The 115343-nt window shown below is 53.6% G+C and carries 98 protein-coding genes and 3 tRNA genes; 33 read left to right on the forward strand and 68 right to left on the reverse strand.

Annotated features, from left to right (window positions below; translation table 11 throughout):
* Together OUO13_RS18190 and OUO13_RS18195 are read left to right on the forward strand one after the other, a co-directional pair.
* On the forward strand, positions 1 to 158 hold a 158-nt coding region (locus tag OUO13_RS18190), incomplete at its 5' end, for a transposase (RefSeq protein WP_428982319.1).
* Between the two features lie 179 nt (positions 159 to 337).
* Positions 338 to 703: a hypothetical protein gene (locus OUO13_RS18195; RefSeq protein WP_283175332.1), complete on the forward strand. Its 366-nt coding sequence runs from the start codon at positions 338 to 340 to the stop codon at positions 701 to 703.
* Between the two features lie 258 nt (positions 704 to 961).
* Here OUO13_RS18195 and OUO13_RS18200 read toward each other — a convergent pair whose 3' ends face one another.
* Positions 962 to 1354 carry a carboxymuconolactone decarboxylase family protein gene (locus OUO13_RS18200; protein ID WP_283175333.1) on the reverse strand — a complete coding sequence of 131 codons (393 nt, stop codon included), beginning with the start codon at positions 1352 to 1354 and terminating at the stop codon, positions 962 to 964.
* A 199-nt stretch (positions 1355 to 1553) separates the two neighbouring features.
* Between OUO13_RS18200 and yihG the strand changes: the two genes are divergently transcribed.
* From yihG to OUO13_RS18220, 4 genes are all read left to right on the forward strand, one after another.
* A complete protein-coding gene (gene yihG / locus OUO13_RS18205; RefSeq protein ID WP_283175334.1) occupies positions 1554 to 2438 on the forward strand; it encodes a 1-acylglycerol-3-phosphate O-acyltransferase, YihG family in 885 nt (294 codons plus the stop codon).
* 54 nt (positions 2439 to 2492) lie between these two features.
* Positions 2493 to 3440, forward strand: a complete 948-nt coding sequence (cysK, locus tag OUO13_RS18210) for a cysteine synthase A (RefSeq protein ID WP_283175335.1) — start codon at positions 2493 to 2495, stop codon at positions 3438 to 3440.
* A gap of 85 nt (positions 3441 to 3525) precedes the next feature.
* Positions 3526 to 4773 (forward strand): murein transglycosylase A, encoded by a 1248-nt coding sequence (gene mltA, locus OUO13_RS18215; RefSeq protein ID WP_283175336.1) that lies wholly within the window; start codon positions 3526 to 3528, stop codon positions 4771 to 4773.
* Complete coding sequence (locus OUO13_RS18220; RefSeq protein WP_283175337.1) at positions 4761 to 5369, forward strand: alpha-ketoglutarate-dependent dioxygenase AlkB family protein; 609 nt, start codon at positions 4761 to 4763, stop codon at positions 5367 to 5369. Before mltA ends, OUO13_RS18220 begins: the two co-directional genes overlap by 13 nt.
* A gap of 504 nt (positions 5370 to 5873) precedes the next feature.
* Here the strand turns inward: OUO13_RS18220 and OUO13_RS18225 are convergent.
* The 6 genes from OUO13_RS18225 to OUO13_RS18250 form a co-directional block, all read right to left on the reverse strand.
* Positions 5874 to 7028: a hypothetical protein gene (locus OUO13_RS18225; RefSeq protein WP_283175338.1), complete on the reverse strand. Its 1155-nt coding sequence runs from the start codon at positions 7026 to 7028 to the stop codon at positions 5874 to 5876.
* A 46-nt stretch (positions 7029 to 7074) separates the two neighbouring features.
* Positions 7075 to 7941: a cation diffusion facilitator family transporter gene (locus tag OUO13_RS18230; RefSeq protein ID WP_283175339.1), complete on the reverse strand. Its 867-nt coding sequence runs from the start codon at positions 7939 to 7941 to the stop codon at positions 7075 to 7077.
* 117 nt (positions 7942 to 8058) lie between these two features.
* Complete coding sequence (locus OUO13_RS18235) at positions 8059 to 9339, reverse strand: sensor histidine kinase (protein WP_283175340.1); 1281 nt, start codon at positions 9337 to 9339, stop codon at positions 8059 to 8061.
* The gene (locus OUO13_RS18240) at positions 9336 to 10025 is read right to left on the reverse strand and encodes a response regulator transcription factor (protein WP_283175341.1); all 690 of its coding nucleotides are present in this window, start codon (positions 10023 to 10025) and stop codon (positions 9336 to 9338) included. The genes OUO13_RS18235 and OUO13_RS18240 overlap by 4 nt, the downstream gene beginning before the upstream one ends.
* A 109-nt stretch (positions 10026 to 10134) precedes the next feature.
* Entirely contained in the window at positions 10135 to 11250 is a 1116-nt protein-coding gene (locus OUO13_RS18245) for a DUF4377 domain-containing protein (RefSeq protein ID WP_283175342.1), read from the reverse strand.
* Positions 11247 to 12425 (reverse strand): 1-acyl-sn-glycerol-3-phosphate acyltransferase, encoded by a 1179-nt coding sequence (locus tag OUO13_RS18250; RefSeq protein ID WP_283175343.1) that lies wholly within the window; start codon positions 12423 to 12425, stop codon positions 11247 to 11249. The genes OUO13_RS18245 and OUO13_RS18250 overlap by 4 nt, the downstream gene beginning before the upstream one ends.
* Before the next feature lie 144 nt (positions 12426 to 12569).
* Between OUO13_RS18250 and OUO13_RS18255 the strand changes: the two genes are divergently transcribed.
* Entirely contained in the window at positions 12570 to 12968 is a 399-nt protein-coding gene (locus OUO13_RS18255) for a hypothetical protein (RefSeq protein ID WP_283175344.1), read from the forward strand.
* A 69-nt stretch (positions 12969 to 13037) separates the two neighbouring features.
* Here OUO13_RS18255 and OUO13_RS18260 read toward each other — a convergent pair whose 3' ends face one another.
* The gene (locus OUO13_RS18260; RefSeq protein WP_283175345.1) at positions 13038 to 15083 is read right to left on the reverse strand and encodes a response regulator; all 2046 of its coding nucleotides are present in this window, start codon (positions 15081 to 15083) and stop codon (positions 13038 to 13040) included.
* A 42-nt stretch (positions 15084 to 15125) separates the two neighbouring features.
* Positions 15126 to 15743 (reverse strand): helix-turn-helix domain-containing protein, encoded by a 618-nt coding sequence (locus OUO13_RS18265; RefSeq protein WP_283175346.1) that lies wholly within the window; start codon positions 15741 to 15743, stop codon positions 15126 to 15128.
* Positions 15744 to 15828: 85 nt separating this feature from the next.
* Here OUO13_RS18265 and OUO13_RS18270 point away from each other — a divergent pair, with 85 nt between their 5' ends.
* The 4 genes from OUO13_RS18270 to OUO13_RS18285 all read left to right on the forward strand — a co-directional run bounded on the left by OUO13_RS18270 (position 15829) and on the right by OUO13_RS18285 (position 22529).
* Positions 15829 to 17643: a response regulator gene (locus OUO13_RS18270; RefSeq protein ID WP_283175347.1), complete on the forward strand. Its 1815-nt coding sequence runs from the start codon at positions 15829 to 15831 to the stop codon at positions 17641 to 17643.
* Positions 17644 to 17768: 125 nt separating this feature from the next.
* Positions 17769 to 18026, forward strand: coding sequence for a hypothetical protein (locus tag OUO13_RS18275; RefSeq protein WP_283175348.1), 258 nt, complete (start codon positions 17769 to 17771; stop codon positions 18024 to 18026).
* A gap of 45 nt (positions 18027 to 18071) precedes the next feature.
* Positions 18072 to 20963 (forward strand): insulinase family protein, encoded by a 2892-nt coding sequence (locus OUO13_RS18280; RefSeq protein WP_283175349.1) that lies wholly within the window; start codon positions 18072 to 18074, stop codon positions 20961 to 20963.
* 90 nt (positions 20964 to 21053) lie between these two features.
* Complete coding sequence (locus OUO13_RS18285) at positions 21054 to 22529, forward strand: protein adenylyltransferase SelO (RefSeq protein ID WP_283175350.1); 1476 nt, start codon at positions 21054 to 21056, stop codon at positions 22527 to 22529.
* A gap of 148 nt (positions 22530 to 22677) precedes the next feature.
* Here the strand turns inward: OUO13_RS18285 and OUO13_RS18290 are convergent, their stop codons facing one another.
* From OUO13_RS18290 to OUO13_RS18325, 8 genes are all read right to left on the reverse strand, one after another.
* Complete coding sequence (locus OUO13_RS18290; RefSeq protein WP_283175351.1) at positions 22678 to 23772, reverse strand: porin; 1095 nt, start codon at positions 23770 to 23772, stop codon at positions 22678 to 22680.
* Between the two features lie 407 nt (positions 23773 to 24179).
* Positions 24180 to 25976, reverse strand: a complete 1797-nt coding sequence (locus OUO13_RS18295) for a TIGR03545 family protein (protein ID WP_283175352.1) — start codon at positions 25974 to 25976, stop codon at positions 24180 to 24182.
* Positions 25977 to 25981: 5 nt separating this feature from the next.
* Positions 25982 to 26488: a TIGR03546 family protein gene (locus OUO13_RS18300; protein WP_283175353.1), complete on the reverse strand. Its 507-nt coding sequence runs from the start codon at positions 26486 to 26488 to the stop codon at positions 25982 to 25984.
* A gap of 108 nt (positions 26489 to 26596) precedes the next feature.
* Positions 26597 to 29704, reverse strand: a complete 3108-nt coding sequence (locus tag OUO13_RS18305; protein ID WP_283175354.1) for an efflux RND transporter permease subunit — start codon at positions 29702 to 29704, stop codon at positions 26597 to 26599.
* 12 nt (positions 29705 to 29716) lie between these two features.
* Positions 29717 to 30865, reverse strand: a complete 1149-nt coding sequence (locus OUO13_RS18310) for an efflux RND transporter periplasmic adaptor subunit (RefSeq protein WP_283175355.1) — start codon at positions 30863 to 30865, stop codon at positions 29717 to 29719.
* A 445-nt stretch (positions 30866 to 31310) separates the two neighbouring features.
* Positions 31311 to 31793 carry a DUF4124 domain-containing protein gene (locus OUO13_RS18315; protein ID WP_283175356.1) on the reverse strand — a complete coding sequence of 161 codons (483 nt, stop codon included), beginning with the start codon at positions 31791 to 31793 and terminating at the stop codon, positions 31311 to 31313.
* Positions 31794 to 31822: 29 nt separating this feature from the next.
* Positions 31823 to 33532: a single-stranded-DNA-specific exonuclease RecJ gene (gene recJ, locus OUO13_RS18320; protein ID WP_283175357.1), complete on the reverse strand. Its 1710-nt coding sequence runs from the start codon at positions 33530 to 33532 to the stop codon at positions 31823 to 31825.
* Between the two features lie 50 nt (positions 33533 to 33582).
* Entirely contained in the window at positions 33583 to 34434 is an 852-nt protein-coding gene (locus OUO13_RS18325; protein WP_283175358.1) for a DNA ligase, read from the reverse strand.
* A 164-nt stretch (positions 34435 to 34598) separates the two neighbouring features.
* On the opposite strand from OUO13_RS18325, the gene OUO13_RS18330 reads away from it, so the two are divergent.
* Positions 34599 to 35000: a 2-amino-4-hydroxy-6-hydroxymethyldihydropteridine diphosphokinase gene (locus tag OUO13_RS18330; RefSeq protein WP_283175359.1), complete on the forward strand. Its 402-nt coding sequence runs from the start codon at positions 34599 to 34601 to the stop codon at positions 34998 to 35000.
* On the opposite strand, the gene OUO13_RS18335 is transcribed toward OUO13_RS18330, so the two are convergent.
* Both OUO13_RS18335 and OUO13_RS18340 read right to left on the reverse strand, forming a co-directional pair.
* Positions 34982 to 35698, reverse strand: coding sequence for an SDR family NAD(P)-dependent oxidoreductase (locus OUO13_RS18335; protein WP_283175360.1), 717 nt, complete (start codon positions 35696 to 35698; stop codon positions 34982 to 34984). The two genes, OUO13_RS18330 and OUO13_RS18335, sit on opposite strands and share 19 nt — an antisense overlap.
* 180 nt (positions 35699 to 35878) lie before the next feature.
* A tRNA-Met gene (locus tag OUO13_RS18340) sits at positions 35879 to 35955 on the reverse strand.
* 301 nt (positions 35956 to 36256) lie between these two features.
* On the opposite strand from OUO13_RS18340, the gene OUO13_RS18345 reads away from it, so the two are divergent.
* On the forward strand, positions 36257 to 41680 hold the full coding sequence (locus OUO13_RS18345; RefSeq protein ID WP_283175361.1) for a hypothetical protein: 5424 nt from the start codon (positions 36257 to 36259) through the stop codon (positions 41678 to 41680).
* Here the strand turns inward: OUO13_RS18345 and brxL are convergent.
* The 14 genes from brxL to OUO13_RS18415 all read right to left on the reverse strand — a co-directional run bounded on the left by brxL (position 41669) and on the right by OUO13_RS18415 (position 62767).
* Complete coding sequence (brxL, locus tag OUO13_RS18350) at positions 41669 to 43774, reverse strand: BREX system Lon protease-like protein BrxL (protein WP_283175362.1); 2106 nt, start codon at positions 43772 to 43774, stop codon at positions 41669 to 41671. The genes OUO13_RS18345 and brxL overlap by 12 nt on opposite strands.
* A gap of 129 nt (positions 43775 to 43903) precedes the next feature.
* The gene (gene pglZ / locus OUO13_RS18355; protein WP_283175363.1) at positions 43904 to 46414 is read right to left on the reverse strand and encodes a BREX-1 system phosphatase PglZ type A; all 2511 of its coding nucleotides are present in this window, start codon (positions 46412 to 46414) and stop codon (positions 43904 to 43906) included.
* Positions 46411 to 48294: a DUF262 domain-containing protein gene (locus OUO13_RS18360; protein WP_283175364.1), complete on the reverse strand. Its 1884-nt coding sequence runs from the start codon at positions 48292 to 48294 to the stop codon at positions 46411 to 46413. The genes pglZ and OUO13_RS18360 overlap by 4 nt, the downstream gene beginning before the upstream one ends.
* Positions 48295 to 48627: 333 nt before the next feature.
* Positions 48628 to 52173, reverse strand: a complete 3546-nt coding sequence (gene pglX / locus OUO13_RS18365) for a BREX-1 system adenine-specific DNA-methyltransferase PglX (RefSeq protein WP_283175365.1) — start codon at positions 52171 to 52173, stop codon at positions 48628 to 48630.
* Between the two features lie 8 nt (positions 52174 to 52181).
* Positions 52182 to 52679: a hypothetical protein gene (locus OUO13_RS18370; protein WP_283175366.1), complete on the reverse strand. Its 498-nt coding sequence runs from the start codon at positions 52677 to 52679 to the stop codon at positions 52182 to 52184.
* Positions 52679 to 53785, reverse strand: a complete 1107-nt coding sequence (locus OUO13_RS18375; RefSeq protein ID WP_283175367.1) for an AAA family ATPase — start codon at positions 53783 to 53785, stop codon at positions 52679 to 52681. The genes OUO13_RS18370 and OUO13_RS18375 overlap by 1 nt, the downstream gene beginning before the upstream one ends.
* Positions 53782 to 57393: a BREX system P-loop protein BrxC gene (brxC, locus tag OUO13_RS18380; RefSeq protein ID WP_283175368.1), complete on the reverse strand. Its 3612-nt coding sequence runs from the start codon at positions 57391 to 57393 to the stop codon at positions 53782 to 53784. The genes OUO13_RS18375 and brxC overlap by 4 nt, the downstream gene beginning before the upstream one ends.
* A 15-nt stretch (positions 57394 to 57408) precedes the next feature.
* On the reverse strand, positions 57409 to 58020 hold the full coding sequence (locus OUO13_RS18385) for a DUF1788 domain-containing protein (protein WP_283175369.1): 612 nt from the start codon (positions 58018 to 58020) through the stop codon (positions 57409 to 57411).
* A gap of 2 nt (positions 58021 to 58022) precedes the next feature.
* Complete coding sequence (locus tag OUO13_RS18390; RefSeq protein WP_283175370.1) at positions 58023 to 58628, reverse strand: DUF1819 family protein; 606 nt, start codon at positions 58626 to 58628, stop codon at positions 58023 to 58025.
* Between the two features lie 374 nt (positions 58629 to 59002).
* Positions 59003 to 59647 (reverse strand): helix-turn-helix domain-containing protein, encoded by a 645-nt coding sequence (locus tag OUO13_RS18395; protein ID WP_283175371.1) that lies wholly within the window; start codon positions 59645 to 59647, stop codon positions 59003 to 59005.
* A 68-nt stretch (positions 59648 to 59715) separates the two neighbouring features.
* Positions 59716 to 59847, reverse strand: coding sequence for an alpha-amylase (locus tag OUO13_RS18400; RefSeq protein WP_283175372.1), 132 nt, complete (start codon positions 59845 to 59847; stop codon positions 59716 to 59718).
* A 133-nt stretch (positions 59848 to 59980) separates the two neighbouring features.
* Positions 59981 to 60823: a hypothetical protein gene (locus tag OUO13_RS18405; protein ID WP_283175373.1), complete on the reverse strand. Its 843-nt coding sequence runs from the start codon at positions 60821 to 60823 to the stop codon at positions 59981 to 59983.
* A 506-nt stretch (positions 60824 to 61329) separates the two neighbouring features.
* Complete coding sequence (locus OUO13_RS18410) at positions 61330 to 62541, reverse strand: Arm DNA-binding domain-containing protein (protein ID WP_283175374.1); 1212 nt, start codon at positions 62539 to 62541, stop codon at positions 61330 to 61332.
* The gene (locus tag OUO13_RS18415) at positions 62534 to 62767 is read right to left on the reverse strand and encodes a hypothetical protein (protein ID WP_283175375.1); all 234 of its coding nucleotides are present in this window, start codon (positions 62765 to 62767) and stop codon (positions 62534 to 62536) included. The genes OUO13_RS18410 and OUO13_RS18415 overlap by 8 nt, the downstream gene beginning before the upstream one ends.
* 124 nt (positions 62768 to 62891) lie before the next feature.
* Here OUO13_RS18415 and OUO13_RS18420 point away from each other — a divergent pair, with 124 nt between their 5' ends.
* Entirely contained in the window at positions 62892 to 63113 is a 222-nt protein-coding gene (locus OUO13_RS18420; protein WP_283175376.1) for a helix-turn-helix domain-containing protein, read from the forward strand.
* A gap of 447 nt (positions 63114 to 63560) precedes the next feature.
* Here the strand turns inward: OUO13_RS18420 and OUO13_RS18425 are convergent.
* Together OUO13_RS18425 and OUO13_RS18430 are read right to left on the reverse strand one after the other, a co-directional pair.
* A tRNA-Met gene (locus OUO13_RS18425) sits at positions 63561 to 63637 on the reverse strand.
* Positions 63638 to 63713: 76 nt separating this feature from the next.
* Positions 63714 to 63790, reverse strand: a tRNA-Met gene (locus OUO13_RS18430).
* Between the two features lie 177 nt (positions 63791 to 63967).
* Between OUO13_RS18430 and OUO13_RS18435 the strand changes: the two genes are divergently transcribed.
* On the forward strand, positions 63968 to 65026 hold the full coding sequence (locus OUO13_RS18435) for an AraC family transcriptional regulator (protein WP_283175377.1): 1059 nt from the start codon (positions 63968 to 63970) through the stop codon (positions 65024 to 65026).
* Between the two features lie 89 nt (positions 65027 to 65115).
* Here the strand turns inward: OUO13_RS18435 and OUO13_RS18440 are convergent, their stop codons facing one another.
* The 6 genes from OUO13_RS18440 to OUO13_RS18465 all read right to left on the reverse strand — a co-directional run bounded on the left by OUO13_RS18440 (position 65116) and on the right by OUO13_RS18465 (position 70403).
* Entirely contained in the window at positions 65116 to 65571 is a 456-nt protein-coding gene (locus tag OUO13_RS18440) for a hypothetical protein (RefSeq protein WP_283175378.1), read from the reverse strand.
* Between the two features lie 96 nt (positions 65572 to 65667).
* Positions 65668 to 66216, reverse strand: coding sequence for a hypothetical protein (locus tag OUO13_RS18445; protein WP_283175379.1), 549 nt, complete (start codon positions 66214 to 66216; stop codon positions 65668 to 65670).
* A gap of 72 nt (positions 66217 to 66288) precedes the next feature.
* Complete coding sequence (locus tag OUO13_RS18450) at positions 66289 to 66963, reverse strand: class I SAM-dependent methyltransferase (protein WP_283175380.1); 675 nt, start codon at positions 66961 to 66963, stop codon at positions 66289 to 66291.
* Positions 66947 to 68041, reverse strand: coding sequence for a murein transglycosylase domain-containing protein (locus OUO13_RS18455; RefSeq protein ID WP_283175381.1), 1095 nt, complete (start codon positions 68039 to 68041; stop codon positions 66947 to 66949). Before OUO13_RS18455 ends, OUO13_RS18450 begins: the two co-directional genes overlap by 17 nt.
* A gap of 70 nt (positions 68042 to 68111) precedes the next feature.
* The gene (locus OUO13_RS18460) at positions 68112 to 69467 is read right to left on the reverse strand and encodes a DUF1329 domain-containing protein (RefSeq protein ID WP_283175382.1); all 1356 of its coding nucleotides are present in this window, start codon (positions 69465 to 69467) and stop codon (positions 68112 to 68114) included.
* A 132-nt stretch (positions 69468 to 69599) separates the two neighbouring features.
* Complete coding sequence (locus OUO13_RS18465; protein ID WP_283175383.1) at positions 69600 to 70403, reverse strand: TatD family hydrolase; 804 nt, start codon at positions 70401 to 70403, stop codon at positions 69600 to 69602.
* A 146-nt stretch (positions 70404 to 70549) separates the two neighbouring features.
* On the opposite strand from OUO13_RS18465, the gene OUO13_RS18470 reads away from it, so the two are divergent.
* Positions 70550 to 70927 carry a hypothetical protein gene (locus OUO13_RS18470; protein ID WP_283175384.1) on the forward strand — a complete coding sequence of 126 codons (378 nt, stop codon included), beginning with the start codon at positions 70550 to 70552 and terminating at the stop codon, positions 70925 to 70927.
* Here the strand turns inward: OUO13_RS18470 and OUO13_RS18475 are convergent.
* Positions 70909 to 71658 carry a ParA family protein gene (locus OUO13_RS18475; RefSeq protein ID WP_283175675.1) on the reverse strand — a complete coding sequence of 250 codons (750 nt, stop codon included), beginning with the start codon at positions 71656 to 71658 and terminating at the stop codon, positions 70909 to 70911. The genes OUO13_RS18470 and OUO13_RS18475 overlap by 19 nt on opposite strands.
* Positions 71659 to 71722: 64 nt before the next feature.
* Positions 71723 to 72355, reverse strand: a complete 633-nt coding sequence (gene msrA / locus OUO13_RS18480) for a peptide-methionine (S)-S-oxide reductase MsrA (protein WP_283175385.1) — start codon at positions 72353 to 72355, stop codon at positions 71723 to 71725.
* A gap of 45 nt (positions 72356 to 72400) precedes the next feature.
* Between msrA and OUO13_RS18485 the strand changes: the two genes are divergently transcribed.
* The 3 genes from OUO13_RS18485 (at position 72401) to OUO13_RS18495 (ending at position 75833) form a co-directional block, all read left to right on the forward strand.
* Positions 72401 to 73132, forward strand: coding sequence for an MBL fold metallo-hydrolase (locus OUO13_RS18485; protein ID WP_283175386.1), 732 nt, complete (start codon positions 72401 to 72403; stop codon positions 73130 to 73132).
* Entirely contained in the window at positions 73125 to 73829 is a 705-nt protein-coding gene (locus OUO13_RS18490; RefSeq protein WP_283175387.1) for a class I SAM-dependent methyltransferase, read from the forward strand. The genes OUO13_RS18485 and OUO13_RS18490 overlap by 8 nt, the downstream gene beginning before the upstream one ends.
* 69 nt (positions 73830 to 73898) lie before the next feature.
* Positions 73899 to 75833, forward strand: coding sequence for a VacB/RNase II family 3'-5' exoribonuclease (locus OUO13_RS18495; protein WP_283175388.1), 1935 nt, complete (start codon positions 73899 to 73901; stop codon positions 75831 to 75833).
* Between the two features lie 225 nt (positions 75834 to 76058).
* On the opposite strand, the gene OUO13_RS18500 is transcribed toward OUO13_RS18495, so the two are convergent.
* On the reverse strand, positions 76059 to 76514 hold the full coding sequence (locus OUO13_RS18500) for a hypothetical protein (RefSeq protein ID WP_283175389.1): 456 nt from the start codon (positions 76512 to 76514) through the stop codon (positions 76059 to 76061).
* A gap of 334 nt (positions 76515 to 76848) precedes the next feature.
* On the opposite strand from OUO13_RS18500, the gene OUO13_RS18505 reads away from it, so the two are divergent.
* From OUO13_RS18505 to OUO13_RS18525, 5 genes are all read left to right on the forward strand, one after another.
* The gene (locus tag OUO13_RS18505) at positions 76849 to 77088 is read left to right on the forward strand and encodes a FeoA family protein (protein WP_283175390.1); all 240 of its coding nucleotides are present in this window, start codon (positions 76849 to 76851) and stop codon (positions 77086 to 77088) included.
* On the forward strand, positions 77085 to 79379 hold the full coding sequence (gene feoB / locus OUO13_RS18510) for a Fe(2+) transporter permease subunit FeoB (protein ID WP_283175391.1): 2295 nt from the start codon (positions 77085 to 77087) through the stop codon (positions 79377 to 79379). Before OUO13_RS18505 ends, feoB begins: the two co-directional genes overlap by 4 nt.
* 98 nt (positions 79380 to 79477) lie before the next feature.
* Positions 79478 to 80440 (forward strand): bile acid:sodium symporter family protein, encoded by a 963-nt coding sequence (locus OUO13_RS18515; protein WP_283175392.1) that lies wholly within the window; start codon positions 79478 to 79480, stop codon positions 80438 to 80440.
* A gap of 285 nt (positions 80441 to 80725) precedes the next feature.
* Entirely contained in the window at positions 80726 to 80938 is a 213-nt protein-coding gene (locus OUO13_RS18520; RefSeq protein WP_283175393.1) for a cold-shock protein, read from the forward strand.
* A gap of 159 nt (positions 80939 to 81097) precedes the next feature.
* Positions 81098 to 81493 (forward strand): DUF1289 domain-containing protein, encoded by a 396-nt coding sequence (locus tag OUO13_RS18525; protein ID WP_283175394.1) that lies wholly within the window; start codon positions 81098 to 81100, stop codon positions 81491 to 81493.
* 7 nt (positions 81494 to 81500) lie between these two features.
* Here the strand turns inward: OUO13_RS18525 and OUO13_RS18530 are convergent, their stop codons facing one another.
* Both OUO13_RS18530 and OUO13_RS18535 read right to left on the reverse strand, forming a co-directional pair.
* Positions 81501 to 82301, reverse strand: coding sequence for a hydroxypyruvate isomerase family protein (locus OUO13_RS18530; protein ID WP_283175395.1), 801 nt, complete (start codon positions 82299 to 82301; stop codon positions 81501 to 81503).
* Between the two features lie 5 nt (positions 82302 to 82306).
* Complete coding sequence (locus OUO13_RS18535) at positions 82307 to 83179, reverse strand: NAD(P)-dependent oxidoreductase (protein ID WP_283175396.1); 873 nt, start codon at positions 83177 to 83179, stop codon at positions 82307 to 82309.
* 125 nt (positions 83180 to 83304) lie between these two features.
* Between OUO13_RS18535 and OUO13_RS18540 the strand changes: the two genes are divergently transcribed.
* Positions 83305 to 84132, forward strand: a complete 828-nt coding sequence (locus tag OUO13_RS18540; RefSeq protein ID WP_283175397.1) for an HDOD domain-containing protein — start codon at positions 83305 to 83307, stop codon at positions 84130 to 84132.
* Here OUO13_RS18540 and OUO13_RS18545 read toward each other — a convergent pair whose 3' ends face one another.
* The 9 genes from OUO13_RS18545 to OUO13_RS18585 all read right to left on the reverse strand — a co-directional run bounded on the left by OUO13_RS18545 (position 84133) and on the right by OUO13_RS18585 (position 92568).
* Positions 84133 to 85143: an alpha-L-glutamate ligase-like protein gene (locus OUO13_RS18545; RefSeq protein WP_428982363.1), complete on the reverse strand. Its 1011-nt coding sequence runs from the start codon at positions 85141 to 85143 to the stop codon at positions 84133 to 84135. It abuts the gene before it with no gap.
* Positions 85124 to 86650 carry an inactive transglutaminase family protein gene (locus tag OUO13_RS18550; RefSeq protein WP_283175398.1) on the reverse strand — a complete coding sequence of 509 codons (1527 nt, stop codon included), beginning with the start codon at positions 86648 to 86650 and terminating at the stop codon, positions 85124 to 85126. Before OUO13_RS18550 ends, OUO13_RS18545 begins: the two co-directional genes overlap by 20 nt.
* Entirely contained in the window at positions 86647 to 87339 is a 693-nt protein-coding gene (locus OUO13_RS18555) for an ATP-dependent zinc protease family protein (protein ID WP_283175399.1), read from the reverse strand. The genes OUO13_RS18550 and OUO13_RS18555 overlap by 4 nt, the downstream gene beginning before the upstream one ends.
* 253 nt (positions 87340 to 87592) lie before the next feature.
* Positions 87593 to 88060, reverse strand: coding sequence for a bacterioferritin (bfr, locus tag OUO13_RS18560; RefSeq protein ID WP_283175400.1), 468 nt, complete (start codon positions 88058 to 88060; stop codon positions 87593 to 87595).
* A 3-nt stretch (positions 88061 to 88063) separates the two neighbouring features.
* The gene (bfr, locus tag OUO13_RS18565) at positions 88064 to 88537 is read right to left on the reverse strand and encodes a bacterioferritin (RefSeq protein WP_283175401.1); all 474 of its coding nucleotides are present in this window, start codon (positions 88535 to 88537) and stop codon (positions 88064 to 88066) included.
* Positions 88538 to 88808: 271 nt separating this feature from the next.
* Positions 88809 to 89291 (reverse strand): DUF2947 family protein, encoded by a 483-nt coding sequence (locus OUO13_RS18570; protein WP_283175402.1) that lies wholly within the window; start codon positions 89289 to 89291, stop codon positions 88809 to 88811.
* Positions 89292 to 89446: 155 nt separating this feature from the next.
* The gene (gene thrC, locus OUO13_RS18575) at positions 89447 to 90856 is read right to left on the reverse strand and encodes a threonine synthase (protein ID WP_283175677.1); all 1410 of its coding nucleotides are present in this window, start codon (positions 90854 to 90856) and stop codon (positions 89447 to 89449) included.
* A gap of 130 nt (positions 90857 to 90986) precedes the next feature.
* On the reverse strand, positions 90987 to 91496 hold the full coding sequence (locus OUO13_RS18580) for a DUF3087 family protein (RefSeq protein ID WP_283175403.1): 510 nt from the start codon (positions 91494 to 91496) through the stop codon (positions 90987 to 90989).
* A gap of 70 nt (positions 91497 to 91566) precedes the next feature.
* Positions 91567 to 92568, reverse strand: coding sequence for a hypothetical protein (locus tag OUO13_RS18585; protein ID WP_283175404.1), 1002 nt, complete (start codon positions 92566 to 92568; stop codon positions 91567 to 91569).
* A 556-nt stretch (positions 92569 to 93124) separates the two neighbouring features.
* On the opposite strand from OUO13_RS18585, the gene OUO13_RS18590 reads away from it, so the two are divergent.
* Positions 93125 to 94963, forward strand: a complete 1839-nt coding sequence (locus tag OUO13_RS18590; protein ID WP_283175405.1) for a hypothetical protein — start codon at positions 93125 to 93127, stop codon at positions 94961 to 94963.
* Here the strand turns inward: OUO13_RS18590 and OUO13_RS18595 are convergent.
* Positions 94950 to 95651, reverse strand: a complete 702-nt coding sequence (locus tag OUO13_RS18595) for a hypothetical protein (RefSeq protein ID WP_283175406.1) — start codon at positions 95649 to 95651, stop codon at positions 94950 to 94952. The genes OUO13_RS18590 and OUO13_RS18595 overlap by 14 nt on opposite strands.
* Before the next feature lie 79 nt (positions 95652 to 95730).
* Here OUO13_RS18595 and OUO13_RS18600 point away from each other — a divergent pair, with 79 nt between their 5' ends.
* Positions 95731 to 97107, forward strand: a complete 1377-nt coding sequence (locus tag OUO13_RS18600) for a leucyl aminopeptidase family protein (RefSeq protein ID WP_283175407.1) — start codon at positions 95731 to 95733, stop codon at positions 97105 to 97107.
* Between the two features lie 30 nt (positions 97108 to 97137).
* On the opposite strand, the gene ispA is transcribed toward OUO13_RS18600, so the two are convergent.
* Positions 97138 to 98019, reverse strand: a complete 882-nt coding sequence (gene ispA / locus OUO13_RS18605) for a (2E,6E)-farnesyl diphosphate synthase (RefSeq protein ID WP_283175408.1) — start codon at positions 98017 to 98019, stop codon at positions 97138 to 97140.
* Positions 98016 to 98264 carry an exodeoxyribonuclease VII small subunit gene (locus OUO13_RS18610; RefSeq protein WP_283175409.1) on the reverse strand — a complete coding sequence of 83 codons (249 nt, stop codon included), beginning with the start codon at positions 98262 to 98264 and terminating at the stop codon, positions 98016 to 98018. The genes ispA and OUO13_RS18610 overlap by 4 nt, the downstream gene beginning before the upstream one ends.
* Before the next feature lie 138 nt (positions 98265 to 98402).
* Here OUO13_RS18610 and pomA point away from each other — a divergent pair, with 138 nt between their 5' ends.
* Genes pomA through OUO13_RS18630 form a run of 4 tightly spaced genes read left to right on the forward strand, consistent with a single transcriptional unit; the run spans position 98403 to position 101597 of the window.
* Positions 98403 to 99161, forward strand: a complete 759-nt coding sequence (pomA, locus tag OUO13_RS18615; RefSeq protein ID WP_283175678.1) for a flagellar motor protein PomA — start codon at positions 98403 to 98405, stop codon at positions 99159 to 99161.
* A 3-nt stretch (positions 99162 to 99164) separates the two neighbouring features.
* Entirely contained in the window at positions 99165 to 100196 is a 1032-nt protein-coding gene (locus tag OUO13_RS18620; protein ID WP_283175410.1) for a flagellar motor protein MotB, read from the forward strand.
* A gap of 39 nt (positions 100197 to 100235) precedes the next feature.
* Entirely contained in the window at positions 100236 to 100808 is a 573-nt protein-coding gene (locus OUO13_RS18625; protein ID WP_283175411.1) for a PilZ domain-containing protein, read from the forward strand.
* 60 nt (positions 100809 to 100868) lie between these two features.
* Positions 100869 to 101597 (forward strand): 16S rRNA (uracil(1498)-N(3))-methyltransferase, encoded by a 729-nt coding sequence (locus tag OUO13_RS18630; protein WP_283175412.1) that lies wholly within the window; start codon positions 100869 to 100871, stop codon positions 101595 to 101597.
* Between the two features lie 31 nt (positions 101598 to 101628).
* Here OUO13_RS18630 and OUO13_RS18635 read toward each other — a convergent pair whose 3' ends face one another.
* The 7 genes from OUO13_RS18635 to speB form a co-directional block, all read right to left on the reverse strand.
* Positions 101629 to 102345 carry a type 1 glutamine amidotransferase gene (locus OUO13_RS18635; RefSeq protein WP_283175413.1) on the reverse strand — a complete coding sequence of 239 codons (717 nt, stop codon included), beginning with the start codon at positions 102343 to 102345 and terminating at the stop codon, positions 101629 to 101631.
* Between the two features lie 194 nt (positions 102346 to 102539).
* Complete coding sequence (locus OUO13_RS18640) at positions 102540 to 103343, reverse strand: ABC transporter permease subunit (protein WP_283175414.1); 804 nt, start codon at positions 103341 to 103343, stop codon at positions 102540 to 102542.
* 3 nt (positions 103344 to 103346) lie between these two features.
* Positions 103347 to 104276, reverse strand: coding sequence for an ABC transporter permease subunit (locus OUO13_RS18645; RefSeq protein ID WP_283175415.1), 930 nt, complete (start codon positions 104274 to 104276; stop codon positions 103347 to 103349).
* An 11-nt stretch (positions 104277 to 104287) separates the two neighbouring features.
* Positions 104288 to 105433, reverse strand: a complete 1146-nt coding sequence (locus tag OUO13_RS18650; protein ID WP_283175416.1) for an ABC transporter ATP-binding protein — start codon at positions 105431 to 105433, stop codon at positions 104288 to 104290.
* Between the two features lie 150 nt (positions 105434 to 105583).
* Positions 105584 to 106675, reverse strand: a complete 1092-nt coding sequence (locus OUO13_RS18655) for a polyamine ABC transporter substrate-binding protein (protein WP_283175417.1) — start codon at positions 106673 to 106675, stop codon at positions 105584 to 105586.
* Between the two features lie 311 nt (positions 106676 to 106986).
* Positions 106987 to 108321, reverse strand: coding sequence for a glutamine synthetase family protein (locus OUO13_RS18660; RefSeq protein ID WP_283175418.1), 1335 nt, complete (start codon positions 108319 to 108321; stop codon positions 106987 to 106989).
* A 54-nt stretch (positions 108322 to 108375) separates the two neighbouring features.
* Positions 108376 to 109326 carry an agmatinase gene (gene speB, locus OUO13_RS18665; RefSeq protein WP_428982364.1) on the reverse strand — a complete coding sequence of 317 codons (951 nt, stop codon included), beginning with the start codon at positions 109324 to 109326 and terminating at the stop codon, positions 108376 to 108378.
* A gap of 270 nt (positions 109327 to 109596) precedes the next feature.
* Between speB and OUO13_RS18670 the strand changes: the two genes are divergently transcribed.
* A complete protein-coding gene (locus OUO13_RS18670; RefSeq protein WP_283175419.1) occupies positions 109597 to 110544 on the forward strand; it encodes a Tim44 domain-containing protein in 948 nt (315 codons plus the stop codon).
* A 30-nt stretch (positions 110545 to 110574) separates the two neighbouring features.
* Here the strand turns inward: OUO13_RS18670 and OUO13_RS18675 are convergent, their stop codons facing one another.
* Positions 110575 to 111639 carry a Gfo/Idh/MocA family protein gene (locus tag OUO13_RS18675; protein ID WP_283175420.1) on the reverse strand — a complete coding sequence of 355 codons (1065 nt, stop codon included), beginning with the start codon at positions 111637 to 111639 and terminating at the stop codon, positions 110575 to 110577.
* A 114-nt stretch (positions 111640 to 111753) separates the two neighbouring features.
* On the opposite strand from OUO13_RS18675, the gene OUO13_RS18680 reads away from it, so the two are divergent.
* On the forward strand, positions 111754 to 112668 hold the full coding sequence (locus tag OUO13_RS18680; RefSeq protein ID WP_283175421.1) for a LysR family transcriptional regulator: 915 nt from the start codon (positions 111754 to 111756) through the stop codon (positions 112666 to 112668).
* 18 nt (positions 112669 to 112686) lie between these two features.
* On the opposite strand, the gene OUO13_RS18685 is transcribed toward OUO13_RS18680, so the two are convergent.
* Together OUO13_RS18685 and oadA are read right to left on the reverse strand one after the other, a co-directional pair.
* On the reverse strand, positions 112687 to 113349 hold the full coding sequence (locus OUO13_RS18685; protein ID WP_283175422.1) for a carbonic anhydrase: 663 nt from the start codon (positions 113347 to 113349) through the stop codon (positions 112687 to 112689).
* Between the two features lie 147 nt (positions 113350 to 113496).
* Positions 113497 to 115287, reverse strand: a complete 1791-nt coding sequence (oadA, locus tag OUO13_RS18690) for a sodium-extruding oxaloacetate decarboxylase subunit alpha (protein WP_283175423.1) — start codon at positions 115285 to 115287, stop codon at positions 113497 to 113499.
* Positions 115288 to 115343: the final 56 nt, after the last annotated feature.

Consider the following 115343-nt stretch of genomic DNA (forward strand, 5'->3'; position numbering starts at 1 on the left):
GCCATCGGATGTCGACGGTGGAACCGGTGTTTGCCAACCTGGAACACAATAAAGGCTTGAAGCGGTTCGGTCTGCGGGGTAAAAAGAAGGTGCAAGCTCAATGGCAGTTATACGCCATGGTACACAATATTGAGAAACTGATACCTCAGATCAGGTGATTAAAGGAAATATCAGAAAATGGAGGTCAAATATGCAGTTGTATCGTGAATTATCCATTTTCGGTTGTTTCGGTTTTTTTGAGCGAAGCTATGGCAGCTGAGTTTCAATGGCTTTTTGATATGAAGAAAATATCCGCTCCGAAAATAGTTTTTCTACAGTCTCGTTANATGGTGAATCTATGAACCGAATATTGACATTAATTATAATCTTATTTTCCTGCTCAACATTTGCAGGCAGCCTTTATTCCTTTGACAAAAACACTGTTCTCTTAAATGCACTAGATCATATCTACTTAAGATATTCTGATTTGGCTAAGCTTGAACTAAAGCCTCAGTCAGTTCAGCCTTCACTGGATAAAGCGGGAAAGCTAGTGGTTACTGTAACGCTGTCTTATCCTGCGAATAATGAATTTGGTTTGTTGTATGTTTGCGCTAAAGTAAATGAAAACGGAAAATTGGTAAATATTCAGAGAGATGTAAGTGCGCGCAATGGACCGGCAAACTTTCTAATGCCAGAGACTCCTGGTTGTTGGGGCAAGCCATAACAAACGGCTGCACGCAGACGTCGATGGTGGTGATCAACTTCGAAGAACAGATCCAGCCAGGTACATTCGAATATGCTCTGCATCATTTGATCTCGGATCGGCTGGATTTAACCCCGTTCGACGATTTGTACTGCAACGATGGTAAGGCCGGTGGCCCACCCGCCGTTATGGATTCCGGGGCGAGCCCGGAATAACGGAGATGATTGGCATCTGACGTCATAGCCTGCGTGGCCCGGCCAGACGCCAGGCCACCAGCACCTAAACGCCCGCTTTCAGCCCGTTCATAAAATCCTCCACCTCCGCCGCGGCGCGAAACGCTTCCTGCGCCGCTGGCGCGCCAACGTACGGCAAACTGTGCACCAGCACCGCCCGGATCTCCTCCGGCGTACAACCGTTATTCAATGCACCACGAATATGGCCCTTGAGTTCATTCGGCGCCTTGAGAGCCACCAGCATGGCAATCGTCACCAGCGAGCGGGTATCACGCGGCAGATCATCACGTTGCCAGGTCGAGCCCCAGGCGTGTTCGTTAATCCATTCCTGCAGCGGTTCGGTAAGCGCGGTGCGGTTGTTCATGGCACGCTCGACAAATTCTGCGCCCATCACTTCGGTACGTACCTTGAGGCCGTTGGCCTTATCCTGTTCTGACATGCTGAGTCCTCCGTAAAAGTTTGAGAGTAAGTCAGTGATGGCTTGCCGTCACTGCTACTGCAGTCGCGTTTGTCCGCTGCAAGTCTCCACAACAGGGAGTGAATGGGGGTGACTTGTCATGATTGCTGCCTACAATGGGCGCGGCATCCGCTTGTGATGCCAACCGTCTGTTCCCATAACGATAATCGACAGAATTCCTATGCCTGCATTGTTTACCGGCGTGATTGCCAGCCTGTTGCTGGTTGCCAATACCCTGTTCTGGGCGCCACTGCTGCTGCTGTTTGCCCTCTGCAAACTGCTGATGCCGTCGGCGGCCCTGCGCAAACCTTTCAGCAAACTGGTGGATGGCTGCGCCAATGGCTGGATCAGCTGCAACTCCGGCTGGATGAAACTGACCCAGAAGATGGATTGGCAGATTCGCACTCCCGCCAACCTCAGCACTCAGCAGTGGTATTTTGTGGTCAGTAACCACCAGAGCTGGGTGGATATTCTGGTGCTGCAACATGTGCTGAACGGCCGCGTGCCGCTGCTGAAGTTTTTTCTGAAACAGGAGCTGATCTGGGTGCCAATCATGGGCATGGCCTGGTGGGCGCTGGATTTCCCGTTCATGAAACGCTACAGCAAGGCCTATCTCGACAAACATCCGGAGAAACGCGGTCAGGACCTCGAAACGACTCGCAAGTCCTGCGAGAAATTCCAGACCATCCCCACCAGCGTGATGAATTTTCTCGAAGGCACCCGTTTCACCCAAACCAAACACGACCAGCAGAAGTCGGCGTATCGGCACCTGCTGCAGCCCAAATCCGGCGGTATGGCGTTTGCGCTGAGTGTGATGGGCGGCCGTTTTAACAGCCTGCTGGATGTCACCATTCATTACCCCGACGGTATTCCGACCTTCTGGCAATTTCTGCAGGGGCAGATGCCACGCTGCCAGGTGGTTATTGATGAAAAAGTTATTCCGACGGAACTACTTGAGGGTGATTACCAGAATGATTCAGACTATCGCACCCGATTCCAGCTCTGGGTCCAGACCCTGTGGCAGGAAAAGGACGAGTTACTGGAATCACTGCGTACGGATGACTGAACCGCGCTGCGGATGGTCATCACGCCCCTGCCTGTGAATGGAGACAGCAAAAGCATGAAAGTATTTGAAGACGTCAGCCAGTCGATTGGCAACACTCCCCTGGTGCGTATCCGTACCCTGACCAATCACCCGGCCCTGTACGCCAAACTGGAAAGCCGCAACCCGGCCCAGTCGGTCAAGTGCCGCATCGGCGCCAACATGATCTGGCAAGCCGAAAAAGATGGTCTGCTGAAACCAGGCATGGAAATCGTTGAGCCAACCTCCGGTAACACCGGTATTGCGCTGGCGTTTGTGGGTGCAGCCCGCGGTTACAAGGTGACCCTGACCATGCCGGAAACCATGAGCATCGAACGCCGCAAGGTGATGATGGCTCTGGGTGCCAACCTGGTGCTGACCGAAGGCCCGAAAGGCATGAAAGGTGCTGTCGACAAGGCCGCCGAGCTGGTTGCTGAAAACCCTGAAACCCGCATCATGCTGCAACAGTTCAACAACCCGGCCAACCCGGCGATCCACGAACAGACCACCGGTCCGGAAATCTGGAACGACACCGATGGCAAGATCGACATCCTGGTAGCGGGTGTTGGTACTGGCGGTACCATTTCCGGTATTTCCCGTTTCATCAAGAAACACAAGGCCATTACTTCGGTAGCGGTAGAACCGTCAGCATCGCCTATCATTACCCAGAAGCGTGCCGGTGAAGACCTGACTCCAGGCCCTCACAAGATCCAGGGCATTGGTGCCAACTTTATTCCGGGCAACCTCGACCTTGATCTGATCGACCGCGTTGAGCAGGTCAGCAACGAAGAAGCGATGGCAACTGCCCACAAGCTGATGTCCCAGGAAGGTATCCTTGCCGGTATTTCCTGTGGTGCAGCCCTGACCGCCGCCCTGCGTCTGGCCGATGATCCGGCTAACCAGGACAAGGTGATTGTGGTGATTCTGCCGGACTCTGGTGAGCGTTATCTCACCTCCCCTCTGTTCGAAGGCTTCTTCGACAAGTAATCTGCCAGCCACAGACTGCCAGCGCCCTGCTGGCAGCCTGTTTGCATAATTTTTCAGCATCCCTGTTTTGCCTTCCGAGGCCACCATGATCCGCGTTCTGTCCATGTTCGCTGCCGCTCTGCTGATGTACGGCTGCTCGACCAATAGTCCCCAGACATCTGACGATGCCACCACCAGCATTGATCCGGTCACTCATCGCCCGGTTCGTAAGGCGGATTTGCCTCCGGAGATTTATCCACCCGCCCGCCAGGGTCCGGCTCAACCCGGTATTGGTGAAGCCCTGTGCTGGAGCCAGCTGCCAGGCTGGAAAGACGACCCGGTTGAAGAAGCCCTGCCGGCAATTCTGGCGCAATGCAAGCTGATGACCGGCAAAGACCCGGCCTGGGAAGAAGTCTGTGAAGAAGCGCCGTTTCAGGCCAAGGACAGCGCCCACGCGTTTATCCAGTCGCACTTTCTGCCCCACCGCATTTACAACCGTGACGGTGGTACCGACGGCCTGTTCACCGGTTATTACGAACCGATCCTGCATGGCAGCCTGACTCCGGACAGCCGTTACCGTTACCCGCTCTACAAGCGTCCAACCGATCTGGTTAATGCCACCACCGACCCGACTCTTGCCAACGTACAGGGCAAACGTGCCCGTGGCCGTCTGGTAAAAACCAGTAACGGCAAAAAGAAAATGGTGCCGTATTACTCCCGCGCCGAAATTGATGGCGCTGGCCGCCCGCTCAAGGGCAAGGAACTGGTGTGGGTGGACGACCCGGATGATGCCTTTTTCCTGCATGTGCAGGGCTCCGGCCGTGTGCAGTTAACCGACGGCAGCCTGATGGCGGTGGGTTACGCCGATCAGAACGGCCATCCATACAAGTCGATTGGCCGCTGGTTGGTCGATAACGGTTATATGACGCTGGAAGAAGTGTCGATGCAGAGTATTCGCCAGTGGTTGCAGGATAATCCCAAAGAAGCCCAGACCCTGCGTAACCGCAATCCGAGTTATGTATTTTTCTATCAGCGCGACAACGTCAACGAGGGCCCAAAAGGCTCGATGAATATTCCGCTGACACCGGTTCGCAGTGCCGCGGTTGACCGTACCCTGATTCCACTGGGCACTCCGCTGTGGATCGACACCGTTCTGCCCGGTGACAACCAGCCGTTCCAGCGTCTGCTGATGGCGCAGGATACTGGCGGTGCTATTAACGGTCCGGTGCGTGCCGACGTGTTCTGGGGACAGGGTGAACGCGCCGAAAAAATGGCGGGCGATATGAAACAGCCTGGCACCCTGTATGCGTTCCTGCCGCGCAAGGCCGACGAGAAAGAGTTGTGTCGGCGCTGATCCAGCTGCACGAGGGGGAAACCCTGCTGGCGGGTGATCTCGATTATTACCCGCAGGCAATCTCCCCCGCCCACGCCGATCCGCTGTTCCAACAACTACTGGCGGAACTGCCGTGGCATAGTGACCGTATTACGGTGTACGGCAAGGAACATACGATTCCACGCCTGCAGTGCTGGCTAGGAGATAACGGGCTGGCCTATACCTATTCCGGCAAACGACTGCAAACCCTGCCCTGGCATCCTCACCTGCTCAGCATGGCGCAGGAACTGCAAAACCTGCTGCAACGCCCCTTCAACTCAGTACTCTGCAACCGTTATCGCAATGGCAACGACGGCATGGGCTGGCACGCCGATGACGAACCGGAACTGGGGCCTGCGCCCTGTATTGTGTCGGTGAGTCTGGGAGCCGAGCGCGATTTTGCCTTGCGCCGCAAAGGCGAAACCCGGCAATGGGGCAAACTGCCATTGGCGCATGGCAGCCTGGTGGTGATGAACAGTGGAATGCAGTCACGCTGGCAACATGCCGTACCCAAACGCGCAGGCATCGCGGCCGAGCGTATCAATCTGACGTTCCGCTATCTGCAGCCGGGACATTGATCCCCGCCATAGATTTAATGCCAATCAGTTAGGGACTTATCAACACTGGACGGCATAGTGACCATCCCCCTGCTCGTATTTTTATGGCCGCAAGGATGTCGGACCCGGGATTACGTGTCCGATTCATTCCCTCGGTCATTTCCTGATCATCGATTGCTGAATTTGCCCAGCGCAGCTGGCTACACCATTGCCCATCTGGGCGAGCCGGGGTTCACCGCAACGGCCGACCCGGCCGGGGCATGGATGCCCCCGCCAGGCCAGTTGGCACAGGGATGTGCCATCTGGCCGGGGTCGAAAAGCCGTTGTCGGTGAAAACCGGAAGCACGAGCCCAGTCGGGCTAAGCAGGGGGAGGCCCGCCCGGCCGGGGGACAAGGTCCCCCATGAGGGCATACGGTAGAGCCAATTAACAGGCCGTGCAGGTCGTATTGCTATTCGATGCAAGAACGAAGGGTAAGAGATCAGCATTACACAGCAGACTCGCTTGGCGGAGCAGTCTTGCCGCTTCAGCGGCCGATCACCGCTTCCAGTCGCAACATCAGGGCGGGCACTGTCTTGTATTCATGGGCGGCTTCCCACACCAGCTCCGGTGCAATTTCCGCAAACACCCAGTTACTGTAAATCTGGCGACGATAACGCACGCTGGAACTGTAGCTGTTGAAGGTCAGATCCTGGCGGGTATCTCCTGAGGCACCACTGATAAAACCGATAGCCGCGCGGCTGCTGAGCTCGTGGTACAGCGCCGCGCTATAGTTCAGTTTGAAGTAGTCATCGTTAAGCTGGTAACCGGCCTTGGCATTCAGACGCAGCAGCTTGTGTTCGGCAATCGGGTGGTCAATCTGCACGGCGCTGTCTTCGCCCCAACCATCAGAGCTGTAGTAGAACAAGCGCTGGGTGGCACGGAAATCCCAACCCGGCAGGCTGAAATAACGACGGGCACGAAAGCGGCTGAACGGGTCTGGCGGAAACCCCCAGCGAATACCGGTATCAATATCGGTTTTCCACTGCTCACCTTCACGAATGATAAAACGCAGGGCGGCGGTGTAATTGTTGTTCTCGATACTTTCCAGCGGGTTGGATTCGCGGTTTTCTTCTTCTTCCGATTGCACCAGCAGGTTCAGACGTTCGTTGGTGTGAGGAAATACCAGTTTGACACTGAGGCCAAAGCGGTAATCGACCGGCTCTCCGATCTTGCGACGGGTGTACGACGACAACACCGCGCTACTGCCGCGCACGTCGTCTTCGAGAATGTCTTCGTTAAAAAACGTATCAACAAAAAAGCCGTCGAGCTGGCCCGACAGATGATCCAGATAACCAGCCATCGCATGGCGTGAACGTTCGATACGGGATTCTTCCGATTCGGACAGATCGGAGGATACTTCGTCCAGTTCCTGGTCCAGCTCAGCGCTGGTGTCTGTTGCACTGGTAGCAGGTACCGCGTCAGGAGCAACAACAGGAACCACAGCGTCGGGGCTGCTGGTATCTGAAAGCGATGTATCAGCGTCAGAATCCATGCTGGCAGCCGCTGAGTCACCAGCCACTGTATCGCCATCAGCGGTATCGGGCAGTATAGCCGTGGCAGACACGGCGGCACTATCAGCCACGGTTGGTACAGGAGCGGGTTCCTCTGCAGCCGCCACCATAGCCGGTATCAGCAGCATCCCGACTATCCCTGTAACCAGCCTGCATCCGTTACCCATGATCACCTCAGACCGGATCGTGATGAATCAGCACTTCCGCCTGCGGGAAGCGTTCCAGAAAGGCTTTTTCCACCTGCTGACCAATGGCGTGCGCCTGCCGCAACGGCAGATTGCCCTCCATCTCGATATCCACCTGAATAAACTGCATGGTACCGGCCTGACGGGTTTTAAGGCCGTGATACCCCTGCACACCCGGCACGGCCATCATGATCTGGCGTAATGCTTCTTCGTCCTCGTCGGACAACGACTGGTCCATCAGCACCGACAGCGCTGACGTCACAATTTCATATACGCTGTGCAGCAGCACAAAGGCAATCAGCAGGGCAACCACCGGGTCCATCCAGTAATAACCGGCCCAGGAAGCCGCCAGTGCCACCACCACCGCAATACTGGTCAGAATATCACCATAGTAGTGCGCGGAATCGGCACGAATCGCCAGCGAGCCGGTCTTGCGGTAGACATAACGCTGGTACATCACCAGACCCACGGTCATCAGGCCGGAAAACACCATCACACCGATGCTTTCTGCCAACGCCTGTACCGGCTGGGGATTCAGCAGACGGTCGGTAACGTGAATCAGCAGAGCCGCCGCAGAACCGAGAATAAACGCCGACTGAATCAGCGCCGCCAGACCTTCGGCCTTGCTGTGACCGAACGGGTGATCGTTATCCGCAGGCATCAGGGCATAACGTACGGCAAAGAAATTCACCACCGACGCGGCAATGTCCATCAGGGAATCCAGCAAGGACGACAACACACTGGTGGAGTCACTGACCAGCCAGGCCAGCATTTTGGCGATCAACAAGGTCACGGCCACAGCAATGGAAGCCATGGCAGCACGTTGAATCAGGACAGAATTGTCAGCAGTCGGCATAGACGCCTCATTCGGATGGTTTGAGGTGATTATGCCAGAGTCTGGCAATGGTGCTATCGAGCTGTATTGTCAGGGCGCAAGAGATGACACAGGCATCCGATCAAGCCGCAGCATCAATCAGCCAAGATTGACACTTGCCTCGTAGCCATCGGCACCGCCCTGGTTGCGATAGGCCCAGCCCAGACGCCGGGTCAGGCGTTCAGTCAGTTGCAGGCCCAGACCAAAACCGAGATCAGCATTGCTGTTTTCACCCGGTTGCTGCTGATTACGGTTAAAAATACGCACCGTGCTGCCCTGCTGTTCGATCAGCACCTCACCTTCCCAGGTATGCTGGAAGGCATTACGAATCAGGTTGCCCAGCACAATCCGCGCGGCACTTTCCGAAATCAGCAGGCGACATGGCGTGGTGTTGACCGTCAGCTGCACCTGTTTGTTGGCGAGCAGATAACGCATGTCTTCTACCAGTTGCTGGATCAGCAGCGCCAGATCCAGCTCATGGGCAGGTAATTCTTCCAGCTCGTCACGGCTCAGCCACAACAGGGTTTCGGTCAGGTAGGTCATGGTCTGACCGGCACGCTGCAATCGCGCCAGCGCCGCACTGCGTAGCTGGTCTGCCGCCGGGCCTTCACGTCCGGCCAGCTTGTTGAGCAGATCAACGTTGGAGCGCACCACACTGATCGGCGTGCGTAACTCGTGGCTGGTATGGCGCAGGAATGCCTGTTCGCGCTCCAGACTGTCGTGAACACTGGCCAGGCTGCTGCGAATGGTTTCCGCCAGTTGATCGAGATCGGGGTAGCCAAAATCCGGTGTTGGTTCGGCCAGCTGGGCCGGTTGCAGGTTACGGGTCCAGCCCACCAGCCGTGATAACGGTACTGAAAACCAGTAAAACAGCAGCAAACCCACACCCACCAGCAGCAGCAGACTGCCTGCCACCATGACGTAGAGATCACGGCGGCTGTCGTTCATCCGCGATTCCATCAACGTGTTACGTGGACTGCGTTGCAAGCGGCGCGACACCAGCCATTCACCATCGGCCACCGGATAACGCAGCAGGAAAAAAATCTCCGCCGGTGCATGACCCCAATGTGGCTGGTATTCCTTCATGAGTACACCCTGCTCAAGGGGTAATTCGCCAAAGGCTTCACGCACGTTTTGCGGCAGCTCGTCCCAGTGACGGGCAAAGTGGAAATCGCGGAACTCGGTGCTGCCACTGTTGCTTTGCGGGCTGGCCATAAATGCCGTCAGGGTCTGCTCCATATCGCGCAGCATCACCGAATCCATACCACGAATAAAATTGCGGGCACTGAACACCGAATAACCAATGGCCAGCGCGCTGCCCACCAGCAAAAACGCCAGCAGCATTATGGTGGTGAGACGTAAACGCGGGGCGCTGATCATGAGTTCTGACCGTCATCGGCCTGTTCGCGCAGGGCAAAACCGGTACCGGCAAGGGTATGCAACAGCGGCAGTTCACCGTCCTGATCGAGCTGTTTGCGCAGGTTGAACAAATGCACCTTGAGACTGTTGCTGTCGGGTTGTTCGTCGCCCCACACGGCCTGCATCAGTTGCTCACGACTGAGTGGCCGCGGAGATGCCCGTAACAGGCACTCAAGCAATTTCCAGGCGGTTGGGGATAATTTCAGAACCCGGCCATTACGCATGGTTTCATGGCTGGCGAGATTCATTTCGAGGTCGGCACAGCGCAGTTTCTGCACCTGGCCGCTGCGACGGCGCGACAACGCCATCACCCGCACCACCAGTTCTTCGAGATCAAAGGGTTTGACCAGATAGTCGTCGGTGCCAGCCTGAAAGCCATCGAGTTTGTCGGTGAGCTGATCACGAGCGGTGAGCATCAGTACCGGTACATCGTTGCCTTGCTGACGCAAGCGGGTACAGACACTGAGACCATCAAGACGCGGCAGATTAAGGTCGAGCAGCAAGACGTCGTAACGCTGCTGTTCCAGCAAGCTCAGCCCGGCAACGCCATTACTGGCGTGGTCGCAGTGGATATTCTCCAGCGCCAGGTAATCCACCACCGTGACCGCAAGGTCGATATCGTCTTCAACAAGCAGAACATTGAGCATGAGCGGGATTCCTGAACAACCGGGGCAGGTCTGTCGTGCTGCAGGTCAACACGACACCAGATTCATCGCAGTTTGCCTGCCAGCCGGTTAAGAGGCGGTTAACGGCAGATCAGATCCCCCAATTCACATCGTCCTCGTCATCCACACAACTGCGGAAACTGTCGATGTCATCACTGTGGCAAACCACGGTACGCACCACCACGTCACCATCGTAATAACCATAGATCAGCATCCATTGCTCATCGTCGATGTAACCGTTGATGCGGCTGCAGAGGTTGTAGCTGCTGCAATCGAGATCCGGCGCGCCGTCATAAAGAGTAATCAGGCCATTACTGCTGCTGTCCAGTTCGCTGCCGCGCACAATCATGTAGAACGGATAACTGCTGCCGGTACGATCGTCGGGGCTGCTGTCATCGGTGTCGAGCACTACAGCGGTGATATTGCCGCCGTTGGATACCGTTTTGGTAACGTCGATATCCGCCTGTTCGCCCCATACCGGCGTAAAGTCGGTGATACCGTCGGCCAGTTTCAGCAGCTCATAATCGTCGGAGCTGTTGACCTTGTAGAGCAGGCACATGTGGGCGTCGGCAAGGCCGCAGTCACTCTGGAACCAGGCCACCCGCCAGGAAGCGGAGCTTTCACCCGAACACACCGAGGCAAAGTCATCTTCGTCAGCCGAGCAGATAAAGGATTCCAGCGTCAGCACACCATCGGTGGCCGAGAATTCCAGCTCCAGCACCTGACCGTTGGTCACGGCGGTGGTGAGGTCGGAACAGCTGTCACCACAGGCAAAACTGATGTCACCACCCAGACTCCAGGTGCTGTCGTCCTCGGCATAGAGGATGCCGGTGTCGCTGTAGAGATTCATGGAAATAGAGCGTTCGGCGTCGGTGATCGACTCCTGGGTCACCACCTGGCTGAAGGTATAACCGGTCGGATCGCCGTCATCGTCGTGGCTGACCACTACTTCAACTTCGTAACGGTAACCCCACTGGTAGTCAGTGAAGCCGTCAAACGATACGTCTTCGTCCAGCAACTCCCAGCTGTCGCCGGTTTCTTCACGAACCCGGAAACAGAGGGTGTTGGCATCGTCATCACAGGGTTCCTTGTAGAAATCCACCAGCCGGGTTTCGGTGGTGTCTGACCAGCTGCGCCCCAGTTCAATACAGCCACTCAGCAGGCTGACAGACAGGAGCAACAGCAATCCTGTGATGCGGTATTTCATGATGAAGACGGTTCCTCAGCTTCGTGAATAATCGCCGCCGGCAGCTGGCGACGCAGAATCGGCATGGCATAACCACGCAGTACCTGTTCCTGGACGTCGCGTGCTTCGTGTTCGATACGGGCACGCAACTCCGCACGCACCAGCTCGTCAACCGGCTCAACAGGGACTTCGTGAAGGGTATTAAACTCTTTCTGCAGCATGTCGAGGGCGGCGTAATGCACTGGCAGCACCTCGGTCATTTGCAGAATCTGGCGATCAATCGCTGCCGCCATGTTTTCCGGTGAAGCCATTTCTTCCAGCGTCAGCGGTGTACCAAAATCAACGTGAATCGTGCCCTTGCGGCCCGTCACACCGGTCAGCAGGCTGCGGGTATCTTCACCTTCTTCCTTGCGGTAGCTGCCGTATTTACGACGGGCTACCAGCTCACGGCCTTTCATCAGATCACACGGGTCCCATTCGTACTGGATGGACACCGGCACCGGGCGCAAACGGCTCATGGATTCGGTAAAGGTTTCGTTACGCTCACGACCATGCAGGGTCAGCATTTTCAGCACCGCCGTATCGGTTTCGTCGATACCGTCTTTGGCGCGGCCTTCACGCTGGGCAATCCAGACCGATTCCGACTCATCCAGACTGTGGCGAATGTAGTTCGACAGCTGCTGCAGGGCAGCCAGTTTTTCGCGCTTGTTGCTGATGTTGCGTTTGACGATAAAACTCTTGTTCAGACGCATCAGGTCGGCCACATCCGGATGACCCAGCAGGTTGTCACCAATCGCAATACGACTGGTCGGCCAACCGGCCTGATGCAATGAGTAGTTGATCATGGTCGGATCCATGGCGATGTCGCGATGGTTGGAAATCCACAGATGACCCTGGCCTGGCTCCATACGCTCAAGGCCACGTACAATCACACGACCGGAGGTTTTATCGAGCAGCTTGCCAACCCAGCGTCCCAGCCATGACTGGAAACCCGCTACCGAGCGGACATCCGCCAGCTGCCGCTTCAGCATCCATTGGGCTAATGGCAACATAAGTTCGCGCAACCAGTGCGGCAGCATCGGCAGACGATACTTGAGCAAGGCGCGATGGAGGGTCATGGAGCCTGTGATTCGGTCAAGAACGGTGACAACTTCGTCATCCTGATAAGGGCGAATGTCGGAAAAAGGATCGTGCATGAGCATCCACTACGATTAAGGCATTAAAATGACGGCCGGGGATGATGCCCTAAGCAACGCCGACTGTTAAGGCACAAGATAGGCTGATATAAACATCGCCGTTGAAAAATTACGCTTGCAACCCCTGTTTGAGGTATTTGTACCATGATTGAAGAATGGCAACCCGCTCCGCAAAACCGTGATACCCAGCCTGATGTCGCCTTGCTGGTGCGCTTCGCGGCCGCTGCCGAGGCGTTTGCCAACACTGGCAACTGCGATATTGATGAGCAGGATCTCAACCGCGCAGCAGGCTGGCTGAAAATCAAGGAAGCGGAGTGGTATGACTCGCTGGTCGATCTGGATGAAGCCCAGTTATTTGATCTGGCGATATTTTTTACCGTGGCGGAACAGAAACTGTCGGGCTTCCAGAGTGGTGCCCGCAACCCGGCGATCTGGGCCTGTCGTCTGCTCAAGCAGATGGGCAAAACCCCGGCCAAGGAACGTATTCGTCATCTGAAAAGCCTGACGGACAACCGTTATATTCCGTGGGGCAAGGTTATCTGAGACCTGCCTGCTGGCACGTGCAGACGGTGTTTCACCACCGTCTGTGACTGCGCCGGAACAAACATCCGCTCAGCTGACCACCACCGACGCCGCCAGATACGGTGGCAATTCGCGCCGCAAGTCTTCGAGGCGTACCGGTTTCGACAGATAACCGTTCATACCCGCGTCTTCACAAGCCGCCTTGCGTTCCGCCATCACGTCGGCCGACAGCGCCACAATCGGCACCGACGCACCACCACAAGCCTGTTCTGCCTTCCGAATCTGGCGACAGGACTCCAGACCATCCATCACCGGCATATGGCAATCCATCAGGATCAGGTCAAAACGCTGCTGCAATGCCTTGTCGAGCGCTTCCTTGCCATTACCGGCGACTTCAACCTCGCAGCCCAAACGTACCAGCATCTGGCTGGCGACTTTCTGGTTGACGATATTGTCTTCAGCCAACAAAACCCGACGCCCCTTGAACGGACAACCGTCGTCATGAACGGCGGTCGGGGAAACCAGCTGCCGTGATACACGACTTAGCAGACGCACCGGCGGCAGCGGTTCTTCCAGCAGGTTCATCAACAATTCGGCCAGCTGGTCGTGGTTGATGGGCCATTCCCAACAGGCTCCGACCCCGGCTTGCAACAAACGCGAGGATTCGATCTGGATAAACTCCATCGAACTCATGGCAACCCGCACATTGCCACTGGCCAGCCACTTCAGGAATTCGGCATCTGCCGACTCAAAACACTTGAGGGAGATAATCACTACATCCGGCTGCTGGGTCTGGGCCAGCCGCAAAAGGTCAGTAGCCTGGCCAAACTCGCGGGTTTTCATACCAAGGTGACGACCGGCGGCTAGCAGGAGCGAGCGATTGATCTGTAATTCATCACAAATCCACAACACCCGACCACTGGTTTTTTCCGGCTGTATTTCCCGTTCCGCGGCCGCTACCGGCGCCACCGGCAAATCCAGATCAAACCAGAAGGTGGAACCGCGGCCCGGCGTACTCAGCACGCCAACCTCACCTTGCATCAGAGCGGCCAGACGTTTGCAGATACTCAGGCCAAGACCACTGCCACCGGCCTCGCGAGATAGAGTGCCGTGGGCAAAGGTGTATTCGTCAAACAGGATCGAAGCCCGTTCAGTGCTGATACCAATCCCGGAGTCTTCGACCATAAACCGCAAGCGCACCTGATCGCCAGCACGATTCACATAATCCACCTTCAGCAACACATGACCACTGTCGGTGAACTTGATGGCGTTGTTGAGGTAATTGATCAGAACCTGGCGAATCCGGTGCGAATCGCCCAGCAGATAACGCGGTAATTTCGGGTCGACCTGCGACTGCAACACCAGACTTTTCTCACGGGCGCGATTGGCCATCATGCTGACCAGATTGTTGGCGAGCTCATCCAGATTGAATGGTTCTGCGGCCAGATCAACCTTGCCCGCATCGATTTTCGACAGATCCAGAATGTCGTTGATGATGGCCAGCAGGTGTTCCGATGAGCTATGAATTACACGTTGGTAACTACGCTGTTCGGGAGTCAGTTCGGTCTGATCCATGAGTGAGACCATACCCAGTACACCGGTCATCGGTGTCCGAATCTCATGGCTCATATTGGCGAGGAAACGGGCCCGCGCCAGGTTTGAATGTTCAGCCGTCAGGCGCGCTCGTTCTGCGTCCTGAATCTGCTGCATCAGATGATCAGTGCTGACCAACCCTACAATCACATCACCCGACTCAAGCGGAGTAATAAGCGCCATCCAATAATGCGTATGGCCATGAGAATCCAGCACCAGCTCCAGACGCTGAGGGCGCTGATGGGTACGCGCAAAGTTTCGGCTGATCTCAAAGATGTCAGCCGTACGTTCATCCAATAAATTGACAAAGCGCAGACCCATCTTCAATGGAAGATCTGTGGATTTTTGCGAACAATCGAGAACCAGCCCCTGGGAGTCAAGTTGCATCGTAATAATCGGGCTGTAACGCCACTGCAGATCGCGCTGTTGCCATTGTTCACGCCAGTGTTTCTGACGCCTGAACATCACAACAGCGACCACTACCACAGCCAGCAAAACCAGTAACAAGAAGCAGAGCAGAAACAGCAATCCGTTGTTGTCCATACCTTATCCTGTCAGCAGCACCAACGCTGCCGGATATACGTCTCAGTTGGACGTTTCACCTTCAGGATCCGGTTGCTCCAGAATGCCGGTGAAACGTTTTTGTTCCAACGGCCAGACTACCCTGAACCAGCCTTCCTGCATACTGGCAGTTGCCGCATGCGGGGACACCAGAATGCAAACAAGATCAGGATTATCTGACTCTTTACGAATTCTGTTCACACTGTGCTGGCTCGCGGCCGAAGTCACCACCACCGCACTGGGCTGCTGACTGGCACAAATAAAGCCGAATTGCATAGGATCGGTGGTCACCATCGGTTCCCATCCGGCCCTACGAGTGCAGGCGGCGATTTCAGCGCCGATTTCATCCTGCTCCGAAAGAATCAGCAAGGTGCGCCCCTGCCCCCGTAGCTCTTCCGGTACTGGCATCTGATTATTTTGCAGAAAGGCGATAAAGCCTGACAGGGGAATGCGGTTATCGCCCCGTCCTGGCAACTTGTACGCTTCCAGGTGGCCACGCTCAATCCAGCGGATGACAGTACGGAAATTGACACCACAGTACTTCGCTACTTCGCCTGTGGTCAGTGCCTGTTTGAGTCTCACGTCATTGCCCAGTCCGGTTATTGCTTCCCACTCAGTATAGATAGGCTTTGGCCTTTGCAAGTTTGAAACAGTATTCTCTCGACAATCCGACGCTGCCGAACGTTCGTGCAGGCAGATGTCATGCGATCAACCGACAGGATGTGACATGAGTTTTAGCGTACTGCTGATTGATGATGAGGCCGGTATCGTTCAGGCCCTGAGCCGGGTGTTTGATAACGCCGGGCTGGTAACCTATACCGCCCATAACCTGCAGGAAGCGCTGGAAATCCTGCGCAATCACATCATCAAGGTGATGATCACCGACTTCCGTATGCCCGGTGGTGATGGCCTCGAACTGTGTCAGCAGGCCCGTGAACAGAGCCCTTGTACCTATCGCCTGTTATTATCCGGCCACGTTGAATACCCGCTGCTACGGGCTGCCTTGCAACGAGGGGATGTTCACAAATTTGTGGCCAAACCCTGGAACAACCAGGCACTGATTCGCGATGTCGAGGAGGGTGCCCGTCAATCCGATCTGATGAAAAAGGTACATACCTTACGCAGTGCAGTCCATGACGACCAGCCAGCCTTTCTGACTGATCGCAACTGGGTGATTCGTCTCGCCAATGCGCGCCTCTGTACCGTCCTCGGTATTCCTGAAGAACAACTGTTGGGCCGAAACCTGTTTGCACCGAGTATTTGTGCCATGCCAGTGATGCAGGAAGCAGAGATCACTCGTCAGACCGAATCTGGTCAGACCTGGCTGGGTTTTTTCAGTTTGCTCGACGTCCAGCGCCAGGAGATTCCAACCTGGATGGTGGTAACTGCACTAAGCCAGGATTACCGCATATGCGTATGCAGTTTTGTTGACCAGGATACCGGCAACGCCAGACGTGAAATTCGCACAGAATTACGCCGTTACTCTGGAAGCCATCAGCTGGATGAGTTCTGCCAGTATCTTGAACACAACTACGGTATGGCGCGCACGTTAGTCGTTGAGTTCCCTAGAGAAATGGTCAACGATGCCGATCTCAGCGCACTCTGTTATGAACGCATCAGTGCTGCAACGGGTGGTCTTAACCGTATATTTACGCCAGCCAGCAACCTGTTTCTGATACCGATTGCCGATACCAGCGCAGATAACTCTGTCACCAACCTTGAAAACACTATTTGCCGCCAGTTCAATGCGCCACTGGTTCATCGCCGCCAGGTCGTACAGGTCACTCCGACACTGCGGATTGAATCGTCCAATGACGAGCAGCCGTTTGCCACCCTGCGCAGCCGTCTCGCCCATTACGAAACGCTGGAAACTCCCGAACAAAATCCCGGTGCAACCAGCATCACTCCGGTCGTCGAAGTCATCCAGAACGCCACCCAACCCGTCATTGTTCATTCCAATGGCCCCGATGTCCTGCCAATCTTTGACCATCAGGGCCAGATTCTCGGCGTGCGTACCTGTCGTCAGGAGTCTCGTCCGGACAGCTGGATGCAATCGACCCTGTCGTGCTGGCAACAGTATCTGCAAACAGCGCCGTTCCTTGCTATGGATACGATCACTGATGATGCCCTGCCAGATGCACCTCTCGCTGCCACCTGTCTGCTGGAAGTGAACGTCAGCATGGGCCTGCCGGAATCCCTGTTAAGCCAGGTCGACCTGTTGCAACGCCGTGGTTTCCAGCTACTGCTGCGCAATCCCTCACAAAACCTGTTGGCCTCCCGCCAGCTGGCAACTCTGCCAATACGGGCATTTGCATTCGGCCCGCGGCAGTTGCAGGAAATGATGGGCGCCGAAGCCGGCTTCCGACGTTTGCTGCAGAAATGGCAGGAACAGGGGGTGAAATTTCTCGGAGAGCAGCTGGACTCCCCCACAGAACTGGCCACCGCCCGACACTGGGGAATGGACTGGTTATGCGGTGATGCCCTGTCGAAACCGGTCAAGGCCAGTCGCCTGAGCTGGTTTGCCAATGTTGATGGCTTCTGAACCGCGCCAAACAACCGGATTGCAATCTCTGAACGGTTCGTCAGCAGGGCCTGACGGCAACGCCAAAGCGGCCTGAAAAGCGCCCCGGATGGTGTATGATGTCAGGCCCTTGTGGAGGAACCGAATTGAACAAAGAAAAAGCGTATCACCAGATTGCCCTGGCCTGCCTGAAAACCCTGCGCAACACCGCCGCCAGCCGCGACGACGCCGTTGCAGAACTGCATCAGGCCATTGATAGTGCCTTCCAGCAGCAATTCGCCCTGCTGTTGTCGGAACTGAATGATTACCGTGACCGTCTCAAGCTGATTGAGTCCCTTGATCCTGAACAGCACAGTCTGGCCGATGCCCAGGCCATTGCCGTTCGCAAAGGCAAGGCACACTGATTTTCTTTCCCGGCTGTCGGGTGTTCTGCGTTTACAGGAGTTGGCATGTTCTCGCCACGCTATTGGTCGTTTTTACTGATTATTGTTGCCGCCATCGTCTATTCGGTGATACGACATGTTATTCAGGAACCCGTGGTTGAACCGGCCACTGAACCGGCACAAACACCGGAAGTAGCCGTTTCGGCGCCCCAGGAGGATACCCTGAGCAACTCCGATGATCCGTATCAGTATCGTTATCTGACCCTCGATAACGGCCTGAAAGTCCTGTTGGTATCTACCCCGGATACCGACAAGGCGGCTGCCGCCCTGACAGTTGATGCTGGCAGTGCCGATGATCCGGCTGGTCGCGAAGGTCTGGCGCACTTCCTGGAACATATGCTGTTTCTGGGCACTGACCCCTACCCGGATGCCGGAGAATACCAGGCCTTTATGAGCCGCCACGGCGGAAGCCACAACGCCTTCACCGCCTACAACCAGACCACCTATTTTTTCTCGATCAACAACGATGCCCTGAGCGACGCTCTTGATCGTTTTGCACCGTTTTTTATTTCACCACGCTTTGACGAAGCCTATGTTGATCGAGAGAAAAACGCGGTAAATGCCGAATACAGCGCCAAGCTGAAAGAAGATTTCCGCCGCATTTTCTCGGCCGAAAAACAGGCCATGAACCCGCAGCACCCGTATTCCCATTTCAGTGTTGGCAATCTCGACACCCTCGCCGACCGCCCTGACAGCAAGGTGCGTGATGATCTGGTGCAGTTTTATCAACAGCACTACAGCGCCGACCGCATGACCCTGGTACTGGCCGCCAACTACCCGCTGGAGCAGCTGCAGGAATGGGCCACAACCCGCTTCGCCGCAGTCCCAGACCGCCAGATTGCCGCCCGTAGCGCACCCGAGCCAATGTTCCAGCCAGGTCAGCTGCCACTGGATCTGAACGTTGAGCCGGTAAAGGAAATTCGTCGTCTGCAGTTCACCTTCCCGATGCCGGAAAGCCTGTCGCTGTACCAGAACAAGCCGATCCAGTTGCTGACCACCCTGCTCGGTCATGAAGGTGAAGGCAGTATTCTGGCGCTGCTCAAACAAAAAGGCTGGGCCGAAAGTCTGACCGCCGGCAGCTCGCTGGCAACCACGTTTGAATCCAATATCGTGGTGCAGATCGAGCTGACCATGAGTGGTCTGCTGCATGTGGATGACATCACCCGTATCCTCGACCAGTACATCAGCCTGCTGAAACAGGGTCCGCTGCCAGACTACCTGATGACAGAACAGCAACAACTCGCGCAGCTGGCTTTCCGCTTCCGCGAGCAGGAAGACATCAGCGATTACGTGGTACGCCTGAGCAGCAATATGCTGGTGTACCCACAAGCAGACATCATCCGTGGTGACTACAAGTGGCAACCGGCCAGCCAGCAACAGCTACAGCCGTATCTGGATGCCCTTGATACTCACAACATGCTTCGCACCCTGATCGCACCGAACGTCACCACCGAAACCGTTGATCCCTGGTACAACACCCCGATCCGTATTCGCCCGTCGTCTTATGTCGCCGCGGCCAGCAACCCGAGTGATCTCGACCAGCTGCACCTGCCAGTGGCCAACCCGTTTATTGCCAGTGATCTCGAAGGCCATGCCCGCAGTGGCGTCAGCCAGCCACAACAACTGGTCAACAAACCGGGCGAAAACGTCTGGTTCTACCCGGACAGCGAGTTCCACCAGCCGGTGGCGCGTATGATTCTGCAGCTGCAGCGTCAGGACCTGTCAGAGCCACGTCGGCTGCTGATTGCCCAGCTCTATACCCGTGCCGTCAACGAAGCCCTGAACACCTACAGCTATCCGGCCAGTCAGGCCGGGCTCGACTACAACCTGTCGGCCTCCAGCCAGGGCATCCTGCTGTCACTGAACGGTTATCAGGACAAACAGCCAGAGCTGCTGAGCCGGGTGTTAAAAGCCATGCAGTCCGTCAGCATGAGTGATGACGAATTCAGCCGTTACCAGGCATCGGTACGCCGTTCACTGGAAAACCAGCAGAAAGCCACACCGTATGAGCGTGGTCTGACCGAACTGAAACGCACCATCTACGAACCGTCCTTCAGCGAAGAACAGCTGCTGGCCGAACTGCCGAATGTCACCCGTGCCGATGTTGAACAGTTTGCCGCCGACCTGCAGGCCACCAGCGCCACCCGCCTGTATATCCACGGCAACATCAGTGACGAACGAGCACAACAACTGACCAGCCTGATTGAACAGCAGTACCCGGCTACCGACGGCCAGCAAACCAGTCCGCAAATCCTGCGCCTGCCTGCGGGCCGTTATCAGAAAGAGCTGGGACTGGAACATCCAGACAAGTCTCTGGTGCTGTACATGCAAGGCACTGACAACAGTGATCACGAACGTGCCACCGTGGCCCTGCTCGGACAGATTCTCAGTGCACCGTATTACCAGAGCATTCGTACCGAACAGCAGCTGGGTTACATCGTGTTTGCCACGGTTTATCCACAACGTAGCGTACCGGGCCTGGTCTTTGCCGTGCAGTCCCCGACCACAGGGCCAGCGGAACTGTATGCACGCAGCGAAACCTTCCTGAATGGCTATCGTGCCACTCTGGCTGCCATGACTGATGCCGAGTTTGCCTCGTTCCAGAGTGGCCTGGTGACACTGCTCACCGAGCCTGCCAAAAACATGGGCGAAAAAGCCGAACGTTTCTGGCGTGATCTGGATATTGGCCGCACCAGCTTCGACACCAACAGCGCCATCGCGGCAGAAGTTGCCAAGGTCAGCCGCGACGAAGTGGTCGCCATGTTTGACAAGATGATTACCCGCAACGAAGTGCCATGGCTGGCGCTGGTACAAGGTGGCAGCCTCGAAGGCTGGACAGCCGCCAGCAGCATTGATCGTAGCCAGCTGCCGGTGTTCAACCCTCGTCCTGCCCAGTAATCCTCCGGCCGGGGCTGCCCGTCAGCCCCGGCCCCGGTTTGTACCGCGCCTCATCCAGCCTTGACCTCGCAACCACGAACGGAGCCAGCCATGAACCAGTGGATTGCCCTTGCCGATATCCGTCTCGACAGCCATTACCGTCAGCTGCCGGATCACCTCTATCACGAGGTGGGTCCAGAGCCCCTGCCCGACCCGCGCATCATCAGCACCAACCACAAGGTCGCCGAACAGCTGGGTATTGATCCCTGCTCACTGGACCCGCAACTGCTGGCGCAGTGGTTGGGCGGACATCAGCTGCCACCGGGGTCCAACCCGCTGGCGATGAAATACGCAGGCCACCAGTTTGGTGTGTATAACCCGCAACTGGGTGATGGCCGCGGTTTGTTACTCGGCGAACTGGTGCATGCTCAGGAACACTGGGACCTGCACCTGAAAGGCGCTGGCCATACCCGTTATTCGCGTATGGGCGACGGCCGTGCGGTATTACGCTCCAGCATTCGGGAATATCTGGTCGGCGAAGCCCTGACCGCGCTGAATATTCCGTCAACGCGAGCGTTGGCGCTGTGCGCCACCAGCCTCAAGGTACGCCGTGAAATGGTCGAAAATGCCGCCACGATTTTGCGCGTCAGTCGCTGCCATGTGCGTTTTGGTCACTTCGAACACCTGTACTACAGCCGTCAGCACGAAGCCCTGCGCGAGCTGGCGGATTATTGCCTGCAACGTTTTTATCCACAGTGCCTGCAAGCCGAAGACCCGGTACTGGCCATGTTCCGCACCATCGGCCGCCGCAGCGCGGCCATGGTGGCCGGTTGGCAGGCTTATGGATTCCTGCACGGCGTGATGAACACCGACAACATGTCGATTCTGGGCGAAACCTTCGATCACGGCCCGTTTGCCTTCATCGATACCTGGAAAGAAAACGCCGTGTATAACCACACCGATGAACTCGGTCGTTATGCCTTCAGCAAACAGCCGGACGTGGTGCACTGGAACCTGTCGGCGCTGGCGCAAGCACTGCTACCTCTGACCACTCTGGAAGGCCTGAAAGCCGCGCTGGATGAATTTCCGGAACAATTCAAAAACGCCTATCAGGCGCGTATGCGCGAACGTCTCGGACTGGCCAGCGAACTCCCCGGTGATGAAGAGCTGATCAGCCATTGGCGCAGCCTGCTGAATCAGTACGAACTCGACTACAACCCGCTGTACCGGGCACTGGCGCTGGCCCAGACATCCCGGGCCAATGGCGAAGCCGACCTCGATGAACTGGAGCTGATTCCCTGGTTACCGGTACTACAGGAATGGTTGCCGCTGTACCGCGCGCGTTTGCAGCAGGAACAACGTTCCAGTGGGGATCGCAAGACGGCCATGCTGGCGGTGAACCCGGCCTATACCCTGCGCACTCATGTAGCCCAGCACATCATTGATGCGGCCGAAAAAGGCGATTACGCCCCACTGAACCAGTGGTTACAGGTACTGCAGAATCCGTTTGTGGATCATCCGGGTCTGGAAGACTGGAAAAAGGCCCCACAGGGCAGTGGTTTTGTGATGCTGAGCTGTTCGTCGTAAGCCACAACACAAGGCCCACGCATCCGTTGCTTGCCACATCACAGGCATAAAAAAACGCCGGTATAACCGGCGTTTTTTCTGGGTGAACCGGGGTGACGGTTCACCTTGCTCCTGACTGTTGTGGTGCTTGTGGCACCACAGGCAGTTATCAGAACTTCAGGACAGCACCAACAGACAGAGCGTATGGGTTGGCATCAGCAACAGTTTTCAGTTTGTTGCCGTGACCACCGTCGACACCGTTGAACTTGGCGTTGTCTTCGTTGTGAGTGCGGGTAGCTACACCGTAAACCGCCAGGCTTTCAGTCAGAGTCTTCTGGGCACTCAGGGAAACCATGGTGGCACCAGTGTCTTCCATATCTTTGGCATCACCAGCTTGCAGAACCTGGCCAGCGTAGAACCACTTGTCAGCCTTGTAACCCAGCTGTGCGCCGTAGGCTTTACGGTTCAGAGCACCGGTGTTGCGAACGTTTTCGCCCAGACCTACAGCAGTCCAGTCACCCATCTTGTAGCTGACAACGGCACGCAGAATGTCTGCATCGGCATCAGCGGAGTAGTTGTTCCAGTGGTCGTAAGCAACGGCCACGCTCAGTGGACCCTGGTTCAGGTCAACACCCACGGCGTGGAAAGTTTGCTTGCTGTCGTCAACGGTTTTGGCGATGTTGTTGGCATTACCGGCATCAGAAGAAGCCTGGGCAGACACCACCAGGTTACCGCCTTCGATGTTACGGATGTAGCGGCCCAGAACCATGTTGTTAACACGGGTATCGAACTTGTTGCCGCCAGCAGCGCTGGCACCAAAGATGGCGCCGTAGTCAGCTACGTGGTCTTTGAACAGATTTTTGCCCATGGTCATTTTGCCCAGGGTGTCGTGACGACCGCCCAGAACTTCAAAAGTCATGGCTTTGTCGGCCAGGTAACGAGCACCCAGGTAGCTGTTACGGGAAGCCAGGTAACCCGTGGTAGAGTCGCCACCATCAACGTTGAAACCGGATTCGATCTGGTAGATCACCTTCAGGTTTTCCAGACCGCTTTCCAGTTCACCCTTCAGACCAAAACGGGAAGAGTTGGAAGACAGGTTCAGGGAACCATCAGACAGGCCAGTAGCGTAGCTTTTCTGATCTTTGGAAACATCAGAGTTTACGTAATCAGCTGACAGGTGCAGTTGGCCGTAAATAGTAGCCTGTGGAGCAGCAAAAGCTACTGCAGGAACAGCGGCAGCAATCATCAGGGCAATCTTTTTCATTTGGTCTCTCTCGCTTTTATATCAGATACCGGTCCACGGGGTTAATAACCGGCACATAAGTGAACGGCGCGGATTCTAGCCACTTCTGAAATAAAAATGAAACTACCCTGAAAGAAAAAAATGCAATTATAGAAATATTTTTTACTTCTCCACAAAAACTACACTTCTGTAATGAAACTGTCACAGATGTGTCATACAGTGGACGACTATTTTGCCAAAACTGATTGCTTTATCTTTTAAAAACAATCAGTTGCCTAAAACAAGACATTCCAGGCCAGCGTCCTGACACTGGTACAAAAACGCCACCATCAGTTACCCGATGGTGGCGCCCCAAAAGTGTTGAAGAATAATTCCGACAGAAAAAAAATGCTCAACAAATGAGCAGGACAATCATATCGGAATATAGTTCAGAGTATTTTCTTTATCTGTTCACCAACCGCTGATTTGGCTTTGTCTTTTGCTTCCTGCTTTTTCTGATCGGCATATTCTTTAAGCTCGGCTTTAGCCAATTCTTCAAGTTTTGTAAAACGATCAGCAAGACTTCCATCCATATCATTTATAGCCTTCAGATCATCTGCATAAGAACCGGCATATTGGTCGATACGCTCATTGATTTTCTTCTGCAAACGCGCCTCCAGTTCATCCTGTTTGGCACGCAGACGCTGGGTAAAGGCTGCACTCAGACGACGATCAAGATCTGATCCCAGCTCCACCTTCGGCGAGGACAACTCACCATTGGCAGCCGCGCGAATGTTGAACTCCTTGACGGTTTGAAGGGCACTGGTGAGTTCTTTGGCAAACAGGGTCTGCCCGCTACCACTGAAACTGGCACTGGCCATCTGCATATCCAGCTTGCTGCTGAGTTTGCCCGCCGACACGTTGGCCGATGCCTGCACCTGGGCCTTGGCTGCATCCAGACGGGTTTCACCAATGCCCAATTCAACCGCTGGCATCTGCCAGTCGCTGCTGGTCAGCGTGAAGGAGTCCGTCGCCGGTTTCTGACGGTGGTCCAGTACCAGTTTCAGGTTCAGGGATTTCGCCGATGGCATATCCACCCCTTCCGCCGTGAACTGCATTGGACGTCCAATCAGGCGCTGCTGGCCAGTAATGTCAATCGCCTCACCTGCCAGCTTGCCGACCGAGGTTGTGGCGTTGATATGAGCCTTGCGAATCAGGAAATCCGGCCATGGATCAGCACTTGGGAAGTGCACAAAACGGCCTTCCGGACGTGGCACCTCCGGCTCTTCAACACCGTCAGTGCTGTTCATCTTATCGAGCCAGGGTGACAATTCCTGATACCAGTGCAACAACCAGGCGGCCCGATTACCCACATCGTCACCAAACAGCAAGCCACTGAGATTCACCGCCCCTTCAGCGTTCAGCTGATACTTGGCGCGAATACTGGCAAGGTCAGCAGCCGGTGCATCGCGCAGGGTCTTTAACTTGTCGGAGAGATCGATGCGGGTTTCTCCGATCAGATCACGGGCACTGGTGATGGCCTTTTTATCGGCCTTGAAGCGAGCACGCAGCTCATCCAGCTTCTGCTTGCGCTGCTGAAAATCCTGCAATGAGGTGATGTTATTGGCGGTCAGCGCCTGCACTTCTTCCTGATAGGCCAGCAGGGCTTTTTCATCTGGCAGTCCTGCGACAGCCTCATTGACCTGCTGTTTGCGGGCATCAAAGGTGCTCACCAGAGTTTTGCCTGCAGCATCGGTTTGTAACGACTCACGCTCCAGAATCTCTTCCGCCGATGGCAGTTCCGCCATCAGCTGTGATGCCAGACCAGAATCCTCCTTGCTGCCTGCAGAACCGTCCAAGGCAGAAGATGCAGATGCCGATTGTGGAAGGGCCCCCGACACCGTACGAGCAGTGTTGAACTCCAACCCATTAATCGACAGCTCCTGAATAATGGTCTTGCCCAGAAACAGAGGCCCGACTTCCAGCGAGGCTTCTGCACGATCAACCTCAAACAGGTTTTCCATCGGCTGACTGGCATTCGCGACCGTCAGGCCACGAATCTCCACCCCGATGGGTGAAAACATCATACTGACGCTCTGAACATCCACTCGCGCCCGCGCCACCTTGCTGCCGAGAGTTTCGATACTGGCGCGAATCAGCCACGGTGCCAGCAACAACCAGATGGCTGCCAACAGGGCAACCACCGCCGCAAAACCAGCCAGACCAGACCAACGAATCCATTTCATGTCTGTTACCCCGCCAGTGATTGATACATACGGTAGAAGTTGGAGGCTTTGATCACCTGCACAATCTTCAGCTTGTTAACCTGTTCCATCACCCGCTCACGATACTGGCGAATCAGCACATTGCTGACCACATACAGAACCGGCGCACACACCAGCCCCAGAATCAGTCCGCCCATGGTCAGGGTGTTGTTAAACGCGGTCATCCGCCAGAACTCACTCTGGTACAGACCGGTAAAGAATTCGCGCCAGTCGGGATTGGTCAGCACGGCTTCACCAATGCGAATCGACAGCGGATCAACCAGCAGAGCAACCAGCGAGAAAAACGCCAGTCCGACCAGAAAACCGCTGATATTGGTACGTAACACCAGCACCAGAAGCAGCAGTAACAGGTTGTGGAAACTCCACATAGGGGTAAAGGCCACCAGCATTCCGAATACAAACGCCAGGGAAATCTGACCCGGTTCCGATTCGGAATTCAGGGCCTTGAGCAAGTTGGCCAGCATACTGAGCATAGGCATGTCCTTCTGCAGAAATGAAAATGGCCACCCGCAGGCAGCCATCCGGAGAGAGTCTGACTATAAAAGCCGTCGGTGATGATTACCACCGACGAGCCTGCAGACTTATGAGACCGTTTTTGGCGAGAATTTCTCCGAAACCTTTGTAACCAGTACATAGAACAGTGGCACAAAGAAGATCGCCAGGAAGGTGGCACTGAGCATACCGCCGATCACACCGGTACCAATCGCCTGACGACTGGCCGCACCGGCACCGGTACTGATTGCCAGAGGCAACACACCGAGCATAAAGGCCATGGAAGTCATCACGATTGGACGCAGACGCATACGAGCCGCTTCAACCGCCGCCTTGGCCACACTCATTCCCTGTTCATGCAGCGCCTTGGCGAATTCCACAATCAGAATCGCGTTTTTCGCCGACAGACCAATGGTGGTGAGCAGACCGACCTGGAAGTACACGTCGTTCGCCAGCTCACGGAACGTGGCCGCCATCAGGGCACCCATGATACCCAGAGGCACCACCAGGATAACCGCAATCGGCACCGCCCAGCTTTCATACAGAGCCGCCAGACAGAGGAACACCACCAGCAACGACAGGGTATACAGCAGAGGGGTTTGGGAACCGGACATACGTTCCTGATACGACAGGCCCGTCCATTCGATACCCACACCCGGTGGCAGTTTCTGCACGATTTCTTCAATCGCTGCCATCGCATCACCGGTACTCATACCCGGCGCGGCTTCACCCTGAATATTCACCGCTGGTACGCCGTTATAACGCTCCAGTTTTGGTGAACCGTATTCCCAGAAGGTGCTGGAGAAGGCGCTGAACGGCACCATTTCACCCTGATTGTTGCGCACATACAGACCATCAAGATCTTCCGGCAACATACGCGCTGGCGCGTCAGCCTGCAGGTAGACCTTCTTGACGCGGCCACGATCCATAAAGTCGTTCACGTAAGAACCACCCCAGGCCGTGCTCAGGCTATCGTTCACATCGCTGATGTTCAGACCCAGAATCCGCACTTTTTCGTAGTCGATATCGATACGGAAAGTTGGTACATCCGGCATACCGTTTGGACGTACACGCGCCAGACGTGGATCTTTCGCCGCCATACCCAGCATCATGTTACGAGCCTGAATCAGCTTGTCATGACCAATGTTGCCACGGTCCTGCAGCATCACGTCGAAGCCGGATGCGTTACCCAGTTCGATGATCGGCGGCAGGTTGATCGGGTAAATCACCGCGTCCTTGATCTGCGACAGACCACCCCAGGCACGACCAATGACAGCCTGCACCACCAGACCAGGATTCTGACGTTCATCCCATGGTTTCAGACGCACAAACGCCAGACCCATGTTTTGCCCCTGACCAGCAAAGCTGAACCCGGATACGGTAAAGACCGAATCTACCGCCGGGTCCTGCTGGTAATAGGCGGTCAGCTGGTTCATAACCTCGATCGTACGATTCATAGTCGCACCAGCTGGCAATTGCACCAGGTTCAGCACCACGCCCTGATCTTCTTCCGGCAGGAAGGAAGTCGGCAGGCGCACATACAGCGTCGCCATCACACCCACCATCGCCAGGAACACCAGCACCATACTGACCGGGCTGCGCAGCGTACGGCTGACACCGTTTTCGTAGCTGCGAGTGGTCGCACCGAAGAAGCGATTGAACAGACCAAACAGACCTTTCTGACCATGATCGTCATGGTGTGGACGCAGCAAGCTGGCACACAAGGCAGGAGTCAGGGTCAGAGCCACCAGCACCGACAGCGCCATCGCCGACACAATGGTCAACGAGAACTGACGGTAAATGGCACCGGTAGAGCCGGTCATAAAGGCCATTGGTACAAATACCGCCGACAGCACCAGCGCAATACCAATCAGAGCACTGGTGATCTGATCCATGGAGCGACGGGTTGCTTCTTTGGGGGAAAGCCCTTCTTCTTCCATCACCCGCTCAACGTTTTCTACCACCACAATGGCGTCGTCCACCAGCAGGCCAATCGCCAACACCAGACCAAACATGGTCAGGGTGTTGATGCTGTAGCCGAATACTGCCATCACACCGAAAGTACCCAGCAGTACCACAGGCACAGCAATGGTCGGGATCAGGGTTGCCCGGAACTTGCCGAGGAACAGGAACATCACCAGGAACACCAGCACCACCGCTTCGATCAGGGTGTTTACAACCTCCTCAATCGAGATACGCACAAACGGCGTGGTGTCATAGGGATAAATCACTTCCATGCCAGTTGGGAAAAACGGCTGCAATTCAGCAATGCGAGCACGTACAGCATCCGCGGTATCCAGGGCGTTGGCACCACTGGCAAGCTGGATCGCCAGACCGGTAGCGGCCTTGCCGTTGTAATAACTGTCGGCGGCATAACTCTCAGCACCCATTTCGACGCGCGCGATATCGCGCACACGCACCTGGGAGCCATCCGGGTTCACCTTGACGAGGATATTTTCAAACTCCTCAACGCTGGACAGGCGAGTCTGGGCAATAATCGTAGCGTTCAGCTGCTGATTTTCGACTGCTGGCAGACCGCCCAGCTCACCGGCTGGAAACTGGGTATTCTGGTCAGAGATTGCACTTTTCACTTCCAGCGGTGTCAGGCCGTAGGCATTGAGCTTTTCCGGTTGCAGCCAGATACGCATGGCGTACTGAGCACCAAACACCCGAATCGTGCCGACACCCGGTACCCGTGACAGCGGATCCTTGAGGGTACTGTTGGCGTAGTCGGCAAGGTCCGATTTGTTCATAGAGCCATCACCCGAGACCAAACCCACCACCATCAGGAAGCCGGTACGGCCTTTACTGACCTGCACACCCTGGCGCTGAACCGCTTCCGGCAGCAAGGCTTCGGCCTGTGCCAGCTTGTTCTGCACCTGAACCTGAGCGATGTCCGGATCGGTATCGGCCGAGAAGGTCAGGGTTACCTGGGCACTACCAGCGGAACTGCTGTTGGATGACATGTACAGCAGGCCATCCAGACCCGTCATGTTCTGTTCGATCACCTGGGTAACACTGTCTTCCAGGGTTTTCGCAGACGCACCCGGATAGGTCGCCTGAATCGTCACCGATGGCGGCGCAATTGATGGATACTGCTGAATGGGCAGGTTCAATACCGAGAGAGTACCCGCCATCATGATGAGGATAGCGATTACCCAGGCAAAAACCGGCCTGTCGATAAAAAATCGGGCCATATGTCTGCCTCCTTACTGAGCCTTGTTGTTGCCAGAACCAGGCATGGCAACCGGATTCGGGTTCACAGTTGCACCCGGTGCGGCTTTCTGCAGGCCAGACAGGATGACTTTTTCACCACCGTTCAGACCAGAACGCACCAGCCACTTGTCACCCACAGCCTGACCCAGTTCAACTGGACGAGCCTCAACCTGATTGGCATCGTTTACCAGCATCACAGTCGTGCTGCCGTTCGGATTACGCTGCACCGACTGCTGTGGAACCAGCATAGCGGCGTCCAGGGTTTCGGTTACCAGACGGGCACGCACAAACATACCTGGCAACAGGGAACGATCTTCGTTCTGGAACAGCACCCGCACGTTCACCATGCCAGTACCTTCATCCACACCAACGTCGGCAAACTGCAGTTTGCCTTCTTCAGCCATGGTTGAACCGTTTTTCAGCTCCAGCAGCACCTTGGCGGCATCGCTGTGTTTCAGCTGCAGGAAACTTTCCGCAGGGCTCTGCACGTCGACGTACACAGGGGAAATCTGGCGAATAATGGTCAGGGCGGTGCTCTGCTGAGCCGATACCAGCGCACCCTCGGTGTAAAGAGAGCGGGAAATCACACCGGAAATCGGTGCTGTGATTTCGGTGTAGCCGAGATTAACCTCAGCGCTGCGCACGGCGGCACGAGCAGCCTTGATCTGGGCATCAGCCTGTTTGGATGCGGCTTCGGAATCATCCACTTCCTGCTTGGAAATCGCAGATGTTTTCGACAGCGCCTTGTAACGCTCGGCTTTTACCCGGGCGCTGTAGGCGTTGGCTTCCGCCACTGCCAGTTGGGCTTCAGCGCTGGCCAGAGCCGCCTGATATAAGGCCGGGTCAATCTGGTACAGCTTGTCACCCGCTTTTACAAACGCACCTTCCTCGAAGAAACGTTTGCGAATAATGCCGCTGACCTGTGGACGGATTTCCGCCACCCGGTAAGCGCTGACGCGCCCCGGCAGAGTGTCAGATAGTTCCAGAGGCTGGGTGGCGACGGTGACCACATCCACGCCTGCTGGCGGCATTTGCATGGCGGCGGCACCGGCTTTGCCTTGCTCACCCTGTTGGCAGGCGGCCAGTGACAGCAGCATGGCTCCCAGCAATGGCAGCCGGTAAAAACCGGGTCGTGTAATCATTCGTCCCATACCTTCCTCTTGAATCGTTTGAATCAGAATTGTTATCTGCCGTTGAATGCCTGACATCCGCTCAGGGGTAAAACATCCTCTGCGACTGTACTGCAAGTCTGCATGACGGCAGGACTGGCTGCGGGCACCAGTTTGGATACTGAGCGTTATATCGGCCTGCGATGGTACTGACTAGAGCCTGATTCGGAATGAATTGTTGGCCTTTTTGCAACAGTATCAGAATCCGGCAATGTTGCAGGAATGAGCCGTAATATTGCGATTGCGGCTAGCAGACATCACAACAAAAGGCTTGATAGTGGATCTTTCATGCATTCATGACAAAAGATGTATGTGCTATTGAGCCACGATGAACAAGGCTGTTGCGCTTATAAACACCTTGCAACTGTTGCAAAATAGTGAGCAAAGACGCTTTTTAGCGGAACGAACGTTCCGCAATTTAGCGGCAAACCTGATTCATCTCATCACGCAAGCGGTTCAATTGATCGCGACGCTGGCGTAATTTATCAACGGATGACGACAGGTTATGACTGATGCGGTCGTACTGGCCGCGCAACTTCGCACAACGCTGCTGGCGTTGCTGCTCGCGCAGCTGCTCCCTGGCAATCGCCGCTGCGCGCTGTTCACGCATCTGTCGGACTTCCGAGCTCGAACGGCTGTTGATCACACCCGACTGCGGCTGCACCTGAGTGTATACAGAAGGCTCAGATGGGTTGACCGCCGTAACCTCGGCACCCGCCGCCCGAGCCGCCTGGGCATCACCAAAATGCAAATGCCCCTCGGCATCGCGCCACTGGTACATCTCGGCCGCAGACACCGGTGTCCACACCAGAGCGATCAGACTCAGCAGAAAAATACGCGCAAGACGTATTCCAAGAGATGGGATACCACTAACCGAAAAGACTCCGGTATTTCTGGCCATCAATATTCACCTCCTTGTGAACGTTCAACTCAGAAATCAGGCAACTGCCGGATCAGTAATTGCACCGACTGCCGCCCGCGAAACTCATTGATCTCAAGCTGGAACACCATGCGCGCTTGCTGAATTTCCGGGCGCGGCCAGACCGACGGATCGATATTGAACCAGATGGCGTCAAATACCCGACCCGATCCCAGCGGCTCCAACACCATTTTCAGGTGACGTTCACCGACCAGTTTCTGCTGAACGATACGAAACTCCCCAACAAACACCGGCTCCGGAAAACCCTGCCCCCAGGGCCCGGCCCAGCGCAGCTGCTCAGCCAGCTCCAGCGCCATATCATCGGCCGTCAGCTCACCATCTACCTCGATACGCTGCTGCAACTGATCAGCATTGAGCAACTCACGGCACACTTCGTCAAATGCCGCACGGAACGGTTCGAAACAACCAGGATTCAGCGTCATGCCCGCCGCCATGGCATGACCACCAAACTTGCGCATCAACCCCGGATAACGTTTGTCGACCAGATCCAGTGCATCACGCATATGCAGCCCGGCAATCGATCGCGCTGACCCCTTGAGTTCGTCACGATCACCACTGGCAAACGCAATTACCGGCCGGTGTACTTTTTCCTTGATGCGCGATGCCAGGATACCAATCACGCCTTGATGCCATTCCGGATGAAACAGACACAAGCCGGTCGGCAGGTTTTGTTGTTGCCAGCCCTTCAGGAAACGCTCGGCATCCGCCGACATGGCCGCTTCGATGCCGCGGCGGTCGCGATTGAATTCGTCCAGCTGGGTCGCCATTTCCAGCGCCAGCAACGGATCATCGGTAAGCAGACATTCGATACCGATACTCATGTCATCCAGACGACCAGCCGCATTCAGTCGCGGCCCCACCACAAAACCAAAATCGGTACTGACAGCCCGAGCCGCATTCCGCCCCGCTACCTGCAACAAGGCTGGAATTCCCACGACGGCACGTCCGGCACGAATCCGGCGCAACCCCTGCTCCACCAGAATCCGGTTATTGCGATCGAGTGGCACCACATCCGCAACCGTAGCCAGCGCCACCAGATCCAGCAACACCGCCAGATTCGGCGCTTCAGTTCGGAAATATCCCATCTCCTGCAAACGCGCCCGCAACGCCAGCATCACGTAAAACACCACCGTACAACCACAGGCAGCCTTACTGGCAAACCTGCAGCCATGCTGATTCGGATTCACAATCGCCGCGGCGGCGGGTAACTCACCACCCGGCAGGTGATGGTCAGTCACCACCACCGGAATACCGGCAGCATTGGCCGCCGCAACACCTGCTACTGCCGCAATGCCGTTATCCACCGTCAGAATCAGATCGGGGCGCCGTTCAACCGCCACCGCCACCAGCTCCGGCGTGAGGCCATAACCGAAATCGAAACGGTTGGGCACCAGATAATCAAGACGGGTTGCCCCCAGCATTCGTAACGCCCGAATGGCCACCGCCGTACTGGTTGCACCATCGACGTCAAAATCGCCGACAATCAGCAAGGAACGCTGTTCGGTCACAACGGGCAACAAATAATCCACCGCCTGCTGAATACCGGCCATGTCATACCAGGGCAACAGATGCTTGAGTGACAACTCAAGCTCAGCGTTTTCACGCACACCACGAGCGGCATAAATACGCTGCAGCACCGGGTGTAACCCGGAGTTTTGCAAGGCGTGTTGTGGATGCTTGCGCTCGACTACCTCAACCATAATGCTGGCCAACCTGTTTTCTCATCTCACCGGCAGTGTATACGAAAACCCTATTCCGGCGGACGTACCCGCACAAAGCGGGCAAAACGCGGCAACCCTGTGCGGGTAACGCCACTGCTGCTGTAGGTGATTCGCGTGCCCACAGCCGGTGGCTGACGGCGCAACGCGTCACTCAACCCTGTGCCAATACGAAACTCACGACCGTCATCGGCTCGTACCTGCAAGGCACCGGTTTGTCCCTGATATTTTCCTTTACCGGGGATGTAACCAATCACCACGGCCTCGGCATCATCGACGGGTTTGAGTTTGCACCAGTCGCTACTGCGGCTGGCCTGATAAAAGGAGCCTTTGCGGCGTAACACCAACCCTTCACCGCCGCCGCTGACCACCGTTTGCAGCCAGCTTTGCAAATCCTCATCGTTGGCCACTGAACGCTGCTCTACCAGCCGGATCACGGCTGAATCCCGAGTAGCCGCTTGCAAGGCCAGCGCCTGCAAACGCGCCTCCAGTGGTAAATCGCTGCGTGGAAGGTCAAACACCATAAAGTGCACATCCTGCCAGTCAGCCAGCGGACGTTGTCCGGCGCGCACCAGAGCACTGACACGCTCGAAGGAACCTCGCCCCGCCCACAACTCACCGTCCAGCGCGACACCGGCGGGCAGTGCTGCCTGCCACTCAGGCGGAATCGCAATGGGGTAGCCGGAACGTGTCAGCAGCTGTTCACCATCCCACCAGGCTCGTACACCATCGAGTTTTTCACTGACCAACCAGGCCACCGGCGACCAGCCGGATTGCCAGCGTTCTGCCAGCATGACAGGAGGAGGTGAAATCTGAGCCAATGGCCACAATGGCCAGCACATCAGAACAATCATCAGGATGACGGAAAGCAGGGCATGATCCATCGGCGGCACTCCTTGTATCGCAACAGAGGGCCAATTTGCGGCTACCGACGCCATCACACCAGTACCACTGAAGCAAGTTCAGCATTTAGCATTAGGTCAACAAGGCTTGACAGCCCGCAGCGGGTTTTGAATCCTTTCTGCCGGACAATAAAAAAGAAGTGCTTATGCGTTATTACCTGCTCGGACTTGGCAGCAACATTCAGCCCGACCAACATCTTGCCCGCGCCTGTAGCGAACTGGCGCAGCGTTATCAGCTGTTGGCCAGCTCTCCGGTAATCGCCACGCCCACCGAAGGCTGTGGTTTCCACTATCCGTTTCGTAACCAGCTGGCGCTGATTGCAACCGGACTGGATGCCACTCATCTCAAACAGGAATTATTAAAACTGGAAGCCGACTTCGGGCGCGAACCCAAAAGCCCGGAGCGCAAACATCACGATCGCACCATTGATGTGGATATTCTGGTGGAAAGCAACCACGCAGAAGACTGCCTGCGCGAACCGCTGCAAGATCGTTATTATCAGGCAGTGATGGAACAGTGGCCTGCAGCTCAGACGTTAAAAGTCTGATCGTAACGATTAGCCACAAAACGTCCGCCGTCGACGCGCATCACAGTTCCCGTCATGGCATCGGCGGCCAGCAGAAAATCACAGGCCTGCACAATAGCGCCGTAGCCCAGCTCACGACGAATCAGCGACTGCGATAACACTCGCTGCCGGTATTCTTCAGAATGCTCAGGCAAAAATTGCACAGGCCCTGGCTGAATCACATTGACCCGCACCCGTCCCGCCAGACGCTGGGCCATGCTCAATGCCCAATTCTGCAAGGCCGCCTTGCTGGCGCAATACACACTGAAACGCTGATTGGGAATTTCGGCGTAGATATCACTCATCACCACCATGGAAGCAGTGGTCGTCCACTGATTGTCCAGAGCCGCGGTGATCTGCACCGGTGCGCTGACATGCACCTGATAATGACGTGTTACATGATCACCGAGCTCAGCAGCGCCAACAGCAGAATCCGGAACAAAGCAGGAGGCGTTATGAATAACTGCATCAACCGGCCCCAACCCTGCCAATTGCAAGCACAAAGCCTGCACCGCCAACGGATCAGACAAGTCAGCCTGCAAGCGCACAATACGGGGATCGTCCGGTAACTCACACTGACTGTTGTAATGAGCCAGTACCCGCCAGCCCAGCGACCAGTAATGCTCTGCCAGTGTTTTGCCCAGCCGTCGCCCGGCACCGGTAATCAGGATGGTTTTCATAACGTGACTCTCCGTGAATCCACGGAAATTGGAACATGAACGGGCCATGACTCGCCAGCGTCAGAAAATCGACTTGCGAAAACGCCAAATCAGCCGACAAAAACTGATAAATGGTGATTTTTTAGCAACAAGGTTTGATGATTATTCCCGGAGCGGGAAAGATACTACAAAAGAGGGAAGTGGTTGCGGGGGCCAGATTCGAACTGACGACCTTCGGGTTATGAGCCCGACGAGCTACCAGGCTGCTCCACCCCGCGACAACTGACACGAATGTGTCTATGGGTGCACTACTAAGTCTCTGACAAACCGTAAATTATTTCTGGTAAAATAATTGGTTGCGGGGGCCGGATTCGAACCGACGACGGTTATGAGAATGAAGACAGAAGATCACAAAAAATAATCTTAAAATGCATAAATCACCTTAAATCACCAACTTAGAAGCAGTTTTAATCTCAAAATAAAAATCATCCAAGGTACATTAAGATCGATTAGTTCTTGCTCATGGCACGGTTTTAGGCACAGAATCGACCGAAAGGGAGTGACCTTAGGGGTGATTGGATGGTCCAACAAGGAAGTGCTAAAGCAGGTGATGCAAGGCATATAAAAAGGGCAAGCAGGCTGCCGATCAGCGTCTATCTGACTCCATTTTTTGATTGGTCAAAGGGCCATAATCTTGACCATATCTGGGAGGCTATTTACCTCGCCCTCGGCTTGAATCACACAAACCAAAGTCCAGCCAGCCCATCAACGCTCGCAACCGAATTCAATAAACCCGAATCCCTATCTGCTCTCCACAACTGGAGTAGCCATCCCACCGCAAGCCAGCTACTCAGATTTTCTGAAGCATTCAAAGCAGACCCAAGAATCTCTCGCAGCTTCACTCCAGTCGGGCATTCAGGCTCAGCCAGTAATACACGAAAGCAGTTCAACAATTTCACCGAGTCGACCTACCTGCTGACCATGCTGGTAAACCCTTTGTCAGCTGCGGACAATCCGGAAAAATTACAGCACCGACGAATGCTCAGACTCTGGCTGTGTGTCCAAAGTATCGAACGGGTCATTTACCATCGTTACCTCGGAGATCAAAGACTCAGTGCTGTCTGCCGTTTTCTGATTCTAGGCCCAGAAGATTTTGAACGCTGGAAGTTCGTCGATGCCTTCCTCGAACGAGCCGATCAATTCCTCAATGATCGTGAGCGCTCTTTCGAAAACCATTCTCTGGCGTTGAGCAAAACAGCAGAGATGCTCCTGCTGGGGTCAGGAAAGCAACTGGACCGCAGCTGTTCGGGGTTTCTGAACAACATAATTTCCATCGCAGCTGGCGAATGTCATCCCTATCCAGATACCCAATCGACTGGATTTACCATTCCCAGATTCAATGAGCTGAGCACTCCAGTGCCTGTTTCATTTTTGATTGGGGAGGATGAAGACGAGCTACAGTTTATTTCCACCCTGACTGCAGATCCGTTTGGTCACAGCCTGGGCACTGATGAACAGGATGACGAATCCGAAGCTCTGCAATTAACCTCCGTTGATCCAGGCCAAACCGAAGCGCAGCAACTGGTCGCTTCGCGCAGTATTCTGCTTCAATCTGCGGAGGCAACCCATCATCTGCCATGGTCCTGGGATCAGGTTTTGCCTGTTGAACTGGAACTGCTCAACAACTGGATTGAAACCAATTTACGTAGCACTGATCGCTTAAACGCACTGGGCTCAGCATTCTGCTGGCTGGCTATGAATACCGGTCGCTCTCTCGCGTTTGCCACCCGATTCCCAATTGATGATCGCAGTCAGGCTGAATGGACAGCAAATGAATCCCTGATCCAGATTTCAAAACTGGCAACGCGCCGTCAGAATGCCTGGAGGCCAAAAGCGGAGTCTTTGTCATCCGTTCACCCATTTGCTGATGAGCTTTCTTTCACCATCCCTGAGCGTGTTTCATATGCCCTGAAAACCGCTTCACAACTGCTGAGTTTTCAGCCGAAAAGTCTTCAAGACCTCTGGATTGCAGTTTCCCCAAACGAGCAGCTCGATGTCTGGCTGAACCAGAACCTGCCCGAGTCATTAAGCCGCCTTTCAAGCGGCAAGCTGTTTCATCATCTGTCCCAACAGGTTTTCAACCGAACCGGCGATCACAATCTGGCCCGAGGCATTGCAGCCCATCCAAACGCCGGACTTCCAGCTGCTTGTGGATATGGCAGTTGGGACATAAAGACCATTGAGACGGGGTTGGATGTAGAAGTCTCAGGAGCTGTTCGCGAATTACCAAAGACCACCTTGTTGATTGGCAGCCTGCTGAATCCACAGGAAGAACTGCTGAGGACCGAAATCGCCAAGGTGACCGCCAAGCTACAAGAGCCCGAATCATGCGCGATCACCCACCACAATAGCTTTACTCAGTACGTCGTAAATGCATTGTACGCAGCCACCGGAAGCCGTTTTCTGAAGGACCCTTTTGAACGCCTGACTCATTTCAATCTGAATCGTGGGTTTGTATTTCTGAACGACAAATCGGATGAGGGGCTCCATGATGGGCGAGTCGTACCGCTGACCCAAACCGTGACGTCCATGGTCTGTGAGTACCTTGAGCACCTGAAAGCGTTTTCTTCGCTCATCTCGAACACCAACCCCGAGCTATCACGCCACATTGATGTGCTAATCCAGTCGAAACCAGCCCAAATCCCTCTGTTTTTCCAGCTGGACAACTCTCTGAATTGGCACAGCATGTCTGAGACCAATCTCCCTGGATCAGCCCTGTTCGACTGGCCATTACCCAGAAACCTGTTCCGGCACAGATTCAGCCAGCAACTGCGAAGGCAAGGTGTGCATCCAGAGGTGATCGACGGATGGATGGGCCACGCCGAGAGACAAGCAGCCAGCTATGGCGACGACTCCCCGCGGTGCTGGCAAACCGATGCAGAGCAATATCGGCAGGAACTGGAGTCAGTATTTTTATCGTTGGGTTTCGAGTTGATTAAAAGCCAGATTTCATCTTTGGCTCAGCCTGAAATTCCATTATCTGCAGATTCACCTCCAAACCAGACCAGACTCTTTGGCGAACAACTTCGCCAGCAGCAACGCTCACGCGCTCTCAAAAAAGCCATTCGCTTTGCCCAGCAAGACATTGCTGATTTTCTGGGAAGCAGAAGTTTTTCCGATCTGGACGAGGCAAGCTTCAATCGATTGATTAACCGGATGCTGCTTCGAGACGGTGGCATCGGCCACCACTTTGCCGCAGTTCGATTCAACGTTTTGAAGAAGCAGTTATTGAGAGAAGCCCCCGAACAACAACACCGCATTCGAAAGCGCCCCGCTGCAGCGGAACACGAGCGTGTCGTACTTAACCAAAGCGTTGCTCCAGCCGCGTCCCTGATGCCCGAACTGAAGCAATGGGCTAAGCAAGTTTCCACCACCCGCAGCTGTGGCTCTAAAGTGGAGGCAGTCGTCATCGGTACACTGCTGCTGTGCATAGAAAAACGCATTAGCTACCAACGCATGCTGCTGGATGTACTGACAGGGCAGAACTTCCGTCTGATTCAACACAGGCGCCAGTCGTTCATTGAATACAGCGAAGAGCTGGAGACAGAGAACCCATACTGCCCAATTCAACGCCATGAAGTGAGCTATCAATCCGCCAGTTTGCTGGGTTATGCAATGGAAGCGAAAAAAGTGCTCGACCTGACTCAACTACCGCAAACTGCGGAATTGGAATCGCTTTGCAAGCTCATTCAGGTACCCACGGATATTGCTCCGGCAGATCTGCTAAGCAAGATTGCTCAGACCGTTGAGCAAGCAAACCTTATTGATCTACCGGGGATGGTTTCCGCTGCATTGGCAGGCAGAGTATTAAGCACCAGTCTACCGATTCAGGATCATCTGCGAATTCTGGAAAAGCGCCCTCGTTCCTATCCTTCGGAAGCAATGCGCGATGACTCACCAGACCAAATCCAACTGATCAAACTTCTCTCCGGTCGCCAGTCAGAAAATGACGACACCCAACTCAGAAAGAATACTCGAGAGTTCCGACGAGCCATTCTCTGGGAGCTGAACCACTACGAGCCATCACAAGCCAGAAACGTCGCCAAAACCGTGGAGGTTACATGCCAGGCATTCGAGGGCAAAGTGAGCAACACCATCCTGCTGGTTGGTCACTGGCTGGTTTCAGTCATTCGAAGAGGAAAAGGACGAGGCAAAAAATTCACGCCTTTGGCCGAATCGTCTGTACGCACGTATTTCAGCTCACTGATGACGCCGTTTGAACAGCTGGCATTTAGCACAGACCTCCTTTCACTGGATGAGGAAAGCATCACTGACCTCTACGGCCAGATGCTGCAGTTCCGTCTACTAAAAGCACAACAGGTTGGTTATTTCAGTGATCGTCTGGTGGCGTTTCATCGTTGGGCTAGCCACACCGGGATTTCCGAGCCGGACTGGTCTGAGTTGAATCTGGAGTCGGATCGACGGGTCGTGCGGCCAGGCATCCTCACAGAGCAGGACTACCTGAATGCTCTGAAGCGCATTCGCCAAAGCTACCCGGAACATGACCAGTACTTGATGCTGAGCTTTGTACTGATCATGACCTATCGGTTTGGCCTCAGGCTCAATGAGGCAACAGCCTTATTGGCCAAAGATCTATGTGAGTATCAGGGACAGAAATGGCTCCTAGTCCGCAACAACCGATTCAGAGCCCTGAAAAGCAAACACAGCCGCCGTGTTGTGCCCCTGCTATTCGATCTAACCATGGAAGAAAATGCCGTTATTGAACAGCTAAAAACTCGCCTTCAAACTCTCTCTGGCACAGACAAAAACCAGCCACTCCTCGCTGAAATTCATAATGGGAAGATCGTTCAATCGTCTCTGATCGATCTGATTTCTCCAGCACTAATTAGCGTTATTCGAGAGGTTACAGGCAACCCGAACCTGGTTCTGCACCACTGTCGCCATGCCTTTCATAATCGAACGGCAGCGGTTCTTTTAGGCATTCGTTCGCCACTCACAGAAAACCTTCTAGGCAGCACAGATCAGCCATTGATTAGAGAAGTTGTGCTCGGGCCGCAAAACGAAGTCTCCCGACGCTGCCCCATGGCGCTGGCAAGACTGCTGGGGCATCGTCATCCGAGCACAGGAATGAGTAGTTACAACCATCTTTTGCTGGAATGGGCTGATCAGCTAACACCTGTCAGCTCAGAGCGTACTCACAAAATCAGCAATGCATTCGATGCTCAAAACCTGGAGAAATACCAACCGCCCAAAGCCCCAAAACAGGCACAACTAGTATTCCTGAAACCCACCCTACTCAATCTAATGAAGACACTGAGATTGGTTTCACTAGGACGAACATTCGAGCAAGCAGGTGCAGCCAATCAGCTCGACCCGGAATTCACCCGCACTGTCGAAACCGTGTTCTACAACGCTAACCACAAAATGCGATTCAAACAGCGTGGCGTAGATAGCGGCATGATTCTGGGATCGGAACATCCCCATGCCCTGATTGAATACATCTCGGACGATGCATGGATTCGGATGATGGAAGCCGCTGCCAATTACGAGAGCAAGCTCGATACAACCTCTGATGCCAGCTTCCCGTCAATCGACGTCCTGCCGTCACTGGTTGGCAGAAAACGCCAATTGCTGATGGAAGCTCCAGAACACTGCCAGCTCGTAAAACGGGTGATAGATATTTTCGAAATCGACGAAAGCCACTATAAAATAGCCGCAGCCAACGACAATGAGAGAGCCACTCAGCTGCTTGTAGAACAAGGCTTCACAGTCACCAAACAAGCAGAAGCATCCGCATTAGATGGACCACTAACAATTGATCTGTTTGAGGAATATGACGGGATAGAGAAGATTGGATCTCGTACACAGTACGGCGTGCTGAACCTGATCAGGAATGATCACGGGGTGATCAGGAACAGCAATGAATTGGCGGTGGTATTTCTCAGTAGCGGAATAGTAAATACATCCAAGTTATTCCGCTAACTTTATATACGTCACCTCAAACGCCTTACAGGCTCGATGACTTTGCAAGCGATTGGCAAATGAAAAGGCATCATTCATTTCATACTGCTGGAAGATGTCGAGGCCTCGATCCAAAGAAATTTTCCAGCCGTTGTCCAATATAATGTGCCTCGCGTGAATAGATCCAGACCTTTCAAACTCCCATGAGAATGTGATACCGACCGTCGCAGCGGAGGTCTGGATTTTCTCGAAGTTTTCCTGCTGCTTATCCCCGTGAAACTCATCTTCAACAGTAATGAGATGAACGGATACTTCGTCCTCTATCGCTTTGTTTTTTACGATTGTTTCCAAAAGCTCCATAAGGTTTCGAATCTGAAAGAACAGGCGGATGTAAGGGTCTGTGATTGTGATGCTCTTTGAACCAGCAAGATAACGCCCAAACAGTGAATCGTAAGAAACACCCTTTTGGTTTTCCTGAATTTCCAGGTGCTGCTCCGTCAACGCCTCAGCCTCAACGACTGCAGAAATTCGGCTAGTTGCGTTGATAGAAGTTACAGAAACAGATGAGGCAACAGAGTTAGGTTCGCTCTCGGATGGATTCGATTCAGAGCTACTGACTGATTCAGGTAAGCTTTCTTCGGCAACACGCCGGTGGTAGTAGTCCGGATACTCCTTCTCCTCCAGAGTACGCACGACATAACGTTTCCCTTCCAGATCAACATAATAGAAATCGACGTTACCGTAGGTCGAATCGATCCGCATAAGTTGATCTTTAACCCGTTTACGGCCTTCGATGGAAAACCTCAGAATTTCCTCAATCTCGTTTTTAGGCGCGTCTCCGGAAGGAAACAGGATCTTCATCAATCCGGAAAACGTCTTGTGGATGCCATCACGATCCCGAGTAGAAATATCTTTTGAGACAGCAAAGTGGTCCTGATAGCGATTGGAATAATCGTGATTTCGGAGTGAGCGAAGAATCTCTGCCAGGTAATCCACTACAAAGCCATAGCCTGAGGAGAACATCTCCCCCCGGATGATATCCACCTCCCAACCAGGAATGTAGAAGTGCAGACGATCCAAAAATGCCGAGTCGTAAAACTTCGGAGGCAGCTCATCAAACAAATCGGAGTGTTTGAGCATGTACGGTACCGTGTGCTGAGTATTTCCCACAAAAACCATGGAAGCTTCGGCACCGAGCGTCTCTACACCACGAGAAAATGACTTGTTGGCCATGTAGTTTTTCATGATGTCGACCAACGCCTTGTCGGTCTTCTTTTGCTTTCCCGCAAACTCGTCGAAGGCAACGCAATCCCAGTAACCAACCAGACCTATCTTGCCTGAGTTGTTGCTGACAAATAGCTTTGGGACAGTAACCTCGCCACCAGAAATCAAAATTCCATGTGGTGAGAATTCAGAATAAACGTGGGATTTACCCGTTCCCTTGGGGCCGAGCTCTATGAGGTTATAGTTTCGCTCACAGAACGGAACAAGACGCAGAAGCTGCATCAGCTTGTTACGCTTCCCGAATTTTTCTGGATTAAAGCCAATACTCTGGATCAGTAGATCAATCCACTCATCCGTAGTGAACTGCTCTCTCGCAGACAAATAACTCTCAAAATCAAAGTGTGACAGCTGGATCGGTTTCAGAGAGGCCAGAATCCAGGGAACCGCGTTTTTGTCTTCGGTAAATTCGTATTCAACATCGGCTATGCACCAGACACCGCCAACCAACAGCTTCGGATGCGCTTTGACCGTGCCGGAGTCCACCAGCACCTTCTTGATCCCGAGATTGGCAAAGTCGGCTTCGTACGCATCTTTCTTGTCATTCAAATCGACACTGATTCGGTCAATAACCTTGAAGCGCCCTTTTTCCCGAATATTTGATCGAACCAGCCCCGCCTCATTTCTGTGGACGTAGTGCTTGCGCAAGATCTCTTTGACGGTCTCAATCCCTGTTTGAATACTCAGCTCGTCATTCGTCGCACAATACTGGCCTAACAGGTACTCAAGAACATAGGACGGTACGATCGCGTTGCCCTTAACCTCTTTAACAAGGTCTTTACGCACAACCAAGCCAGGAAACAACTCATTAATTTTGTCGTCCAACTTTGTCATCACGCGGCTCCGCTTCCGTAGGTGTTGACTCGAATCATCAAAAATCAGAACAGGCTAAAAGGCTCACCCTTTGTCCAGGTGCTTTAAAATACACAAAGAATCAGAGCTTGCCTTGCGAAATGCCCCTGCTTAAAAGTCAAAATCACTGGTAAATGAACGACGGACTGTGTACGCCGCAGTACGGTACCCTTCACGGTAGTGGGACGTACCTTCAAGCTTTTCATCCAATCGCAGGGTAACGACCTCGTTGTTGGCCTTGTCCGCTTCACGCCCCATCAAGAACCTGACTGTGAACTCTCGTTCCCGTGCATTTTCAGAGACAAAATCAAACAGCACTTCATGTTGATCAGAAATCAAGGTGCCACCTTTGGTATAGATACCAACACGGATGAGTCGAGGCTGCAGCTTCTCTGTAACGGCTTCCGTCTGATAAAGGCTGACAGCCAATTGCCCAGAAGTAATCAAATTGCTACCCGTGTTGATAATCTCGACCTCAACAGCAGCAGTATCACTCTTACGGCCTTTGTTGATTTTCAGAACCGGAACCACAACTTCCTGCAGCGTAGCGCCCCCATGAACGAACCGGCTTCCAGAGCCTTTCAGACGTAGTCGATTAATCGACTTGGGAATCTGCACTTCCATATATCCAGACAGACCCAGCTGCTCTGAAGAAAAGCTATGGCAGTTTTCTGAATCTCGCAGCCCCTGTCCAAGCACAAAGCGACGATCCCGATACAGCACACTCTGGCCACTCACTTCATCGTTAATAAAGTCGCTCTCATCCAGCTCACGGTTTTGATAAATAAAACCGTGATCCGCTGTCACCAGAATGTTGCTCACATTGGCAGCAGTTAGCTTTTTCACTAACTTCAACAAATCTTCCAGCGTACGTTCTGCAGCATCAAAGGCTTCGCCTTCTGAGTGCATTTTGTCGCCGGTGTGGTCTATTCGGTTGTGATACACATACAGCACATCATTCGCTTTAATAAGCTCCCGACTGGCATCACGATTGAGGGCGGAAAACTCCTCAGCCTTGATCGCCTGGCCTCGTCCGCTTAACGCAGCAGCCAGAATTTTGCTGCGATTCGCAGTCCCCTGACTACTCACCCCATCCACCAATACCGTACCGGTATCGTTGCTCGAGATTTCCAGAGAAGTGTGAGGCAACAGCGAGGCCATCCCCAACTGGGTATAACTCGGTAATGCCGACAACATCGGATTCAAATCACAGTCGAAGCGATCTTCTTTACGGATTGCGCGTTGCAGCTCATCACCAATTTCATAACGCATGGCATCCGAGATAACCACACAAACCTTGGTGCCTTTTTCAATAAACGGTTTTACCCAGTGACGATAGAACTGGCTTTGACGAATAACCGGCGATGCCTGCCAACGTTCAGTACTAGCCACCTGATGACTGAACAAATCGCCCAGTTTGAGCAGGTAACTGTTCGAATAGAGATTTTCGATCTGGGTATTCAGTTCACTCAGCAAGGTCGTCTGACCAGACTTGACCGAGTGATAAATAAATTTCCGATACAGCTGGTCCAGCTTGAACCAGGAGTTTTTATAACGTTCGACAGCATCGGCCAAACTGTCCATCTGAAGGCTCATCCCGGCAAGGGAATAGACAAACCTGGCAGCGTAGTCGATGGCTTCGTAACAATGTTCGAACGATCGATACCAATGGGTCTGGCGGCGCTGACGAACCCACACGGCAACATCACCCGTAGACACGGTTCTTTGAGTAACGGCATGAACCATATCGCTGATGATTTTCTGATCCACCACCCGGAAGAAATCCAGCTCTACCAAAGCTTTGAAATCTCTGGTCGACAAGTCACGCTCGATCGACAGAATATCCGCACACTCTGCGGATATCGCTTCAAATGATGTCTCGAACTGTCGGCTGTCTTTCCAACGCTTCAGGAACACCAGAGCATCATTGTTCAGCCGAACCTCTGCTCCTGTATTTAACAGCAGCATCGCATAACAGGACTTGAACAGCTCAATTACAAAGTCCTTAATGCCCGGCGTTGCTGAGTGATAGCCGTAATGTTGTTTAACCTGTTCCCACAAGAACTCAGCCAGCCCACAACGCTCGACCAGCTTGATCGCATCGTCAGACTTTTCGGAATATTCCTGTAACAGGTGCTCTAGAACAGAATCGATTCTCGCATCACCGCCCACACAGATTGCCAGCATACGGCGACGAACCATGTGCTCGGTATCATCACGCTGAATCTGTTTTTTCAGCAGCTCCAGGCGCTTGGCAGACTTATAGAACTCCACATGCTCCGCCACGATGCTTTGAAAACCGATGCCCAAATCCAGCTCAGACATCCAGATGCCAACCTGATCAGTACGAAACGTACCGTGCGCCAGCTGCACATCGAGCAACCAGTTCTGAATGTCGTCAGGCTGAGGAGCAGCCTTATACAGCAGGAATTTTTGCTCCGGCTGTTCTCGCAACATCCGGTATTTAAGACCGTACTCGTTGTTGGCAATTTCTACTTTTTCAACACCGTCCAGTTGCAAAGCGTCGAACTCCGCGCGTAACTCATCCTTGGCGTCATACCAGAAAACAATCCGGTGCTTGTCAAACTGTCTGATGAGTGCGCGTTGTATTTGGTCGTTCATACGGTGGAATCTTCCACAACCTCTTCGTCAAATTCTTCTTCGGCCGATTCCACTGGCATCACCTGAGACAGATACACACGTTCCCTCAGTCTGTCTTTCAATGCCTTACGGCGAATCTCGTAAAACTGCGGAAATGCCTCAAACGACATATCCACACCGGCGACCAACAGCGTTTCGGCCGACAAATGAATGTCTGGCCGGGCCAGCCAATCAGCCAACGGCTGATCATTTTTGCTGATGTTCTGGGAATGATTCAGCAGATGCAAATTGGCAACGCTATTCCAATGGCGATCAGACAGGTAAAAGCTCATTAACTGATCATCCTGCTTCAGACGATCGTCCTGCTTGAGCTTTTTCTTGTCGAATGCGCTCTTCGGATGCAGGTGGTCAATATGGAAAACCTCGGTTGGATTCATCTCAGGGAACAGCAAATGCAAGAGTGCCCGGCAACGAACATCGCCGTACTGGATATTCATCATGCTATCCAGATACTCCTCATCAAAACGCAGGTCCTTGTTGGTACCTCGGAAACGATCAACGATAGCCTCCAGAGGAAATGCGTCTCCCCCCAGGTTTTTCTCTAGCACTGTACGCATAGCACTCAGGATAGTATCTGCTTGCCCACCAAACACCCCTTTCAACAGCACCATATACAACCACTGGCTGATTTTGGCTCGTTGACCCGAGTGCTTCGCCAGATTGTTGATGGATTTGTACAACGGAGCCTCAGATACCTGCTTGTTGTACAGGTAGAAACAAATCGGAATCACAGCATTTTTGGAAGTCAGCGACTGCGAATTAATGCCCAAACGCCGCACCAGCTTTAAAGACTCAACAATACAAGCCTTGATAGCATCCCATTGCTGCTGGATTTCAGCCACTTGCTCGGAATGGAAATTTTTAACCTTGAAGCGCACATCCGAACCAGTCAGCATCAGGCAAACTTTCAGAATCCAGTCGCGCTCCATGTAGAAGCCCATCTCATTATCCTGATGAATCTGTTTGGTCAGCTCATCCAGTTCCTCTCGGAAATCACCATCCCAATGAGCAATCGCGATCGACATCAACAAGTCCGAGAAGTCCAGTTTGGTACCACCACTATTGGTGCGAATAAACACATCCAGCACGTGATCAATTTCCTGCTCAGTTTCATTGAAATAATGAATCAGATCCTGAGTCCGGATCACCTCATACAGCTTGAGCAGGGTTTCACAAGCGAAAACATTACCGATCAAACCATGTTCCATCAGGTAAGGCTGAACTACCTGCAACAACACCTCTGTGCTGCTGCTCTTGGCCGGAAACTTCAGTACCTCATGCAAACAAAACCAATGACGTTTTGAATCCTGGCTCGCTATCGACTTGTTGTACTGCTCATCCGTCAAAAACCGGAAGTCATACTTCATCAGTGACTCATCACCTTCCGGGTCGATCGCCTGACTCAAATCCAGATACAACTTGCGGGGAGGCAAGACGTTTTTGTCTTGTGACGACGGCCAATGCTTGCGTGGCTGCTTATAGGCATAAGTACCGCACAGGCCGATGTATAAGGACGTTAATCGCTGCTGACCATCGATAATAGCTTTAAAGTTCTTGAAGCTGGCGCTGGTTTTAACAACCGGGTTTTCTTCATTAAAACGCTGACAGTAGGAATTCAAGAAGGCATAGAACTTGTAGTCGTTCTTCAGGTTATCCTCCTTCACTTCCCACATCATGAAGCTATTGATCGGGTAACCACGCATGATGGAGTCAAACAGCACACAAATCTGGTGGCTGCTCCAGACAAACTTGCGCTGAATCGCAGGCAACAGATAGTCACGATCGTTAATAGCCGCGATCGCATCCTTGATGGTAATAGCTTTTTCATATTTGCCTGCCATGGCAGCACTCCTTTTAAAAGTCAGATGTGGATAGCACACTCTTTAAATTCGATGGCAACTCCGCTATCAGCAAGCCACCTATGGAAGGCCATGCTTATCGCCCAATCAGATAAAGCAAGAATCGTAAGTTGCCAACATGCAGAGCAATCCAGAAGTCTGTCATCAACGCCCGGATCAGGAATAGCAAGCATCACAGCCACTGGTACAAACGAGTTGTCGTCGAAGGCTCGGGAAGGCGAAAGCCAGACCCGCAGCCCTCCTGTTTAGCTGATTCCGCCATGTTGTGATCGGCGGCTTGTGCATCATGGACATTCAACAGGCCGCCACACTGAATCAGTCTGCCGTCGAATCAAGCCCTACAATTTTTTTCAATGCCGCACCAAACTTCGGATAGTTCTGCTTCACGCCGTCGTCCAGATCGATCTCGATTTTCTCGCCAGCCAGCGGGTACAACACGTCGTGTTCATACTCATCCAGCTCGTCGAGGATCTTTTTGATCTGGGTGATGCGCTTCAGCGCCTTGGCTTTATTGGCCTTGGTTTCCGAAGTACTGATGCTGACTGCATCCTGGCGGTTTTTCTCGTTAACCAGCTTATCGCGGAACGGGCGCAGGTAGTTGTTCAGCACCACACTGACGGTATCTTGGCGGTAGCGGTGCATATAAATCAGCGCGTTAAACGAGCCTTTCGGCGATGAAAACAGCCAGTAAATCGGGCGTTTTTTATAGCGTTTCACATGGTCGTTGTAGAAATCCTTGAGGAAGTACTTGCGTACATCCATCCCCAGCGCCGCTTCCACAAACGCCAGATTGGTTTCGAACTGAGCTTCTCCAAAAGTGACTTTCAGGAAAGAGCGGAAACGCGCAACGATGTCGTCGTTAAAATAGCCATCATCCAGAATCGGAATCACATTATCGTCATCCGCTGGGAAGCTCGGGTTCGGCACCTGCTTCAGGTAGTCATCAAGTGTCTCGCCCTGATTGGCCAAAATCAGCCCTGGCTTGTTCAGGCTGTAACGACCCAACATACAACCCACCGCATACGAGATCAGCTCCTTCACGGAATCCGCCAGCAAGACCGCTTCCAACTCGTCATCGGTCTTGTCACCGCCGTAGCGGTAATGCGGGTTACAGGTCAGGGTGATTTCCTTTAACGGCACCTCTGGCGTCAGCTCATCCTGCAGGCCATAGGCTTCGATAAAGATACGATTGTTCTCTTCTTCCAGACGTTGCATTTCCAGCGTTTGAGTTCGCCAGTGTTCACGCAGCTGCTGATAGGTGGCTTCCAGAGTGGGCTGACGGTAGTCGGATTGCAGTAATGGCAGGGAGGTAAAATCCCAGGAGGTTTCGTAGGCGTTCCAGTCTTGCATGGAAAAACTTATAGCAGACGCCCCATACGACTCAGGGATTCTATTAAGAAGTTCCTTAGATACGGGTAAAGAAGATATATTTCCTACTTGAAAATTTAGTGTTGGATTTAATAATTCCAAGAATTTCCAGGCCACTTTACTCGCAAGGAATGCTGTCAGCTTTACTGTTAATTCCTCTGGAGGAAAAGCCGTAGAACCAGCAACGTCAAAGACAGATCCAGAAGGAGCAAACCGAGCACCAAAATTAGAAGAACTGATAAATGTCCAAGTAACCCCCTGTTTAAAATAAAACCCTGTATTTTGTGCTCTAGATTTTACTTTACCCGTTTCATCTGAAAAGTTTCGTATCTCGAATCCGTCATTCTCCCACAATACTACATATTCAAAATTACCATTCCACTTTCTAAAATCACCACCCTTATTGTACGGATACCACTTACAAGAATCGTCCATAGTTTCCGAAGAAGATTTAATACCAACTCCAAAACTTTTAAATGAAACCTCACCCCAAAGACGTATAAATCGATCATTATCAGCAGTTGCAAGTCCCTGTTTAACCGGCACCCACTCGCCTAAAGATGTATTTTTTAAAAATGCTTCACGCATGGACTTTGTAGCCCAATAAGCAATTGGCGAGCCTGGAATATTTCTCAACTCAGATGCCGACACAGTATATCGCCAAGAAACATCTATATTTCTAATCGCTTCCAGTGCTTTTACTGATTGCTGATTTGATCCATAAAAATCATTCAAATCAATAAAAACACCGGGAAAATCCTCATCTCTTTTAACAAAAATGGTAAAAGCACAAAGAGGAACATATGCCGAATCAAAAAAGGCGTGATATTCTGGACGAATCAAACTGGTAAGAGTGTATTCAGAAAGTAAAAAATCACGCATTTCAGAGTAAGAATACAAAAACATCCATGTAAATGGACACATAAAACCAGCAAACCCCCCCGAGCATATAGACTTCAATATTCTTTCTACAAACATAGAATACAAATCAGTCTTTGTGGCTGGATAATACTCCTTTGCCCACCCCCCTAATAGGCTATTCATTCCTCGATGCCCCATATATGGCGGATTCGCCACCACCACATGGTATTTGGAGCTTAGGTAATCCGCTTGTTTCAGCGCCTGCAAAGCACGATTATGGGTATCGGCCAGGAATAATTGCCCGGCTACATCTTTGGCTTCGAAAGTGCGCAGTACTTCGCTGACATCGTTCAGGTGTGGGCGAATCAGCGAGCCAAAGTTATCGGCTTCTTCAAACTGTTTCAGGGTGATGCGCAAGTCAGCGGTAAATAGATCACGGCCGACAAAGTCGGTGTACTCATCCAGTTCGTCGTCGCTGAAATGGATATTTTCCAGTACGCAGATATTGGGCTTGATGCCCTTGTTAAAGAAGCGCCGCTGTTTACTCCCTTTAAAAGACTGCGCGGCCTTCATGGTTAAGGCAAAAGCCGCCAGCTCCCCTGCTCGTTCGTCAATTTCGATGCCGTACAGGTTATGGGTGAGGATTTGTTCCGGAATCTCGCTGCTGTCGTAACCGGCTTCTTCATAGATGGCGTACAACAAATCAAAGGCGTAGGTCAGCATATGGCCAGAGCCACAGGCCGGGTCGCAGATTTTGATTTCTTCCGGGCTGCTGATCTTAAGATAGTCGGTTTCCAACTCGACCGGCGCGATGTAGTAATCCATCTGTTCGGCCAGCTTGGAACCTGGGTTGTTCAGCAGCCAGAGTCGACCCAGGGAGTTTTCCACCAGGTAACGCACAATCCAGTGCGGGGTAAACAACTGGGTCGCCGCCGGGATATTGTCCGGTGAGATTTTTGTGTTTTTCTTCAGGTCCGCAAAGACCTGATCTTTCTTTTCAGAGATATAGAACTGGTACAGCCAGCCAATCACTTCGACGCTTTCACAGGCGTCTGGTGTCATGGCTTCGCGAATGTAAGCAAGAATGGAATTACCTGATAGCAGGTCATCCGGCATCAGCAGTTCGGTGTAGTCTTCGATGCGTTCAAACAGAAACGGCATGGCCGTGTGCAAGCTGTTACAGGCCGCCACCACTAACAGTCGATAGGCTTCCCCCTGGCCATCCGGGCTTGGGATGCTGCCATTCAGCAAACCGTGAATTTTCTTCGCGGTGGCGTCCGACACCATGCCGTCATCAATCACACCACTTTTGGCTTCTGCCAATAGCTCTGGCTGGAACTGGCTTGTGTCAGCCGGTGATACCACATTGATGCGGTTGTAGCGGTTAACGTCCATAAAACGCAGCGCACAGAAGCGGTTAAACCAGGTGTACGCCACCCGATCGATCACTTGCGGCTTGCCGCTGTCGGCAATGGCTTTTTCCAACGCAGCGACCGAAGTCGGTGATTCACGACGTGCCGGGCTGTCTTTTGCCAACACCAGTGTCAGCTTGGCTGCCACTTGTTCCAGCAGGGTACGGCGGGCGTATTGGGCAAATTTCTTCAGTTTGGACGTTTCGAGTTTATCGCTCATGAATTTTCTTACTCACTGTCACTGATTCGGCGTACGGAATCAGCGCCAAAAATTTTTTTGTAGGTTGCCAGATTTACAATCAGGCACTTTTCCGCAAATGGCATCGTCCATTCTGAATGCTTCATTGGTAACGCCTTGTGTAAACGTTCTTGCTGAACCAATAACATTGCCGGGTCGAGTGTAGCCATGGAAAGCAGTACGACGTAATCAACGGGCTTGCCTAACTTGCGACTGAGTGCGCGGAACCACAGACTATCCCGATACTTACTGGCTAAATCGGGGATCAAGTTGCCACTCAGCAATTTCTGCTTGAACTTATCCGGGCTCGCCGCGCCAGGAACGTCCGGATCTTTGATTTCCAGAAATACCCACCGATCCTCGAACTCAGCAATCAAGTCCACACGCTTCATCGCATGATTGCCATGAAACGTATCGTCGTCGTAGCAAAAGGCGCTGATAGCATTACTAAAATCGAATTCCAGATCTCCTTCCCTGAGAATGGTCATCAACTGCCTCCAAGGGATCGCTGGATTTCTGCGTCGTACAACTCACTGAAGGTGTTGGAAATCGCATTGGTTGAGAGGTATTTGTAATCGTCGGCCACTTCGATCGAGATCTTGCCATCCTCATCACGGGAAAGACCGTGATAACGAATATGATCGCCCTTGCCGGAATCAATCAGCAGATCAAACCACTTCAGTAGCACATAGTCGTGAGTCGCCACCACGATTTGCTGGCCGTTACGGGCAAACTGTAACAAGGTCTCGACCACCAGCTTCATCAGTTTGGGGTTCAGGTTGGCTTCGGGTTCGTCCCACAGCAATACACCACCGGAGCCAGGAACCAACTCATGATTAGCCAACAGGAGCTGCAAGTTTCCTAACTTACGAAGACCTTCTGCCGTCATATCCATGGAATCAGAACGGCGCTTTCGAAACGTCATTTGATCAAAATTGGGGCTGGATTCGTCTTTGACTCTTTCATACTCGCCGGAATTAAAGCGAATAATCAGGTTTTCTCCGGGAAACATAACTTCAAACTTGCCTCCGAGGACTTCGACCAGTTTGAGGTACACATCAGCAAAGCGTGGGTCGTCATCTATTTTCTCACCCGGCTTGCTCGCTGCCTTCACCAGTAGCTTGCTGATCAGATCCAGATAGGTTTGGTCAAACAAACCATGATTTTGAACATCGGTTAGCTTGCTGGCAGACATTCCTTTCAGAAAAGAAAGAACTTCCTTGGCAGGCAAGAAAGTTGGCTTGGCAGCAGGCGGATTGCTCATAAAGCGATCTTGAACCAGTTGCCTAGAGTTAGCAGAGAAGGAAATGTCCATTGCCTGCCCAGTAGCCAACTCACAATGAACTTCAGCCTTGGCTTTCCCGTCGTTACCGACAAGCTCTTTAAGGGACAGCGGGGACGGCCTGAACGTATGCAGAAGATCTTCTGCACCAGGAGTTTGGGATGCCAGAGCTTTATTGCAAAAGTACAGCGCCTTTAGCAACTGGGTTTTACCGGTACCGTTTTCACCAATAATCACATTGATTTTCGGCGAGAGCTTCAGCTCCAAATCATCAAACGCGGTGAAGTTTTTAAGGTGAAGTTTTTCAATCATACACGCACCTTCTTGCCGGATTTAAGGGTGCTGTTCAGTGCTTCTCGCAGCGTTTCCAAATAACTTTCGACATCCTGTTCATTCTCGATCAAGGCTTTGGCGTAGCCGTGCTCCAGCGTTCGTATAGCGACAAACGATACTGTTGGTTGAGGTGTCACTTCATCTTCTTTGTCAGGAGTAACCGAACCGGTGAAGTTCTCTGAAATACCTGCTTTTTCAGTGGTAACGCTCAGGGCAGCTGTTTGGCTGGTCGCTGCTTTTTTTTGCTGATTCAGTGCTTCCGCCATCTGATTGATTCGACTGAGCAGACGTTCGTAACCGTCGTCTTCGAAGCGACGCAAACGGTCATTGATCACAGCAATCAGCTGTTGCTGCTGAATATCATTTTTCAGTTTGCCGAACGGTTCCAGTAACTCTTGCTGGCGTACATCAGGTAACGACAAGAAGCTTTCCATCGTCTCAAGGCGGGACTGCATGGTGTCTAAGGTTTGGCAGGCACTGGCACGCGCAGCAGAGATTTGCGCATCGACCAATACATGCACCTGATCAATCCGCTGCTTGATTTGCTGTATACGATTGCCTTTGAAGCATTTGGCGTCATCCAGAGCATGACGAATCTGGCGTATGTCTTCCGCTGCTTCATCAACGTAGCTGAAGTTTTCTTTATGAGTGCTCAGCAGTTTACGAGCATCGTCGTAGATTCCTCTTTGGGCTCCATTCATAAATTGCAGAATGGGGTCGATGAGGTCTTCTTTCAGATCGAGAAGTTTGTCTTCTTCACGTTTGAGGTCAATCAGGAACCAGCTATAGGGCTTTTTACTGATATTACCTAGCAGATCGATCACCGGGTTAAGCGCTTGCAGGAACGGATACTGGTTTGCAAGCGCTACCAGTGGCTTCAGTTGATCGTTTACCTGATCGATAAACCGCTGCGCGATTTCGGTACCCAGGGCTTTTGGCTCGCTGCTGGCCGCAGGCTGGTTGAAGTAATCGCTGTAAAAATCCTTCAGGCCTCGCACTTGAGCAGGAGTAAATTCCTGCTGAGGCTCCAGTAGCGTGTTGCCGTGACTTTGGGTATTACGCAGTACTCGTTCGAGATCATGGTCTTCTACAGTATTGCTATTTACCTTGGCCTCGACCTTGTTTCTCACCAGCAAATTAGCCAATACGCAAAGGATCGCCGGGTAGTTCCAGCCGTAGGGCTTGCGCTCGAAACGCTCAACCAACGACTTCAGGCTGGTACGAATACCCGTTCGGCTGTTACTGCTAATGAACGACAACACCTCGGTTTCGGACTCTGCCATTTGGGTGGCATCACCGCCCAGCAGTGTTCCGCCCTGGTTACTGAGGATGTCTTTGATCATATCCTCGGCAAACACCACACCTCGTAGCATCTTCAGGTTTGGATAGGCGCGAGTGACCAATTCCTGGAAGCCTTGAACAATACGGCTTTGAGCATCAGTACTACTGATTTCCAGTTCACAGCCTGCAACCAGTATTTTTGCTTTACCGATCAGCTTGTTCAGGCTTTCTTCCAGCGTTTTGTAGCGTTCCTGATTTTGGTGACCTTTGTCTTGCAAGATGCGTTTGATTGATTCTTGCTGAGTCGAAGAGAAATTTAATTTGACGTACTTTTCAGTCTGTTTGTAGGTCGTCAGGTCGCGAATCAAACGGTCGTCAGATGGCAAACAAACAAACAACTGGTCAATGTTGTAGGTAGAGCTGGTAATCAGCATTTGCTGGTTATCTGAGTGCTCGTGGAATGGGCTGATGATATTTATCGCCAGCTCTTGCTCCCGACCAAACAGCTTGTCATCCAGCTTCTGCGAGTAGTTGTAATCGACTCCAGCTCCGGTACCGCCACTGACCCGGATCTTTCGTTGTTTGATAACCCGGTTAAACACCAGGTCGTGCAGCAAGGCTGCAACTTCGGTGCTTTCAACTTCGGTGCTTTTGATTTCCTCTTCGACGTCTTTCTCATCATCAGTCAGGAATTCATACAAATCGCCATTACGTTGAATGTAGGTCTGTTGCTCCAACAGATTCAAAGCGTGCTCAATCTGTTCTCGCAATTCAGATAACGGCTGCTGAAAACTTCCCAGCATCAAGACACAAAGATTCCGGACGGTTGCCTTAAATTCACGGACGTACTTAACCAGGAATAGCGCCTTGAGCACTTTGACTGCAAATGGGTCCTGCAAGTGCTGCTCAGCCTGAATGATCGCTCGCTGGATCTGGGATTTCAGGGAGGTGCGAATCCCTTCAAACATCAAGTCAAAAGACGCCAGATCTCCCAGTTTGTGGTCGCTGATCTGCACCGCTACTTGCTGGAACACACCCAGCATCGAACGCTCACCCACCGAGCTGTGTCGACCTTCAAAAGCGTTGTGCAGCGACAGGTTATTGATCGCCGATTGGAACAAAGCAAACTGGTACGGAATAAACGGATAGGTCTGAACAAAATGATCGCAGTCGCGGAAGTTTCGATAGCTGACCGAGTTATCTCCAAAATCAAACAGCGTCTTGAAGTTGTTGTGCTCTGCATCGTAAAGCACATTCAGCTGACTGGCTGCGCTATCAGTCTTGGTCAGCAAGCGACGCTGAATCACTTCGGCAACATCGGCGCTGGTAAGCTTCATTTTGGTTTTGAAGCGTGCCTGAATTTTTGAAAAGTCGTGGGATTGCTGTTTGTTCATTTCACCAATCACTGACTTCATTTCTTCCTGCGCAGTGACCAGCACCCAGGCCTGACCATTACATTTGGTCGCCAGGGTTTCTGCCACCGTTTGCAGGTTGGTCATCAGCTTGGTGTTGTCGGCAATGTACTGCCCCACTTCGTCGACAAAGAAATTCAGGCGGAAGCCTTTCGGCTGACGCTCAATATAGTCGGCGACTTGCTGACCAAAATCGTCAATCGAAAGTTTGTAGTGCTCTTTGTAGCCCTTGATGATGTCCTTGGCGTCTGCTTCATCACCGCCACTCACTGCCGCATAGGCTTTGGCAATGTTTCTGTTTTCCAGCAGTGCTTGCTCACGCCCTTTTTCCCAAGGTTTACCAGAAATTTGTTGGTAGGCATCACGGAATGGCTGGAGCAGATCACGGCTGTCGAGGTCTCGCTCAAACTGGGCGATATGGCCGTGTTTGCCATAGTAACCACACATCTCATCGAAGACTTTTACAAACACTGCAACCAGAGCATCTATCTGGTCCTTGCTGATGATGTCGGCCTTCTGATCTATGTTAAACAGAATGCTTTTGGCCGGTATCGCAGTGGCTTTTTCGATCAGTCCCTTGAGTATTGGATTGTCTTTGCACTTCGGCAGAAACTCCTGCAGAGCAGTCGTACCACCAACTTCATGGTTTTCCAGCAACAGTGCCAACATTTTCAACAGGTGGGACTTACCGGAACCAAAGAAGCCGGAAACCCACACACCATTAGCACCAGCGTAACCTGTGTAAGCTTCCAGGAATTCTTCCATGCGCTTTTCGATTTCGTTGGTCAGTACGTATTCTTCCAACTCCAGGCGAAGGCTGGCGTTATCATCGGCTTTGATAACGCCTTCTATAGGACGATCAACTTCCTTAAGAAACAGGGACTTCAAGCTCATTACGTATCCTTCGTTTTATGCTTCGCAGTGGTAAATATTAAAGGCGCGGTAGTATTTGTCGTCTCGCAGCAGCCCAAACAGGTCGAGCGATGCACCGGATTCCAGAGAATGTGTGTACTCCCCCGGAAAGAACATCAAGGTCGGTCGGTCTTTGGCGACTTTCTGCAGGTTGTTCAAAACATTGTGCGAACGAATGTAAGGGAAAACCTCTCCCACCCCCGACAGCACCATAATCTGGTGTTCTGTTGCGGCAATTTTTTGTGCCATCAAAGGGACGAGGTTGGACTCGGGGTCCAGAACACCTTGCAGCAATTCAATAAAGTCTTCTTTGCTCTCTTCAGGTTCAACTTCCAGAACCCTCTCCCAGATACCTTCTGCCTTGAATATTTCAATACAAAGGTCATAAAGATTCAGATGCAGCACGGATATACCGCGCTCAGCCAAGCGAGCAATCAGCTGCTTCTGTAGCTTGCTGATAGCTACTGCTTCAGAAGCAGCGTAAGAGCAGATGAAAAATGGCACTTCATTACCAAGGCCCTGCATTTTCAGAAAGCGTTCACCGGAAGTCACCGACAACAGGTGCTCAAAGCGCTCACTCATCGGTGCATTGGTTAGATCGGTAGTCATTTTTATCCTGGGTAGTCGTTTCTAAACAGCGGGAAGTAATCAAGCTCTGCCAGGTTGTTCTGTTTTATCAAACTGACCATCGCTGAAGGTAGTACGCATGGCTGAATATGATCGTTCTGATCAATGAGCCCCGCTTCTCGCAACATCAAGAACAATACCTGCCGTAACTTCGTTTTTGTTGCACTGGTTATTTGATCAAGTTCTGGATAGTAATTGGCTTTCTGCATCCAAAATGTGTCAAACGTGTCTCGAGGCAGGTCACAGATCAGACTGGTATACCGATCATTCATAACCTCTGCAGCGAATTCACGAATCAGCCTGTAAGCCCGACATGCAGCGAGCCAGAGCATGAGAGACTGTGTCGCAGATTCAGACAGATAAATAAACTCAAGCTCGGTATCGGACAGGCATTGAAGACGGGTTCTTGTTTCCCGAAAAAGAATCTTCAGACTCGCGTATGTTCTGGCCTGAAGAAGATTTTCAGCGAAAACCATCTTCTTCACTTCCTCCCAGTTTCGCACATCCATGTACGCTTCAATCACAGCGAGCGACTCTCGTTGAAGCAGAGCACCGTTGGTGAAGGTAAGTTTGTAGTGTTTAGCTTGCATGGTGGCCGCTTATGCGCTGGTAAAATCCCAAATATTACCATTGCTCGTTTTGTTAAGCACTTTCACCTCTCCAACACAAGCAGTCTATTCAGACACAAAAAAGCCCGAGCGGCCAGTTAACTGACGGCTCGGGCTTGTACCCACCCCTTACCCGTTTTGCACAGTGGCGTTTCGACTAATCGGACTTCCGAAGAACCCCTTTCTTCTAGCCTCATTCAAGGCAGCAACCGTGCATTCCGAATTGTTTTCGTATCGCGGCGCGGGTGCGAACTGGCACTTCGCGCGGCTAGCTCATCAGAGCGAACGAAAGTGGCTGTTTATGGCTGCCGGGCCATGAGCTTTGAGCCGCTCAGGTGCTATAGGGGTTCTTTACGCTACCAGTTAGCCGGATGAGTTACCACATCATCCACAGGGTAGCCGTGATTCAGAAGCGCAGCACGGACGAGGTATTTAATTTGAACCTCACCATCTAGGGGTGAAGGAGTTCTCGGTTTAACGTCTGGATTATCAATGAAACCAAGAAGTTTTGTTACATCAAGATCCATACGAGCATAACAGATAAGCCAGTTCTCATCCTTGCCACAAGCAACCTTGTCCAGGGAAACCGGTGATAGATACAATGCATTGAATTTCCCCCTGCCGAGTGCATGAACGACGAGCTTGTATAGAGGCTCCCACTTGGCTTGCTGAGGATCTTGGCAATAGACTATTCGCTGAAGAATGACTTGACCTTCTACTTTATGCCATATACCTCCCTCCAAGGCCCCTGAAACTGCTCTGTAAAAGCGAAAAGATGCTCGCCGTAACTTGGAACCAAATACTTCCAGCAATGGCCTGAGTTGTTCTTCCGTGCCAGTCTTCGTTCCTTTCTTCCAGTCACTGACAATCGACTGTTGAGTACGACAGCTGGTTGCTATATCGGCTTGTGTCCAACCATCATTAAGGGCCAGACGAACCAGTTCTTTGGTTTGCTTGAATGGGCGTTTTTTGCGGTTCCTAGATGGTTTTTGGGCTTCCATTCTGTCTCTCAATCTATCCAAAATAAAATAGAGGCAGGAGGCTACTACACCCTCCGGCCTCAAATCACCTACTTACCCTTGCGGTTCGGGTTCAACTGCTTGCCACGATTGCCCTGGTTTTTGTCGTAGGTTGTGTTGGTCCCTGACGTACCCTTGTTCGGGTTTTTGATGTCACCTTGGTGGTTTGATTGCTTGGCCATGGTCTTTCTCCTATTGATAACCTGACCCTCACAGTACCTCACCCTAAAAATCGTGCGACTGATGATTCAATGATAAATAGTGATAATTGGTGATATTTTCGGCGTATACCCTGGAAGGGACATCTGATCTGCTTCACTCCAACTCAAAGCTGTTATCCACCATGATCTCAATGGCAGAAATCTCCTGTTCTACGCCTTGGGCATTGGCTTTTGGGATGGTCCTAGCAACATACCTGATCATCTTTCGAGTGGCATGCGCCTCGGCAAGGGGCAGAAAAATGTCAGAGTTTGTGCATTTGAATGAAAGGCTCTTCCCCAAGGCTCGGTTGTGCTCGACTGGAAAAAGAAACACTTCATTTTTCGACGCACGAAACCCGTCGACAAGTGCAATACCCGAGACATCCTCAGACTGAAACTCTCGAAGTTCCGGTTCTCGCACATGCCCAGAAACAATGATCGGTTCGGATGAGTTCAAATCTAAAGAGACAGAAAAAGTCTGTTGCAACGGCCTGCCGCCATTCACCTGAATGAATTTTTCAATTTGTTCACTGACGCAGTCCAAGTCGTCAAACTCTCGAGATTCATCTGCGCTCAATGCGGCCGAAAAAAGCTCCGCCGTACCGTGTGTGATTCGGGACAAAACATGGAAGGCAAGCTGCTGTAATTCACTTCTGATGCCTACGGAGAGCTCGGTTGAGGCCTCAATTGAGGCAAGCCACTGCTGATCCTGACCAGCATCCGGTCTTGCAACATGAGGGTGAATATCAAAATAAACTGCCTCTCTGGGCATGGTTTCCAGAACGAAGCTAGAAAAGACTCGTTTTACAAGCTCAAGAATTTTTTTAAGTTCAGCGGGAATCAGTGCACGATCCGGGAACTTCAAATGCGAGTCTTCGGCAATAATCTGAGCCCCCTGAAATCTCAGCAAAAGAACAACCGCATTCGAACTTCCCAATGATTCAACTTGATGCGCCATGCCATTTCCTCCAATTCCTCGTCGGCTAAGCACACCACGTTGAAAAGGTTTTTGGCAACACCATGTTTTTCTTCAAGCAACTGATTTAGAAAGCTTTTTTTGCAAAAGATAGTATTCTTTTGGAAATGTTTCATTTTGTAAAAAATATCAAAATCCCTGATAACTCATGGAGTTACTAGTGATTTTCCGATTTCCCGAATCGTCTCCTGAGAGCTCTGCCTTTTTTGTTTCATTCTGTGTTTTTGAGACGCAAATCCCATTTCAGAAGAGGTCTCCAGGTAAAAGACGAACAAACTCCTGTCGCAAATGACCAGTTGTCCGTTGCTCCCCTGTACACGACAAGTACTGCGAATAAACCCAAACAAGAACTGCTTTATGATTGTCACATCGACCTTTTACTCCCAAGAATCCGGCCAAACCAAAGCCAGGCTGAATTCGGTATCGGGCAATGAGCCACTCAGATAACTCTCGAACAACCAAGGGAAACTGACCGTTGATAGGATGAATCATGAAGCCACCTCCCGTGAGGTTCCGGCAACCAGGTTCTCAAATGCCGAACCATCCATGCGGGTCAAATTCGGAACATAGCGCGAGTAAACCGTGAACAGCATTTCCGTGGAGGAATGCCCCAGCAAGCGGGCGACCCACTCAGGATTCTCTCCAGATGCCAGAAGCAGTGTGGCAGCGGTATGTCGAGTTTGATATGGACGACGTTTTGCCAGTCGAAGGTTTCTTAAAAGTGGATACCACACCCTTTTGGTGACGTTGTTTTGGTCCAACGGCTCACCTTGCATATTGCAGAATACGTAACGACTCAGCCTCCCCGTGGCTGATTTCTGACTCATAAGAGCCTCGTAGACAGGCCCGAGCATCGGGATCTCACGCTGCGAACCATTGTTTTTGGTGTATTCAGTTTTTCCGGCAATCAGAGTCTCGCGCACAAGAATCTGACGGCGTTCAAAATCGACATACTCCCATTTCAGGCCATCAACCTCACCGGTTCTCATTCCAGTGAAAAAGCGCACTGTGTAGTAGTTACGAAAGTCTTCCCGAACCTTCTCAATGATCCGATTCACTTCAAGCAACGAAAATGGTTCGATATGCACTTTCTGCAATTTGAGCGGCTTGATATTGCGGTATGGACTTTCGAAACCATAGCGATCGGCCGCCTCTGTCATGATCATGCTCAGAATTCCCATCCGATTGTTCACCGTTTTGGCTGTGACCGTAGCGTTGCCATTGCGCCCCGGCAAAGATGCCTGCTGCACTCGAAAGTTCATCAAGTCGTCTTTGGAGATCTGCGCCAACGGCGTCTTTCCAAATGCAGGCAATAAAGCACTATCCAACAGCGATCGTACGTTCCTCAAATGGGACGAGCGCCATTCAACAGATTTTTCAGAAAACCACTGCTCTGCAAAAATACCGAACGCAGGTGCTTTGTGATTTGAAGATCTGGCGGTTGGCTTATCAGGGAGAATCTCCAAGGTTCCATTTTCAACAGCCTCCACTTTTTTACGGTTGCTGCTCTCCGGAAAAAAATCGGCATAGGTAAACTCACCCAGCGTGATTTTTGCCTGAATCCGCTGCAGAACAGACTCCAGTTGCTTCCTGTTCTTAGGCGTATCATCGAGCAGCGTCTGCTCCCGGCATCGCATACCGAGGTAACGAAAATCCAGAAACAGCTTACCTGTCTCTACACGAACCCGAACGCTAGCCATGACAAACACCTCCGGCAGCCATAGGAATCGCCATCGCCTCTTTCGATGCGTCCAGCATGTCTCCTTCGATTACTTCCCAGATGTAGAGAATTTTGCGACCGCCAAATGGGCGGATGTAGTGACGACCTTCCAGCAGCACGCTGTCTTTGAGGCAGTTACGGATTGTGCGGGCGTCGTACTTGATGCGAGCAGAGAGTTCCTCTGTTGTCAGGTAGGTATTGCTCATGCGACCATTCCTCGTACTTCGTTAATCCAATGATAACTTTTATTATCACTTGATCATAAATATACACGGTCAGATGATCAGTTCAAGTTGTTTTTGATAATTTATTTAATCATTTGAGCATCCAATGATCCGTTTTCATCTAAAGAAGCTGATTGCTGACAAAGAGTTCGCCGAGAAACGGCGGGTAACCATCGCGGAAATTTCAGAGGCAACCGGCATCAATCGCATGACCCTATCGAAGATGATCAACCACCCAGGCCACAGCACAGTCACGGATAATCTGGACAAGCTATGCAGATACTTCGACTGCCCAGTCGAAGAGCTGATCACCTACGTAAAAGAGTGATGACAAAAAATTTCGAAAAATTTTCCAACGCACGAGCCCTACGGTCATTTCTGTCGCCCAACACGGTGATTTTTTGAAGGCGGCAGCCACAATCCAGGCACAGAGTGGGCACAGAGACATTTTTTGAGGATTTGGCAATGTCGAATGACAATCAAGAAATGGATCTTCATCCGTCGTGGCTCGTCGATCCATACGGTAAAAATTGCAGAGAGGGGAGCAAGAGAACAAATGCTTAGGCACACGCCCCTTAAGGTCACCGACTAACCAGAAGCAACAAAAGCTAAAAACAGGGGGAAAAGAATGCGGAGGAGCAAATAGCCACTACAGTCAAAACTTCGACGCAAAAAACAGCCAAACTAACCGTAAAAGCAGATAAACTAACAGCTTATTTAGGATAATTTCAGATTATTGTTCCCAGAGCGGGAAAGATACTACAAAAGAGGGAAGTGGTTGCGGGGGCCAGATTCGAACTGACGACCTTCGGGTTATGAGCCCGACGAGCTACCAGGCTGCTCCACCCCGCGACAACTGACACGAATGTGTCTATGGGTGCACTACTAAGTCTCTGACAAACCGTTAATTATTTCTGGTAAAAATAATTGGTTGCGGGGGCCGGATTCGAACCGACGACCTTCGGGTTATGAGCCCGACGAGCTACCAGGCTGCTCCACCCCGCGTCAGAGGCTGCGAATAATACGGATACCACCCACAGGTGTCAATAGTGATTTTGCAAAATTATTACGAAGCCTGAGCAGATACAGTCTCGTTACAAAAAGGCTTGCAGAACGCTGGCGACAAAACGGCCGGGATGATAGGTTACGAACACATAAAATAACAACAATAAAGATACGCCTATGAGTGCTTACCTTACACCGACATTAACGTCGGCCGTGCTCTATCCGCTATTGCAATTACTGCGCGAGCGCGGCATGACAACTGACGAACTCTCCGAGTTCAGTCAGGAGTGGGCAAGTGACAATCTTCACTTGCCTGTACAGGTTTTCGATCGAGTGCTGGAACAAGCCAGCAGCGTTCTCCGGGATCCGGCTATTGGCCTGATGCTCGGCAGTAGAATGGACTGGCGACGCTTCCGTCTGCTTGCTTACCTGCTCAGTGAATGCCGAACCGGTCGTGACGCCCTGTCACAACTGCGCCGTTATTACCCGCTGATCAGCGACAGCCATGCTCCGGATGTTTTTATTGGCCAGCATGCCGTCAAGGTAGTCTTCTATGTCAGCGAAGGGAGTCAGGACGCCCGCCAGACTCGCGCTGAAATGGTGGCTGCCGGTATCCATAACATTGGTACACGCCTTGGCAATGGCTTCTACAACATCACCGGTATCGGTTTCCAGCAGCCCGCCCCCGCCTATCGTGAACAACTCGAACGTTATTTCGGGGTTCCGGTACGCTTTGGCGAACACTGCAACTGGATCAGTTTCTCCAGCGATTATCTCGACAAGTCGATGAAAAAAGCGGCACCGTTCCTGGCCACTATGCTGGAAGGTTCCGAATTACCATGGACTGCCGAAGATACCGATCGTCCATTCAGCCGCAAACTGCGCCATATCCTTTATTACTGGCCGACCTGTCTGCCAATGACCAAGGAAGCAGTCGCTGATTTGCTGGGCACCAGCGCCCGCACCCTGACCCGTCGTCTACAGGAAGAAGGCAGCCAGTTCTCGGAACTGAGCAAACACTGCCGTCTGATCCGTGCCGCCGCCGCGCTCAAGCGTACCAGCAAGGATGTGCAGCAACTGGCTAATGAACTGGGCTTTTCGGATCGTCGCGGATTCGAACGAGCGTTCAAACAGTGGACTGGTCAGACACCAGCAGCGTTTCGCCGCCAGTGGCGTACCCAGGGTGCAGGTATCTCTGCCATGTCACTAATGGACAGCTTGGGCAGTTTCTACTGACGGGATGTTTACCGGCTTTCTGCAGCAGATGCAGAAAGCCGGTAAATATTGCTATTCAGATCAGAAGTGCAGTTAAAACGTTTGCTCGTCTACCAGTCGTTGGCTGACAACGCCGCACGAACGGCTGCTATCTTCTGGTTCTTTTCAAAATCCACCAGGCTGGTGAATAGCTCACGTACGCCGGTACTGGCCGCCTCGGATGCCACCTGCCGGTACAGCCCCGACAGATAATCACTGATGCGACACGCCAGCTGGACCACTTCGTCCACACTCATATCGTCATGGCACACACCGCTATCGCCCAGAGCTTCCGGCAAGCCGCCCGGCTCTATCTGATGCCACTCGGAAAGCACTGCAGCAGGGCTGTCCTGACAGAGCCGAACCATGGCCTCAGCCTGATGCTCTTCATGAGCTGCCAGCAACTGCATGACCAGATCAACCTGCTCTTTCTGGGTACCTTCGCGTAATTGCTGAAACAGGGTTGCTGCCTGATGGTGAACCTGCTCGCTGAGCATCAGCAAGTCTCGAACAGTTGAGTAACTCATACTTTGTCTCCTCTTGAACGGTACTGCCGAATGGCGAACACCGTTCAGCATAGGTCAGAGCAACAAAACAGTAATGTTACAGATCAGGTCAGAGGCTTATTCTTCAGGATTATCGGAATCCAGAATCCCACGCACCTCCTCAAGATGCGAACGCACCAGCTCCTTGTCAGCCGAAGGTGCCGACTGCGCTTCTTTAATCATTCCCAGTGACTGTTCGAGCATGTTGATCATGGCTTGTCGCTGTTCTTCAGGCATACCCGGCATACTCTTTACCTGTTGCAGCTGGTTCTGCATTTCAGTGACGGAGGCAGCTTCCTTTTCCATCTCAATTGCGACAAACGCACGGGTGACTTCAGTACTGACAACTGACCAGCGTTCTACACTTTCGAAGCCTTTAGCACGCACCAGAGATTCAAAATCACCATACAACCCGGCACCACGCAATTGCTCGACTCCCTGCTGGAATACAGTTTCCATGCTGGAACCTGGAGCTGCAGGTTGCTCAGGAAGCTGATCCTGGTGGGTATCCAGCCAGTTTTTGATTTCCGGCATGCCGGTCATCCAGGCCCCCAGCTCTGAACTGGTTAATGCCTGGGTCGGCAAAGCCGCCGCCAGCAAAATCATCAGGGCGTTAATGCGACGCATCGTGGTGTTCTCCTTGAAGTGATGAGGACGGCCTGCAGCAGGCCCGAAGTAATAACGTTAACACAGCGGACTTCATGGCTGGCGCTTGTGGTGCAGGATTCTGACCAGCAGCTCTTCATCAAAGTCATCGAGGGTTGGCAAGGTTGAACGCTTGCGAGTATCGAGGCATTGCACGGCCCCCAGCACTCGCCCCGCCCTGCTGCAGTTCAGGGCAGCATCTGGCTCAGCGAATAATCCTTCCGGTATACGCTCAAACAGCTCCATCAGCAGGTTATGACTGCCAGGATCGTAAAGCAGATCGGTGGCAATCAGTATGTCGACACCACGAGCTTCGGTGAGCATGGCAGGGGTAATGGATACACCATTCAGCCGAGCATTCCCTTCGGCTGCCAGCAGGGCCAACGGGTCAAGATCTGCAATGAGCACTTCACTCGCACCGGCACGGGCTGCGGCAATGGCGGCAATTCCGGAACCACAACCCAGATCCAATACCCGTTTGCCACGAACAACCTCCGGATGTTCCAGCAGCCAGCTGGCCAGCGCCCGCCCGGCTGCCCACGCAAAGGCCCAGTAAGGCATATGGGACCACATAACCCCGATTTCATCGGACAAGTAAAAGCGGTCAGCCTCTGGTTTCAATAACGCTAGCTCAATACCGCGTTCAACACTCACCAGCTCGATGGTGCTATCCGACCAGCCCGGCACTCGTGCCAATAGTTGTTGGTGATACTCAGGAACGTCCTTCATAGCGACTCCGCGCCTTGGTCACTTTTTGCAAATATTGCCGTGTCTCAGCCTTGGGGTGCGACGTCACAATCGTCCTGTACACCTCCGTCGGCGACATAGCGTTAATTCTGGCAATAGCCTTGTTGCGATCACTATGAAAGGTACGCAACAAATTCCCGGCACCGCCATTATAGGCAGCAATAATGCAGTAGTCCTGACGCTCCTCTCCCTGAATATTACCCAGGTAAACATCCCGCAGAATGGCAAGATAACCGGAGCCAATATCGATATTGGTGTGGGGATTCATCAGATCGGTCGCCGTCGGGCGGGTATGGGTCTGATAGATACGTTCGTAGACGTCCTTACCGGCACTGGCAATCATTACCTGCATCAGACCGTAAGCCGGAGCCGGAGAAATAGCAAACGGGTTAAAGCTGCTTTCGGTTTCGATAATCGCCAGAATCAGTGATGGTGGCAGGCTGTAGCGATAGGACGCACGCGCAACGCTGTCCTTGTATTCACTGGCGCTTAACAGCAGGTAGTTGCTGACCATATCCAGACTGACGATAAAACCATTACTGGTGCGCTGCAGTTTGTTGGCCACCAGCCAGTCGGCGTATTGCTCGGCACGCCAGGGGAATTCGATGGATTTGCCGGTATTGTCGAGCACCTTGCCAGCCAGAAACGGTTTGCCGGTGAGGCCAAATTCGGCCGCCGTATAGAGGTCTACGGCCGTTGGATCGGCTGGTGTTAGCAACACCGCCTTGATGGCATGGCGAATAGCGGATTGCGGGTCCTGACTGCCACGGTTTTCGACATGAATCTTGCCCAGACCAAAATCCACAATCACCTGGGTGTGGAAATCGTCCAGATATTTCACCAGCGTGTGGGGTGACGGCAATAACAGATCTTGCCCCCAGACCTTGTTGGCTTGCTCCGGAAAAAACATGTATTCCAGAATCACAGCCTGCACGTCGCTGGACATATCCGCAAAACCATCTGGCAACTCGCCACTCTGAGCAGGCGTTAGAGAGAGTCCCAGCACTGGCAGTAACAGCAAGGTCCGACTCAGCAGCCGGTAACGAATCAAACGCAACATCGGGGGCCCGGTTTCCAGCGGCTTAAAGCCGTCAGTCTAGAGGCTTGGCCCCCAAATGTCGCGGCATCACTCAGCGACGCGCATCACGTCGCACCGATGACGGAATGAAGTCGCTTTCGCGAATATCATTGTTGAAAAAATCCGGCGCAGCCGCCTGCTCGTTATCCAGCCCCTCTGCGTAATAACGACCACTGGACAGGTCGTAGGTAACCTCCAGGGTTGGATACATCAGTGGCACGTCGTAATAATTGATCAGGTGTGCTTCCAGCACCTGCTGCAGTTGATCCTGATGATCGTATTCCTCGGCATAAACAATCTGCCATGAGTCTTCATCCAGATAATAACGACGACGTTTGAACTTGTGGCTGACCCCTTCACGCAGACGCGCTTCGACAACCCAGACCCGATGCGCTTCATAACGCAGCAGACTCGGGTTCAGATGGTGTTGGTGGAGGATGTCATCCAGCTTCACGTCGCCCTGATGAACCGCATAGGCGTTATACGGAATGTACATTTCCTGCTTGCCCAGCAACTGCCAGTCGAAGCGGTCGGGAGCGCCGTTATAGATATCCACCTGATCAACCGTGCGAAATGACTGGGTGCTGACATCCGGCGTGTCATAGGCCAGATCAGGAGTACGCCGCAGACGACGCTGTCCGGCAATATAAATCCAGGATTTGCGCGGCGAGCGAATCTGATCCAGCGGCTCGTGCACCAGAGTCAGGGTTCCCGCCATCTGTGCCGGCGCCAGGGTTTCACGAATCAGGTAAAACACCGTGTTGTCGAGCTGCTGGAGCGTCATGTCCGGCTGGCTGTATTTGAAGAAATAACGGTAATCCCGCAGGGTATCCATACGATCACCATTTTCGGTAATCAGACTGGTCACCGAGCGAAACGCCACCGACTCCCCGCGATACCGCAAGGTATGATTCCAGATCACTTCCAGACCGGAGGTTGGCACCGGAAACGGCGAACTCACCAGCGCTCCATCCACTCCGGCACCATAAGGCAAGAGTTTGGCCTTGCTGGCATTGGTGCGCAGGGCGTCATACACCCGCTGTGGATACGACGCCGAGCGATGGCTCGGGTAAATATTCAGATACAGATCCGGATAACGCTGCAACAAGGCAATCTGACCCGCGCCAAGACGATCCTTGTATTGCTCAAGATTACCGGCGTGAATTCGGGCAATTGGCATATCGTTTTTATATGGGTCGGGATGAAACCCGCCCGGCCATGGGCCTTTCTGCTCCGCCAGGCCGCCAGTCCAGTCGGGAATATCGGAACCATTCCCTTGTCGCTCGGCCCCCACCGGGGTGAGATCCTGATCCAGTAGTGCCACCGATCCCTGATCAACCGCTGCCAACAGCCATCCTGGCGTCAGCATCAACAGAACCACCAGCCGCCGCATCACCTGCTGCATCATGATTACCTCGTTACCCTTTCCGATGTGGAATATCGTGCAGGCGGAGGGTAGATAGCCCGAATCGGCAGCTCAACATATTGTTACAAAAATCAACAAGGATGCTGTGCCGACCATTCGATCAGGTGGTAGAAATCACTCTTTGGAGGGCTGGAATTCAGCTTGTTGGGCCAAACGCGGAAAAGTGGAGCGCAGATTGTCGAGCAATAAAACCTGAACATCTGTCAGAGACAACTTCCAGAGCCTGGCCAGAATCTGGCCCAGAAGCGGCAAACTGGCCGGTGTATTACGAGCCTCCGCCCAGAAACGCGGTGTCATGTCGGGAGCATCGGTTTCCAGCAACCAGGCCGACGGCGGCAGCTGCTGAACAGCCTCGTGTAATTTGCGTGCACGAGGTTGGCTCAATAATCCCCCCGCGCCGAGGCGAAATCCGAGATCCAGATAACGGCGTGCCTGCGGCAAGCTGCCACTGAACGCGTGTATAACCCCGCCTCCGCTGAATCCGGCCCGCTTGATACGCGCCGCCGCTTCATCGTGAGCGCCAACTGCATGCAAAATCAGCGGCAGGCCATAACGGCTCGCCAACTCGATATGAGCATCCAGAAGCACTATCTGGTTCTGTCGCTGCGGCTTGTCCTCCGCCTTACGCCAATCCAGCCCGGTTTCACCAACCGCCACACAACGGTGACTGGCATTGGCCAGCGCCTGCTGTAACCAGTCCAGATCCGTCGACTCATGATCAAAAAACGGATGCAGGCCAAGGGCATAACACCAAGGACGATTCAGACAGCGTGCTTCAAGCGCTACGCCTTGTGAACGCGAAATACCGGGAATCAGCAAACCGCTGATGCCCAGTTGCTGGCAGTGTTGCCAGATCAGCTCGCGGTCGTGATCAAAGACAGGGAAATCAAAATGGCAGTGGCTATCGAACCAGCTCATGGACCACCTCCGGTACATCAGGTCATGGACTGTCTTCGGCTTTAAGCAGCAAAACAGGCTATTGCAACCTGTCTGCTGTGCAAAACGTGACTCGCCGCAAGTTTGTGCTATTACTTAAGACAGAACCCTAACACAGGAGAGCGACCATGAAGCTCGCTCCTCAAGAACTCAGGGATATGATTATTCGCCCAACGCTGGATTATCTGGGCTGTTACAACCACGCTGTGGAGAATTTGCTGGTGGCGTTGGCGCAACTGCAGGAGTACCAGAGTCAGTCTCCTGCCTGTCGCACCCATGGCTTGTACCCGATTGATGCGGATCTGCACCAGCGGGTGTGGGATCAGTATCTGGCGTTTAATCCGGACCTTGCCAGTCGTATTCGTGGTCTGGCTTCCCAGCACGAATTCCTGAACCACCCGCACAGCGAACTGAACACCAACCTGTCCTACGCCACTGCCATTGCCTGGGCGATTTTTATTGTCTATCCAAAGGTTCAGCAGGCCGATTATTGCCGCTCCGCCTGAGGAGCACGCATACCAGTACGCTCACACACCGTTGCCCACAACGCTTCATAGTTACGTGAAAGGGGTACGTATGGCTGACTGCAGACAATCGGCTCACGGTCTTCGAGCATACGTTCGGCACTGGCCGAGTGCGTAATCACGGTTGATAACAACTCCGGCATGGTCGGGGCGGTTTCCCGAACCCACTCAACATGCGCGGCCTTGCGGCGATCAATCAGGGTTACAAACGGCAACCACTGGCGCTTCTTAACCCAGTCGAGGTGCTCACGACACTGCTGGTACGCCCGGATCGACAGAATCGACGGCTCAATAGGCACCAGCAAATAATCCACAGCCTGTAACACGCCCTCGATCTGCGGTGATAACATCGGCGGACAATCCAGAATCAGCAACTCGTAGTCTTCACCCAGACGGTCAATGGCCTCTTTCATTTGCAGCAACGCAGATTCGCGATCAACCACACTGTCGTTAAAGTGTCGCAGCGACAAATCCGCAGGTAAGACATCGAGGCGGTCATAACGACTGCGCTGGATATAACGGCCGATCGGTTTGCCGGCACTCCAGATCTTGTCCTGCTTGCGTTCGGCGTCAACGCCCAGAATCCAGCTGGCAGCCCCCTGGGGATCAAGATCCCATAACAGGGTGCGCATGCCTTCCCGAGCCGCCAGGGCGGCCAGGTTCACTGCACTGGTGGTTTTCCCCACCCCACCCTTCAACTGAAATGCCGCCATCGACTTCACGCTTGTTGCTTCCTTCTCTTGTTAAACGCTGTTCTTTTCCATCAATACGACCGGATCAGTCGTCAAACGTTACACCACATCCACCCAGACCACAGTAGCCCGCCGGATGTTTGGCCAGATATTGCTGGTGTTCTGCCTCGGCTGGGTAAAACTCCACATCCAGCTGGATTTCAGTAGTGATTATGCCTCGACCGGCCGCCGTCAAACGTTGCTGATAGTGATCGCGACTGGTTTCCGCACGCGCCAGAGCATCTTCGGTGCGCACATAAATACCGGAGCGATACTGGGTACCCACATCGTTGCCCTGACGCATGCCCTGCGTAGGGTCGTGACGTTGCCAGAACACCACCAGCAATTCTTCGAGACTGATCACACCCGGCTCGTACCAGATACGAACCAGCTCGTTATGGCCGGTCAGACCGGTGCAGACTTCCTCATAAAACGGATTGGGGGTATAACCGGCACCGTAACCCACGGCCGTCAGATAAACACCTGGCAACGACCAGAAGGCGCGTTCGGCCCCCCAGAAGCACCCCATACCGACCATGAGTTCCTCCAACCCTTGCGGGCACGGACCGATCATGGCACGGCCATTTATATAATGATGACTGCTGGTTGGAATGGGTTGGGAACGTCCCGGCAGGGCATCATCCGGCTCGGGAAGTGAAACGGGTTTGGAAAACCACATGGTGATACCTCGATTTTCAATTGCCAGACCAAGAGCATAAGCAATATGACAGCACTATACCTGCACTTCCATGGCACCGGCAGCGGCGGGCATCCGGCCATGGGCAGCGCCGCCGCCACTCTGGAGCGTAACGGCAAGCCATTACTGCTGATCGATTGCGGTCCGGGCACGCTGGTAAATTTTTACGAACGTTATCAACAACTGCCACCGGCGCTATTTGTCACTCACGGTCATATGGACCACATCGCCGATCTGGAAATCCTCAGCGTGCGAGCACATCTGACCAGGAGTGCTCCGATTCCGATGTTTGTGCCATTAAGTGTGATTCCAGTGTTGCATCAGCGTCTGGCCCAATACCCGGGAACCCTGGCGGAAGGCGGTCTCAATTTCTGGCAATCATTCCAGCTGATTCCGGTGGTCGACCGTTTCAGTTTCGCCGGGCTGGATTGGCGCACCTACCCTGCCCGCCACCATGCGCCGGGCTCCTGTTATTCCTTGCATCTGCCGGGTAGCTTCTTTTATAGCGCCGATACGCGCCCGGTGCCGGAAGTATTACATCACTGCCTGACCGGTCAGGAGCTGGTATTTCACGATTGTGGCTTACACGCAAATCCGTCACACACCGGACTTGATGATCTGGCCCGCGAATACCAGCCAGACCTCTGCAAACGATTGGTGCTCTACCACTACGCCAGCGCCGAGCACGGCCAGCAACTGGCTGCGGCCGGCTATCGAGTCGCTACTCCGGGCTCGGGATACCCGCTTGGCCATGGCTGAGATTCACCCATCAGGCACACCAGCCCCACATCCGGGCCTGCAACGGTCACTCGACCGCATGCTGGCCAACGCCTGGCTAAAACCCTGGCGTCTACCCGCATGTCTGCCGGCAGAATTACAGTTATGGCTGCTGGACCCGGACTGCCTGCAACGGCGTTTCAGCCCCGAAGAAGAACTGAGCATCCAGAATCATCCGGCCTATTGGGCGATTTGTTGGCCGGCCGGTCATGCACTGGCGGCATTTATTCTGGCCAATCCGCAGTATGTAGCGGGTAAACGGGTTTTGGACGTTGGCTGCGGTAGCGGCGTGGTGGCAATTGCCGCGGCGCTGGCAGGTGCACGGCAAGTAATCGCCAGTGATCTCGATAGCGACGCCTTGCTGGCAACCCAGGCTAACGCCGCGCTGAATGGCGTCGAACTGATCAGCTGTGGGGATTTTAATGACGCCGGAGACGTCGACCTGCTGCTGGCGGCTGACCTGCTGTACGACCACAACAATCTGTTCATGCTCGACCGTTTTCGCGAAGTAGCCAGCAACGTGCTGGTCGCCGAATCACGCCAGCGTCTCTGGCAGCATCCGCATTACCACGACCTGCCATCGCTGAACGCCAGCACCGAGCCGGATATTGGCCTCGCCGATGAGTATCAACAGGTTCGTATCAGCCAAGCCTGCGGAATAATACCCATAAACGGATAACCTGCTGGTCAGGCCCGGAGCTGGCCATTACACTCTACGACCATTTTAATGACCCGGGGTCAGTCAGGAATGCTTGATAAAAACGCGTTGTCTCAACTGCAATCTCTCAAACAGGAAATCCAGAACAGCATTCCACGCTTTGAGGGCAAGGTACGCGCCAGTGGTGGGCGTTTCGGATTTGTAGTGACCGATGATAACCAGCAGTTTTATCTGTCTGCGGATGAAATGGAAAAAGTGCTGCCGGGCGACCGTGTTGCGGTGCGCATCGAAACCAATGCCGACGACAAACAACAGGCCATTATCGAGCAGCTGATCTCCAGCGATCTCAAGGAATTCTGTGGCAGCTACCTGATCAAAGGCAAAGGCCACTTTGTGCAACCCGACCACCCTGCCCTCAATCGCTGGATTTTTATTCCGCCGAAGGCTCGTCTGCAATGTAAGGAAGGTGACCTGGTACGTGCACGCCTGACCCAGCACCCATGGCCGGAAGGCAAGGCTCAGGCCAGCATTGAAGAACAAATTGGCACCAGCGCCGACAACGGTGTCGAAGCCCGTTACATGTGTCAGAAGTGGCAGATTCCACAAGCCTTCAGTGAAGCCAGCCTGCAGCAAGCTGCTGAACTGGCACAACAAGGGCTGGAAAATTGCCTGTCTGAGCGCGTCGACCTGACCTCAGTGCCATTTATTACCATCGACTCCGCCACCTCCCGCGATCTCGATGACGCCCTGTATGCCGAAGCCGATGCGGATGGCTGGTTACTGCGAGTTGCCATTGCCGACCCGGCAGCCCTGATTGCACCGGGCAGCGCCCTCGATCAGGAAGCCCGTCTGCGCACCACGTCGGCGTATTTCGCCAATCTGGTGGTGCCTATGCTGCCAGCCGAAGTGTCAGAACAACTGGCATCGCTGCTGCCTGGTCAGGACCGCCCGGCGCTGGTTGCCGATATCCGTGTCAGCACGGCTGGCGAAGCCACACTGCAAACCCTGCAACGTGCCCGTATTCGCAGCCATGCCAAACTGAGCTACAGCCAGGTCGCCGAATTCCTCGCCAATCCGGCTGAGGGTGAAATAGCCGCAGAATTACAAACCATGCTGGCGACCCTCGGAGCTTGCGCCAGTCAGCTCGGACAATATCGCCGCCAGCACTTCCTCGCGATGGATGAACGTCCGGATTACCGCCTGATGCTGGATGAAAATGGCAAGGTGCGAGAAATCCTGCGAGTCGACCGTAACGATGCCCAGAAGCTGGTCGAAGAATGCATGCTGGTATGCAACCGCCTGAGCGCTGACTTTATGGCCAGCCGTGGCGCCGGTATATATATCGAACACGCCGGTGTGCGCAGCGAACGTCTCGGCGACGTCATGAGCCTGCTGCGGGACGAGCTGCAAATGCACTCGCGTCCAAAACTGCGCACCGTTGAAGAGTACCGCGAAGCCATTCGTATGGCAGAAAACGCCAACAGCCAACTGCCATTACGCGACATCATCACACGTCAGCTGGAACGTAGTTATCTGACAACAACTGCCAATCCGCACTTTGGTTTGGGATTTGAACACTACACCACTATGACCTCACCGCTGCGCAAATATAACGACCTGCTAGCTCACCGCCTGCTGAACCGTTTGCTTGCCAATGAAGAGGCGCAGGTGCCTACCGAGCAGGAACTGGATGCCATCCAGGACCAGCAAAGCCGTGTACGCGCCGCAGCCAACCAGGCTGACAGCTGGATGAAACTGGGCTGGTTCGCCCAGCAAGACCGCAAGGCCATCTGGCCTGCCCTCATTACCCAGGCCAATGCCAACAGTATTACTGTGCGTATTGATGCATTTGGTATTGATGGCCAGATTGATCGCCGCAAAGCCGGTAATGGCTGGGTGTTTGACAGTAAAACACTCAGTCACCGTAATGGTGAACAGGTTCTCGGTATTGGTCAGAGCGTTAATGTGCGAATTCAGGATATCCAGCCTATTGCACGGGAACTGCGTTTCCAGCTGGCGGAATAATGTCGGCATAAATCAACGCTGACGTTATTTTCTGTAACATGACGATCCTGACAAATGTTACCGAGTGTTGCCCGGTTCATATCAAATGGAACGGGTAAACATAACCATAAAGATGGTTCTTATAACAAACAGCAACAGATTTGTATAAAAAAACGGCAACCAGAGGGTTGCCGTTTTTTTTGAGACTTGCCGATCTGATCGTTTAAAGATCAAACCCTGTCGCAATTACTCTTTCCAGGTACGAACTGTTTCGAAACCGTATTCAGCGATCCACTGATCGAGCTGACGTGGGTTACGCTTGATCTTTTCAACTTTCTCCTGAGTAGCCGGATTACGGTATACGCCTACAGCCAGTTTCGGTTTTGGCAAGGTGCTTTTCTTTTCACGCTTGCCACCACGAGCCTGAGCGCGGTCGAAATGCTTTTTCAGGTTGTTATAAATGCTGGACGGGCTTTCCTGACGGGACATTTCAACCAGCCAGGCTTCGATCTGTTCGGAGCGGGAAACATACAGTTCCGCTTCGGTCAGGCTATTCTGGTTGCACAGACGCTTGATCGCCAGATCGAATTCTTTCAGACCTTCCAGTTTCTTTTCGTGGTCTTTTTTCAGCTGCTCCAGCTCAAGGATACGTTGCTGGTGTTGCTGAATTTGTTTATCGATATCTTGGTCCAGGATGCTCACGTTTTACCTCTGCAAAGGCTGACAGAATAAATAGCTTCAGATGGAGAAGCACTACAACGCAGGTTACCGGGAACTTTTCACCATACGGTATGTCGTGCTTACTATCTATTCAGGTTAATTGATGTGGCAAGTATAGACTTACCCTGAGAAAAAAACTACAGACCATAATATACCGGCCGTATTATTTGTCCAACGCTCCATATGAATATAGCAGGCCATTTGTTGTGCACCGTTTTTTATCCGACATGACAGAAGAATGACAAGGATCACTTGCTTGCTTAAATGATAAACATTATCATCTGATCGTTATCCTCTAACTGGACCCAAACCATCCATGCAGACAACCACCCTGGATCAGGTTGCCGTCGGGCAACAAGCTCGCATTACCGGGTTTTCGGCGACTGAATCGCATTTTCGCCGCAAGTTACTGGCTCTCGGAGTGATTCCGGGCGTGGTGGTTGAAGTCCGCCGACTGGCACCTCTGGGAGATCCCATGCAAATCCAGATGCGGGGCGCCTCTGTGAGCCTACGCAAGCAGGAAGCCGCTACTCTCCACGTGGAGGTATTGGCGTGAAGGAATGTATTATCGGCCTGATCGGTAACCCGAATTGCGGTAAAACCACCCTGTTTAACCAACTGACTGGCGCTCGCCAGAAGGTGGGGAACTGGCCTGGCGTTACCGTGGAACGAAAGGAAGGCGTGCTCAATCTGCGTGGAACACCCCACAAGTTGATTGACCTACCGGGAACTTATGCCCTCGACAGCCAGAATGACGATTTGTCGATGGATGAGAAAATTGCCCGCGAATTCGCTCTCTCCGGTGAAGCCGATGTCATCATTAATATCCTCGATGGCAGCAACCTCGAACGAAACCTGTTTCTCAGTTCACAGTTACTCGATATGGGTGTGCCGATCGTTTGTGCCGTCAATATGCTCGATGTTGCCGAACGTGAAGGAATTCATGTTGATACCCAACAACTCTCCAATCTTCTTGGTGTACCGGTAGTGCCTATTGTGGCGGCAGCCGGTACTGGTATTGAAGAATTATGTCGAGTACTGGCACACCAGCTCGAACATCCGGCAGTTGCCACCCCTATGTGGAAACCGGAAGACGACATTCACATCGCTACCGAACAATTACTGGCCTATTGTGGCAATAACATTCCCAATATTCGCTGGACGGCAAGCCGTGCTCTCGAAGGTGATGACAGCGCATTCATGCAAATGGGGGCTGAATATCGGGCAGCAGCTCGCTCTAAAGCCTCACAATTGTCACGCGACCTTGAACAACAACATAATCAGCCGATTGATGTCCTGATTGCCAATGGTCGTTATCGTTGTATTCAGAAAGTACTGCAACAAGCCATTACCCGCTCACAAAATGAACGTACATTGAGTGAGCGTATTGATGACTGGGTCCTGAATCGCTGGCTTGGCATTCCCTTTTTCCTGTTGATCATGTATCTGATGTTCACATTTGCCATCAACTTCGGCGGTGCATTTATCGATTTCTTCGATATCTCATTTAACGCCGTATTTGTTGAAGGTACCCGCCATCTGCTGCAAGCCGTCAACTCACCCGAATGGCTCATTACCCTGCTGGCCGACGGTCTGGGTGGTGGTGTCCAGCTGGTCGCGACCTTTATTCCGGTCATTGGTGGCCTGTATCTGTTTCTGTCGATTATTGAAGACTCAGGTTATATGGCCCGGGCGGCTTTCGTAATGGATCGTCTGATGCGAGCCGTCGGATTGCCGGGTAAATCCTTTGTACCATTGATTGTCGGTTTTGGTTGTAACGTTCCAGCGGTAATGGCAGCACGTACCATGGATACCCATAAAGACCGCCTGCTCACCATATCCATGGCACCCTTTATGTCATGCGGTGCACGCTTGTCGGTATTTGCACTGTTTGCAGCAGCGTTTTTCAGTGATGGCGGCGCACTGATGGTGTTTTCACTGTATTTGCTCGGCATCCTGATGGCTCTGGTAACGGGCCTGGCCCTCAAGAACACCCTGTTCAAGCCGGAATTGACACCGTTTGTGATGGAGCTGCCGGCGTACCATATTCCAACCGTCAAAGGCATTCTGATCAAAACCTGGGAACGCCTGCAGAGTTTCTCGCTGCGCGCCGGTAAAACCATCATTGTGGTGGTAACCATCCTGAGCTTCCTCAACTCGTTTGGTACTGACGGCTCGTTCGGCAACGAAAACAATGACAAGTCAGTACTGTCGAGCATTGCCCGTGTCGCCACTCCGCTGCTCGGACCTTTGGGCGTCAAGGAAGATAACTGGCCAGCCACCGTGGGTATCATCACCGGTATTTTCGCCAAGGAAGCTGTGGTGGGTACACTGGATGCTCTTTACAGCCCGGAGCCAGCGGAAGATGCTGAATACGATCTGTTTGGCAGTCTGCTGGAAGCAGCCGCGACGATTCCGACCAACGTGATGGATGTAGCCAATAACCTGCTCGACCCTCTGGGCCTGAGTCTGGTCGGCTCCAATCAGGAAGAAGAACAGGGAGTACACGGCAGTACCTTCTCGGTGATGGAAAACCTGTTTGGTAGCAAACTGGCAGCGTTCTCTTACCTGGTGTTTGTACTGCTTTACACCCCTTGTGTTGCCACTCTGGGTGCAATGACCCGTGAAGCAGGTCTGCGCTGGATGTTGTTTGTAGCAGGCTGGAGTACTGGGCTGGCGTACTGCTCGGCGGTAATCGTATATCAACTCGGCAGCTTGCCTTCTCACCCGCTGTCATCACTGCTGTGGGTAATTGGTTGTGTCGTTTTTATTGGTGGCGTGCTGTTCAGCATTCGTTTTTATAGCCGCCAACGCGATGCTCGCCTGATCCCGATTACCCAGCTCTGACGTCCCGCCTGGGGCAGGCTGAATAACTCTTCGGCAGGCCGGTATTTGCCAGCCTGCCAATTCATTGGGTATAACTGACGTCCGCTCTGGAGGACGTCATGATATCCCTGCAACTTCTTTTTCCCCTGCTGGCGCTGGCTTTCACAATACTGGCCTGGCTTACTCCTGATGCGCTGCTTGCGTGGGAATACAGTACGCCCACACTGCTGCTGATCCTGATGTTTATTCTGGGCCTGAATCTGCGCCTGCAGGATTTCCAACGGGTGTTACGCAAGCCTGAGCGAATGGCTATCGGTGTTGTTCTGCAATTTATCCTGATGCCTCTCAGCGGCTGGTTGTTGTCACTGGCGATTCCGCTAACCAATAGTTATCAGGTCGGCCTGTTGCTCACCGCTACGGCCAGCGCCAGCTTGCTGGCTCCGGCATTTGTCTTTCTTGCCAGCGGCGACCTCGCACTGGCCATCGCCATCACAGTCCTCGGCAACTTGTGGGGAATCATCATCTCGCCGTGGCTGATTCCATTCAGCACCGGACTCACCGTTGAGCTGCAGCCGTCAGCCCTGCTGATAGCAACCCTGTTGCCCGTGTTGGTATTGGTCAGCGGAATGTTTTGCCAGTACTGGTTACCAGATATCCGTCAACGTTTGCACAGTTATATGCCCGCTGCGGTGATCAGCCTGTTATTGGCGATGATGGCGATTCAGACGGCAAGTCTGGTCGATATGGTTAGTGTCGTTCCCGTATCGGTATGGCTGGCCGTCATCCTGCTGAACCTGACAGGGCTTGGTGCTGCGTTCCTGATTTGTCGTCACAAGGGAATGACCATCGCCGAACAACGTACCGTCAGCCTTCAGACCGGCTTACAGGCCGCACTGCAGACGGCTGCACTCGCGAATCAGATATCAGGTCTCGATGCCAGCCTGGTGCCATCGACATTGGTGATCTGGCAGTCGTTAAGCGCCGCCATGCTGGCCGGATTCTGGTATTGGCAGACCCAACAACAAATCCGCCAGATCCGTCGAAACCAGAGTGTCAGTACCTTTGAGCCAGGCCAACACTGAGACTCCTGACAGCATCAGTGGGCCAGAATTGATCCGTGCAAGGTTTGTCACAAGTCGGGCTATATATTTTTCAACAGTCCTTGGTGCACTGCGCCGAGTAGGCTACTATGGTCGAGAACCTGTCATTCGGGTTCTATTGGCGAGTGCTCCGTTTTCACCCTAGAAGTGTGCAGAATACTGGTCAATACCGGCATTGTTCGCACTTTCCGAAATCCGGCCAGTTCAGCAGTGCCAGCAGAAATCGCTTTATATTGGCTTCGGCCAACTCAAATTCAGGAAATACAAATGGCAGAACAAGTTCAGGGCACTGTTAAGTGGTTCAACGATGAGAAAGGATTCGGATTCATTGAGCAGGAGTCCGGTAAAGACGTATTCGTACACTACAGCGCGATCAACAGCTCTGGCGGTCGTCGCACTCTGCACGAAGGTCAGAAGGTTACTATGGAAGTGACCCAAGGTCAGAAAGGCCCACAGGCTGAGAACGTTACCCCGCTGTAACTTCTGGTCTCCTTTCGACCAAGGCCCCGGAATCTTCCGGTTACTCTTTTGTGTTGCCACTGAAGTGTTACCAGCCAAGATCTGCTGGCCCATTACAACCCGACGCGGCCATCGCTGCTGAGGGTTGTAAGCCCGCTCAATCAGGAGCATAGCCACGGCATGATAGACCAAGGCGAACTCTTCGATATCAAAAGCCCCTGTCGCGGTATCTGCACCGTGAACAATCGGGGATATTGCAAAGGCTGTTTCCGCAACCGGGAAGAGCGTTTCCACTGGAATGAATTCAGTACCTACCAGAAACAACTGGTGGTGAATTTGTGTGAAAAACGCCGATTAAAAGTTTTGGCCACTCGCCAGCAAAGCGAAGCCGGTGTCGAAGACGTCACGGCTATTTACCAGCCAGCACCACAACCCGACCTGTTTGAAAACCAGCCAGCCGCGCTAACCGCAGCAGCCGACACAAGCATGCCAGCAGAACCACTGCCCGACCCCATTCCGGCTGACAAACGCCACAGCCCCGGAGCCAACAGCCAGTTTGGCTTGTTTGATGAGTAAACCAGGATCAGGCTTCCAGCGCTTGTGGATGCCACTCCTGTAATTCCCGCAGCCAGCCCATGGTGGCCGGTGTTGCCATGGATGGGCGATATTCAGCACCGACCCAACCTTCGTAGTCACTGGCGGCGATCACGCCAAAAATCTCACGAAAACGCAGACGGCCAGTACCCGGTTCGTTACGTCCCGGCATGTCAGCAAACTGGATATGGCCAATACGACGGGCATGACGCTTGAGGAAACCCGGCACATCCACTCCCATCCGCGCCATATGATAGATATCGAACTGGGCCTTGATGGATGGGTGTTCAAGCTCCGCCATAATCGCCAGCATTTCGCGCCCGGTACTGAGCAGGAAATCCGGCATATCAAAGCGATTGATGGCTTCAAAGGTGGTGGTGATACCAAATGGCGCCAGACTGTTAGCAGTAACCACCAGATTTTTCTTGAAGGTCGCAAGGTATTCCTCGCGACGTTCCGGCTGGAAGCAACGGCCAGGCAACACATTGACGGATGGCACATTCAGACCACGGGCGTACGCCAGGCACTCCACCACCGCCGCTGCATATTCCGCCGTCTTGCGCGGCACCGAAGCCAGACCTTCACCGCCGTCCATAAGATCACCGGCGGGTACGTTAATCAGAACACAACGCTGGTCGTTATCCATCAGGGCACGACGAATATCCGCAATCGGGGTGTCGTATGGAAACTGGATCTCGACCGCACGGAAGCCATCGCGGCGAGCTGCAGTAAAACGCTTCAGGAATGGCAGCTCCGTGTACAACATCGACAGGTTGGCGCTCAGTTTCACCGGAATCACTCCCTATAAAGCCGGATGAGGGTTGCCGGATCCGATTCGGCATACCCTCGCGATGCATGCTGTCGCATCAGTTCAGCCCCAAGGCCCGCCATGGGAACCGCAGATCCCTGACGGCGAGCCAGTTCATTAGCCATATCCAGATCCTTGAGCAGGGTGCGGACATGCCATTTGACGGGGTCAAATTCATCATTGGCCATACGTGGCCCGGTTAGTTGCAATGGAATGGAATCAGCAAAGCCACCTTTCAGTGCCTCCGGAATCCGCGCCGCATCCACTCCGGCTCGACTGGCAAGCGCCATGACTTCCGCCATGACCAGAACGTTGCAGCTGACCAGCATCTGATTGGCAATTTTAGTGGTTTGCCCGGCCCCCACTGGCCCCATATGGGTCAGACGTTGTGCCAGCGCCATCATGATCGGACGAATACGTTCGATATCATCGGCTTCACCACCCGCCATCATCGCCAATGTCCCCTGTTCCGCTCCCGCAACACCACCGGAAACCGGTGCGTCAACCCAGCCCATACCGGTGCGTTCACGCAAGGTAGCCGCCAGGTCGCGAGTCGTCTGAGGGTCAATACTGGAGCAATCGATTACCAGCTTGCCGCTGCCATCGCCGATCGAACACAGTCCGTCAGCCGACAATACTACCTCGGAAACGGCGTCAGCATTACTGATACAAATGATGACAAGATCACTTTGCTGGGCCAACTCAACAATTGTGCCAGCCTGCAAACAACCGGCCTTGACCGCAGGCAAACACTTGTCGGAATTACGATTCCAGACCCGAACCTGATGCCCGGCAGCCGCCAGACGTGATGACATGGGAACGCCCATCAGGCCCATGCCGATAAAACCGATATTTGCCATAAGCCCGCCCCCAATCGAAAGAATCCAGATACTACCAAACCGACTGCCTGAGAACAGATTCTTTCCGACGCTTTTTGTGGCTTGTCCTATTCTTAAATGACTCACCAGCAGAGGAAGTGACCACAATGAACATGGCTGCCATTTTTGCGGAATCCCGACAACTGCCGCACATACCCAAGGTTGTTCAGGAGCTGATCGAAACCTTTCGAGACGAAAATGCCAATATCGATCAGATCAGTAAAAAAGTGGCGCTGGATCAGGCTCTGACCGCCAAGGTGTTACGTCTGGCCAACTCAGCGCACTACGGATTATCACGAACCATTGCCAAACCTCAGGATGCTGTCGTGATGCTGGGCTTCGGCACACTTCGTACCATGGTGCTGGCATCGGGCGTGACATCAGCCATCAAGACCCCAGGGTTCGACCAGAAAGCCTTCTGGAAAGATTCATTTGCCGTCGCATCACTGGCCAAGTGGCTGGCGGCCTATATGCCGGACTGTGACAAGGAAATGGCCTTTACCTGCGGCATGATGCACTCCATCGGAACCCTGCTGATCCTGATGGTTATTCCTGAACAGGCTGGCAGCATTGAAGATTCAGTACGACTGGGTGGCACTCGCCACAGCGCCGAAACCGCCGTACTCGGATTCACATCTGCGGACGTTGGCGCCGAACTGGCAAAACGCTGGAAATTTCCGGAAGAACTGCAGGAAGCCATCCAGCAACAGGACAACCCGGCCAACGGTGATGCGTACACCCCGATGGCTGGCCTGATCTATATCGCCAAATTCCTGCACAAGGCCCATGTCGACGACTGGACCGAAGAAGAATTGATCGAGAAATTCCCGATCCGGATCGCAACCCGTATCGGCCTCGATATTCGCCGCATTCGCAACGATCTGGCCGAGTGCAAGGATCTTGAATCCGGATTCGAGGAAATCCTCAATGGTTGATCAGGCGTCCGGACGAACGCCAAACCACTCCTGACTGCGCAGAACCCGACGGTGCGCAGGGATGCGCGTGTCGGACTCACTCAACGCGTCGATACGACGCAAACGTGGCACCAGGCCTGAGCCGTTAGCCAACTGGATCGACAAGCCCGGGCGGGCGTTCAGTTCCAGCAACATCGGGCCTTTATCACGGTCGATTACGATGTCGGTACCGAGGTATCCGAGACCTGTCACTTCGTAACAACGCGCCGCCAGCACCAGCAGTTCCTGCCAGTATGGAATCACCAGCTCATCCAGACGCTGTCCGGTATCCGGGTGATACTCAACCGGCAGACCAAACTGCACTGCCTTTAATGCACGCCCGGTAGCCAGATCGAGACCCAACCCCACCGCACCCTGGTGCAGGTTAGCCTTACCATCGGATGCCCGGGTCGCCAGACGGGTCATGGCCATCACCGGGTAACCGCGACACACAATCACACGGATATCCGGAACACCCTCAAAGGAAAACGCCGACAACGACTGGTCGAAATCGATGCGCTCTTCAATGATTACCACGTCCATCGCTCCGCCGAGACTGTACAGACCCGCCAGAATGTTGGAGACGTGGCGCATCAGGTATTCCAGATCCACGGTCTGACCGTTGGCCTTGACCCAGCCTTCCTCGTTACGACCGGCAATCACCACAATCCCTTTACCACCCGAGCCTTTGGCAGGCTTGATCACAAAGGAATCACGCTCACGAATGATCTCTTCCAGACGCGCCGTGGCATGTTGGGAATCAATCGTCGCGATCAGCTGCGGCACAGTAATTTCAGCTTCCTGCGCCAGCAGCTTGGTTTTCACCTTGTTATCCACCAGCGGATAGAGGTGACGCGGGTTATATCCGGAGATATACAGGCGGTTACGGGCATTCATGCCCAGAATCCCGGCCTTGTGCAGGCGCCATGGACGGGTTGCCCAGTCCAGCGCCAGTGCCGGCAGTTCACTCAACTTAACGGGTAAAAGCGACAAAGCGTTTCAGCTCCAGCAGGCGATAACCGGTATAAGAACCCAGCAACAGCACCAGACCCAGAATCACAAACTGGATACCGATAAAGTTGAAGGTCAGGTGACGAACCCATGGGTTGTTCATGGCCCAGTAAGCCAGAACGGCGGTCAGCAAGCTGCCACCCACCTGGGTAACCACTTCGCGCGGGCCTTCTTCTTCCCACAGGATCGACATACGCTCAACTGTCCAGGACAGGATGATCATCGGGAAGAAGGTAATTTTCAGACCTTCCGTCAGACCAAACTTGTACGACAGCACGCTGAACACACCGATAATCGCCACCACACAGATAATGACCGAGGTGATCCTGGCGACCAATAGCAGGTTCATCTTCGACAGATAACTGCGCAGCACCAGACCGGCAGCAACCACCAGCAGGAAACCAATCAGACCGGTAACCAGCGATGTCTGGATAAACGCCAGCGCAATCAGAACTGGCATAAAGGTACCGGAGGTTTTCAGACCCACCAGAATCCGCAGGAAACACACCACCAGAGCACCAATCGGCAACAGCAGAATGGTCTTGAACATGGCCTGTTCTTCAACCGGCAGGCTGTGAATCGAGAAGTTGAACAGGTTGTACTGGCTGGACAGGGTATTGGCCACGGTTGCATAGGTGGATTCTTCACGACGGATCATGGAGAAACGAACCTGAGAATCCCGTGCACCCATTACATCCAGCACTGGCGCACCACGCTGCTCCCACAGCAGCAGAGGGCCCATGTCTTCCGTTCCGACCAGGTTGGGGCTATAGCCAGGAATCGGGAATACCTGACTCTTGTCACCCTGCCATACCCGGATCAGAGGAGTCAGATCTTGCTGACGACGACCATCCTGCAGATAAAGACCATATACCACTCGTGCCGGAACACCGGCCTTGTTGAGCATATAAGCCAGCTGCTCCGGACGATCGTTGCCAAATTCGTTCATCAGCAGCTCGACGTTCTGTTCCGCCGGTTCGGCTGCAAAGGCCTTCAGCAGTTCACGGGTCAGGCTGAAGTGATCCGCGGAAGTGGAATACACACGATCCAGAATCACACGAACGGCACTGGCAAACGGCTCTTTCCATTCATGGGTCTGCAGCACTGGAGGAGCTTCCGGCGGCAGGTCACCACTGTTTTCCGACTGCAGTACTTCAACACGATAAAACAGCATCTGCATGCCATTGGCCTGACGAATGGTCCACTCAGCCATTGGCGCCGGTGCATCAATAAAATTCAGGCCATAACCCGGAGAAGCACCACTGTCACGCAACACCATAAAGCCTGGCTGGTTGCTCGGCCGCGCCAGACTGGCACGTACAGGCTCACCATTGGCCATAAACTGCACCTTGGCTTCCAGCGACCAGATGGTCTGGGATTCACCCGGCGTCAGCGGAATTTCATAGACCCAGTGACGGTGCAGGATCAGACCAGCACCAATCAGGATCAGGGTGCAGATCACAAAATAATAGGGAACCGGACGTTTCATTGAGTGCGTTCTTCCGTCTGCTCAGGGCGGTATTTCGGGTGCAGGAACTGCTTGCCCACATCAATCAGGGTAATGTCACGCAGGAACTCGCGTCCCAGCAGGATCGGATAAGTCATGTCAGAACGGTCAGTCAGGGAGAACTCGGCATCCTGCTGCAAGTTTGGCCCCAGATTCACACGCAGACGCACCACCGGACGACGGTCGAGACCATCGGCAGATGCCTGGCGAATCTTGATGTAACGGGCGATTGGCGCTTCAACCGGGAACGGGGTAGTGACTTCATCGTCATGCTGCAGAATAAAACGTACCCATGGTTTGCCGTTACGCTCAAACTCGGTGATTTCCTTCGCGCTCAGAGAAGAGGTGGCCGCACCACTATCGACACGAGCCTTATAGTGGTGCCCAGGAGGCGCCAGCCAGATCCACTCGGTTTCACCGATGATTACACGACCGTTGAGCTCATTGGCGACTGGTGCCTGCACCGCAGGACAGTCACGACTGACCACGGTCTTGACGACCTGAGGGGCAGCAGGTTTGTTGGTAGCCAGCTTCTGGGAAATTTCATCCAGCTTTTGCAAGCTCTGCTCGCGATAAGCCGCTTGTGCTGTGTCAGAGGCTGGCTCCGGACAGCTGAGATTAACCACCGGCTGATTTTTTTTCAGCAAAGCGTCAATTTCTTCAAGGGTCACATCACGATGCTCCTGACTTGGCCAACTGGTACAAGCACTGAGAAGCAGAGGAATGGAGATAGAGGCAAGCAGTGAGGAGGCCCGGACGGGCATAACGAACTCCACTGTTAACAGACGATATTAACGCGTATTTAAACACAGCCACCTGACAGAGTGCACTGGCAAAGCCGATGCAAACCAAAAAATAAGCCCGTCAAAGACGGGCTTATTTTTCAGATAACCATAGCCTCTGTTTCGCTGCTATCGCGGAATATTACATCTGGCTCTGCAAATAGTTTGGCAGGCCAATGCGCTGGATCAGTCCCAGCTGTTGTTCCAGCCAGTGCGCATGATCTTCTTCAGTGTCATCCAGCATTTTCAGCAGAATATCGCGGGTGACGTAATCACGTACGGATTCACACAGAGCCATGACTTCACGCAGATCGGTCACCACCTTGTATTCAAGGTCGAGATCATTCTGCAGCATGGATGGAACATCCTGACCAACCTTGATTGGTACACGAGTCACCATATCCGGCAAGCCACCGAGGAACAGGATGCGTTCGATCAGTGCTGCAGCGTGTTCTTTTTCGTCATCAAATTCGTGGTTGATACGCTCATACAGCTTGTTCAGCGCCCAGTCCTGATACATACGGGAGTGAACAAAATACTGATCCATGGCGCTCAGCTCACCGGCCAGCAGCTCATTCAGCTTTTCAATAACCTGTTGATTGCCTTGCATGGATTAATCCTCCCCGATCATGGACTGCAGGTAATTCTGAATACCGGTATTGGCAATCAGATACTGTTGGCTTTCCAGCCAGTCGAGATATTCCTCTTCGTATTCCAGAATTTCTTCCAGAATCTCACGGCTGACGTAGTCGCGTACCGACTCACAGTAAGCGATGGCCTCCTTGACCAGCTCCAACTGTTCTTCAATCTGGTCAACGTCACACTGGATCATCTCTTCAGTGTGCTCGCCAATGCGCAGACGATTCAGCTTTTGCAGGTTCGGCAGGCCTTCCAGCAACAGGACACGCTCAATCAGCTCATCGGCCTGTTTCATATCCTTGATGGATTTCTTGTAGGACTTCTCGTTCAGCTCATGCAGCCCCCAGTTCTTGTACATGCGGGCGTGCAGAAAATACTGATTGATGGACGTCAGTTCTATGGTCAGTACCTGATTCAGATACTCAATGACCTTGTTATCGCCTTTCATACCCTTGCTCCAGAGTAAATTCAGACAAATAGTCTAAGAGCAGGATATAAGGGTCGCAAGTAAAAAAATGCTATTTTTCTGTACTGATAAACACTATCAACAGATGTCGCATTTGCGACAAAACCTTCGCCTTTTCATGCACTTAAATATTCTGCGATATAAATAAAAAAAAGCCCTTTCGGGCCTTTTTCTATAAGAACGATGATAAGCAGAAACACCAGCATTCGCACTGGAATAGCATTTGCGTATAGCCCGCAATTGGTATTATTTTTTATTTGCCTGCCGGTTTCACTGCGGTCTGGAAAGTGCCATCCGAATGGAAGCGCACAACCTGGTTACGACCGCGTCCCAGCAAAAACGGCTCGTCATCGTAGAACAGGAAATTTTTCCAATAACGGCTGAACACGTCCCAGCGAGTTTCCACCACATGATCAACGTCCCAGGCAAAAAACACGGTGACGTTATTTTCCCAGCTGCAGTGGGCGGCCAGTTCTTCCGGTAACGCCGTGGCATCGGCATCCCAGCTGTTTTGCCAGTTGAAACGTTCGCTCCACAGCTGTTTGCGGGAAGGCCAGTCATCGTTCATGAAGTGGTTGGCGTGGGTGGCTTCCTTGCTGATCTGGGTTTGCCAGAAGCGGTTGGCCGATGCCTTGTCGAGCGGGCGAATCAGCAGCAGGGATTCCGAATCTACCGGCAACTCACGGTGGCGGAAGATCCAGCCCCATTTGAAGTCGCTCAGGGAAATATGGTTCATGAAGCCTCCAGGCTGCAGTTCTGATCGTTACGGTCGGGAATCGAAAGTCTGGCGTCGGACGGCGCCAATCGTGAAAACGGCGGGCAGAAAGCCCGCCGTCAGAGGCAGAAGAGGTTCCCCTGCCCCCTGACAAGTCCGGACGCCGGACCTGTCGATCAATCCTTGAAGGTATTTTTGGCGATGAAGTCCTGAACGGTTTTCAGGTCGGCCGGCAGAATGGCCAGACGCTCTTCACGCTCCATCAGGTCAGCCAGGTGGTGTGGCAGTTTTGGCATGTCGAAGCCACCACGGTTAACCGCATCTTCGAATTTCACCGGGTGAGCAGTACCCAGGGTGATCATCGGAATACGCGGGTTGCGACGGCATACACGAGCAGCCTTCACACCAATGGCGGTGTGTGGGTCCAGCAGGTAACCGGTTTCAGCAAACACTTCTTTCATGGTGGCAACCGTGGTGTCCTGATCCACAGCGTAGCTGTCGAACAGATCACGGGCCTTGCCCAGGTTTTCTTCGGACAGTTCAACCGGCTGGCTGCGATCCGCCATCTTGTTCATCAGGTCGGCCAGTGCCAGACCGTCACGGTCGTACAGGTCGAACAGCAGACGTTCAAAGTTGGAAGAAACCGCGATGTCCATAGACGGGGTAATGGTGTGCTTGAGGGATTCAACCTTGTACAGGTTGTTGGCCATCAGACGGTGCAGAACATCGTTTTCGTTGGTGGCGATGATCAGCTGTTCGATTGGCAGCCCCATCTTCTTCGCCATGTAACCGGCGAAGATGTCACCAAAGTTACCGGTTGGCACTGAGTACGCCATTGGACGCAGCGGGCCACCCAGGTTCAGGCTGGAATAGAAGTAGTAAACGATCTGGGCCATGATGCGCGCCCAGTTGATGGAGTTAACCGCCACCAGCTTGCGCTCGCCACGCAGGAAAGACTGATCACCAAAAGAGGCTTTGACCATATCCTGCGCCTGGTCGAAGTTGCCTTCGATGGCGATGTTGAAAATGTTGTCACCGGTAACGGTCGTCATCTGACGACGCTGAACTTCAGACACCTTGCCGTTCGGGTGCAGAATGAAGATATCAACGTTTTTGCAGGCCTTGGTGCCTTCAATCGCGGCAGAACCGGTATCACCAGAGGTGGCACCCATGATCACCACTTTTTCCTGACGCTTTTCCAGTACGTAGTCGAGCAGACGACCCAGCAGTTGCAGGGCGAAGTCCTTGAACGCCAGGGTCGGGCCGTGGAACAGCTCCAGAACGTATTCGTTATGATCGATCTGCTGAACTGGCGCAATCGCCTTGTGACCGAAGTTGTCGTTGTTATAAACCGCTTCCAGCATGCCTTTCAGGGCATCGGAATCCACACAACCTTCCACGAACGGGTAAATCACCTTGTGCGCCAGTTCGGTGTAAGACAGGTCACGCCAGGATTCAATTTCTTCCAGGCTGTACTGTGGAACCTCTTTTGGCACGTACAGGCCGCCGTCTGCAGCCAGACCGGTTAACAGAACGTCGTCAAACGCCAGTTCAGGCGCATTACCGCGTGTGGAGATGTATTTCATCATGGTGTGTGGAACCTGGAATTCAGATCGGCAGATGCCGGTTTATAAAAGGTCGCTATTGTACCTGCTTTGGACAAAGGGCGCACGAATCGTGGCGCGCGCTCCGTCGTAGCCGCAGATAGCGGCCGTGTTATTTCACCAGACGATCGAGCATGGAAGGCTCATAATCATCGATGCTGATGGTCATCCCCAACGACTGCAGACGTTCATCAAACGCGGCGATTTTTTCATCCAGCTCCGGCAAGGTCAGGGTGTTGTCTTCGGTCACATACAGATGACGAGAGCCATGCAGACTGAAGTATTGGGCGCAGAGGGCTTCATACTGATTTTCTGCCAGCGCTTTTTCGAGACGAGCCGAACGACGATAAATACGGTTCAGCTCCTGCTTGAGACGCCACATATAAACGATGTCGCTCATCCACGGCTGATGACGAATGCGATACACCGCACCACCAACCAGAATCAGGGCGGTTGCCACACCTGCAGCATTCAGGAAAGTACTGGACTCACCATTAGCCCACAGAAAACGGTACAACTCGGCCAGACCCAGCCCCAACACAAACAGCGCCACCACCATGCTGCCCTGCAGACGGTTGAGGCGCTTTTTATAAACGGTCTTGTTGATGTCACGAAGCTCCACCGCTATTCCCCTTGTGGATATTAACGGTGGGCAAGAATACCGGAATTGTTCGTGAGGGAAACCGCCAGCGTCAGGCTGCGGTGACTTCTACCGTCACATTCACACCCGGTTCGATGGTCAGCACCAGCTGCCGTACCAGCTCCGGCACCAGCTGACGACTGACTTCAGTGCCATTCAGCAGCTGCGGCAACAGGCCATCCAGTGCAAAATTGACATCCGCCGGAGTCTGGATATTCCAGCCCAGCAACTGCCCGCTTTCCGGATTGCGAGTCAGACGATGCTGCAACCAGCCCTGGGCAGTAAACACCTGACCACAGGATTCATCCGCACGAGTGCAGTGATTGCGGGCATACACCGCCGACTGGAAACTCATCAGCCATTCACCACTCTCACTTTCCGGCATCAGGGCATCCAGACGCTGGCGAGCCTGATCTACCTGGGCTGCCGCTGCTTCACGCACCAGACTGGCCACTGACTCCCCTTCCTGCTCAATCAGGATATGAGCGCCGGTGCCGGTCACGGCAACACGAACCGCTACGTCTTCGTCGTCTTCATCGAACGGCAGATAGACGTTTTCCAGATCATCAGCCAGCTCCGCCAGCCAATCACGGGTTTCCCATTCATCCCGCTCGAAATTCATCCAGTCACGTTCAAGGCCTGCTGCCCATTCCTTGCTAAACAGTTCCGGCGTCGTCAGCACCAGGCGCAGGCGCTGCAACAATGGCTCGGCCAGGGCAAGATCGCGATAACGCCAGTGCTGGCACAATCGCAGCACGGTTTCGGCCAATGCCTCTACGTGTAAAAGACGTAACTCATCAACACTGGAATTGGCATTGATTTCATTACTCCAGCCAGCCAGTGCCAGACGAGCTGCCATACGATGTGCATAACCATAACGCGGGAACATCAGCGGCAACGCCAGCACCGTGCGCTCGGCCGGTTGCGACAGCAAGGAGCGGGCGGTAACGTCCTCCAGGCGCTGCAATACAGTTTCAACAGCGTCAATGGTACCGTTGCTATAGTGCACCTTTACCAGCAAATCACTGGTATATCCCAGGTCGAGGTTATTCATGGCTATCGAGTCCTGTTGATCGCGCGCGTGGTCGTGGTGGTGATAAACGATTGCCAGAGTGGCATAACCACATAAGACCGCAAAGTGGCAGTGCTGGCGATAGGCAAAAGATAGTGTTTACACGACTCTTGAGCAGAATCGCCGAATCCTTCCAATGGCCTGATTTTTCCTACTGCTGGAGAACAGCGTCACAATCCCCACAACATAACAACAATAAGAAAGTTCTACAAACCAGCAAAAGGTAAAAGGATAAACGCTAAAGCATGATGCTGCTCACGCCACCAATCGCGCCATCGGTCATAATCTGTCGCGAAACACCTAAAAAAAAACTGAGATTGGAAACTTTCTATTCTGCGGCTATTGAGAACTATAAAATTGTCAGGTTTAAAATGGGATACTGTTCACAGTCAGGAAAGGACAGCGGATCCGTCTTTTCATCCAGCACAAGCAAATCAGAACAGCCAAAGACGTTGTTTCTTTAATTTCTTGAGCACAATTCTGACTGTAGTCGTTAGCCGATTAACAGCGTTCCGTACGCCTAGAAGGAGCCAGCAGGATGAGCGTTACAGACACCTCCTTTATTGAGAGGGTTGGTGGTCCCCTTGAGCAACTGGGGCGGCTTTTCTGTTTTACACGCCGGGAGCTGGCGCAAACCATCCTCGACGAAGCAGCAGAGCTTGAACTGCACCTGATCAACCGTAACAAGGAGCTTCAGAACAGTCAGGCAGAGCTGCAGCAAACCAGATCGCGAGTGCAACAACTGGAGGCACAAATCCGACGTCTGGAACATGAACAGGGTAACAATCGTGAACAACTTTCCAGCATGAGCAGCCAGTACAAAAAACTGCAGCAGCACTTCAAACATGCCGTGAAGGTTATCGAGCAACAACGCCAGGAAGCCCGTTCACTCAGCGACAGCCATGAAGAGCTGAGCAACGAATTTGCTGAATCAGAAAACCACTGGGCTCTCATTCGAAGCATACTCACTACAGGCCCATCCACAGACCCGATTCTGGCTGACTTCCATCGACAGCTGGAAATCGACTTTATGGCGTTCGTTAACAGCGATAACAGCTACGAACGCAAAACCGAAGCACTGCGTATCCTGCGTGGTGTTGAGCGTGAATTACAGTTGCTGAGTGCCACTCCAGCATTAGCTAACAAAACATTGATGTCGGTATATGGGCCCGCAGGATCCGGTAAATCATCTCTGATCAACTGCTTTCTGGGCGAAAAAGATGCCCATTTACCGATAGATGTAGACCCGACTATCAGCCTTGCCCACTACGTATACTGTGCGCCAGAAAACCGCGTCATTGGTTATACCGCCAACGGTGGAACGCTGGAAATAGAACCAGCGCGCCTACAAGCTCTACCTCTGCATACCAATGACAGCAAGGGCTTTGATCTGGGCGCCATCATGCCGTTTACGACGGTTGCCACCCGCATGGACAAGGAGCGTTTTGGTAATATCTGCCTGGTCAAACATCCAGGCTTCCGTCCTGCCGATAATCGCCCGGGTAATGGCAATGCATCGGATATGGCGCTGGCAGCCGGTTATCTGAACCAAGCCAACGCCATGCTGTGGGTGATGGACCTGACCCGCGAAGACGCCCTGTGCGCCTCCAACATCAATTTGCTGGGAGAGCTGGATCGTCCCGACCGTCCGCTGTATGTGTTGCTGAGCAAGGCTGAACACTTCACTAGCGGCCAGCTGGTGAATGCCCTCGACAAGATCGTGGAGCTGATGGACAACGCCGATATCACCTACAACGGTATCGGAGCTTTTAATACCCGTGAAAAACGCTGCCTGTTGTGGCGACGCCAGACACTGGACGACTTTCTGCGCTCCCAGAACAAAACTCTGCCGCGCCATGACCGTCTGCTGAATGATGTCTTGGGCGTATTTGATAACTACCGTACCGCGCTGGGACGAATGATTCGCCGTAACGAATTTGTCCAGAACCAGTTGCACGACTCCGAAAGTGCCTTGGTGGCACAGGCCGATGAACAGGCGCTGCTGGAGTTTCGCGAACGCATTTATCCGATTCGTAACCTGTTCGACAACACCGAACTGGTTGAGCGTGAACGCAAGGCGCGCCAGCTCTGCACCAACCTGCTAAGCACCATTCAGTGCCTGTTTGTTACCATCACTCATTTGCCCCCCAGCAGTGTGCAGATTCCGGTGGTGACGAATCTCGACTATCTGCTGCTCGACGACGAAAGTGCACCACTGGCCAGTTATGATGCTTCTACTGGCTGGGAAGATGCTCTGGCTGCGGAACTGGATAACCCTGTCGAAACTCCATACGACGCCAATACCTACAGCGCCGTACTGGAGTTTTTGCGTAATGGCGTTATCCAACATGAGAACGAAAGCACTACGCCAGCATAACCCTCTGAGGCACCCCGAGAGACGTCAGGAAGTCGTGCATCCATTCATCTTTACGTCGCTCCGGGTCAGGGTTAAGACGGGCCAGCAAATCCAGTGACAAGATCGCCGGATCCGGATTTTTCTGCTGGCCCGCCCATTCCGGTACATCCCGCAAAACAAAACCCAACGTGCGACAAATCTGCCGCTGGCGCGACAGTGGCAAACAGGTTCGGCCACGCCGGAACGACAGGGCATGAATCTGCCCCCTGACCCACTCCCAGCGCCGATCATCCAGATACACCCGCTTCAGCATATTCAGCAGGCATTCATAAAACTCCCAGTCCAGATGCCGGAAATGATGGCTGACCGGCATCACCAGCGGTAATCCGCTGGCTTCATGGACCAGCAGCAGACGACTGCCAAAATCGGTATCCATCAGAAATCCACTCCAGCTCCCGAGCTGACTGGGGCTGAAACGATCCACGGCAAACAACATGGGGGCGGCATTTCCGGTTTCGAGCAAGCCATGGCGGTTAACCGCCAGCCGCGGCATCAGCGTAGGAGCAACATTTACGATAATCATCAGGTTTCCTCCATAAGTACCCATATCCAGTGTGCTGAAACACAACCGACACTTCATGGCACTTCTTTGCATTTCGAATACCGCAAAAATCGCCAGCCACAGGTTGGCGCAAACCGACCGATCCATGTAACACCGTGAACACTGGCGCTGAACGCGCTACCCTGTGAGAACGTCCACAGATGATGACTTTTGAGACAGGTTGGTTATGACACAGGTATTAGCACTGACAGCAGATACATCCTCCACTGCAACCGAACTTTCGGTAATCAGCAAAGCGGATTACCCGGACTGGCTGGCCCAACAGCCACAAAGCAGCCAGGACTGGCTGAAAGCCTGCGGATTCTCCGGATCAGGCGTGGCCTTGCTGCCGGGCACCGGTGAACAGCTGGCTGGTGCCGTGCTGGTCTGCGAATCCCTTGATGACGTATTTGCCGGTGGTGATCTCACCAGCCTGCTGCCAGCCCGTGACTACTGTCTGGTACCAAACCTGCTGAGTACCGAACAGACGCTGAACCTGGCGTTTGCCTGGGGTGTGGGTGCTTATCGCTTCGAGCGTTACAAGCGCAACACCAGTCCGCAGCCACGCCTGCTGCTGGACGATGCCGATCTTCTCAAACAGGCCCGTGACCGCGTAGTGGCCGTCACTCTGGTGCGCGACTTGATCAACACTCCAGCTGCCGACATGATGCCGCAGGATCTGGCCGCGACCACAGCCGATCTCGCCGAACGTTTTGGCGGCGTCTTCAGCGAAGTCGTAGGTGACGAGCTGCTGGCCCAGAACTGGCCAATGATTCACGCCGTCGGCCGTGCCAGCGAACACCCTTCACGCGTGCTTAACCTGCGCTGGGGTAATCCGGAAGCACCACGCCTGACCATTGTGGGTAAAGGTGTGTGTTTTGACAGCGGTGGTCTGGATATCAAACCGGCTGACGCCATGCGTCTGATGAAGAAGGATATGGGCGGTGCAGCACATGCGCTGGGCCTCGCCAGCCTAGTGATGTCCGCCGGTCTGAACGTCAATTTGCGAGTGATTATTCCAGCGGTTGAAAACGCCGTAGCCGGTAATGCTTTCCGTCCGGGTGACGTCATTAATACCCGCAAGGGCCTGACCGTGGAAATCGACAACACCGACGCCGAAGGCCGTCTGGTGCTGTGTGACGCCCTCACCGATGCCGTGGCTGAACAACCAGAACTGGTTATCGACTTCGCCACTCTGACCGGTGCCTGTCGTGTGGCGCTGGGCACCGAGCTGCCTGGCCTGTTCTGTAACCGCAAGGATATTGCCCGCGATCTCGAAGATGCCGGTGAACGTGTGGGCGACCCGGTTTGGCAGCTGCCGCTGCACAATGCCTATCGCGATGCCCTGCGCAGCGATATTGCTGATCTGGTGAACTCGGTTCCAGGCCCGTTTGGTGGTGCGATCACCGCCGCCCTGTATCTGGAAGCCTTTGTGGATAACACCCCATGGGTGCACTTTGACGTAATGGCCTGGAACCGTCGCAAGTTGCCAGGCCGTCCGATTGGTGGCGAAGCCATGGGCATCCGCGCTGTGTTTGAGTATCTGCAGAAGCGTTTTGGCTAAACCCGCCAACTCTGCAGCATCTGCCCGGGATCAGTGATCCCGGGTGATGATGTAGTCCGCCAGCCAGGCCAGTGCCGAGGTATCACCCGGCACTTCCTCCAGTGCCGCCTGAGCTTGTGCACACAACTCCGCCGCTTTCTGACGAGCACCCTCCAGCCCTAACAAAGCCGGATAGGTTGGCTTGTTGAGCGCAATGTCCGCGCCCTGGGTTTTCCCCAGCACTTCGGTTGAGCTCTCAATGTCGAGAATGTCGTCCTGAACCTGGAACGCCAGACCAATGGCATCGGCGTAACGTACCAGTGCCTGTTCCAGTTCCGGAGCCAGAGGATAAGACACCGCCGTAGCCCCCATCAGCACCGCACAACGAATCAATGCACCGGTCTTGTGACGATGCATACGCTCCAGCTGTTCCAGTGTCATGCTTTTGCCAACGTTGGCCAGATCAATCGCCTGCCCTGCCACCATGCCGGCAGCACCGGAAGCACGCGCCAACAACAGACTTAACGCCAACGCCTGTGAGGGCTGATACACCGGCGCCGCCGCCAGCACTTCAAACGCTGCCGTCAGCAGGCCATCACCCGCCAGAATCGCGGTGGCTTCGTCATAGGCAATGTGGGTAGTGGGTTTGCCACGGCGCAGATCGTCGTCGTCCATGGCGGGCAGGTCATCGTGCACCAGGCTGTAGCTGTGGATCATTTCCAGCGCCACGGCAGCGGCATCTACCTGCTCGAATGAGCCACCCAGTGCTTCTGCGCTGACATAGGCCAGAAACGGACGCAGACGTTTGCCACCGTTCATAAGTCCGTATTCCATGGCACTCAGCAAACGTTCGTCGCGGCCATCAAGGGTGTGCAAATGCGCCACCAGCTGCTGATTGATACGCTCCTGCAGACTTGCCAGCTTCTGTTTCATCCGCGCGCTCCATCCGCATTAAACGGACGGGCCTCGGAACCACCCTGTGCAGTTTCAATCAGCACCTGGACCCGCTGTTCAGCACTGCTGAGCGCTTGCTGGCAGGCGTTGGTCAGGCGAATACCCTGTTCAAACGTCTGTAAGGATTCTTCCAGCGTCAGGTCACCACGTTCCATACGGGACACCAGCTGTTCCAGGTCTGCCATGGCCTGTTCAAAATCAAAAGCCGAATTCGAATCTGTCATTTTCGGGGGTTCCTGCTAATCAGGCCGCCACAGTAGCGTCTTGACCCGGCAGCGACAAGAGCTGGCGACGCAACAGGAAGATTCAGCGCAAGCGTCTACACTCTTCAACATAGGTCTATGGATATAGAGGTTGGAGCAGTGGATCTCGCGACGCTGGTTGGTTTGATCGGATGTTTTGCCATGGTGATCATGGCGATGATGCTGGGTGGCAGCCTCAGCATGTTCGTCGACATCCCATCGGTGCTGATCGTAATTCTTGGCGGTTTGTTTGTAGTAATGATGAAGTTCGAGCTGGGCCAGTTCCTGGGATTAACCAAGGTGGCAGGCAAGGCTTTCTCCTTCAAGCTGATCAAACCGGAAGCCATTATTGTGGAAGTAGTTGAACTTGCGGGCCTGGCTCGCAAGGGTGGTCTGCTGTCTCTGGAAGGCAAGGAAGTCAGTGACCCATTCCTGGGCAAGGGCATCCAGCTGCTGGTCGACGGCCATGATCCGGATGTCGTGCGTACCATTCTTGGCAAAGAAGCCAAGCTGGCGTCTGACCGGCACGGCATTGGTATTGCCATCTACAAGTGTATCGGCGACGTAGGTCCGGCGATGGGCATGATCGGTACACTGGTAGGTCTGGTAGCCATGCTGGCCAACATGAGCGACCCGAAAACCATCGGTCCGGCAATGGCGGTAGCCCTGCTCACCACCCTTTACGGTGCCATGCTGGCCAACATGCTGGCGCTGCCAATCGCCGACAAGCTGATTCTGCGCAAGGACGAGGAAGATCGTCTCAAGGCCATGATCATCGACGCTCTGTTGGCCATTCAGGCCGGACAAAACCCGCGCGTTATCGAATCCATGCTGCAGGCCTATATTGCCGAAGGCAAACGCACGTCGTCAGGAGACTGAGCCATGGCCGCCGAAGAAGAACAGGAGTGTCCTCCCTGTCCGGCCGGCTTGCCGGCCTACATGGGTACCTTCGCCGACCTGATGTCGCTGCTGATGTGTTTTTTCGTATTGCTGCTGTCATTCTCGGAAATGGACGCCCTCAAGTTCAAACGCCTCGCCGGGGAACTGCGCGAGGCATTTGGGGTGCAAACCAGTATCAACGCCGATGACCCACCAAAGGGCACCAGTATTATTGCGCGCAGCTTCAGCCCTGCCATTCCGGAGCCAACCCCGATAAACGAGGTACGCCAGAAAACCAGTGACATTACCAAAAGCTCGCTGGAGGTTATGTGTCAGGACGAAGTGATCCAGCAGGAAGAAAAACAAAGCAATCAGGGCGAACAAAGCCGCTCGGTAGCGGAGCCTCAGCCACAAGCCGAGAATACCGAAACCAACACCCAGAGTGAAAGTAACCCCAACAAGGCGACCGAACCGCAGGCCGAAGACCATACCGCCATGCAGGTATCACAGCTATTGCAGGATGAAATCGCCCAGGGCCAGATCGAAGTCGAAACCGTGGGTATGAAAATCATCATTCGTATCCAGCAAAAAGGCGTGTTTGCGTCCGGTTCCGACTATATCGAGGATCGTTTCCTGCCCGTGATCGACAAGATTCGCGAGGTGCTGGTCAACATTCCCGGACGAATTTCGGTGGAAGGCCATACTGATGATATTCCGGTATCGAGTGGACGTTTCCGCTCTAACTGGGCCTTGTCGAGTGCCCGTGCCGTATCGTTTGCCGAAGAGCTGTTTGTCGCCCCGGAACTGGACGAAAAACGCTTTCAGGTGGTCGGTCATGGCTCCGTACAACCGCTGGTGCCGAATACTGATGCAGAATCACGGGCACGCAACCGTCGGGTCGAGATTGTAATTATCCGTTCCCGCGAAGGTGACAATGACAATCAGCCGGAAATTGAAACCGATCAGAACAAGATCAACAACGCCGTCAATTCGCGCCCGGAAGACTTTGAACTGCGTCCAAACGAAATTTTCTAGTCATAACGCCGGTTGTACCGGCGTGCCAGGAGCCTTGGGATGACCACCGGATTTGTCGAACGTCGCCGCTATTTCCGCCTTGATGATCAGCTGCTGCTGGCATTTATGCCGATTGAAGCATCCAAGGCGGAGGTCAAACCCCTGACCCGCGACGAAGCCATGGAGCGCATGGAAATCGAGATCGACAGCCTGCTCTCCCAGCTGCGCTCGAGGGAACCCGCCACGGCACGTCTGCTGGAATTACTGAACCAGAAGATCAACCAGTTCAGCAGTCACCAGCGCCTTGATCTCAAGGACATGCCCGAACAGGTGCTGACCCATGTGAATCTCAGTGCCTGTGGTATCCGTTTTCTCACCCACAATAATCTCGCCGACCAGACCCACCTGCGTCTGCACATCACCCTGCTGCCATCCAACACCCCTTTGTGCCTGATCGCCCGTATTGTGGCGGTCGAGCATAATCCGCTGTCGGCCGAAAACCCGGACACCGAACCCTGGCTAATACGCGCTACGTTTGAGCCGATTCTCGAAAGTGACGAAGAACAGCTGATTCACCACATGTTACGCCTGCAAAGTCGGCAACTGGCGGCACGTCTGCACGAACAGGACTGACCTGCCGGGGAACGCCAAACTTGGTATCATCGCTACCCCGAAAATTGTCCGGATACCCGCATGCCTACCCGTATCTACACTTCCGAAGCTCTGGTCAGTGGCCAGCAGATCAGCCTCGATGAACAGGCTTTCCAGCATCTGGTGCGCGTTCTGCGTATGACCGATGGTGACTGTCTGGTGTTATTTAACGGGGATGGCCGTGCTCTTGAAGGCACCTTGTGTGAAGTGGGCAAAAAACAGGCGTCGGTATTGCTGGGCAACTGTATCGCCGAAGATGCACCAACCCCTGTAGCGCTGCATCTGGGTCAGGTGATTTCCAAAGGCGATCGCATGGACTTCACCATCCAGAAAGCCACCGAGCTGGGGGTGACCAGTATTACCCCGCTCTGGAGCGAACGTTGTGATGTGCGCCTGAAAGGCGAACGTATGGACAAGAAACTCGAACACTGGCGCAAGGTGGCGATTTCGGCCTGTGAACAGAGTGGCCGTAATCGTATTCCGGAGATTCTGGAGCCGATGGCCATGACCGACTGGGCTCCGACCGTGGACACTGACCAACGGCTGATCCTGCATCCACACAACCAGCAACCGCTGGATACCAGCGCCCAGCCAGGCAGTGTCACCCTGCTGGTTGGTCCGGAAGGTGGATTCAGTGAAATCGAAGTGGAACAGGCCCAACGCAGTGGTTTTACCGGCCTGCTGTTAGGCCCGCGTATCCTGCGTACCGAAACCGCGGCACTGGCAGCACTCAGTGTGCTGCAATACCTGTGGGGCGACTTTCGCGCCTGAGGTTACCTTCTGAAAACAGGAGAAAGTGCCGTCAGGCACTTTCACACAGGGTTTTTACCAGCCAGGCACCGACCTGTTGAGAATCCGTGCGGGCCGCTTCTGCTTCCAGACTTTGCAAGCCCATTGACGCCGCCGGTTCCGGTACCGCTTCACCACGACGCAGCTTCAGCAGATCGCTTTCAAACGCCATGCTGAACTCCGGATGGGCCTGCAAGCTCACCATGTTCGGCGCATAACGCAGCACCGCATACTGGCAAAACGGCGAGCTGGCCAATACTTCGGCCCCCGGAGGCAATGTCACTACCTGATCCTGATGCACAGCATTCAGGTGTAACGAACTCACTCCCAGCTCATCACGGGCGGTGGCGGTGAGATCATATTCATGAATACCGACACCCCAGCCACCGGCGTATTTTTCGACCTTGCCGCCCAACGCTTCAGCCATCAACTGGTGACCAAAACAGATGCCTGCCAATGGCTGGCCGGCGGCATGAATTTCCCGCACAAGTTGTTTGAGTGGTGGAATCCAGGGTAAATCATCATAAGCACTGTATTTGGAGCCGGTGATCAGCCAGGCATCACATTCCAGATGGTCCTCCGGCAATTCGCCTTCAAACACCTGATACACGCGGTATTCCACATTCGCACCCGATACCAGCAACAGGTTCCGGCACATGTCGGCATAAGAGCCATACTGATCCAGCAGAGCATCCGGAGTAATTCCGGGGGCAAGAATTCCGATTTTCATACTGCATCTCCTGATACAACCGGTTTCCAGACTAGCAGCAGGTGGGGGCAAAACAAAAGCACCCGACAGCCATGAAACGCCAGTGGTATGCAAAAGACTGTTTATTCAGGGAAAACAGAATGGCAGAAACACAACAGGCACCCGCAGGTGCCTGTTTGTAGTCGTTATAACCAGAGAAAGGGTCAGGAACAGGATCAGACCTGCTTTTCCTTACGACGCATCTGCAGCATGGCCACGGTGACACCAATCGCCACAATCAGGATCATCAGGGTCGCCAGCGCGTTCACTTCCGGAGTAACCCCCAGACGCACCTTGGAAAAAATCACCATCGGCAGTGTGCTGTCACCCGGACCGGACACAAACGAGGCAATCACCAGATCGTCGAGCGAGAGGGTAAACGCCAGCAGCCAGCCGGAAATCACCGCCGGGGCAATCAATGGCAGGGTCACCAGGAAAAACAGCGTGGAAGGCTTGGCGCCAAGATCCATCGCCGCTTCTTCCAGCGACTCATCGAGGTCAGACAGACGCGCCTGCACAATCACCGCCACATAAGCCATACAGAAGGTGGCATGGGCAATAATAATGGTCAGTGTGCCACGTCCGGCGGGCCAGCCGAACAGGCTCTCCATCGCTACAAACAGCAACAGCAGCGACAGACCGGTAATCACGTCTGGCATCACCAGCGGTGCCGACACCATACCGGACAGCAGCATCTTGCCTTTGAAACGGCCCATCCGGGTCAGGGCAAAGGCGGCCAAAACACCCAGTACCACCGCCAGCCAGGCGCTGACAAACGCAATTTTCAGACTCAGCCAGACGGCACTCATGATCTGTTCGTTGTTGAACAGCTCACCGTACCATTTCAGCGACCAACCACCCCACACCGTTACCAGCTTGGATTTGTTGAAGCTGAAAATCACCAGCGAAATGATCGGGATATACAGGAACAGAAAGCCCAGAAACGCCGATGTATTCAGAAACCACGAACGCTTTTGCATGGCTCAGTCCTCCAGCCGGTCGCTGCGATTACGCAGGAACATGATTGGCAACACCAGGAACAGCAGCATCACAATCGCTACCGCCGATGCCATCGGCCAGTCACGGTTAAGGGTGAACTCATCCCACAACACACGACCAATCATCAGGGTGTCAGAACCACCCAGCAGCGCCGGAATCACGTACTCGCCCACCGCCGGAATAAACACCAGCATACAACCGGCGATAATACCCGGCATGGCCAGCGGCACCGTAATCAGGAAAAAGCTCTGCCAGGGCTTGGCACCCAGATCCGACGCCGCTTCCAGCAAGGTCATGTCCATTTTTTCGAGCGTTGAATACAACGGCAGGATCATAAACGGCAGATAGGTGTACACGATGCCCACAAACACGGCGAAGTCGGTCTGCAGCAGCTGGATCGGCGCATCAATAAACCCGAACAGCATCAGCAGATCGTTCACCGGGCCGTTCTGTTTCAACAGCGCCATCCACGAATACACCCGCAGCAGGAACGAGGTCCAGAACGGCAGGATCACCAGCGCCAGCAGCAGGGTGCGGGTTGAAGCACGCGCCCGTGCGATGACATACGCCATCGGGAATCCCACCAGCAAGGCCAGAATGGTGGAGATACCGGCAATCCGGATCGAACTCAGATAAGCGTCGATATACAGGCTGTCTTCCAGCAGATACAGGAAGTTGCCGAGATTCAGCTGCAGGGTCAGATAGGCTTCGTCCGCATCCCACTCCAGCAACGAGGTATAAGGTGGAATCGCAATGGCGGTTTCAGCAAAGGAAATCTTCAGCACCACCAGGAACGGCACCAGGAAAAACAGGATCAGCCACCCTAGCGGGATACCCCGCACCAGATGGCGCCCCGGATTCAGCTTGCTCAACAGGCGACGCACTGGGCCACCTGCAGATACAGGAACAGTCATGGGCGAAGTCCTCAGGCGGTCAGGATCACAGCGGTGGTTACACCCCAATAGAGGTACACGCGATCGTTCCAGGTAAAACGGGCGCCCATATCACGCTCGATGTTAGGCTGGGTCACACGAAGTTCCTTGCCACTGTCGAGACGCACACGGAAGACCGACAGACCACCCATGTAAGCGATGTCAGCAATAATACCGCTGCAGACGTTTTCGCTCTGGGCTGGCGGCTCTGCACTGATCATGATTTTTTCCGGACGCAGGGCGATGTGCACTTCCTGATCCGGCGCGCAGTTGATGCCGTGCGCCACATACATACTGCCACCGATATCCGGGCAGGCTACCCGCACGTGAGCCGGTTCATCCTCAACGATGGTGCCTTCGAGCATGTTCACCGAACCGATGAACTGCGCCACAAAGCGGCTGTTCGGATATTCGTAGATTTCGTGTGGCTCACCGATCTGGACGATTTCGCCGTGGTTCATCACACCGATACGGGTCGCCAGAGTCATAGCTTCTTCCTGATCGTGGGTCACCACAATAAAGGTCACACCCAGCTCTTCCTGGATGTTGATCAGTTCAAACTGGGTTTCTTCGCGCAGTTTTTTATCCAGAGCACCCAGCGGTTCATCCAGCAACAGCAGTTTTGGACGTTTTACCAGGGCTCGTGCCAACGCCACCCGCTGACGCTGGCCGCCAGACAGTTGGGACGGTTTGCGTTTGCCCAGATGACCGAGCTGCACCATGTCGAGCATTTGCGCAACACGGGCACGCACTTCGGCATCCGGCACACCTTCACGACGCAGACCAAAGGCCACGTTGTTTTCAACGGTCAGGTGCGGAAACAGGGCGTAGGACTGGAACATCATATTGACCGGACGTTCCCATGGCGGCACACCCGACATATCCACGCCATCGATCAGAATACGACCACTGGTCACACCTTCGAAGCCAGCGAGCATACGCAGCAGGGTACTTTTGCCGGAGCCAGAACCACCCAGCAAACAAAACAGTTCGCCCCGGTAAATATCCAGGGAAATTCGATTGACCGCCGTAAAGTCACCAAACTGCTTGGTTACAGCTTCAAATTGCACGAAAGGTTTCGCATCTGCCTGTTTCCAGATGGGCAGGTCTGGAGTAGATGCTGGTTTGCTAGCGCTCATGTCGGGAACCCGGATCAGAAATAGATAAAATTTCGGGGGAACCCATGTTCCCCCGAAATCGTTCTCGGCAACCTGATTGAATACGACCCGGAATTATCACGGGGCACATCCATGGCGGCCGCTATTCAACCCTGAACAGGAAATCCTGAATCAGCGGTTGGTTTTGACGTTGCTCCAGGCTTTGGTCAGCAGACGGTCATACTTGGCAGTATGCGCCTTCTGGGTGAACAGCTTGGCTTTCACCTCTTCGCTTGGGTAGATACCTGGGTTGGTGCGTACGTCTTCGTTCAACATAGGCTCAGCAGCCTTGTTCGGGACGGCATAGTACACAAAGTTGGAGATACCGGCAGCGGTTTTGCCTTCCAGAATGAAGTCGATGAACTGCAGGGCTTCATCCTTGTGTTTGGCATCCTTTGGAATAGCCATCAGGTCGAACCATACCACGGTACCTTCTTTCGGGATCACGTAGCTGACCTGTACACCCTGACCTGCTTCATCGGCACGGCCCTGAGCCTGCAGGATGTCGCCGTTGTAAGCCAGAGACATACAGACTTCACCGTTGGCCAGGTCAGAGATGAACTGGCTGGAGTGGAAGTAACGGTAGTTGGCGCGGTTGGCTTTCAGCAGCGCTTCGCCTTTTTCCAGGTCTTCTTTCTTCTCGGAGTTAGGGTCCAGACCCAGGTAGTTCAGGGCAATCGCCATGATCTCGGCAGGAGAATCCAGCATGACCACACCACAGTCGGCCAGCTTGGCAGACAGTTCCGGCTTGAACAGCAGGTCGAGAGAATCAACCGGCATCTCACCGATACGGGCTTTTACTTTCTCAACGTTGTAACCCATACCAATGGTGCCCCAGGCCCACGGTACGTTGTGTTTGTTTTCCGGATCGTGCATGGCAATTTTGGATACCAGGTTGGCGTCCAGGTTGCCCAGGTTCTTCAGCTTGGTCTTGTCGATTTCAGAGTAAATGCCCGCCTGAACCTGACGCTCCAGGAAAGAACCGGTAGGAACCACGATGTCGTAACCGGTGTTGCCGGTCATCAACTTGGCTTCCAGAGTTTCGTTGGAGTCGTATACGTCGTAGTTAACCTTGATACCAGTCTTGGCGGTGAACTCTTCGATAGCGCCTTCGTAGATATAGTCTGACCAGTTATAAATGTTCAGAACCTTCTCTTCTGCAACGGCGTTTACAGACATGGCCAGCGCACAAGCGGACGCAAGCAGGGATGGAATATGTTTCATCGTCAACCACTCCGGTTTAAAGGGTGTCCGTACACCGCCAATGGGCGGCCAGGAGCAAAAATTAACTGGGATAACAACAACATCTGCTTGCAGTCGAGCAAGACGCTGCAAAACTGGGTCATTTCATGATATTGGGCGAGTGGTTTCAATCAAATATTATTGTTTTCATCACAAAAATATCGAATGAAAGAAAGCAGCGAAAAATCTTGCCCGATTTTGAAACTCTGATCGGCACATATGCCCCACGAGGGGGCATAAATGTTCATAAAAGAACCGGATTGTGCCGTCAGAGAGAGGATTAAACGCGGATATCAAACGATACCCAGATAAGATTCGTACTCTACGTCAGAAATAATTTTGCTCAGAATGCGCTGTTCCTGATATTTCACTGCCGCAAACACGTGCACAAACTCCTCACCCAGATACGCTCCCAGAATATCGCTCTGCTCAAAGCGTTCCGTGGCAACATCCCACTTGTTCGGCAACATCGGATGACGATCGGCTTCGGCGTAGGCATCGCCCTCCACCGGCGGCGGTGGTAACAGCCGGTTTTCCATACCATACAGAGCACCGGCCAGAATCGCTGCCAGCACCAGATACGGGTTGGCATCGGCACCGGAAACCCGGTGTTCAATACGGGTGGACGCCGGTTCACTTTCCGGAATCCGCAGCGCCGTGGTGCGATTCTCATAACCCCAGTTGGCAAACACTGGTGCGTGGGAACCCTCCATAAAGCGGCGATAGGAATTCAGGTGCGGCGCAAACATCAGCATGCTGTCTGGCATCAGGCGTAACAGTCCGGCCACGGCATGGCGCAGCAGTGGAGTGCCACGGTCAGAGCCGTCGTCAAACAGGTTACGACCACTGCTGTCGAGCAGGCTGTAATGCACGTGGAAACCGTTACCAGACTTGTCGCTGTATGGCTTGGCCATAAAGGTGGCGGCGTAACCATGTTTACGGGCCATACCCTTTACCAGACGTTTGAAACGCACGGCGTGGTCGGCGGCATCCAGTGGGCTGTTAACGTGTTTGAGGTTGATCTCGAACTGGCCTGGGCCCAGTTCCGACACAATGGTTTCGGCCGGCACGCCCTGAATTTCACAGGCATTACGGACGTCGTTAAAGAAAGAATCGAGGCCTTCCATCTCATCCAGTGAATACACATCGTTTTCACAGATTCGACGACCATGACCTTCCACCAGCACGGGGGGTTTGGGACGTTGGGTTTCTTCCGATTCGGCGTCGAGCAGGTAAAACTCCAGCTCGGTCGCCATCACCGGATACATACCGAGGGCGTGGTAACGTTCCACCACACGGGCCAGTACCTGGCGCGGGTCGGCACCAAACGGTGTGCCATCGGAGTTGTACATCATGGTGTGCAGCTGGTCGCGCGGAATTTCCGCCCAGGGCACAGGCACCGGATCACGGTGGACTGGCAGGCAGATACCGTCACTATCGCCGGTTTCGAACAGCAGCCCGTTTTCGGGGACATCGTCGCCCCAGAAATCCACTCCCATAATCGAGCGCGGCAGTTTCACACCTTCGGTCCGGACCTTGTCGAGGGTCTTGGCCAGCATACGTTTGCCACGCAGGTTACCGTTCAGGTCAGTAATAAACAGATCAAATTCTTTTTCGAGCGGAGGCATGGTGCCTACTCCTTGATGTTTCGAAACTGCTCACAAATCGGCCGTAACATCGATTCACCGGTTTGCGGCCAGCACATAGAGATATTCCAGTGCCAGCGTCGCTGCAGCCAGCGACGTAATATCGGCGTGGTCGTAGGCGGGGGCCACCTCAACCAGATCCATACCGATCAGATTCAATCCCTGCATTCCCCGTACCAGCTTAAGCGCACAATCGGTGGAGAGTCCACCGGCCACCGGTGTACCGGTGCCGGGCGCATAGGCCGGATCAAGCGAATCTATGTCAAAGGTCAGGTACACCGGAGCGTTCCCGACCCGTTGGCGAATCCGTTCCAGAGTGGCTTGCGGGCCAAGGTCATTCACCAGCGCTGCATCCAACACCTCGAACGGATGTCCAGCCCGATCATACGATGTCCGGATGCCAACCTGAATCGACTGCTCGGGTAATAACAGGCCTTCCTGCACGGCGTGATAAAACATGGTGCCGTGATCACAGGCCGTGCCGTTATCGTAGGTATCGGTGTGAGCGTCGAAGTGAATCAGCGCCACCGGCCCATGATGAGCAGCAATCGCACGCAGGGCTGGCAGAGCAATAAAGTGGTCACCACCAAACAGCAGGGTGCTTTTGCCAGCGGCCAATACCGTAGCAACCCATTGCTGCAAATTGTGGACAAGTGTCTGGGGTTCGCCGTGGCGGAAACTGACGTTACCGGCATCCACCACCTTGAGGCGGTCATCGAGGGCAAAGTCCCACGGCCAGCGGGCACCTTCCCAGACCAGATTGGCAGACGCCTGGCGAATGCCCTGAGGGCCAAAGCGGGTGCCGGGCCGACCAGAGGTCGCCATATCAAATGGCACACCACCAATCACCACATCCGCATCGGACTGTTGCAAGGCATCAGCCAGATTGGCCAATACCGGAAACTGCATAAAACCGGCACCGGTAGCGCCGTACAAGGGTACGTCACCACTGGCATGAACCACGCCGGCTGGATCCTGGGTTGTCATTGGGTCCTCCTCTCACCATGGGCTGTGCTCTGTATTCAGGTTAGCCATAGCCATGACAGGTTGGAACCGTTTTTTATAATTTCTCTGCAGGTGTTCCACTCTGTTTCATTTGGCAAAGGTCGCGGATGGACAAACAAGCCTTTATGATAGAGAAACCGGCCTCGTGCCGGGGTGACCTCTGGTCGCCACAATCCGGATCTTCGACACAGGACAGGATGGGACCGTTTCTGATGTTTGCCGGGAAACTTAAAATCTGAATCCGAGGATGAGATGAAATCTTTCCTGACGCTTTTAACGACCTTTGTTCTGATGCTGGGCCTTGCCGGCCACGCGGAAGCTGCCAAGAAATTTGGTAGCGGCGGCCTCGGCAAGTCCTACAACACAACCCAGACTACGCCACAAAAAACGGCACCAATGCAGCAACAGCAAGCAACCCCTGCCCAGCAGCAACAGGCTCAGCCAGCAACGGCGGCCAATCAGCCTGCCGCCAGCAAGGGTAACTTCATGAAAGGTATGCTGGGTGGTCTGCTGGCCGGTGGCCTGTTCGCCTGGCTGCTGGGCAGTGGCGCATTTGAAGGTATCCAGTTCATGGATATCCTGATGATCGCCGGTGTTGGCTTGCTGATTTTTATGCTGTTGCGTCGCAAGGCCGCCGCTCAGCCACAACCCGCAATGAGTGCTGCCGGTGCCGGCGGTATGGGCAACTATCAGGAACCGGTGCGTCCGGACCCGATGGCACCTACCGAGCCAATGCAGCGCCAGCAGCCCGTCGCTGACCCGGTGATGCCTGCCGCAGGTACCGCCATGAGCAGCATGATGACCGGCAACAGCGCGCCGATGAATCTGCCAGCCGACTTCGACAAGGTTGCCTTTATTGGTGCCGCTCTGGATCACTACCGTGCGGTCCAGCAAGCCTGGAACGATGGTGATATGGAGAAAATCCGTGGTTACGTTGACCCGGATCTGTTTGACGGCCTGGTGACCCAGCGCGCCGAAATGGAAAGCGAACCACCACGCACAGAAGTGCTGGATCTGTCTGCCGACATCGTCCGTGCCGATCAGGAAGGCAGCATTCGTCAGATCAGCGTGCTGTTCCGTGGTCGCTGCCGCGATGTACTGGAAAACTCCGAAGACGGTATTTTTGATACCTGGCACCTGGAGCGTGATACCAGCAAAGCCAACTCACCATGGCTGGTAGTGGGTATCGAGGCGGAATAATCCGCCTCTTCGGTTCAGACCGGATACCGATTACCAGGAGACGGCAGCCATCGGCGCTGCCGTACTCCGCAACCAGTTCAGCATCTCGCCTTTATTGCGCTGACTCGCTACCGGCTCCGGTTCGCCAGTGCGACAAGCCACCAGCAAAGCCTCCACCACTCGCAAGTTGCGAATTGCCCAGGCCATATCCAGCATGGCTTCCTGCTCACCACGTACAACCCGACAGAAGTGCCGCAGTTGCTCCATCAGCGGGTCGCGACGTTTGACGTCGAGCTGACTGCTGGTGAAGGGTGACCAGTCTTCACCCGACTGCCGCAAACCATAACGCCGCAGGGTCATGTCCGGCAGGCTTAACGAACCTTCTGAACCGGTAATCACACACAGGTCTTCGTCCTGATAACAGGGTGAATCATCGCCATTGCCATCGAGATCACTGAGCATCAGGGTGCCCAGCACACCGGACTCAAAACGCAGGCAGATACAACGGCTGCCACTGTGCTGATCCTGTGCCTGCAAGGTACGCACCTCCGTCACCTCGCCCAACAGGTAACGCAGACAGGCAATTTCATGCGCCAGATGATCGGCCAGCGGCAACGGAAAACGCGCAGTACGCCACTCGGCGGCGCGATGAAAATCCGACGGTGCAAAAAAGCGCCATTGCCCCTGAACCGAGGCCACCCGCCCCAGCAAACCATTACCAAGGGTTTTACGCGCCACCTGATACACCGGGCTGTGCAGGCGGTAATAACCCGGCAGACAGGGCACCGCCCGTACCTGCAGGGCATGTTCCAGAATGGCAGCGTCCTGCAAATCGAGATAACCGGGTTTTTCCAGCAACAGGGCTTTGCCCGCCGCCACACATAACAGCGCCATGGCCAACTGTTGCTCGCCACTCACCGCCAGCACGACCGCTTCTACGGCAGGGTCTGCCAGACATTCTTCAAGGTTGGCGTACAGGGATACTTCCGGGCTCGCCAGCTCCGGCTCAGCCCCTACCCGTGCCACCAGCTCGGTATCCGGGCAACGACGAATTCGTTCAAGACAGGCGGCCGCCATGGCACCGGTGCCAACAAGGGCGATAGCAACAGGATTCATATCGATTCACCACTGTTATTATTCGATTTCCTATGCTAATCCAATAATATAACTCTGTAATTTGGCATCCATTTGATTCATTCTTAACTAATCATGAAAGATAGATGGGATTTGATGGACCTGACGGTGTTCACCACCCTGGTTCGTAATGGCAGTTTTACCGGCACTGCGGTGGAGTTGGGGTATTCGGCTGCCTATATCAGCAAACGGATTTCCGACCTCGAAAAACGTCTCGGTACCCGCCTGTTCAACCGCACCACCCGCAGCCTGCAACTCACGGCCGAGGGCAATATCGCCTATGGCTGGGCCAGTCGCATTCTCGATGCTGCCGACAGCATGGAACGCGAAGTCGCCAACAGCCAGCAGGCTCCGGCCGGCAGCCTGCGCATCAGCACCAGCCTGCGGATGGGGCGTGAACACGTAGCCCCTATCCTGTCGCAACTGGTGCGTGAATATCCACAACTGGAAGTCTGGCTGGAACTGGTGGACCGTAAGGTGGACTTGCTGGAAGAAGGCATCGACATCAACATTCGCAACGGCGTGGTGGATGAACCCCACATGGTGTGTCAGCTGGTCAGCCGTTGTTCCCGAATTCTGGTGGCGGCCCCCTCGTATCTGGCCGAACACGGCGAGCCCCAACGTCTGCAAGATCTCAGTGATCATGAGTGTCTGTTTTACCGCGATGGGGATAACGTGTTTGGTGCCTGGAAACTGGAAGGTCCCAACGGCATGGAAACCATTCGTGCTGGCAGTCAGAAACTGCAGTCGCACCACAGTGATCTGGTCAAGAACTGGGCTATTGATGGCCATGGCATTATTCTGCTGGCCGACTGGGATGTCTGGAAACCCTTGCAGGAAGGGAAACTGGTGAGGGTATTGCCGCAGTATTTCCAGCGCGCGGATATCTGGGCAGTAACGCCGGCGCGTAGCAGCAGTTCGGCGCGCCTGAAAACCTGTGTGGATTATCTGATCAGCCAGATGCAAAAAGGGCCATGGGCACTGCAAGGAGCAGGCACCATGACCCCATAAATTCAGCCGTTGTGCGGTTTATTCAGTAATAAATTCCGCATAACGCTCGGCGAACGGTTTGAACTCGCTGCCGAAATCATCACTGCAGAGGATCTCGCCGCTGCGGATGTCGTATACCCAGCCATGTACCTTCACCTTGTTGGTTGCCAGCTTGGCGGCAACAATCGGGTGAGTACGCAGGTGCTGAACCTGCTGCAGAACGTTCTCTTCGATGGCTTCGTGCAGGTGACAGGAGTCAACCGGCTCGTTCCATGGAATCCCATGACGCTCACGTACAATTTCCATTGCCGAACGGCAGTGGCCCAACCACTCTTTCACGTGTGGCAGACCGGCTTCCTTGATGGCGTTGATGTCCAGCGCACCCTTGATCGCACCACAATCGGTGTGACCGCAGATGATGATGTGACGCACACCCAGAACCGCTACGGCGTATTCGATGGAGGCCGTCATACCACCGGTAACGTTATTGTGCGGAGGCACAATGTTGCCAGCGTTACGACAGATAAACAGGTCACCCGGATGGGAACCCGTCACCATGTTCGGGTCGATACGGGAATCCGAACAGGTGATAAACAGAACGTCAGGGCTCTGACCTTCGTCTACCAGAGAGGCAAACAGATCGCGGTTGGCCGGATGTACCTTCCGCTGAAAATTCAGGACGCCTTTAATCAGTCGTTCCAATGTGATTTCCTCTTTTCATTCAACCACTTGTGATCGGCTGCAAGAGTACGTCAGCCGGTGATGATTAACACCTGATTTATCTGCAATGGTGTGATGCCGGAATGGATCATTCCTGTCGCATCACACCGTTACAGCACAATCGGGTTATCAGCCGATGTCGACCAGGATTTCGCCCGGGGTCACACGGTCACCCTTGGTGACATATACCGCTTTGACAGTACCAGCAATGTTGGCGTGGATTTCGGTTTCCATCTTCATGGCTTCCGCCACCAGAACTGCCTGACCAGCAACAACGGTGTCGCCTTCTTTAACCAGCACGTCAACCACGTTGCCTGGCATGGTGGCTGTTACGTGGCCTGGCTCGGTAGCACGCTTGCGACCCTTGCTGTGGCCATCGTCCACGTATTCGCCGAGGGTTTCGAAGATAACTTCCTGTGGCACACCGTCCATGGACAGGTAGATCTTGCGCTTGCCAGCACCGAAGTCGCCGATACCGGTAACCGCGATATCGTAGCTTTCGCCGTGTACGTCGATCTTGAATTCAGTCGCCACAGCCATTTTGGCTTTGGCAGATTCCACTGGCAGCAGGGCTTCAGGAACCAGAGTGCCTTCAGCACGCTGCTTCAGGAATTCACGGCCCAGATCCGGGAACATGGCGAAGGTCAGAACGTCTTCGTCGGAAACCGCCAGGTCACCGATGTCAGCACGCAGTTTTTCCAGTTCCGGAGCCAGCAGGTCAGCTGGACGTACGTCGATAACCGCTTCGCTACCGATGGCTTTTTTCTGCAGAGCAGCATCAACCGCTGCTGGAGCTGCACCGTAACCACCTTGCAGGTAACGTTTTACTTCGTTGGTGATGGTCTTGTAACGCTCACCGGCCAGTACGTTGTATACCGCCTGGGTACCCACGATCTGGGAAGTTGGAGTTACCAGCGGAGGGAAGCCCAGATCAGCACGTACACGTGGGATCTCGGCAAACACTTCACCAATCTTGTCGAGAGCGTTCTGTTCTTTCAGCTGGTTGGCCAGGTTGGACATCATGCCGCCTGGTACCTGGTTGATCTGAACGGATACGTCTTCACGAGTGAATTCGGATTCGAACTGGTGGTACTTCTTGCGCACTTCGCGGAAGTAGTCAGCAATCTCACCCAGCAGGGTCAGGTCCAGACCGGTGTCGAACTCGGTGCCTTTCAGAGCAGCAACCTGGGATTCAGTCGCCGGGTGGCTGGTGCCGCTGGCGAAAGAAGAGATCGCGGTATCGATACGGTCAGCACCGGCTTCGATGGCTTTCAGCTGGCACAGTGGTGCCAGACCAGCGGTGCTGTGGCTGTGGATAACCACTGGCACGGCAACGGCAGCTTTCAGAGCCTTGACCAGATCGTAGGTGGCGTATGGGGTCAGCAGACCAGCCATGTCTTTGATGGCGATGGAGTCAGCACCCATGTTCACCATGTCTTTGGCCTGTTGCACAAACAGCGCTTCGGTGTGAACCGGGCTGGTGGTGTAACAGATAGTACCCTGGGCATGTTTGCCAGCAGCTTTAACCGCTTTCATGGCAGTTTCGAGGTTGCGCAGGTCGTTCAGAGCGTCGAATACACGGAACACGTCCATGCCGTTCTCAGCAGCCTTGTGAACGAAGGCTTCAACCACGTCATCAGCGTAGTGGCGGTAACCCAGCAGGTTCTGGCCACGCAGCAGCATTTGCAGGCGGCTGTTTGGCAGCGCCTTGCGCAGGGCGCGCAGACGCTCCCACGGATCTTCTTTCAGGAAACGCACGCAGGCGTCAAAGGTCGCGCCACCCCAGACTTCCAGCGACCAGAAGCCGGCTTCATCGAGTTTGCCGCAGATTGGCAGCATGTCTTCAGTGCGCAGGCGAGTCGCGATCAGCGACTGGTGGGCATCGCGCAGGGTAACGTCAGTAACCTGGATCTTGCTCATGGATTCACTCCTGAATTCTGTTGGGCACCTGTGTCAGGGCCGAAAATATCTAACAC

The sequence above is a fragment of the Parathalassolituus penaei genome (assembly GCF_026626885.1).
Taxonomy (GTDB): Bacteria; Pseudomonadota; Gammaproteobacteria; order Pseudomonadales; family Oceanobacteraceae; genus Oceanobacter; species Oceanobacter penaei.

Bases quoted from the DNA above. Each gene is read 5' to 3' on its own strand.
- OUO13_RS18415 (WP_283175375.1), bottom strand. From the start codon at position 62,767: ATGAGCAATACCTACCTGACAACAGAGGAACTCTCTGCTCGCATCAAG.
- OUO13_RS18250 (WP_283175343.1), bottom strand. From the start codon at position 12,425: ATGCACGATCCTTTTTCCGACATTCGCCCTTATCAGGATGACGAAGTT.
- OUO13_RS18260 (WP_283175345.1), bottom strand. From the start codon at position 15,083: ATGGACAACAACGGATTGCTGTTTCTGCTCTGCTTCTTGTTACTGGTT.
- yihG (WP_283175334.1), top strand. From the start codon at position 1,554: ATGCCTGCATTGTTTACCGGCGTGATTGCCAGCCTGTTGCTGGTTGCC.
- OUO13_RS18370 (WP_283175366.1), bottom strand. From the start codon at position 52,679: ATGACCATTCTCAGGGAAGGAGATCTGGAATTCGATTTTAGTAATGCT.
- OUO13_RS18345 (WP_283175361.1), top strand. From the start codon at position 36,257: ATGGTCCAACAAGGAAGTGCTAAAGCAGGTGATGCAAGGCATATAAAA.
- OUO13_RS18335 (WP_283175360.1), bottom strand. From the start codon at position 35,698: ATGAAAACCATCCTGATTACCGGTGCCGGGCGACGGCTGGGCAAAACA.
- OUO13_RS18540 (WP_283175397.1), top strand. From the start codon at position 83,305: ATGAACATGGCTGCCATTTTTGCGGAATCCCGACAACTGCCGCACATA.
- OUO13_RS18455 (WP_283175381.1), bottom strand. From the start codon at position 68,041: ATGTTGCGTTTGATTCGTTACCGGCTGCTGAGTCGGACCTTGCTGTTA.
- OUO13_RS18445 (WP_283175379.1), bottom strand. From the start codon at position 66,216: ATGCGTCGCATTAACGCCCTGATGATTTTGCTGGCGGCGGCTTTGCCG.
- OUO13_RS18595 (WP_283175406.1), bottom strand. From the start codon at position 95,651: ATGGATCGGTCGGTTTGCGCCAACCTGTGGCTGGCGATTTTTGCGGTA.
- OUO13_RS18375 (WP_283175367.1), bottom strand. From the start codon at position 53,785: ATGATTGAAAAACTTCACCTTAAAAACTTCACCGCGTTTGATGATTTG.
- OUO13_RS18270 (WP_283175347.1), top strand. From the start codon at position 15,829: ATGAGTTTTAGCGTACTGCTGATTGATGATGAGGCCGGTATCGTTCAG.
- OUO13_RS18485 (WP_283175386.1), top strand. From the start codon at position 72,401: ATGACAGCACTATACCTGCACTTCCATGGCACCGGCAGCGGCGGGCAT.
- OUO13_RS18600 (WP_283175407.1), top strand. From the start codon at position 95,731: ATGACACAGGTATTAGCACTGACAGCAGATACATCCTCCACTGCAACC.
- OUO13_RS18315 (WP_283175356.1), bottom strand. From the start codon at position 31,793: ATGGCCAGAAATACCGGAGTCTTTTCGGTTAGTGGTATCCCATCTCTT.
- OUO13_RS18650 (WP_283175416.1), bottom strand. From the start codon at position 105,433: ATGAGCGCTAGCAAACCAGCATCTACTCCAGACCTGCCCATCTGGAAA.
- brxL (WP_283175362.1), bottom strand. From the start codon at position 43,774: ATGACAAAGTTGGACGACAAAATTAATGAGTTGTTTCCTGGCTTGGTT.
- OUO13_RS18460 (WP_283175382.1), bottom strand. From the start codon at position 69,467: ATGATGCAGCAGGTGATGCGGCGGCTGGTGGTTCTGTTGATGCTGACG.
- brxC (WP_283175368.1), bottom strand. From the start codon at position 57,393: ATGAGCTTGAAGTCCCTGTTTCTTAAGGAAGTTGATCGTCCTATAGAA.
- mltA (WP_283175336.1), top strand. From the start codon at position 3,526: ATGATCCGCGTTCTGTCCATGTTCGCTGCCGCTCTGCTGATGTACGGC.
- OUO13_RS18195 (WP_283175332.1), top strand. From the start codon at position 338: ATGAACCGAATATTGACATTAATTATAATCTTATTTTCCTGCTCAACA.
- OUO13_RS18515 (WP_283175392.1), top strand. From the start codon at position 79,478: ATGATATCCCTGCAACTTCTTTTTCCCCTGCTGGCGCTGGCTTTCACA.
- bfr (WP_283175400.1), bottom strand. From the start codon at position 88,060: ATGCAAGGCAATCAACAGGTTATTGAAAAGCTGAATGAGCTGCTGGCC.
- OUO13_RS18245 (WP_283175342.1), bottom strand. From the start codon at position 11,250: ATGAAATACCGCATCACAGGATTGCTGTTGCTCCTGTCTGTCAGCCTG.
- OUO13_RS18435 (WP_283175377.1), top strand. From the start codon at position 63,968: ATGAGTGCTTACCTTACACCGACATTAACGTCGGCCGTGCTCTATCCG.
- OUO13_RS18410 (WP_283175374.1), bottom strand. From the start codon at position 62,541: ATGGCTAGCGTTCGGGTTCGTGTAGAGACAGGTAAGCTGTTTCTGGAT.
- OUO13_RS18420 (WP_283175376.1), top strand. From the start codon at position 62,892: ATGATCCGTTTTCATCTAAAGAAGCTGATTGCTGACAAAGAGTTCGCC.
- OUO13_RS18400 (WP_283175372.1), bottom strand. From the start codon at position 59,847: ATGGCCAAGCAATCAAACCACCAAGGTGACATCAAAAACCCGAACAAG.
- OUO13_RS18640 (WP_283175414.1), bottom strand. From the start codon at position 103,343: ATGCAAAAGCGTTCGTGGTTTCTGAATACATCGGCGTTTCTGGGCTTT.
- OUO13_RS18655 (WP_283175417.1), bottom strand. From the start codon at position 106,675: ATGAAACATATTCCATCCCTGCTTGCGTCCGCTTGTGCGCTGGCCATG.
- OUO13_RS18255 (WP_283175344.1), top strand. From the start codon at position 12,570: ATGATTGAAGAATGGCAACCCGCTCCGCAAAACCGTGATACCCAGCCT.
- OUO13_RS18525 (WP_283175394.1), top strand. From the start codon at position 81,098: ATGATAGACCAAGGCGAACTCTTCGATATCAAAAGCCCCTGTCGCGGT.
- OUO13_RS18330 (WP_283175359.1), top strand. From the start codon at position 34,599: ATGCGTTATTACCTGCTCGGACTTGGCAGCAACATTCAGCCCGACCAA.
- OUO13_RS18360 (WP_283175364.1), bottom strand. From the start codon at position 48,294: ATGGCAGGCAAATATGAAAAAGCTATTACCATCAAGGATGCGATCGCG.
- OUO13_RS18225 (WP_283175338.1), bottom strand. From the start codon at position 7,028: ATGCTGCTGATACCGGCTATGGTGGCGGCTGCAGAGGAACCCGCTCCT.
- OUO13_RS18310 (WP_283175355.1), bottom strand. From the start codon at position 30,865: ATGATTACACGACCCGGTTTTTACCGGCTGCCATTGCTGGGAGCCATG.
- OUO13_RS18675 (WP_283175420.1), bottom strand. From the start codon at position 111,639: ATGAATCCTGTTGCTATCGCCCTTGTTGGCACCGGTGCCATGGCGGCC.
- msrA (WP_283175385.1), bottom strand. From the start codon at position 72,355: ATGTGGTTTTCCAAACCCGTTTCACTTCCCGAGCCGGATGATGCCCTG.
- pglX (WP_283175365.1), bottom strand. From the start codon at position 52,173: ATGAGCGATAAACTCGAAACGTCCAAACTGAAGAAATTTGCCCAATAC.
- OUO13_RS18235 (WP_283175340.1), bottom strand. From the start codon at position 9,339: ATGATCAGCGCCCCGCGTTTACGTCTCACCACCATAATGCTGCTGGCG.
- OUO13_RS18645 (WP_283175415.1), bottom strand. From the start codon at position 104,276: ATGACTGTTCCTGTATCTGCAGGTGGCCCAGTGCGTCGCCTGTTGAGC.
- OUO13_RS18450 (WP_283175380.1), bottom strand. From the start codon at position 66,963: ATGAAGGACGTTCCTGAGTATCACCAACAACTATTGGCACGAGTGCCG.
- OUO13_RS18590 (WP_283175405.1), top strand. From the start codon at position 93,125: ATGAGCGTTACAGACACCTCCTTTATTGAGAGGGTTGGTGGTCCCCTT.
- OUO13_RS18635 (WP_283175413.1), bottom strand. From the start codon at position 102,345: ATGAAAATCGGAATTCTTGCCCCCGGAATTACTCCGGATGCTCTGCTG.
- OUO13_RS18470 (WP_283175384.1), top strand. From the start codon at position 70,550: ATGAAGCTCGCTCCTCAAGAACTCAGGGATATGATTATTCGCCCAACG.
- OUO13_RS18660 (WP_283175418.1), bottom strand. From the start codon at position 108,321: ATGCCTCCGCTCGAAAAAGAATTTGATCTGTTTATTACTGACCTGAAC.
- pglZ (WP_283175363.1), bottom strand. From the start codon at position 46,414: ATGAACGACCAAATACAACGCGCACTCATCAGACAGTTTGACAAGCAC.
- OUO13_RS18475 (WP_283175675.1), bottom strand. From the start codon at position 71,658: ATGGCGGCATTTCAGTTGAAGGGTGGGGTGGGGAAAACCACCAGTGCA.
- bfr (WP_283175401.1), bottom strand. From the start codon at position 88,537: ATGAAAGGCGATAACAAGGTCATTGAGTATCTGAATCAGGTACTGACC.
- OUO13_RS18300 (WP_283175353.1), bottom strand. From the start codon at position 26,488: ATGCTCAGTATGCTGGCCAACTTGCTCAAGGCCCTGAATTCCGAATCG.
- ispA (WP_283175408.1), bottom strand. From the start codon at position 98,019: ATGAAACAGAAGCTGGCAAGTCTGCAGGAGCGTATCAATCAGCAGCTG.
- OUO13_RS18490 (WP_283175387.1), top strand. From the start codon at position 73,125: ATGGCTGAGATTCACCCATCAGGCACACCAGCCCCACATCCGGGCCTG.
- thrC (WP_283175677.1), bottom strand. From the start codon at position 90,856: ATGAAATACATCTCCACACGCGGTAATGCGCCTGAACTGGCGTTTGAC.
- OUO13_RS18670 (WP_283175419.1), top strand. From the start codon at position 109,597: ATGAAATCTTTCCTGACGCTTTTAACGACCTTTGTTCTGATGCTGGGC.
- OUO13_RS18680 (WP_283175421.1), top strand. From the start codon at position 111,754: ATGGACCTGACGGTGTTCACCACCCTGGTTCGTAATGGCAGTTTTACC.
- speB (WP_428982364.1), bottom strand. From the start codon at position 109,326: ATGACAACCCAGGATCCAGCCGGCGTGGTTCATGCCAGTGGTGACGTA.
- OUO13_RS18610 (WP_283175409.1), bottom strand. From the start codon at position 98,264: ATGACAGATTCGAATTCGGCTTTTGATTTTGAACAGGCCATGGCAGAC.
- OUO13_RS18385 (WP_283175369.1), bottom strand. From the start codon at position 58,020: ATGACTACCGATCTAACCAATGCACCGATGAGTGAGCGCTTTGAGCAC.
- OUO13_RS18570 (WP_283175402.1), bottom strand. From the start codon at position 89,291: ATGAACCATATTTCCCTGAGCGACTTCAAATGGGGCTGGATCTTCCGC.
- oadA (WP_283175423.1), bottom strand. From the start codon at position 115,287: ATGAGCAAGATCCAGGTTACTGACGTTACCCTGCGCGATGCCCACCAG.
- OUO13_RS18465 (WP_283175383.1), bottom strand. From the start codon at position 70,403: ATGAGCTGGTTCGATAGCCACTGCCATTTTGATTTCCCTGTCTTTGAT.
- OUO13_RS18625 (WP_283175411.1), top strand. From the start codon at position 100,236: ATGACCACCGGATTTGTCGAACGTCGCCGCTATTTCCGCCTTGATGAT.
- OUO13_RS18440 (WP_283175378.1), bottom strand. From the start codon at position 65,571: ATGAGTTACTCAACTGTTCGAGACTTGCTGATGCTCAGCGAGCAGGTT.
- OUO13_RS18325 (WP_283175358.1), bottom strand. From the start codon at position 34,434: ATGGATCATGCCCTGCTTTCCGTCATCCTGATGATTGTTCTGATGTGC.
- OUO13_RS18390 (WP_283175370.1), bottom strand. From the start codon at position 58,628: ATGCAAGCTAAACACTACAAACTTACCTTCACCAACGGTGCTCTGCTT.
- OUO13_RS18585 (WP_283175404.1), bottom strand. From the start codon at position 92,568: ATGAATAACCTCGACCTGGGATATACCAGTGATTTGCTGGTAAAGGTG.
- recJ (WP_283175357.1), bottom strand. From the start codon at position 33,532: ATGGTTGAGGTAGTCGAGCGCAAGCATCCACAACACGCCTTGCAAAAC.
- OUO13_RS18395 (WP_283175371.1), bottom strand. From the start codon at position 59,647: ATGGAAGCCCAAAAACCATCTAGGAACCGCAAAAAACGCCCATTCAAG.
- OUO13_RS18240 (WP_283175341.1), bottom strand. From the start codon at position 10,025: ATGCTCAATGTTCTGCTTGTTGAAGACGATATCGACCTTGCGGTCACG.
- OUO13_RS18550 (WP_283175398.1), bottom strand. From the start codon at position 86,650: ATGAAACGTCCGGTTCCCTATTATTTTGTGATCTGCACCCTGATCCTG.
- cysK (WP_283175335.1), top strand. From the start codon at position 2,493: ATGAAAGTATTTGAAGACGTCAGCCAGTCGATTGGCAACACTCCCCTG.
- OUO13_RS18230 (WP_283175339.1), bottom strand. From the start codon at position 7,941: ATGCCGACTGCTGACAATTCTGTCCTGATTCAACGTGCTGCCATGGCT.
- OUO13_RS18280 (WP_283175349.1), top strand. From the start codon at position 18,072: ATGTTCTCGCCACGCTATTGGTCGTTTTTACTGATTATTGTTGCCGCC.
- OUO13_RS18405 (WP_283175373.1), bottom strand. From the start codon at position 60,823: ATGGCGCATCAAGTTGAATCATTGGGAAGTTCGAATGCGGTTGTTCTT.
- OUO13_RS18305 (WP_283175354.1), bottom strand. From the start codon at position 29,704: ATGGCCCGATTTTTTATCGACAGGCCGGTTTTTGCCTGGGTAATCGCT.
- OUO13_RS18520 (WP_283175393.1), top strand. From the start codon at position 80,726: ATGGCAGAACAAGTTCAGGGCACTGTTAAGTGGTTCAACGATGAGAAA.
- OUO13_RS18535 (WP_283175396.1), bottom strand. From the start codon at position 83,179: ATGGCAAATATCGGTTTTATCGGCATGGGCCTGATGGGCGTTCCCATG.
- OUO13_RS18630 (WP_283175412.1), top strand. From the start codon at position 100,869: ATGCCTACCCGTATCTACACTTCCGAAGCTCTGGTCAGTGGCCAGCAG.
- OUO13_RS18495 (WP_283175388.1), top strand. From the start codon at position 73,899: ATGCTTGATAAAAACGCGTTGTCTCAACTGCAATCTCTCAAACAGGAA.
- OUO13_RS18285 (WP_283175350.1), top strand. From the start codon at position 21,054: ATGAACCAGTGGATTGCCCTTGCCGATATCCGTCTCGACAGCCATTAC.
- OUO13_RS18200 (WP_283175333.1), bottom strand. From the start codon at position 1,354: ATGTCAGAACAGGATAAGGCCAACGGCCTCAAGGTACGTACCGAAGTG.
- OUO13_RS18290 (WP_283175351.1), bottom strand. From the start codon at position 23,772: ATGAAAAAGATTGCCCTGATGATTGCTGCCGCTGTTCCTGCAGTAGCT.
- OUO13_RS18505 (WP_283175390.1), top strand. From the start codon at position 76,849: ATGCAGACAACCACCCTGGATCAGGTTGCCGTCGGGCAACAAGCTCGC.
- OUO13_RS18295 (WP_283175352.1), bottom strand. From the start codon at position 25,976: ATGAAATGGATTCGTTGGTCTGGTCTGGCTGGTTTTGCGGCGGTGGTT.
- OUO13_RS18620 (WP_283175410.1), top strand. From the start codon at position 99,165: ATGGCCGCCGAAGAAGAACAGGAGTGTCCTCCCTGTCCGGCCGGCTTG.